105 protein-coding genes and 1 riboswitch (2 of these 106 cut by a window edge) are annotated in these 115017 nt (G+C 72.5%); of the genes, 71 read left to right on the top strand and 34 right to left on the bottom strand.

From position 1 onward, the window contains the following. The 3 genes from AMK24_RS19765 to AMK24_RS19775 all read right to left on the bottom strand — a co-directional run. Positions 1–573, bottom strand: the 5' portion of a protein-coding gene (locus AMK24_RS19765) for a DUF305 domain-containing protein (RefSeq protein ID WP_242435193.1). The gene continues 84 nt to the left of window position 1, outside the view; only the first 573 of its 657 coding nucleotides appear in the window; its start codon is at positions 571–573; the stop codon falls past the left edge of the window. Then, positions 570–1220: a DUF3105 domain-containing protein gene (locus tag AMK24_RS19770; RefSeq protein WP_073770123.1), complete on the bottom strand. Its 651-nt coding sequence runs from the start codon at positions 1218–1220 to the stop codon at positions 570–572. Before AMK24_RS19770 ends, AMK24_RS19765 begins: the two co-directional genes overlap by 4 nt. A gap of 127 nt (positions 1221–1347) precedes the next feature. After that, positions 1348–1776 (bottom strand): hypothetical protein, encoded by a 429-nt coding sequence (locus AMK24_RS19775; RefSeq protein WP_073770124.1) that lies wholly within the window; start codon positions 1774–1776, stop codon positions 1348–1350. A 135-nt stretch (positions 1777–1911) separates the two neighbouring features. Here AMK24_RS19775 and AMK24_RS19780 point away from each other — a divergent pair, with 135 nt between their 5' ends. The 8 genes from AMK24_RS19780 to AMK24_RS19815 all read left to right on the top strand — a co-directional run bounded on the left by AMK24_RS19780 (position 1912) and on the right by AMK24_RS19815 (position 10920). Next, a complete protein-coding gene (locus AMK24_RS19780; protein ID WP_073770125.1) occupies positions 1912–3648 on the top strand; it encodes an FUSC family protein in 1737 nt (578 codons plus the stop codon). Further along, complete coding sequence (locus tag AMK24_RS19785; RefSeq protein ID WP_073770126.1) at positions 3645–4151, top strand: MarR family winged helix-turn-helix transcriptional regulator; 507 nt, start codon at positions 3645–3647, stop codon at positions 4149–4151. Before AMK24_RS19780 ends, AMK24_RS19785 begins: the two co-directional genes overlap by 4 nt. A 539-nt stretch (positions 4152–4690) precedes the next feature. Further along, a complete protein-coding gene (locus AMK24_RS19790) occupies positions 4691–6316 on the top strand; it encodes an ATP-binding protein (RefSeq protein WP_073770127.1) in 1626 nt (541 codons plus the stop codon). After that, entirely contained in the window at positions 6313–6720 is a 408-nt protein-coding gene (locus tag AMK24_RS19795) for a roadblock/LC7 domain-containing protein (protein WP_006128841.1), read from the top strand. Before AMK24_RS19790 ends, AMK24_RS19795 begins: the two co-directional genes overlap by 4 nt. Next, the gene (locus tag AMK24_RS19800; RefSeq protein ID WP_073770128.1) at positions 6717–7088 is read left to right on the top strand and encodes a DUF742 domain-containing protein; all 372 of its coding nucleotides are present in this window, start codon (positions 6717–6719) and stop codon (positions 7086–7088) included. The genes AMK24_RS19795 and AMK24_RS19800 overlap by 4 nt, the downstream gene beginning before the upstream one ends. Further along, the gene (locus AMK24_RS19805; RefSeq protein WP_073770129.1) at positions 7069–7683 is read left to right on the top strand and encodes a GTP-binding protein; all 615 of its coding nucleotides are present in this window, start codon (positions 7069–7071) and stop codon (positions 7681–7683) included. The genes AMK24_RS19800 and AMK24_RS19805 overlap by 20 nt, the downstream gene beginning before the upstream one ends. Positions 7684–7811: 128 nt before the next feature. Then, positions 7812–9371: a cytochrome P450 gene (locus AMK24_RS19810; protein WP_073770130.1), complete on the top strand. Its 1560-nt coding sequence runs from the start codon at positions 7812–7814 to the stop codon at positions 9369–9371. A gap of 202 nt (positions 9372–9573) precedes the next feature. Then, the gene (locus tag AMK24_RS19815; RefSeq protein ID WP_073770131.1) at positions 9574–10920 is read left to right on the top strand and encodes a 6-phospho-beta-glucosidase; all 1347 of its coding nucleotides are present in this window, start codon (positions 9574–9576) and stop codon (positions 10918–10920) included. Between the two features lie 49 nt (positions 10921–10969). Here the strand turns inward: AMK24_RS19815 and AMK24_RS19820 are convergent, their stop codons facing one another. Both AMK24_RS19820 and AMK24_RS19825 read right to left on the bottom strand, forming a co-directional pair. Further along, a complete protein-coding gene (locus tag AMK24_RS19820; protein WP_073770132.1) occupies positions 10970–11407 on the bottom strand; it encodes a hypothetical protein in 438 nt (145 codons plus the stop codon). Further along, on the bottom strand, positions 11401–11877 hold the full coding sequence (locus tag AMK24_RS19825) for an ATP-binding protein (RefSeq protein ID WP_073770133.1): 477 nt from the start codon (positions 11875–11877) through the stop codon (positions 11401–11403). Before AMK24_RS19825 ends, AMK24_RS19820 begins: the two co-directional genes overlap by 7 nt. Before the next feature lie 207 nt (positions 11878–12084). Between AMK24_RS19825 and AMK24_RS19830 the strand changes: the two genes are divergently transcribed. From AMK24_RS19830 to AMK24_RS19850, 5 genes are all read left to right on the top strand, one after another. Further along, entirely contained in the window at positions 12085–12945 is an 861-nt protein-coding gene (locus AMK24_RS19830) for a helix-turn-helix domain-containing protein (RefSeq protein ID WP_073770134.1), read from the top strand. After that, positions 12945–13181: a DUF397 domain-containing protein gene (locus AMK24_RS19835; protein ID WP_010058136.1), complete on the top strand. Its 237-nt coding sequence runs from the start codon at positions 12945–12947 to the stop codon at positions 13179–13181. The genes AMK24_RS19830 and AMK24_RS19835 overlap by 1 nt, the downstream gene beginning before the upstream one ends. A gap of 83 nt (positions 13182–13264) precedes the next feature. Next, the gene (locus tag AMK24_RS19840; RefSeq protein WP_073770135.1) at positions 13265–14074 is read left to right on the top strand and encodes an SAM-dependent methyltransferase; all 810 of its coding nucleotides are present in this window, start codon (positions 13265–13267) and stop codon (positions 14072–14074) included. A gap of 97 nt (positions 14075–14171) precedes the next feature. Continuing rightward, the gene (locus AMK24_RS19845; RefSeq protein ID WP_073770136.1) at positions 14172–14606 is read left to right on the top strand and encodes a YchJ family protein; all 435 of its coding nucleotides are present in this window, start codon (positions 14172–14174) and stop codon (positions 14604–14606) included. A gap of 95 nt (positions 14607–14701) precedes the next feature. Next, the gene (locus tag AMK24_RS19850; RefSeq protein WP_384578243.1) at positions 14702–15319 is read left to right on the top strand and encodes a GNAT family N-acetyltransferase; all 618 of its coding nucleotides are present in this window, start codon (positions 14702–14704) and stop codon (positions 15317–15319) included. Positions 15320–15341: 22 nt separating this feature from the next. Here AMK24_RS19850 and AMK24_RS19855 read toward each other — a convergent pair whose 3' ends face one another. From AMK24_RS19855 to AMK24_RS19885, 7 genes are all read right to left on the bottom strand, one after another. Then, positions 15342–17435, bottom strand: a complete 2094-nt coding sequence (locus AMK24_RS19855) for an MDR family MFS transporter (protein ID WP_073770137.1) — start codon at positions 17433–17435, stop codon at positions 15342–15344. 56 nt (positions 17436–17491) lie between these two features. Next, complete coding sequence (locus AMK24_RS19860) at positions 17492–18373, bottom strand: hypothetical protein (RefSeq protein WP_073770138.1); 882 nt, start codon at positions 18371–18373, stop codon at positions 17492–17494. A gap of 293 nt (positions 18374–18666) precedes the next feature. After that, entirely contained in the window at positions 18667–18912 is a 246-nt protein-coding gene (locus AMK24_RS19865) for a hypothetical protein (RefSeq protein WP_073770139.1), read from the bottom strand. A 202-nt stretch (positions 18913–19114) separates the two neighbouring features. Further along, positions 19115–20329 carry an acyl-CoA dehydrogenase family protein gene (locus AMK24_RS19870; protein ID WP_073770140.1) on the bottom strand — a complete coding sequence of 405 codons (1215 nt, stop codon included), beginning with the start codon at positions 20327–20329 and terminating at the stop codon, positions 19115–19117. Between the two features lie 4 nt (positions 20330–20333). Continuing rightward, positions 20334–20807, bottom strand: coding sequence for an SCP2 sterol-binding domain-containing protein (locus tag AMK24_RS19875; RefSeq protein WP_073770141.1), 474 nt, complete (start codon positions 20805–20807; stop codon positions 20334–20336). 180 nt (positions 20808–20987) lie between these two features. Next, the gene (locus AMK24_RS19880; protein ID WP_073770142.1) at positions 20988–21251 is read right to left on the bottom strand and encodes a hypothetical protein; all 264 of its coding nucleotides are present in this window, start codon (positions 21249–21251) and stop codon (positions 20988–20990) included. A gap of 197 nt (positions 21252–21448) precedes the next feature. Beyond that, entirely contained in the window at positions 21449–22663 is a 1215-nt protein-coding gene (locus tag AMK24_RS19885; RefSeq protein ID WP_073770143.1) for a helix-turn-helix domain-containing protein, read from the bottom strand. Positions 22664–23462: 799 nt separating this feature from the next. Here AMK24_RS19885 and AMK24_RS19890 point away from each other — a divergent pair. The 17 genes from AMK24_RS19890 (at position 23463) to AMK24_RS19970 (ending at position 41362) form a co-directional block, all read left to right on the top strand. Continuing rightward, complete coding sequence (locus AMK24_RS19890) at positions 23463–24398, top strand: hypothetical protein (RefSeq protein WP_073770144.1); 936 nt, start codon at positions 23463–23465, stop codon at positions 24396–24398. 180 nt (positions 24399–24578) lie between these two features. Beyond that, positions 24579–25235 (top strand): hypothetical protein, encoded by a 657-nt coding sequence (locus AMK24_RS19895; protein ID WP_073770145.1) that lies wholly within the window; start codon positions 24579–24581, stop codon positions 25233–25235. A 477-nt stretch (positions 25236–25712) separates the two neighbouring features. After that, the gene (locus AMK24_RS19900; protein ID WP_073770146.1) at positions 25713–27230 is read left to right on the top strand and encodes a DUF6801 domain-containing protein; all 1518 of its coding nucleotides are present in this window, start codon (positions 25713–25715) and stop codon (positions 27228–27230) included. A 569-nt stretch (positions 27231–27799) separates the two neighbouring features. Beyond that, the gene (locus AMK24_RS19905; protein WP_073770147.1) at positions 27800–28786 is read left to right on the top strand and encodes an ABC transporter ATP-binding protein; all 987 of its coding nucleotides are present in this window, start codon (positions 27800–27802) and stop codon (positions 28784–28786) included. After that, complete coding sequence (locus AMK24_RS19910) at positions 28783–29652, top strand: MlaE family ABC transporter permease (protein WP_073770148.1); 870 nt, start codon at positions 28783–28785, stop codon at positions 29650–29652. The genes AMK24_RS19905 and AMK24_RS19910 overlap by 4 nt, the downstream gene beginning before the upstream one ends. A 3-nt stretch (positions 29653–29655) precedes the next feature. Continuing rightward, positions 29656–30459, top strand: coding sequence for an MlaE family ABC transporter permease (locus AMK24_RS19915; RefSeq protein WP_073770149.1), 804 nt, complete (start codon positions 29656–29658; stop codon positions 30457–30459). After that, complete coding sequence (locus AMK24_RS19920; protein WP_073770150.1) at positions 30459–31748, top strand: MCE family protein; 1290 nt, start codon at positions 30459–30461, stop codon at positions 31746–31748. Before AMK24_RS19915 ends, AMK24_RS19920 begins: the two co-directional genes overlap by 1 nt. Next, positions 31745–32776, top strand: coding sequence for an MCE family protein (locus AMK24_RS19925; RefSeq protein ID WP_073770151.1), 1032 nt, complete (start codon positions 31745–31747; stop codon positions 32774–32776). Before AMK24_RS19920 ends, AMK24_RS19925 begins: the two co-directional genes overlap by 4 nt. Continuing rightward, positions 32773–33792, top strand: a complete 1020-nt coding sequence (locus tag AMK24_RS19930; RefSeq protein ID WP_073770152.1) for an MCE family protein — start codon at positions 32773–32775, stop codon at positions 33790–33792. Before AMK24_RS19925 ends, AMK24_RS19930 begins: the two co-directional genes overlap by 4 nt. Before the next feature lies 1 nt (position 33793). Beyond that, positions 33794–34924, top strand: coding sequence for an MCE family protein (locus AMK24_RS19935; RefSeq protein ID WP_073770153.1), 1131 nt, complete (start codon positions 33794–33796; stop codon positions 34922–34924). After that, positions 34921–36174: an MCE family protein gene (locus tag AMK24_RS19940; RefSeq protein WP_073770154.1), complete on the top strand. Its 1254-nt coding sequence runs from the start codon at positions 34921–34923 to the stop codon at positions 36172–36174. Before AMK24_RS19935 ends, AMK24_RS19940 begins: the two co-directional genes overlap by 4 nt. Next, positions 36171–37406, top strand: a complete 1236-nt coding sequence (locus AMK24_RS19945) for an MCE family protein (protein WP_073770155.1) — start codon at positions 36171–36173, stop codon at positions 37404–37406. Before AMK24_RS19940 ends, AMK24_RS19945 begins: the two co-directional genes overlap by 4 nt. Further along, positions 37403–37924 carry a hypothetical protein gene (locus AMK24_RS19950; RefSeq protein ID WP_073770156.1) on the top strand — a complete coding sequence of 174 codons (522 nt, stop codon included), beginning with the start codon at positions 37403–37405 and terminating at the stop codon, positions 37922–37924. Before AMK24_RS19945 ends, AMK24_RS19950 begins: the two co-directional genes overlap by 4 nt. Continuing rightward, entirely contained in the window at positions 37921–38544 is a 624-nt protein-coding gene (locus AMK24_RS19955; RefSeq protein ID WP_073770157.1) for a hypothetical protein, read from the top strand. The genes AMK24_RS19950 and AMK24_RS19955 overlap by 4 nt, the downstream gene beginning before the upstream one ends. A gap of 59 nt (positions 38545–38603) precedes the next feature. Continuing rightward, complete coding sequence (locus AMK24_RS19960) at positions 38604–39230, top strand: hypothetical protein (RefSeq protein WP_338012700.1); 627 nt, start codon at positions 38604–38606, stop codon at positions 39228–39230. A gap of 50 nt (positions 39231–39280) precedes the next feature. After that, the gene (locus AMK24_RS19965; protein ID WP_073770158.1) at positions 39281–40084 is read left to right on the top strand and encodes a hypothetical protein; all 804 of its coding nucleotides are present in this window, start codon (positions 39281–39283) and stop codon (positions 40082–40084) included. Between the two features lie 15 nt (positions 40085–40099). After that, on the top strand, positions 40100–41362 hold the full coding sequence (locus tag AMK24_RS19970) for a lytic transglycosylase domain-containing protein (RefSeq protein WP_073770159.1): 1263 nt from the start codon (positions 40100–40102) through the stop codon (positions 41360–41362). A gap of 93 nt (positions 41363–41455) precedes the next feature. Here AMK24_RS19970 and ppk2 read toward each other — a convergent pair whose 3' ends face one another. Both ppk2 and AMK24_RS19980 read right to left on the bottom strand, forming a co-directional pair. Then, entirely contained in the window at positions 41456–42421 is a 966-nt protein-coding gene (gene ppk2, locus AMK24_RS19975) for a polyphosphate kinase 2 (protein ID WP_073770160.1), read from the bottom strand. Positions 42422–42536: 115 nt separating this feature from the next. After that, positions 42537–43607, bottom strand: a complete 1071-nt coding sequence (locus AMK24_RS19980; RefSeq protein WP_073770161.1) for an ATP-dependent DNA ligase — start codon at positions 43605–43607, stop codon at positions 42537–42539. A 76-nt stretch (positions 43608–43683) separates the two neighbouring features. Between AMK24_RS19980 and ligD the strand changes: the two genes are divergently transcribed. Both ligD and AMK24_RS19990 read left to right on the top strand, forming a co-directional pair. Continuing rightward, positions 43684–44727 carry a non-homologous end-joining DNA ligase gene (ligD, locus tag AMK24_RS19985; RefSeq protein ID WP_242435194.1) on the top strand — a complete coding sequence of 348 codons (1044 nt, stop codon included), beginning with the start codon at positions 43684–43686 and terminating at the stop codon, positions 44725–44727. Further along, positions 44724–45791 carry a hypothetical protein gene (locus tag AMK24_RS19990; RefSeq protein ID WP_073770162.1) on the top strand — a complete coding sequence of 356 codons (1068 nt, stop codon included), beginning with the start codon at positions 44724–44726 and terminating at the stop codon, positions 45789–45791. Before ligD ends, AMK24_RS19990 begins: the two co-directional genes overlap by 4 nt. A gap of 17 nt (positions 45792–45808) precedes the next feature. Here AMK24_RS19990 and AMK24_RS19995 read toward each other — a convergent pair whose 3' ends face one another. After that, positions 45809–47968: an OmpL47-type beta-barrel domain-containing protein gene (locus tag AMK24_RS19995; protein ID WP_242435208.1), complete on the bottom strand. Its 2160-nt coding sequence runs from the start codon at positions 47966–47968 to the stop codon at positions 45809–45811. Between the two features lie 74 nt (positions 47969–48042). Further along, complete coding sequence (locus AMK24_RS20000) at positions 48043–50547, bottom strand: ThuA domain-containing protein (protein WP_242435195.1); 2505 nt, start codon at positions 50545–50547, stop codon at positions 48043–48045. Between the two features lie 272 nt (positions 50548–50819). Here AMK24_RS20000 and AMK24_RS20005 point away from each other — a divergent pair, with 272 nt between their 5' ends. The 3 genes from AMK24_RS20005 (at position 50820) to AMK24_RS20015 (ending at position 53322) form a co-directional block, all read left to right on the top strand. After that, a complete protein-coding gene (locus tag AMK24_RS20005) occupies positions 50820–51842 on the top strand; it encodes a multicopper oxidase domain-containing protein (protein ID WP_073770165.1) in 1023 nt (340 codons plus the stop codon). A 368-nt stretch (positions 51843–52210) separates the two neighbouring features. Continuing rightward, positions 52211–53005: a VOC family protein gene (locus AMK24_RS20010; RefSeq protein WP_073770166.1), complete on the top strand. Its 795-nt coding sequence runs from the start codon at positions 52211–52213 to the stop codon at positions 53003–53005. A 62-nt stretch (positions 53006–53067) separates the two neighbouring features. Next, positions 53068–53322: a WhiB family transcriptional regulator gene (locus tag AMK24_RS20015; protein WP_073770335.1), complete on the top strand. Its 255-nt coding sequence runs from the start codon at positions 53068–53070 to the stop codon at positions 53320–53322. Positions 53323–53516: 194 nt separating this feature from the next. Here AMK24_RS20015 and AMK24_RS20020 read toward each other — a convergent pair whose 3' ends face one another. The 4 genes from AMK24_RS20020 to AMK24_RS20035 form a co-directional block, all read right to left on the bottom strand. Beyond that, positions 53517–54491 (bottom strand): acyl-ACP desaturase, encoded by a 975-nt coding sequence (locus AMK24_RS20020; protein ID WP_073770167.1) that lies wholly within the window; start codon positions 54489–54491, stop codon positions 53517–53519. 177 nt (positions 54492–54668) lie between these two features. Further along, positions 54669–57002, bottom strand: coding sequence for an ATP-binding cassette domain-containing protein (locus AMK24_RS20025; RefSeq protein WP_073770168.1), 2334 nt, complete (start codon positions 57000–57002; stop codon positions 54669–54671). A gap of 67 nt (positions 57003–57069) precedes the next feature. Then, complete coding sequence (locus tag AMK24_RS20030) at positions 57070–58701, bottom strand: ABC-F family ATP-binding cassette domain-containing protein (protein WP_073770169.1); 1632 nt, start codon at positions 58699–58701, stop codon at positions 57070–57072. 207 nt (positions 58702–58908) lie between these two features. Further along, positions 58909–59325, bottom strand: a complete 417-nt coding sequence (locus AMK24_RS20035; protein WP_073770336.1) for an SsgA family sporulation/cell division regulator — start codon at positions 59323–59325, stop codon at positions 58909–58911. A 234-nt stretch (positions 59326–59559) separates the two neighbouring features. Here AMK24_RS20035 and AMK24_RS20040 point away from each other — a divergent pair, with 234 nt between their 5' ends. After that, on the top strand, positions 59560–60648 hold the full coding sequence (locus AMK24_RS20040; RefSeq protein WP_073770337.1) for a WD40/YVTN/BNR-like repeat-containing protein: 1089 nt from the start codon (positions 59560–59562) through the stop codon (positions 60646–60648). 123 nt (positions 60649–60771) lie between these two features. Here the strand turns inward: AMK24_RS20040 and AMK24_RS20045 are convergent, their stop codons facing one another. Both AMK24_RS20045 and AMK24_RS20050 read right to left on the bottom strand, forming a co-directional pair. Then, a complete protein-coding gene (locus AMK24_RS20045; RefSeq protein ID WP_073770170.1) occupies positions 60772–61638 on the bottom strand; it encodes an alpha/beta fold hydrolase in 867 nt (288 codons plus the stop codon). A gap of 54 nt (positions 61639–61692) precedes the next feature. Beyond that, entirely contained in the window at positions 61693–61989 is a 297-nt protein-coding gene (locus AMK24_RS20050; RefSeq protein WP_073770171.1) for a YciI family protein, read from the bottom strand. A 445-nt stretch (positions 61990–62434) separates the two neighbouring features. Between AMK24_RS20050 and AMK24_RS20055 the strand changes: the two genes are divergently transcribed. The 3 genes from AMK24_RS20055 to mmpA all read left to right on the top strand — a co-directional run bounded on the left by AMK24_RS20055 (position 62435) and on the right by mmpA (position 63593). Next, positions 62435–63127, top strand: coding sequence for an endonuclease V (locus AMK24_RS20055; RefSeq protein WP_073770172.1), 693 nt, complete (start codon positions 62435–62437; stop codon positions 63125–63127). Positions 63128–63203: 76 nt separating this feature from the next. After that, positions 63204–63401, top strand: coding sequence for a hypothetical protein (locus AMK24_RS20060; RefSeq protein ID WP_073770173.1), 198 nt, complete (start codon positions 63204–63206; stop codon positions 63399–63401). Positions 63402–63449: 48 nt separating this feature from the next. Next, positions 63450–63593 carry a morphogenic membrane protein MmpA gene (mmpA, locus tag AMK24_RS34255; protein WP_199876459.1) on the top strand — a complete coding sequence of 48 codons (144 nt, stop codon included), beginning with the start codon at positions 63450–63452 and terminating at the stop codon, positions 63591–63593. Positions 63594–63651: 58 nt separating this feature from the next. Here the strand turns inward: mmpA and AMK24_RS20065 are convergent, their stop codons facing one another. Next, entirely contained in the window at positions 63652–64842 is a 1191-nt protein-coding gene (locus AMK24_RS20065; protein ID WP_073770174.1) for a saccharopine dehydrogenase family protein, read from the bottom strand. Positions 64843–65049: 207 nt separating this feature from the next. Here AMK24_RS20065 and AMK24_RS20070 point away from each other — a divergent pair, with 207 nt between their 5' ends. Genes AMK24_RS20070 through AMK24_RS20085 form a run of 4 tightly spaced genes read left to right on the top strand, consistent with a single transcriptional unit; the run spans position 65050 to position 70809 of the window. Next, the gene (locus AMK24_RS20070; protein WP_073770175.1) at positions 65050–66189 is read left to right on the top strand and encodes a CaiB/BaiF CoA transferase family protein; all 1140 of its coding nucleotides are present in this window, start codon (positions 65050–65052) and stop codon (positions 66187–66189) included. A gap of 8 nt (positions 66190–66197) precedes the next feature. After that, entirely contained in the window at positions 66198–67340 is a 1143-nt protein-coding gene (locus tag AMK24_RS20075) for an acyl-CoA dehydrogenase family protein (protein ID WP_073770176.1), read from the top strand. Between the two features lie 43 nt (positions 67341–67383). After that, the gene (locus AMK24_RS20080) at positions 67384–68598 is read left to right on the top strand and encodes an acetyl-CoA C-acetyltransferase (protein ID WP_073770177.1); all 1215 of its coding nucleotides are present in this window, start codon (positions 67384–67386) and stop codon (positions 68596–68598) included. A 39-nt stretch (positions 68599–68637) separates the two neighbouring features. Then, entirely contained in the window at positions 68638–70809 is a 2172-nt protein-coding gene (locus AMK24_RS20085; protein WP_073770178.1) for a 3-hydroxyacyl-CoA dehydrogenase NAD-binding domain-containing protein, read from the top strand. Between the two features lie 36 nt (positions 70810–70845). On the opposite strand, the gene AMK24_RS20090 is transcribed toward AMK24_RS20085, so the two are convergent. Next, positions 70846–71577 carry a MerR family transcriptional regulator gene (locus AMK24_RS20090; protein ID WP_073770179.1) on the bottom strand — a complete coding sequence of 244 codons (732 nt, stop codon included), beginning with the start codon at positions 71575–71577 and terminating at the stop codon, positions 70846–70848. A gap of 838 nt (positions 71578–72415) precedes the next feature. Here AMK24_RS20090 and AMK24_RS20100 point away from each other — a divergent pair. Both AMK24_RS20100 and AMK24_RS20105 read left to right on the top strand, forming a co-directional pair. Next, positions 72416–72904 carry an isochorismatase family protein gene (locus AMK24_RS20100; RefSeq protein ID WP_199876460.1) on the top strand — a complete coding sequence of 163 codons (489 nt, stop codon included), beginning with the start codon at positions 72416–72418 and terminating at the stop codon, positions 72902–72904. A gap of 320 nt (positions 72905–73224) precedes the next feature. Then, positions 73225–74145 carry an oxygenase MpaB family protein gene (locus AMK24_RS20105; RefSeq protein WP_073770182.1) on the top strand — a complete coding sequence of 307 codons (921 nt, stop codon included), beginning with the start codon at positions 73225–73227 and terminating at the stop codon, positions 74143–74145. 102 nt (positions 74146–74247) lie between these two features. On the opposite strand, the gene AMK24_RS20110 is transcribed toward AMK24_RS20105, so the two are convergent. Then, positions 74248–75813, bottom strand: a complete 1566-nt coding sequence (locus AMK24_RS20110; RefSeq protein ID WP_073770183.1) for a M1 family metallopeptidase — start codon at positions 75811–75813, stop codon at positions 74248–74250. Between the two features lie 262 nt (positions 75814–76075). Here AMK24_RS20110 and AMK24_RS20115 point away from each other — a divergent pair, with 262 nt between their 5' ends. Together AMK24_RS20115 and AMK24_RS20120 are read left to right on the top strand one after the other, a co-directional pair. After that, a complete protein-coding gene (locus AMK24_RS20115; RefSeq protein ID WP_073770184.1) occupies positions 76076–77461 on the top strand; it encodes a M14 family metallopeptidase in 1386 nt (461 codons plus the stop codon). 73 nt (positions 77462–77534) lie between these two features. After that, on the top strand, positions 77535–79325 hold the full coding sequence (locus AMK24_RS20120; protein ID WP_073770185.1) for a BCCT family transporter: 1791 nt from the start codon (positions 77535–77537) through the stop codon (positions 79323–79325). 153 nt (positions 79326–79478) lie between these two features. Here the strand turns inward: AMK24_RS20120 and AMK24_RS20125 are convergent, their stop codons facing one another. Continuing rightward, entirely contained in the window at positions 79479–80402 is a 924-nt protein-coding gene (locus AMK24_RS20125; protein ID WP_073770338.1) for an FAD-dependent oxidoreductase, read from the bottom strand. 127 nt (positions 80403–80529) lie between these two features. On the opposite strand from AMK24_RS20125, the gene AMK24_RS20130 reads away from it, so the two are divergent. Then, positions 80530–82167, top strand: coding sequence for an ABC-F family ATP-binding cassette domain-containing protein (locus tag AMK24_RS20130; RefSeq protein WP_073770186.1), 1638 nt, complete (start codon positions 80530–80532; stop codon positions 82165–82167). Between the two features lie 216 nt (positions 82168–82383). Here AMK24_RS20130 and AMK24_RS20135 read toward each other — a convergent pair whose 3' ends face one another. Then, complete coding sequence (locus AMK24_RS20135) at positions 82384–84816, bottom strand: Tex family protein (protein ID WP_073770187.1); 2433 nt, start codon at positions 84814–84816, stop codon at positions 82384–82386. A gap of 185 nt (positions 84817–85001) precedes the next feature. Then, complete coding sequence (locus AMK24_RS20140) at positions 85002–85871, bottom strand: SCO6745 family protein (protein ID WP_073770188.1); 870 nt, start codon at positions 85869–85871, stop codon at positions 85002–85004. Positions 85872–86027: 156 nt separating this feature from the next. Here AMK24_RS20140 and AMK24_RS20145 point away from each other — a divergent pair, with 156 nt between their 5' ends. Next, positions 86028–87038, top strand: a complete 1011-nt coding sequence (locus tag AMK24_RS20145) for a GlxA family transcriptional regulator (RefSeq protein ID WP_443333912.1) — start codon at positions 86028–86030, stop codon at positions 87036–87038. Between the two features lie 55 nt (positions 87039–87093). Continuing rightward, positions 87094–87729 carry a DJ-1/PfpI family protein gene (locus AMK24_RS20150; protein ID WP_073770190.1) on the top strand — a complete coding sequence of 212 codons (636 nt, stop codon included), beginning with the start codon at positions 87094–87096 and terminating at the stop codon, positions 87727–87729. A gap of 19 nt (positions 87730–87748) precedes the next feature. On the opposite strand, the gene AMK24_RS20155 is transcribed toward AMK24_RS20150, so the two are convergent. Next, a complete protein-coding gene (locus tag AMK24_RS20155) occupies positions 87749–88522 on the bottom strand; it encodes an enoyl-CoA hydratase/isomerase family protein (protein ID WP_073770191.1) in 774 nt (257 codons plus the stop codon). Between the two features lie 80 nt (positions 88523–88602). On the opposite strand from AMK24_RS20155, the gene AMK24_RS20160 reads away from it, so the two are divergent. Together AMK24_RS20160 and AMK24_RS20165 are read left to right on the top strand one after the other, a co-directional pair. After that, positions 88603–89226: an HdeD family acid-resistance protein gene (locus AMK24_RS20160; protein ID WP_073770192.1), complete on the top strand. Its 624-nt coding sequence runs from the start codon at positions 88603–88605 to the stop codon at positions 89224–89226. A 151-nt stretch (positions 89227–89377) separates the two neighbouring features. Beyond that, positions 89378–89833: an ATP-binding protein gene (locus tag AMK24_RS20165; protein ID WP_073770193.1), complete on the top strand. Its 456-nt coding sequence runs from the start codon at positions 89378–89380 to the stop codon at positions 89831–89833. A 54-nt stretch (positions 89834–89887) separates the two neighbouring features. Here AMK24_RS20165 and idi read toward each other — a convergent pair whose 3' ends face one another. From idi to galE, 3 genes are all read right to left on the bottom strand, one after another. After that, positions 89888–90481: an isopentenyl-diphosphate Delta-isomerase gene (gene idi / locus AMK24_RS20170; RefSeq protein ID WP_073770194.1), complete on the bottom strand. Its 594-nt coding sequence runs from the start codon at positions 90479–90481 to the stop codon at positions 89888–89890. Between the two features lie 114 nt (positions 90482–90595). Then, complete coding sequence (locus tag AMK24_RS20175; RefSeq protein ID WP_073770195.1) at positions 90596–91537, bottom strand: cation diffusion facilitator family transporter; 942 nt, start codon at positions 91535–91537, stop codon at positions 90596–90598. 259 nt (positions 91538–91796) lie between these two features. Beyond that, the gene (galE, locus tag AMK24_RS20180) at positions 91797–92786 is read right to left on the bottom strand and encodes a UDP-glucose 4-epimerase GalE (RefSeq protein ID WP_073770196.1); all 990 of its coding nucleotides are present in this window, start codon (positions 92784–92786) and stop codon (positions 91797–91799) included. Between the two features lie 316 nt (positions 92787–93102). Here galE and AMK24_RS20185 point away from each other — a divergent pair, with 316 nt between their 5' ends. The 17 genes from AMK24_RS20185 (at position 93103) to AMK24_RS34260 (ending at position 111199) form a co-directional block, all read left to right on the top strand. Next, positions 93103–94857 carry a DUF5941 domain-containing protein gene (locus tag AMK24_RS20185; protein WP_073770197.1) on the top strand — a complete coding sequence of 585 codons (1755 nt, stop codon included), beginning with the start codon at positions 93103–93105 and terminating at the stop codon, positions 94855–94857. Further along, the gene (locus tag AMK24_RS20190; RefSeq protein WP_073770198.1) at positions 94854–95591 is read left to right on the top strand and encodes a phosphocholine cytidylyltransferase family protein; all 738 of its coding nucleotides are present in this window, start codon (positions 94854–94856) and stop codon (positions 95589–95591) included. The genes AMK24_RS20185 and AMK24_RS20190 overlap by 4 nt, the downstream gene beginning before the upstream one ends. Next, on the top strand, positions 95579–96640 hold the full coding sequence (locus tag AMK24_RS20195; protein WP_073770199.1) for an iron-containing alcohol dehydrogenase family protein: 1062 nt from the start codon (positions 95579–95581) through the stop codon (positions 96638–96640). Before AMK24_RS20190 ends, AMK24_RS20195 begins: the two co-directional genes overlap by 13 nt. Then, positions 96618–97397: a CDP-alcohol phosphatidyltransferase family protein gene (locus AMK24_RS20200; protein ID WP_073770200.1), complete on the top strand. Its 780-nt coding sequence runs from the start codon at positions 96618–96620 to the stop codon at positions 97395–97397. The genes AMK24_RS20195 and AMK24_RS20200 overlap by 23 nt, the downstream gene beginning before the upstream one ends. An 8-nt stretch (positions 97398–97405) precedes the next feature. Then, the gene (locus AMK24_RS20205) at positions 97406–98278 is read left to right on the top strand and encodes a glycosyltransferase family 2 protein (RefSeq protein WP_199876461.1); all 873 of its coding nucleotides are present in this window, start codon (positions 97406–97408) and stop codon (positions 98276–98278) included. A gap of 101 nt (positions 98279–98379) precedes the next feature. Beyond that, positions 98380–99309, top strand: coding sequence for an ABC transporter permease (locus tag AMK24_RS20210; RefSeq protein WP_073770202.1), 930 nt, complete (start codon positions 98380–98382; stop codon positions 99307–99309). Further along, positions 99302–100087 (top strand): ABC transporter ATP-binding protein, encoded by a 786-nt coding sequence (locus AMK24_RS20215; protein ID WP_073770203.1) that lies wholly within the window; start codon positions 99302–99304, stop codon positions 100085–100087. The genes AMK24_RS20210 and AMK24_RS20215 overlap by 8 nt, the downstream gene beginning before the upstream one ends. A 457-nt stretch (positions 100088–100544) precedes the next feature. Then, positions 100545–101453, top strand: coding sequence for a squalene synthase HpnC (gene hpnC, locus AMK24_RS20220; RefSeq protein ID WP_073770204.1), 909 nt, complete (start codon positions 100545–100547; stop codon positions 101451–101453). Positions 101454–101482: 29 nt separating this feature from the next. Next, positions 101483–102403, top strand: a complete 921-nt coding sequence (gene hpnD, locus AMK24_RS20225; protein ID WP_199876468.1) for a presqualene diphosphate synthase HpnD — start codon at positions 101483–101485, stop codon at positions 102401–102403. A 118-nt stretch (positions 102404–102521) separates the two neighbouring features. Continuing rightward, entirely contained in the window at positions 102522–103907 is a 1386-nt protein-coding gene (gene hpnE / locus AMK24_RS20230) for a hydroxysqualene dehydroxylase HpnE (protein ID WP_073770205.1), read from the top strand. Further along, positions 103904–105007 carry a polyprenyl synthetase family protein gene (locus AMK24_RS20235; RefSeq protein ID WP_199876462.1) on the top strand — a complete coding sequence of 368 codons (1104 nt, stop codon included), beginning with the start codon at positions 103904–103906 and terminating at the stop codon, positions 105005–105007. Before hpnE ends, AMK24_RS20235 begins: the two co-directional genes overlap by 4 nt. Before the next feature lie 107 nt (positions 105008–105114). Then, a complete protein-coding gene (gene shc, locus AMK24_RS20240; protein ID WP_073770207.1) occupies positions 105115–107115 on the top strand; it encodes a squalene--hopene cyclase in 2001 nt (666 codons plus the stop codon). Next, on the top strand, positions 107115–107762 hold the full coding sequence (locus tag AMK24_RS20245; RefSeq protein ID WP_073770208.1) for a phosphorylase family protein: 648 nt from the start codon (positions 107115–107117) through the stop codon (positions 107760–107762). The genes shc and AMK24_RS20245 overlap by 1 nt, the downstream gene beginning before the upstream one ends. 5 nt (positions 107763–107767) lie before the next feature. After that, the gene (gene hpnH, locus AMK24_RS20250) at positions 107768–108787 is read left to right on the top strand and encodes an adenosyl-hopene transferase HpnH (RefSeq protein WP_073770209.1); all 1020 of its coding nucleotides are present in this window, start codon (positions 107768–107770) and stop codon (positions 108785–108787) included. Between the two features lie 90 nt (positions 108788–108877). Next, complete coding sequence (locus tag AMK24_RS20255) at positions 108878–110275, top strand: aspartate aminotransferase family protein (RefSeq protein ID WP_073770210.1); 1398 nt, start codon at positions 108878–108880, stop codon at positions 110273–110275. Positions 110276–110352: 77 nt separating this feature from the next. After that, a complete protein-coding gene (locus AMK24_RS20260) occupies positions 110353–110961 on the top strand; it encodes a helix-turn-helix domain-containing protein (RefSeq protein ID WP_073770211.1) in 609 nt (202 codons plus the stop codon). A 64-nt stretch (positions 110962–111025) separates the two neighbouring features. After that, a complete protein-coding gene (locus tag AMK24_RS34260; RefSeq protein WP_199876463.1) occupies positions 111026–111199 on the top strand; it encodes a DUF6126 family protein in 174 nt (57 codons plus the stop codon). 33 nt (positions 111200–111232) lie between these two features. Here AMK24_RS34260 and AMK24_RS20265 read toward each other — a convergent pair whose 3' ends face one another. After that, positions 111233–112045 carry a tyrosine-protein phosphatase gene (locus tag AMK24_RS20265; protein ID WP_073770212.1) on the bottom strand — a complete coding sequence of 271 codons (813 nt, stop codon included), beginning with the start codon at positions 112043–112045 and terminating at the stop codon, positions 111233–111235. Positions 112046–112487: 442 nt separating this feature from the next. Beyond that, positions 112488–112652, top strand: a riboswitch (cyclic di-AMP (ydaO/yuaA leader). 2 nt (positions 112653–112654) lie between these two features. On the opposite strand from AMK24_RS20265, the gene AMK24_RS20270 reads away from it, so the two are divergent. Further along, the gene (locus AMK24_RS20270; RefSeq protein ID WP_073770213.1) at positions 112655–113605 is read left to right on the top strand and encodes a LysM peptidoglycan-binding domain-containing M23 family metallopeptidase; all 951 of its coding nucleotides are present in this window, start codon (positions 112655–112657) and stop codon (positions 113603–113605) included. Positions 113606–113764: 159 nt separating this feature from the next. Beyond that, positions 113765–114592, top strand: a complete 828-nt coding sequence (locus AMK24_RS20275) for an SGNH/GDSL hydrolase family protein (RefSeq protein WP_073770214.1) — start codon at positions 113765–113767, stop codon at positions 114590–114592. Positions 114593–114594: 2 nt separating this feature from the next. On the opposite strand, the gene AMK24_RS20280 is transcribed toward AMK24_RS20275, so the two are convergent. Continuing rightward, positions 114595–115017 carry the end of an STM4011 family radical SAM protein gene (locus AMK24_RS20280; RefSeq protein ID WP_073770215.1) on the bottom strand. 495 nt of this gene lie beyond the right edge of the window, so only the last 423 of its 918 coding nucleotides appear in the window; the start codon falls outside the window, past its right edge; its stop codon occupies positions 114595–114597.

Consider the following 115017-nt stretch of genomic DNA (forward strand, 5'->3'; position numbering starts at 1 on the left):
ATCCCGGATGACGTCCGTCTCCGCCGCGTCGGCGGCGGCCCGCGCCATGTCCGCGCCGGCGCGGTGGTGCACAGTCATCAGCCGCAGGAACAGCACCTCGGCCTTCTCGCCCTTCGCGGCGGTGAGCGCCGCCAGTTGGGCGTCGGTGGCCATGCCCGGCATCAGCGCACCGTCACCGGTCGGCGCCACGGTGTGCCCCATCCACTCCATCGGAGGCCCGGCCGCGCTCTTCGGCAGCCCCCACACCTCCAGCCAGCCCAGCATCATGCCGCGCTGGTTGGCCTGGGTGTTGATGATGTCGTACGCGAGACGCCGCACGTCCTCGTCGTCGGTGCGGTCCCGCACGATGAACGACATCTCGACCGCCTGCTGGTGGTGGATCGCCATGTCCCGGGCGAAGCCCGCGTCCACGGAGTCCTCCGCCGGAGCGGACAGGGACGAGGGCGCCCCGGACGGGGACGCCGCGGAGGGGCGTACGACCATCAGCGCCACCAGCCCCAGCGCGACGAGCAGCACACCGGCCCCCGCGACCACCATCCGGCGGGTGGCGCGGGACGGGGCGGGAGCGGTCACTTGTCCAGCCCGCCGGTGCAGGCGGCCCCCGGCTCGGGGGTCTGCGGGCCCTGCACGTACTTGGTGAAGAACTGCGCGACCCGGTCGTCCGACGCGCTCTTCACCGTGACCTGCTTGCCCCACGCGCTGAGCATCAGCGGGTCCTTCTGGTCCTTGACCGGGCTCATCAGGGAGTACGGGGTCGCCTTGACCTTCTTGGCGAGCGCCTCGACGTCCGCGTCCGACGCCTTCTCGTTGTACGTGACCCAGACCGCGCCGTGCTCCAGCGAGTGCACGGCGTTCTCCTTGGGCAGCTCGTGGGTGTAGACGTCCGCGTTGCAGTTCATCCACACCTGGTTGTGGTCGCCGCCCACGGGCGGGTTCATCGGGTAGTCGACCTTGGTCGCCACGTGCTCCTGCGTCAGCTTGTCCCAGCTGCGCTCGCCGGTGACCGGCGAGGTCTTGGCCTGCTGGTCCTTCTTCTCCTTCTCGTCGGCCTGCGCCATCAGGTAGCCGCCGCCGGCGACCAGGGCGGCGACCACGGCGACCGACGCGCCGATGGTGAGGATGCGGCCCCGGCGCTCGCGGGCGCGCTCCTTGCGGCGGGCCTCTTCGAGCTTGGCGCGGCGGGCCGCGGCCGGGTTGTTCGGATTCTGGGTGGAAGCCATGGGAAGTCCTCGTCGTTCAACCGGTGCATACGGGGCGATGCATGAGGGGGAAAGGGGTTCAGGGCATGCGGAACGCCGCTCCCGGTGAACCGGCGCCGGGGCGCGGCGGGGGAGCGGAACCCGGGTTCTAGACCCGTTGAACCTGGAGACGCAGTTGATCGACGGAACGCACCCCGTCGTGCGCGGGGCCCCTGATGGCCGCGGCCCCGGTGAGCGGAGCGGCGGGGACACGCGCCACGGGCGAGGGGACGCCCGCGGGGGCCGACGGTACGGGCAGCACGACGGCCACCGTGTGCGTCGAACCGCCGTGGCACGACGTACCGAGCCCGCTGTCGCCCGGCGTGGCCAGCACGACGGGCTCGAAGGCCGCCTGGGGGATCGGGGTGAAGGCGCGGGCGGCGGCCGGACCGGGGGCCGCGGCGACCGGTACGGCCGCGGACGGGGCGGCGGCCGAACAGCAGAAGAGCATGGCCAGGAGGAAGAAGGTCCAGCCCAGGGCGAGAGGCGTGCGGGAGCGCCGCCACTGCTGGTCGCTCCGCCTGCTCACCCTGGTCATCGCCCGTCATCGTAGTGGGTGCATGAAAGTTCAAAGAACGCGGGTCGCGCCGTTCGCGGGACAGTGTGCCCGAGACGCCGCCCCGCGAACAGGGGCCAATTAATTTACAGGTGTAATACCTGTTAACGTATATGGGTGAGCGATACACCCGACCGTCCGGCGCGGCCCTCCGTCCGTACCGCCCCGCTTCCTGTCCGCAGGCTTCCGGTGGCCCCGGCCCTGCGCTTGTCGCGCCCCTCGGACACCTGGTTCAAGCCCGCCCTCAGCGTGGTCGTCGCCTCCGCCGTCCCCCACCTGACGCTCCTGGCCCTCGGGCGGCTGGACCTCGTGATCTACGCCATGGCCGGTTCGCTCTGCGCGCTCTACGGGCACGGCCTGCCGTACGCCCGGCGGGCCCGGGCCGTCACGGGCGTCGTGCTCGGCATGACGGCCGGCCTCGCCCTCTCCCTGGCCACCGCGGCCCTCACCGGCTCGACCGCCGTGCTCATCGCGGTCGGGGCCCTGCTCGCCGCCGTCCAGAAGGCGGCGTGCGACGCCACCCGGATCGGGCCGCCCGGCCATGTGATCCTCACCTTCGTCAGCTCGGCCGCCCTCTTCGCCCCCCAGCGCCCCGAGCAGATCCCCGGCCACCTCGCCCTGACTCTCGGCGCGGGCGCGTTCGCCTGGCTGGTCGTCCTCGCGCCCGCCCTGGTGCGCCGCGAGGGCCCCGAACGCCGGGCCGTCGCCCGGGCCCTGGAGGCGGCGGCCGGGTGCGCCGCCGACCCCGGGCCCGGAACCCGCAACGCCGCTGCCGCCGCCGTGCACGCCGCCTGGCAGTGCCTGCTCGCCTCCGGCCCCGCCACCCCCGCACGCCGGTCGCTGGAACGCCTGGTGGTGCACGCGGAAGCGGCCTTCGCCGCCCCGGGCCCCGGGGGCGGGGCCGCGGACCCGGACCGCCTGCGGGACTGGGCCGCCCGGACCCGGGCCAGGGGCCCCGTCCCCACCCCGCCGCCCGCCCCCGGCACCGCCGCCGAGCTGTACGGGATCGACGCCGAACGCGCCGCCCTGCGCGGACCGGACGGCCGCCGCGCGGCCCGCCGCGCGCTGCTGGGCCGCCTCGGCCCCGGCTCGCCGCTGCTGCCCGTCGCCGTCCGCACCCTGACCGGCTGCGCGCTCGCCGGGTACCTCTGCGCCGCACTCGGCGTCGGCCGCCCCTACTGGGCGATCGTCACCGCCGCCTCCCTCTACCAGGCCAACGTCACCCTGTCGTGGAACCGGACCCTCCAGCGCACCCTCGGCAACCTGCTGGGCGTACTCGTCTTCGCCGCCGTGCTGCCCGTGTCCCGGACCGGCCCGCTCGCCCTCGTCTGCTGCTGCCTCTTCTTCAGCTTCGCCGCCGAGGCCCTCATCACCCGCAACTACTGGCTCGGCTCCACCGCGGTGACGCCGATGGCCCTGCTGGTCCTGGAGTTCGGCGGGGCCCACCCCGCCGGAGAGCTGATCGGCGACCGGGTCCTGGACACCGTCCTCGGCGCCGTCGCCGGCTTCCTGGCCGCCGTGCTCGTCACCAACCGGCGGGCGGCGGGCCGCGTCGAGCGGGCGCTCGACGCCGCCGACCGGGCGCGCGCGGAGGCGGAGCGGACCGGCGCGGACCCCGGGGCCGCGTCCGCAGACCGGGACCGGGCGCGCCGGACGCTCACCGCGAGCCTCGTCGAACTGCGCGAGGCGGGCGACACCGCCGCGGGCGAATGGTGGCAGCGGGCCCTGCCCGAGGAGCGCCTGCTCGCCGCCGAGCGGGCCGGACACCGTACGCTCGCCGCGACAGCACGACGGCGGGGGCCGGAAGGGGGTACGACCTCCACGGCCCGCGCCCCTTCGATCGGAGCGGAGTGACCGACGACATCGTTGCCGCGGTGGTCCGGCAGTGGCAGGCCGTCCATCCCCGGCTCGACACCGGGCCGATGGAGATCATCGGCCGGATCAACCGCTGCGCCGCCCTGCTCCAGCAGGCGGAGGACGCCCCGCTGCGCTCCGCCGGGCTGACCCGCGCCGAATTCGACCTCCTCGGCGCCGTGCGCCGGACCGACCGGGAGCTGACCCCCGGCGAGCTTGCCCGGGAGACCTTCTCCTCGGGCGCCGCCGTCACCAAGCGGCTGCGCGCCCTCCGGGAACGCGGCCTGGTCGACCGCCGGGGCGACGACCGGGACCGCCGGGTCGCCCATGTCCGCCTCACCGACGAGGGCCGGGCCCTGGTGGACCGGCTGCTGCCCCGGCAGCTCGCGTACGAACGCACGGTGCTCGCGGGCCTCGACGACAGCGGACGCGAGGAACTCGGCTCCCGGCTCGGCGAATTGCTGATCCAGCTGGAGGGGCGGCTCGGCGGAGCCCGGCACTGAGCCGGCGCTCCGGCGCGGGACCGACGTGACGCACCGGAGCCGCGGGCCCGCCTCGGTGCGTCGCGGCACGGACCCCGCGTGCCCGCCTCGGCGCGGGGCCCTGGAGGCCCGTCAGAGCGGTTGCGCGGCGCGTCACCCTCCCGGAGGTCGCGAATCTGCGCCTTTCGATCCCCTTCGTTCACGTGTGTGGTTGACCTGTTCTGGGCGGTGAACAGGGGCAATGCTGTGGCGATTTACCCTACTTGGCCCGTAAGTAACCAGCGACGGCGGCGTTTTCCGCCCTGTGTGACTTCCCGGGCAGGCACTTTCCGGCCATCCTCACTCACCGCATACGCACAGAAGCGCTGAGTGCAAAAACTGGCGAGTGTATTCCTCTCCGCGAGCTTCCGCAGGGGGTTGGGTGAATATGCCGAAGCACTGTTCTGATCTGGCTAAGCTCACGCGCAGTGAAGACGAGTTGAGATGAATTCGAGCGCTTGTTCCTCAAGTCTCCGCTCACGTGCGCATACATCCCGGAATCAACCGCCAGAGGGTTTTAGATGGTCCGTGTTGAATCACCGCCGACCGACAGAGAAGTACCCGTCGTCCGCGTAGTCCTGCTTCCCGTGGTGCTGATCCTCGGCGCGACCGCCGCCGGGTCGGCCCTGGTCGCCCCGGCCGCGCGGATACCAGTCGCCGTGTGCGGCGCGATCACCACGCTCCTGGTCGCCGTACTCACCGTGGCGCTGCACCGCCGACGGCACGCCATGCGCGTGCAGCGGGCGGAGTACGAACAGCGCATCGCCTACCTGGACCACCGGATCCTCTCGCACGACGCCGAGACGGTACGGCTGACCAAGGAAGTCATGCCCGCCGCGATCAAGCGGCTGCGCGTGGGCAATTCGCCCGAAGAGGTGATGCGCGACATCGTCGACGCGGACGTGGCCAACCGCCATCTGCCCAAGGCGCTGCGCGAGCAGATCCGCCAGGTCCTCGAAGTCATCGACAACGAGGAGGCGCGCCGCGACTCCGCCCAGCGCGCCTTCGTCAGCGTCGCCCGCCGCGTCCAGGCGATCGTGCACCGACAGGCCAGCGAACTGCGGGAGATGGAGGACCACTACGGGCGCAACCCCGAGGTCTTCGACGACCTCCTGCGCATCGACCACGGCACCGCGCTGATCGGCCGCCTCGCCGACTCCATCGCCGTGCTCGGCGGCGCCCGGCCCAGCCGCCAGTGGCCCAAGCCCGTCCCGCTGTACAGCGTGCTGCGCGGTGCGATGTCCCGCATCCTGGAGTACCAGCGCGTCGATCTGCACTCGATCGCCAAGGTCGCCATCGTCGGCACCTCGGTCGAACCGCTCATCCACGCCTGCGCCGAACTCCTCGACAACGCCACCCGCTACTCCCCGCCCCAGACCCGGGTGCACGTCACCGCGGTCGAGGTGCAGACCGGCATCGCCATCGAGATCGAGGACGGCGGCGTCAGCCTCAGCGAGGAGGCCCGCGCCCGCGCCGAGAACATGCTCGCCCAGGCCCAGGCCGGCATCAACATGAACGACCTCGGGGAGTCCCCGCGCCTCGGCATGGCCGTCGTCGGCCGGCTCTCCCGGATGTACCAGCTCCAGGTGTCGCTGCGTCAGTCGGCGTACGGCGGCGTCCGCGCCGTCCTCGTCGTACCGCGCGACATGATCACCACCGGGCCCGCCCCGGGCATCGCCCACGGCATCGGCGCCACCTCGCGGCCCACCAGCTCGCTGGACATGTCGCAGCTCCAGCACGTGGTGCCGCCGCCCGGCAAGCGCAAGCCCAAGCCCGCCGCGACCGGGCCCGTGCCGTCCGTGGCCGCACCGGCCCCCGCGGCCCCGCGCCCGGCCGTCCCCGCGGCGGCCATGGAGGACGACGTTCCCGTGGTCACCGAGTGGACCGAGAACGGGCTGCCGCAGCGCCGCAGCCGGGGCCGGGCCCCGCTCGGCTCGCACAACCTCCCGCAGCAGCCCCCGCCGGCCCCCGCCCACGCCAACGGCGCCCAGCCGGGCCGGGACCGGGGCGCGGGCGACGGAAGCGGCGGCGAGAAGCCCCCCGGCCTGTGGCTGGAGGCGTTCACCAAGGCCGTCAACGGCGTACCGCAGGAACGCAAGCACGGCGAAGACTCCGATGACGCGTGGGACAAGGGAGACCTGAAGTGATCCAGCAGCGGGGAAACATGGACTGGATGCTCAAGGAGCTGGCCGACGACGTCCCGAGCATCCACCAGATCGTGGTGCTCTCGTCGGACGGCCTGCGCATCGCCATGCACGGCGGCGACCCCGACGTCGCCGACCGGCTCGCGGCGGCCTGCGCCGGACTGCAGAGCCTGGCCGCCGCGGTGGCCACCGAGATCCCGTACAGCGACGGCCTCATGAAGCTCGTCGTCATCGAGGTGACCGGCGGGTTCTTCTACCTGATGGCGGCTGGCACCGGCGCCTACCTCGCGGTCCTGGCCGGCGAGACCGTCGACGCCGGACTCGTCGGGGCCCGCATGCGGGACATGGTCGTGCGGATCGGAGCCCACCTGACCAGTCCGCCCCGCCACGGCGGGCAGTCCGGATGAGCGGACCCCGACGGGAGCGCCGCAAGGCCGACCCGGACCTCCACGATCCGGAACGGCTGTACGTGATCACGGGCGACCTCGACACCGGAGGCCGGGACGCGCTCGACCTCGTCACCATGGTCGTCGCCCAGGCGGAGCCCTCGCCGACGTTCCAGCCCGAGCAGGCGGCCATCCTGCGGCTCTGCCAGTCCCCCCTGTCCGTCGCCGAGATCTCGGCCTACCTCGGCCTGCCGTTCAGCGTGGTCACCTCGCTCCTGAGCGATCTCCTCGCGACCGAACTCATCGAGTCGCGCGCGCCGATCGTCCGCGCCACGCTCCCCGACAGGTCCCTTCTCGAAGCGGTGATGCATGGACTTCAGAAGCTCTGACACGATCACCGGACCCCGCAGCGAGGACGTCCTGCCCACCACGGCCACCGCCGCGGTGAAGGTCGTGATCGTCGGAGGGTTCGGGGTCGGCAAGACGACCATGGTCGGCTCGGTGAGCGAGATCCGGCCGCTGACGACCGAAGAGACCATGACCCAGGCCGGCGTCGGCGTGGACGACAACGCCGGGGTGGAGACGAAGACCGCCACCACGGTCGCCATGGACTTCGGGCGCATCAGCCTCAGCGAGGAACTGGTCCTCTACCTGTTCGGCACCCCCGGCCAGGAGCGCTTCTGGTTCCTGTGGAACGGCCTCTTCGAGGGCGCCCTCGGCGCCGTCGTCCTCATCGACACGAGACGGCTGGAGGTCAGCTTCGACGTCATCGGGCGGCTGGAGGAGCGCGGCGTGCCGTTCGTGGTGGCCGTGAACACCTTCCCCAACGCACCGCACCACCCGGTCGGGGCCCTGCGCAGGGCCCTCGACCTGCCGGACGAGGTACCGATGATCGACTGCGACGCCCGGCTGCGCACGTCCAGCCGCGACGTGCTGATGACCCTGATGCGCTACCTGCACAGCCTGGCCGTCCCCCTCGCCTGACGCCGTACGCGCCGGAGCCCCGCGACCGGAGCCCCGGCCGGGTCGTACGCCATCCCGCGGCGCACGACCCCGGCCGGGCCCGCCCCCGTTCGCGCACCGGCACCGGAATCCTGATCCCTGGAGACCCTGTGACAACCCCCTTCCACCACGAGCCCGGCGCCGTCCCCCCGCCGCAGTGCCCGGCCCACAACCTCGACATCGGCCCCGGCGGACTGCGCCGCCTGTACGGCCCCGAGGCGGAGAACGACCCCGCCGGCCTCTACGCCAAACTCCGCGCCGAACACGGCACGGTCGCCCCGGTCCTGCTCCACGGCGACGTCCCCGCCTGGCTGGTGCTCGGCCACAGCGAGAACCTCCACCTCACCCGTACGCCGTCCCAGTTCTCCCGGGACTCGCGGCGCTGGCGCGCCCTCCAGGACGGCACCGTCGCCCCGGACCACCCGCTCGCGCCGATCTTCACCTGGCAGCCCGTCTGCGTGTTCGCCGACGGCACCCAGCACGAACGGCAGCGCGGCGCCGTCACCGACAGCATGGCGCGCATCGACACCCGGGGCGTCCGCCGCCACATCAACCGCTTCAGCAACCGGCTCGTCAACGACTTCTGCGAGAAGGGCTCCGCCGACCTGGTCGGCCAGTTCGCGGAGCACCTGCCGATGATGGTCGTGTGCGCGATCTTCGGCATGCCGGAGGAGTACGACGAGCGCCTGGTCCAGGCGGCCCGGGACATGATCCGCGGCACCGAGACCGCCGTGAGCAGCAACGCCCACGTCGTGTCCGTCCTGACCCGGCTGGTGGAACGCCGCCGCGCCGCCCCCGAGCCGGACTTCGCGAGCTGGCTGGTCGAACACCCCGCGAAGATGACCGACGTCGAGGTGGTCGAACATCTGCGCCTCACCCTGATCGCCGCCTACGAGTCCACCGCCAACCTCATCGCCAACGTGCTGCGAATGGTCCTGACCGACCCCCGCTTCCGCGCCCGGCTCAGCGGCGGCCACATGACCGTCCCCGAGGCGGTGGAGCAGACCCTCTGGGACGAGCCGCCGTTCACCGCCGTCTTCGGCCGCTGGGCGGTCGGCGACACCGAGCTCGGGGGGCAGCGGATCAAGGCGGGCGACGCCCTGCTCGTCGGGATCGCCCCCGCCAACACCGACCCCGCGGTCCGCCCCGACCTCCGCGCCGACATGGGCGGCAACCGCGCCCACCTCGCCTTCAGCGGAGGCCCCCACGAGTGCCCGGGCCAGGACATCGGCCGGGCCATCGCCGACGTCGGGGTCGACGCCCTCCTGATGCGCCTGCCGGACCTGGAACTCGGCGTCGAGGAGAGCGAGTTGCGCTGGGTCGGCAACATCATGTCCCGCCATCTGGTCGAACTGCCGGTGAAGTTCGCCCCCAGTCCGCAGCAGAAGCTGGACGCCGACCCCCTCTCGGTGATGTCCCGCAACGCCCGCCCGGCCGACGCCTGGGAGATCTCCTCCCCGGCCAGGACCGTCCCCGAGCCCCGGCACGAGGCGGCCGGGGCGCAGCCCGCCCACGCCCCCGGCGCCCCGCCCCGCCCCGCACCGGCCGCACCCGCGCCGGTGCCAGACCCCGTGGAGCCCGCCCCGGCGGCGGCGATCCCGCCGCAGCGCCGGCCCGCGGCCCCCGCCCGGCTCTGGCAGACGGTCACCCGCTGGTGGAACGGCCACTGACCCACGGCCGGCAGTCCGACCGGCCGACAGCCTGACCCGCTGACCGGGGCACGGTCGCGGCGGCCCCGGACCACGCCCACGGACCGGGCCGCCACCGTGCGCTCCGCCGCGCCGTGCGCCCCGACGGGGCGGGCGGCGCCGCGGAGGGCGCCGGGCGCGGGCGGCGCCGGGGGAGCCGGACCTGCCCGTACCATCGAGCAGCGTGAAGCTGACAATTCTTGGCGGTGGCGGATTCCGGGTGCCTCTCGTGTACGGGGCCCTCCTCGGCGATCACGCGGAGGGCCGCGTCACCCGGGTCACCCTGTACGACACCGACGCCGACCGGCTCACCGCCGTCACCCGTGTCCTGGCGGAACAGGGCCGGGACGTCGCGGACGCCCCCGCCGTCGTCGCCACCACGGAGCTGGACGAGGCGCTGCGCGGCGCCGACTTCGTCTTCTCCGCCATCCGCGTCGGCGGTCTGGCCGGCCGCGCCGCCGACGAACGGATCGCCTTCGACGAGGGCGTGCTGGGCCAGGAGACGGTCGGCGCCGGAGGCGTCGCCTACGGGCTGCGCACCGTCCCCGTCGCCCTCGACCTCGCCCGGCGCATCGCCCGGATCGCCCCGGACGCCTGGACCATCAACTTCACCAATCCGGCCGGCCTCGTCACCGAGGCCATGTCCCGGCACCTGGGCGACCGGGTCATCGGGATCTGCGACTCCCCGGTCGGGCTGGGCCGGCGCATCGCCCGCGTCCTGGGGGCCGACCCGGACCGCGCCCGGATCGACTACGCGGGCCTCAACCACCTGGGGTGGGTGCGGGGGCTGTACGTGGACGGCCGGGACGAGCTGCCCCGGCTGCTGGCCGACCCGAAGCTCCTCGGCTCCTTCGAGGAGGGCCGCCTCTTCGGCGCGGACCTGCTCCGGTCGCTGGGCGCGATCCCCAACGAGTACCTGCACTACTACTACTTCAACCGGGAAGCCGTCCGCGCCCACCGGCGGGCCGAGCGCACCCGGGGCGCCTTCCTCCAGGACCAGCAGGAGGGCTTCTACGCCCGGATGCGCGAGCCGGACGCTCCTGCCCTGGCCGCCTGGGAACGCACCCGCGCCGAGCGCGAGGCCACGTACATGGCGGAGAACCGCGAGGCCGCCGGGGCGGGGGAGCGGGAGGGGGGCGACCTGGAGTCCGGCGGCTACGAACAGGTCGCGCTCGCCCTGATGCGGGCCGTCGCCCGCGACGAACGCGCCTCGCTGATCCTCAACGTCCGCAACCGCACCGCGCTTCCGGCCCTGGACGCGGACGCCGTCGTCGAGGTCCCCTGCCTCGTCGACGCGAACGGGGCGCGTCCGCTGGCCGTCCCGCCGCTTCCGTACCACGCGCTCGGGTTGGTCGGCACGGTGAAGGCCGTGGAGCGGGCGGTGCTGGAGGCGGCGGAGAGCGGATCCCGCGCGGCGGCCGTCCAGGCGTTCGCCCTGCACCCGCTGGTCGATTCCGTGACGGTGGCCCGGCGGCTGCTCGACCGGTACACCGAGGTCCACCCGGGCCTCGCCCACCTCGACCGGCCCTGACCCCCGGCCCCCTGAGCGGCAGGCCGTCCGGACCGGCTCGACCCGCCGCTCAGGGGGCCGGTACGGCGCGGGGCTCTCCGGCCGAGGACCAGCGCGGCGCCACGCCGGTCAGCTGGCAGACCATCAGGAAGAGCGGGATGGGCGGAGTGTACGGAGTGGGGGCGTCCGGGGAGTGGATCAGCCGGGGCCGCCCGCCGGGCACGTCCGCGTCCCGTGCGTAGGTCACCTGCTCGGGCCAGTCGAGTTCCAGGTCGGAGCCGGCCGGGACGATCCACCACCACCGGTCCGCGTCGGCGAAGACGCAACCGGTACGCGGCAGGTGGGACATGAGGCGGAAGCCGTGCCGGGCGGGCACCCCGACCGCGTCGCAGCCCAGGGAGACCGACATCGAGCCCGGCAGGGCCAGCCGCGTCCGGCCGACGCGGGCCTGCTCGGGTGTCCGGTCCCGGCGCCCCGTCCGCAGCCGGGCCAGCGCGTGCCTCAACACGGCTGCTCGGCGCCGGAGTGCTTCCCGGCGTCGTGCGGCAGCTCGGCCCAGACGATGCGCCCGGAGGCGTCCCCCGCGTCGTGCGAACCCCAGGCGCTGCTCATCGCGTCCACGAGGAGCAGACCGCGGCCGTGCTCGTCGTCGGAGGAACGGCGCAACCGCGGGCCGCCGGGCTGGTGGCCCTGGTCCTGCACGGCTATCCGCAGCCGTCCGCCGGGACGGCTCAGCTCGCACACCACCCGGGTGCTCGCGGTGTGCACCACCGCGTTGGTCACCAGCTCGGAGACGATCAGGACAGCGGCGTCACAGGTGTCGCGGCCCAGCTTCCAGGCGTCCAGCCGGGCGCGCGTCAGCTCGCGGGCGCCTGCCACCGACCCGGGGCGCGCCGGCAGCGCGAAGCAGTAACGGAGCGCCTCCGTCCCGGGGCTGAGGTCCATGAGCCGGGGGATGAGCGCACTGCCAGGTGCCACGACCGATTCCTCACAGTGGGGGCTGCGTCACGCTTCGTCCCCCCGGCGGGCCGGGAGCGGGCGTGACTGAGCGAACTGGTTCGGGAGCCAACTCTCCCCCTGACGATGACACTTGGCAAGAGGCACTCTGAAATTTGCAGAGTGGCCGTGTCGTCGCGGGTGTGCGCATGGCACACTGCTCGCAAACAGCGCATGGGGAGGTCTGAAGTGAGCGAACCGCGGTCCGCCCCGACCGTGGGCCAGGTCGTTCTCGGCAAGCGCCTGCAGGATCTGCGCGAGCGTGTCGGCCTCACCCGCGACCAGGCGGCGAAGGTGCTCCGGGTCGCCCCGGCCACGATACGCAGGATGGAGACGGCCGAGGTCGGGCTGAAGATCCCCTACGTCCAGCTGCTGTTGAAGGCGTACGGCGTCGACGACCAGGAGGCCGACGCCTTCGTCGACCTGGCGGAGGAGGCGAACAAGCCGGGCTGGTGGCAGCGTTTCCACGACGTCCTGCCCGACTGGTTCAGCATGTACGTCAGCCTGGAGGGGGCGGCGAGCCTGCTGCGCATGTACGAGCCCCACTTCGTGCCCGGACTGCTCCAGACCGAGGAGTACGCCCGCTCCGTGATGCGCACCGGAGCGGTCGGCCAGACCCGCCCGGAGGACATCGAGCGCCACGTGGCGCTGCGGATGGAGCGGCAGTCCCTGCTGGCCAAGCCCGACGCCCCCAAGCTGTGGGTGATCATGGACGAGACCGTGCTGCAGCGTCCCGTCGGCAGCGCCCGGGTGATGCGCGAGCAGGCCGACAAGCTGCTCGAAGCGACCGAGCTGGCCCACGTCACGTTGCAGATAGCGGAGTTCGCCACCGGCCACCACCCGGGCACCTACGGCCCGTTCGTCCTCTTCCGGTTCGCCGTCCCCGAACTCCCCGACATGGTCTACAGCGAGTACCTGACCGGAGCCGTCTACTTCGACGCCCGCCCCGAGGTGGCCTCCTACCTCGAAGTCATGGACCGCATGGCGGCTCAGGCCGCGACTGCACAACGCACGAAGGAAATCCTCCGGGACTTCCGCAAGGAGCTGTGATGAACCACATATACAACGGCATGCCGGCCGGTGACCTCGGCTCCGAAGGCTGGTACAAGCCGTGGAGCGGCGGCAACGGCGGCAACTGCATCGAGGCGATGAAACTCGCCGACGGGCGGGTCGCCGTTCGCCAGTCCGCGGACCCGGACGGACCGGCCCTCATCTACTCCAACGGCGAGATCGCCGCGTTCATCCAGGGGGCCAAGGCCGGCCAGGCCGACTTCCTGCTCACCTGAGACCGCGCTCCGCCCCTCGTACCCCGCATCCGCGTACCCGTTCCCCCATCGTCGACCCACGGACCCCGACCACGGAGCACGCCATGACCGGACCAGAGCACCACCCCCTCGAGATCGACACCACCAAGCCGCATCCGGCCCGCATGTACGACTGGTTCCTCGGCGGCAAGGACAACTACCCGGTCGACGAACAGATGGCGCGCCAACTGCTCGCCCTCGACGCGCGGGGACGTGACATGGCGCGGGTCAACCGGGCGTTCATGCACCGGGCCACCCGCTGGCTCGCCGAGAGCGGGGTCCGCCAGTTCCTGGACATCGGCACCGGCATACCCACCGAGCCGAACCTCCACCAGATCGCCCAGCAGGCCGCTCCCGACGCCCGCGTCGTCTACTGCGACAACGACCCGATCGTGCTGGCCCACGCGGCGGCCCTGCTCCGCTCCACGCCCGAGGGGGCGACCGAGTACATCCAGGCCGACGCCCGCAAGCCCGAGACCATCCTGGCGGAGGCCGGCAAGGTCCTGGACTTCGACCGGCCGATCGCCCTGTCGCTGCTGGCCCTGCTCCACTTCATCGACGACGAGGACGGCGCGGGCGAACTGGTCGACAAGCTCGTCGACCAGCTTCCCTCCGGCAGCTACCTGGTGCTCTCGCACACCACCGGCGATTTCAACCCGGAGGGCGCCGCGCAGGCACGGGCCATGTACAAGGAGCGCGGGATGACGCTGCGGCCCCGCAGCCACGCCGAACTGACCGCCTTCTTCGACGGCCTCGAACTGGTCGAACCGGGCGTCACGCTCTCCGCCGACTGGCATCCGGAGCTGGGCGAGGTCATCGACGTCCCCGGCGACGAGCCGATCCCCGGCTACGCCGGAGTGGCCCGCAAGCCCTGACCCGCGCCTCCGGGTCCTGCGGGGGGCGGGGCACGCGGAGCGACGGCGCCCACGCCCTCGCTCTCGCCCCGCCCCCCGCACGCGTCACAATGGACCCATGTCACGACGCGCCTCCCGGCCCCGGGCGTCCGCCGCCCCGCGGATCACCCCCGCCTCCCCGTGCCCCTGCGGGCTGTCCGCCGCCTACGGGGAGTGCTGCGGCCGGTTCCACTCCGGCAGTGCCGCCGCACCGACCTGCGAGGCCCTGATGCGCTCCCGGTACGCGGCCTTCGCCGTCCAGGACGCGGCGTACCTGCTGCGTACCTGGCACCCCGAGACCCGCCCGCCCGGCGTCGACTTCGACCCCGCGATGCGCTGGGTGCGCCTGGAGATCCTGGACACCACCGAGGGCAGCGCCTTCCACTCCACCGGAACGGTCGCCTTCCGCGCCCACTACACCGACGACGGACGCCCCGACTCCCTCCACGAGAAGAGCCGCTTCGTCCGGCACGAGGGGGCCTGGGCCTACACGACGGCGGTCTTCGTCGACTGAGCCCGGCCGCACACCGCTCCGTACCCGGACCGGGCCCCCGCGCCGGGTACGGAAACCCGTTTTCCGCCGCTTGGGCCCGTCCGTACGATCTGCGCATGAGCGAGCACGAACGCATGAGCGAGCACGAGGGCGAGCACCACGACGCGGCGCAGTACGCCGCGCGGGAACGATGCTGGCGGGGCCGTGACGTCGCCTTCACCCCGCTGGAGCCCGACGACGCCGAGCTGATCCACCACTGGCGCGCCGACCCGGTGGCGGCTCAGGAGATCGGCGTCTGGCCCGGTGCGCTCCAGCAGTTCCGCGAGCGCGTCGAGGCCTACGTGGAGGACCGTGACCGCGACGACTTCCTCATCCTCCTGGCGGACGGCACACCGGCCGGGCACATCGCCCTCGTCGAGGAGGACTTCGTCGACGGCACCGCCGAGGCGTACCTCCTGCTCGCCCCCGAGCACCGCGGCCGGGGCATCGGGTCCGACGCGCTCGCCGCCCTCACCGACCTGGCCTTCGGCGAACTGCCGCTGCACCGGGTCGAAGCGGTCACCCACACCGGGAACGCGGCGGCCCTCGCCACCCTGCGCGGAGCCGGTTTCGTCCACGAGGGCGTCCGCCGGTCCTCCTGCCTCCACCGCGGCCACCGCCACGACAACGCGATCCTCGGCCTGCTCCGCACGGAGTGGGAGGCGCTGGACCGCCCCCGGTCCTGGGAGCGCTGACGGCGCCTGGCGCCTCCGGGCCTCAGACGGGCGCGCCCACCCGGGAGGAGCCGCCCGGGGCGGGCGCGGGGGACAGCTCCTGGGCCAGGTCCTCCGCCAGCAGCCGCTTGGCGATCACGTCGACGGTGGCGCGGAGCCGACGGTCGTCGGGGCGGGCCCCGTCCTCGGCCAGACGGTCGTTGAGCCAGCGGCCCCAGGCGTCGGAGATCACCGCCGCCTCGCGCCGGCCCGCCGCCGTGTGCGAGAAGATCCGGCCGTCGCCCGTGAGGTACCCCTCCTCGATCATCCGGTCGAAGACGGGCACGAGCACCTCCGGCGGGACGCGGTGCCGGGCCGCGATCAGCCCGAGGCCCGCATGGCCGACCATCCGGGTGAAGAGGTCCACCTGCATCACCGCCCAGGCCCCCGCGATGTCGAGCCGGGTGTCGGACTCGGCGGTGATCCGCCGGGCGGTCTCCGGCCCGGCGTTCCGCAGGATCGTGGCCACGGAGTACTCCAGGACCTTCGCCGAGTCCCCGCTGCCCGGCTGGGCGAACCCCTCGCCCATGTCCGTCGAGCCGAGCCGGGCCGAGTCCCGCAGCTTCACCTCCTTGAGGAACAGTGCGATGACGAAGCCGATCAGCGCCACGGGCACCGTCCACAGGAACACGGTGTGCAGCGTGTCCGCGTACGCCTGGGCCAGCGGTTCCGACTGGGCCGCGGGGAGCGCGTGCAGCGCCTGCGGGCTCTGCGAGGCGCCGGCCAGGGCCGCCGGGTCGCCGCCCGCCGCCACCGCCCGCGCGAGGCCGTCGGTGAGGTTCGGCTTCAGCGCGTTGGCGTAGATGGTGCCGAACACCGCCGTGCCGAAGGCGCTGCCCAGCGTACGGAAGAACGTCACGCCCGAGGTGGCCGTGCCCAGGTCCTCGTAGTCCACGGTGTTCTGCACGGCGATCGTCAGCACCTGCATCGCCAGGCCGATGCCGAGGCCCAGCACCACCATGTAGAGGGACTCCAGCCAGACTCCGGTCTCCGGCCCCATCCTCGACAGCAGGAACAGCCCGGCCGCCATGACCAGCGTCCCCACGATCGGGAACACCCGGTAGCGGCCCGTCTTGCTCACCACGTTGCCGCTGAAGACGGAGGCGGCCAGCAGGCCGACGACCAGCGGCAGCGTCCGCACCCCGGAGAGCGTCGCCGAGTCCCCGTCCACGTACTGCAGATAGGTCGGCAGGAAGATCATCGAGCCCAGCATCGCGAAGCCCACGATGAAGCTGAGGACCGAGCAGACCGTGAAGACCGGGTTGCGGAACAGCCGCATCGGCAGCATCGGCTCCTTCGCCCGCGTCTCCACCACGCAGAACAGGGCGAGCGCGATCAGACCGCCGGCGAAGAGGCCGATGATCACGACCGAGCCCCAGGCGTACTCGTTGCCGCCCCAGCTCGTCGCCAGGATCAGCGCGCTCGCCCCGACGCTGACCAGGGCGATGCCCGCGTAGTCGATGACCGGGCGGCCCGCCGCCTTCACCGAGGGGATGTTCCGGGCGGCGGCGATGACCACCACGATGGCGATCGGCACGTTGACGTAGAACGCCCAGCGCCAGGTCAGATGGTCGGTGAACAGGCCGCCGAGCAGCGGCCCGATCACGGTCGAGATACCGAAGACCGCGCCGATGGCCCCCTGGTACTTGCCCCGTTCGCGCAGCGGGATCACATCCGCGATCAGCGCCATCGAGGTGACCATCAGGCCGCCCGCGCCGATGCCCTGCATACCGCGCCAGAGGATCAGCAGCAGCATGTCCGAGGCGAGGCCGCACAGGAACGACCCCGTGATGAAGATGACCGCCGAGACCTGGAAGACCAGCTTCCGTCCGAACAGGTCGCCGAACTTCCCCACGAGGACGGTGGCCACCGTCTCGGCCAGCAGATAGGCGGTGACCACCCACGACATGTGCGAGGCGCCGCCCAGATCCGAGACGATCGTCGGCAGGGCCGTGCCCACGATCGTCTGGTCGAGCGCCGCGAGCAGCATGCCGAGCACGATCGTGGCGAACACGATGTTGCGCCGCCGCCGGTCGAGGACCGGCGGCGGCGCGGCGGAATCCTGCGCGGCGGGGGCGTGCTCGCTGGCCGTGGTCACCCTTGCACCCTCACACCGCCCCCGGCTCCCCGCACGCGGGGCGGGCCGGACGGGGGTCAGCGGGGCAGTGAGGCGATCGACCTCGTCAGCCGGGACACGAACGCCTCACGGACGTCCTCGGGGAGCCGGTCGAGCGAGAGGTACGGATTGAGGTCCTCCAGCTCGACGAGCAGCAGAGCGCCGTCCACCGTGCGGCAGGCGTCGACCCGCTGGATTCCGTGGGTGAGGGAGTTCCAGGCGATGAAGCGCCGGGCGAACTCCAGGTCCGCCGCGCTCGCGGCGTACGGCTCCAGCACCCAGCGCCGCTCGGGGTCCGGGGCGTACAGCGCGTACTGGAAGTCGTGGTCGACGAAGTAGAAGGACACCTCGTGGCGGAAGTCGATCCGGGGCTGGACGAGCAGGGAGCCCTCGGCCGCCCGCCCCAGCTCGGCCCGGGCCTCCGCCGCCGTGACGAACCGCAGCCCGACCGAGTCCGCCCCCAGCTTCGGCTTGACCGCGTACCGGGGAACGTCGGGCAGTCGGCCCAGATCGGCCGCCCGGTCCACGGTGGGGATGACCGGGAGGCCCGCCCGGTCCATCTCGACCAGGTACTCCTTGCCAGCCATGTCGCCCCGCCCGTCCAGCGGGTTGTAGACCGGCGTCGCCAGCTCCCGCGCACGTGCGCGGAAGGCGTCGTACGCCTGCCGGTAGTGCAGGACGGGCCCGCTGTTGCGTACGAGGGCGAGGTCGAACCGCCCCAGCAGCCCGGCGGCGTCCCGGGGGTGGCACAGCGCGACGTCGAACGTCTCGCGCAGCCGGGAGGAGAGGAAGACGTCCTCGTCACCGTAGCGCCGCCCGCGTGCCCGGTACGCGAGATCGGTGACGAGCAGCAGGGATGCGCGGCGGCCGGTCCCCGCGCCCCCCGCGTCGTCCGTGACAGTGGCGGGAGCGGGCGGCATGGGGGCCTCCGAGGGGTCGGGCGGGACGGGGTGACCACTATCCCCGGCGCCCCGGCCCGGTCCCGGCGGCGGGGTGCGGTCCGCCGCCTCCTCCCCTCGTCCGGAACCAGCCGTTCAGCGATCCCCACCATGGCTCACAGAGCACCGGGCCACCCGAAGGAGATGGCTTCCCCTGTGCGGAGGGGCGGAAGCGACTCTGCTGTCCGCAGCTCAGAACCACATCGCCGGGTCGCGGGCCACGCACGACGAAGCCCCCACCGGCCGGCAGGGGCCCACAGCATCCAGCGGCGCCGTCAGTGCGTCACCGAGTGCAGAGTGTTCTCGTCGCGCTCATACTGCGCCAACGCCAAACCGAGCCCGAAGAACGTCGGCGCCCACTCACCGACGAAGATCCCCCACCTGTCGGCCCGAGAGACCCCCAACGGCTCAAGCTTCATCGACCCGCACCACGACGCGATCGACAACCCGATCGAGACGAAACCGGCGGTGTAGGCGTGCTCGGCCTTGAAGCCCTTGTCATGCAACATCTTGACGATCATGGCTCTCCCATACGTGGGGGACGAAGTCTCCTCCCAGACTCACCCCGAAGCCCCCGCCCCGCATCTCGGGCTCGGAACCGCGTCGCCGGGTGGCCTTGCGCAGGCGGACTCGGGGGAGGCGTGCAAGCACCGCGACACCGTCGAGCGACAGTGCCGCGGAACCCTGCGGAACACCGTGGGACCCCACGGAAGCCCCTCGGCCTCAGCGGATATGGCGGCCCGAGATCGCACGGGCGATCACCAGGCGCTGGATCTCGCTGGTGCCCTCGAAGATGGTGTAGATCTTGGCGTCGCGGTACATCCGCTCCACCGGGTGCTCCCGGCTGTATCCCGCGCCGCCGAGGATCTGGACGGCCTTCTCCGTGGCGGCGACGGCGAGTTCCCCGGCCCGCAGCTTGGACATGGAGCCCTGGCCCGCGTCGAAGGCGCGGTCGTTGCGGGCCATCCAGGCGGCCTGCCAGATCAGCAGGCGTACGGCCTCGATCTCGGTACGGAGGTCGGCCAGGGCGAAGGCGATCGACTGGTTCTCGATGATCGGCCTGCCGAACGCCTCGCGCTCGCCGGCGTACTGCAGGGCGTACTCGTAGGCGGCCCGCGCGATGCCGAGCGCCTGGGCGGCGACGGTCGGGCGGCTGACCTCGAACGTGGCCATCGCCGCCTGGCCCTTGGCGGGGCCGCCCTCGCCCGCCCGGGCGAGGCGGGCGTCCAGCCTCTCCTTCCCGCCGAGCAGGCAGTGCCCCGGTACGACGACCTCGTCGAGGAAGAGGTCGGCCGTGTGCGAGGCGCGCAGGCCCAGCTTCTTGACCGTGCGGCCCGCCGTCAGGCCCTTCGTGCCGGGCGGCACGATGAACGCGGCCTGCCCGCGCGAGCCCAGCGCCGGGTCGACCGAGGCGACGACGACATGGACCTCGGCGATGCCGCCGTTGGTGATCCACGCCTTCTGGCCGGAGATCACCCACTCGTCCCTCGCCTCGACGTAGCGGGCCCGGGTCGTCATCGCGGAGACGTCGGAGCCGGCCCCCGGTTCGGAGACGCAGAAGGCGGCGACCTTGGGGGCGTCCTGGTCGCCGTAGCACTGCGGCACCCACTCGGCGAGCTGGTCCGGGGTGCCGGAGGCGAAGATGCCCGCGACCGCGAGCGAGGTGCCGAACAGGGCCATGCCGATGCCCGCGTCACCCCAGAACAGCTCCTCGTTGGCGATCTGGAGGGAGAGCCCGGTGGGATCCCCGTACAGGTCGGCGAGCGATTCGAAACCGTACAGGCCGATCCGGGCGGCCTCCTGGATCACGGGCCACGGGGTCTCCTCGCGGGCGTCCCACTCGGCGGCGGCCGGGCGGACCACCTGGGCGGCGAAGCCGTGCACCCAGGCGCGCAGGTCCTGCTGTTCCTCGGTCAGGGCGAGGGAGAAGAAGTTCACGGCCTCACGCCTTCGGGATGTCGAAGTAGCGCGTCAGACCGGCGGCGAGACCGACGTCGCCGACGACCTTGAGCTTGCGCGTCATGAACATGGTGACCGGATTGCCGTTGCCCGAGACGAGTCTGAGGAACTCCGCGTCGCCCATCACCAGCGTGGCGCGGGGTTCGGCGGCGGACCGTCCGGGGGTGACCTGGCAGGCGCCGTCCGCTATCGCGGTCTCGTAGACCGCCTCGCTCTCCCCGGTGACCTTCCAGCGGATCAGGGCGGTGAGGCCGCCGGCCGCGTCCGGCCGGAACTGCTGCCCCATCCGGCCGAAGACCTCGCCGAGTATCCGCTCCCGCAGCTCCCCGCGCATGACCTCGGCGATCTGCCGGGCGGACAGGCCCTTCACGATCCGGGCGAACTCGTCGGGGGCGATCGCCGCGAAGTCGAGCCGGGCCAGGTCGTCGCCGAGGTTGCCGCTGCTGGTTCCGTCCACGCCGAATCCTTACTCCGAAGTAAACTTACTTCGGAGTAAGGTAAGGGTGGCGGCCACCGCCCCGCAAGGGCGGTCCGCCGGGGCTCTCGCGCGCCCCGGCCGGCCCTCGCGCCACGGCTCCGGTTCCCCTCCGGTTCCCCTCCGGTCGGACCGGTCCGGCCCGGGTGCGGCGGGCACCGGTCAGAACGGCGAGCCGGGCAGCACGGCGAGGTGGGGATGGTGCGCGGCCAGCACCTTGTTGGCGCGGGCCAGTTCGGACAGCGCGTGCTCGCGGTCGGCCTGGTCCTCGATGCCCAGCAGGGGGCCGCGGAACCGGCGGACCTCGCGGGCCGCGCAGTCGGCGTCGAACTCCGCCTGGAGGATGTGCGGCGGAATGCACGAACCGATCAGCGCGGCGACCCGGTCCGGGATCGGCACGGGAACGAGGAGGTGCGAGGCGGTCATCGGGGGCCCTCTCGGATGGTCGGCCAGGAGGCGGTACGGGGCCCGCCGCCGGGTGGGCGGCAGGTTCCCTCCTGTGTACGGGACGCGGTTCCGCGTTTCTCGTCGGATACGTCTCCGTGTCGCAACCGTTTGGGACTGACCGTCTATTTCGCCTTACTGGACGGTAAGTTGACCCGCCCCGCCGAACGTGCTCCGGATCAGGGGGCCGTCCCGGTGGCGCGGGAGCGCAGGCGCAGGGCCCGCAGCACCGCTTCCGTGGCGAAACGGCTCTCGGGGTCGACCAGTTGGTCGCCGAAGATGGTCTCCAGACTGCGCATGCGGTAGCGCACGGTCTGGGGGTGGACATCCAGCAGCGCCCCCATCTGCGCGGCGGTGCCCCGGGTGTCGAGCCAGATCCGCAGCGTCTCGACCAGCCGCTCCCGGCGGGTGGCGCTGATCCCCGCGACGGCCGCCAACTCCCGCTGGGCGAGCTGGTCCAGCAGGGCGGGGTCGGAGAGCAGCCACAGGGTGATGAGGTGGTCCTCGCAGCGGATCAGCGGGGCGTCGTCGATCACGCCGGAGTCGACGAGCTCCAGGACCCGGCGGGCCCAGCGGATCGACTCGCAGGCCAGCGCCGTGGGGACGGTCAGCCCGATCGCCGCGCGGGTGTCCGGAAGCGCCTGTTCCAGCATGGATCTCCGGGCGTCGGTCATCGCGCCGGGGACGAGCAGGTGCGGCTGCGGCGCGCTGAGGTCGACGAGCAGATCGCGGTCGGCGCGGAGCCGGTCCAGCTCCGCCGGGGCGCGTACGGCGATCAGCGTGACCTCCTCCGGCAGCGGCCACGCCACCTGCTCGCACAGGTCCGCGATAGCGCTGCCGGGGGAGGGGCGGCCGGCGAGGATGAGGTGGAGCAGCCGGCGGCGCAGCGCCTCGCTGTGCTCGCCCGACTGGGACTGCACCTCCAGGAAGCCCTCGCGGGAAAGCGATTCCAGTTCGTCGACGTAGGCGAAGAGCGCGTCGGCGAAGCTCAGCATCAGGGTGGGGGAGAGGTGGTAGCTCTGCCCGACCTTCTTCGCCCTCCGCAGCGCCACTCGCGCACCCAGCCGGTAGGCCCCCTGGAGGGTGTCCATGCTCCGGCCCTCGTACGCCTCGAACCGCCCGAAGCGCCGGCACATGTCGTCCCGGAGGGCGGTGGAGGAGGTGGGTTCGGCCACCAGGTCGACGAACGAGGAGAGGCTCTGCTCCACCCCCACCCGGATGGCCTGGCCGTTCGGCCCGTCGAGCAGCCGGGCGTATTCCGGATAGGCCCGGGTGACCTCGACGCCGATTTCCTTGATGAGGCTGGGCAGTTCGGGCCGCATGATCGCCGCGAATTCCTGGGGGAGGGGCCCCAGGGGGTCTTCGGTGTCCAGCGGCTGTATGAGATGTGCCATGACAAGTCCCCTTGCTCTCGGCGCCCGGTGGTGGGGTGAGACGGTGGGGGGAAAGCGCTCCCACGAACCGACAGATGCGTACCAAGTCCGCGATGAAGATAGACCAAGTGACAGGCACTGCACACCACTTGAACAAGATCGGCGTGCAGGGGACACACATCCCGGCCGCACTGTGCGACTTCCGTGCAGGTCGGGCGGTACTGCGCGCTTTCGGACAATGAATTTCGGCCGCCTGCTCCAGCGGTGACAACAAAGCCGTTCCGGCCACCCGGTGCTGTTTCCGGTGGGCCGCGTACCCCCTCCGCCGATTCCCGCGGCAGGCGGCTCACCACGACGAACCCGGGGTAATGGCGTCGCCGGGGCGAATATTTTCAGCCGCTTGGCCGATTTATGTGGCATCCGCCGGTGAGCGGAGGCGGGAGTTCCGCGGGGCGGCCCCGGGCGCCCCCCTCTGCGCACCGCGCGCGGGGTTCGCCTCCCCGGCGGGCGGTCCGCTTGCCGTGGGTGCGCATTCCTTGACAAGACCCCGGTGGTCCCATGCTCATTTCCGGATCAAAAAGAGGGCACGGGAAAGAATCTTAGACGGACGGATTGTGTCGCCCGGTTTCCGGCGAGTAACATCACGCCTCGATCAATTCGGTCACGAAATCTGCCCGAAATTTGATGCTCAGATCCTCCGCTCCCGGGCCCACCCGAGGCTCCATCGCCGTCGACGGTCGTCACGGTGCGGGCATGCGTTGCAGAACCGTTCAACTTTCGTGCACGAGGCCGCGCCTCAGCGGCCGACAGAGGGGACGACATGAGATCCGTTTCCAATCGAACCCGCGTGGGTCTGCTCGCGGCGTTCACGGCATTCGGCGCACTGCTCTCCACCGGTTCGGCCACCGCCGCAACCCAGCTCAACGGTGACTGGGCGCCCTTCGACCGCTGTCCGGTCGACGCCCCCGCCATGCTGGCGGCGGACGGCATCAACACCATCGCCACCTGCATAGCCTCCAGTTCGGCCTCCGGATCCATCACGCTGGGCAAGTCGCACGTTCCCACCGGCCGCACCGATCTGCAGCTCGGAGTCATCCAGCGCCCCGACGGCACCGCCTCGCTGGTGGCCCCGCCCGAGGGGGCGCTGACCGCGGACCCGGCGGAGATCCCGGGCGGCCTGCTGGGCCTGATGTGCCCCAGCGGAATTCCTCTGGTATCGGGAATCTGCCGGCAGCTGACGGACAACAACCTCAACCGGGTCACTGCCACCATCGAACCGGCCGGAGCGCCCCGGGACTTCAATATGGCGGCGGCTTTCTCCACCGGTGAGCCTATTCTCACCATCCCGGTCCGCATCCACCTCAAGAATCCGTTCCTGGGTGACAAGTGCTACATCGGGACCACCGCCGACCCGGTGCTTCTGAAGCCGCAGAACACCACGGCGCCGACCCTTTCCCTCCAGCGTTTCTCCGCCGACGGGACGCCGAACGACGACGAGGGCGAGATGGGCCGCTACACCTTCGACGGCGCCGACCAGGGCGACACGACGTTCGCCGTTCCGGGGGCCAGCGGCTGCGGCGCCGGCCTCCTGAACTGGGCGGTGAACCTCAAGACCGGCCTCCCGTCCGCCTCCGGCAAGAACAGCGTGAAGCTGAACGCCACCACCACCTACTTCGGCAGCCCCTACGACCCCGCCGGCCTCGCGCCGAACGAGGGCCGGAAGCTGTCCGAGTTCTGGCACTCCGCGAAGCGGTAGGCCGCCCTCCGGTACGAGGAGGTGATGCGGGAACCGCCCCCGCACGTCCCGGTCCGCGCACCGTACGCCGCCGTGGACCCCGCAGCGTGCCGCACCGTCCGGCACCGCCAGGTACAGCGCAGCCGTCTCTCCACTCACGTTCAGTCCAATCCCCAACGGGACGAGAAAAGGGAGTACCCCATGTTCAAGCGAACCGGTGTCCTGACCGCGATCGGCGCCGCCGCGGCAGCCGTGGTCCTGGCGGCCCCGTCGGCCGTCGCCGCGCCGACCAGCTGGACGATCAGCCCGACCGGCACCTTCAAGGGCACTGCCGGAGTGACCGTCCTCACCGACAACAACGGCAACAAGATCCAGTGTGCGTCCTCCGCCGCGCAGGGCTCCGCGCCGACCTCCCCGGTCGCCGGGAGCCCGGCCAAGCTGGCGACGATCACGGCGATCTCGTTCAACTCGCCGTGCACCGGGCCGTTCAGCTCCACGTGGACCGTGACCACCACGCCGCCGTGGGAGATCTGGGGCCTGGACTACGCGGCGGGCGCCGGCACCAACTCCACGGGCCAGACGACCGGTGAGATCCGGGCCATCAAGGCGAAGGTGTCCGGGACCAGCGTCCTCGGTCCCTGCACCTTCGACGTCACCGGCAAGGTCGCCGCCAAGTACAACAACCCGACCACGGGTGGCAGCAACGGCACCCTGAACACGGCGGGCGGCGGGCTGACCCTGACCATCGCCAACAAGGTCGGCGGCGGCTGCGGCATCGTCGGCACCACGGCCAGCTTCCAGGGCCTGTACACGCTCGTCAGCACCACCACGGGCAAGTCCCCGGTCATCAGCGGCTGATCCCGCCCCCGATGACCTGCCGCACCACCTGAACGTCGTGCCCGGCCGTGCGCACCCGGCGGCCGGGCACGGCCGCGCCACGGAACACCCGGGGTGCGCGGCGGCTTCCGACCGGGGCCGAGCCCCATCCGTCGGACGCCTCCCGCGACGCCGGCCGCGGAGCACGCGCTGCGCCCCCACGCCTGCCCCGCCTTTTCACGCACCCGCCGACAAGGTCCGGGGCGGTGGATTGTCACCGGTTGCCAAAGTCCGCGCACCGGTGATCCGGACGTGGGCCCGGCCCTTCCCAGGCGTCGTCGGCGTGCGTACCGTACCCGTCGGTAGGAGCCGTCCGGCGTCCGGCCGCACCGGGGCCGGAGGGCGGCCGCCCCCCCCGACGCCCGCCGGGGCCCCGCCCGCTCAGCCGCCGCCCGGAACCGGACCCGCTCCACAGCCGCCCGCCCTCTGGGCCCACGCGCGCCGGAAGGACACACCCGTATGACCGTCGATGCACGCGCCGCGGCGAGACGACCGATCCACTGGGCCGTGGGAGGGGCGCTCGTCGTCGCCACCGCGCTGGTTCCCAGTGCCGAATCGGCCGCCGCGGAACAGAAGTCGGAGGTCGCCCTCCGCTACGCCTGTCCGTTCCCCTCCGGGGCCGAGGAGGTGGACGTCGTCGTCTCGGCGGTGCTCCCCACCTCGGCCCGTACCGGCGAGGAGATCCGTCCCGGCCAGGTCTCCGTCGAGGTCGGTCTGCCTGCCGTGGCGCTCGCCCGCTTCGGCGACCTGGAGGCCGAGACCCTGGCGGCCACCGCACGGCTCACCGTCCGCAACACGGTCGGCGACACGTCCGCCGACGCCTCCTGGCAGGACCTGACCGCCCCGCCGACGGCCCTGCCGAAACCCGGTGAAGGAGAAGGCGAAGAGGAGGGGACGGGCGGCCTTGCCCTGACCGCGACCGGGGAGGTCCCGACGGTCGCGTTCGGCACCCCCGGGCGGGCGACGCTGGCGCCGGCCGCACTCGCCCTCTCGCTCTCCTCGCACACCGCGGACGGCGAGCCGACCGTGCCCCCCGGCCTCGACGTCGCCTGCGAACCGGTCCCCGGCCAGGAGACCGAACTCGCCTCCGTGGACATCCGCGGCGACCAGGACCCCACGTCCCCCGCGCCCCGGCCCGGCGAGAGCGACCCCGCGCCGGAGCCGGTCCCCGACCGCCCGGCCGAAGGGCTGCCGCCCACCGCGCGGGAGAAGATCGACGCCCTCACCGACAAGCGGCTCGACGCGCTGGAGGACGACCCGGGCAGCTGCCCGATCGAGATCCCGCCCGAGTGGGTGATGACCACCGCCGAGGCCTACGCGGCCGGCTACGCCAACGCCGCCAAGCTGAACGGCGCGGCGGCCCTGGGGCCCGCCTTCATGAAGGTGGTGTTGAACAAGCGCTACATCAACGACTCCTGCGCCTCGACCGTCGACGTCAGCTCCGAGGTGAACTTCGACTACCAGGGGAAGCGCCAGCTCCCTCCGACGAAGGCCACGTTCCTCACCTACGGCTTCATGCCGACGACCGCGACCATGACGCTGGAGCAGGTGGGCCCCCCGGCGGCGATCCACACGCACACGGTCACCAACACGCCGACCTACCCGGAGGAGACGACGGTCACCGCCCAGCTCGTCATGCGGCTTTCCGACGTCGAGGTCAACGGGGTGCCCCTGGACGTCGGCCCCGACTGCCGCACGGAGCGGCCCTTCGAGCAGGTGCTGCGGGGGTACGGGCAGAGTTATCCGCCGGCCGGCTACCTCGTGGCGACCGGAGGCAGTCTGACCGGGTACGCGCACATCCCGCCGTTCACGGACTGCGGCGTGGACGAGGACCTCGACCCGGTCTTCACCTCGGCCATCTCCAGCCCCGGCAAGAAGGCCGACAACTACGCCAAGATGACCCAGGCGCCCCTGTGCGTGGCCACGGATCCGACCAGCGTGAACTGCCCCCCGAAGAAGCCCAGGCCCGAGCGGTGAGCACGGGCGGTCCGGGGGCCGCCGACAGGTGAAAGGCGATCGAGCCCTTCCGGTTCCACGGGACCGGGAGGGCTTCTTTCCGTTCCCCGGCGCGGAACACCGCCTCCGTGATTCCTCATCATCCAACAGGTTTGGCGGGCGGATTACTCACCCGTTGACAAACCCCCCGGCCCGCATGAATTCTCGCCGAGGAAAATCTGTACCCAGTATTGCGAAGTCAGGTTACCGGCCCGTAGCGTCCCAGGCGTGCCCATCGAAAGCGCCTGCGTACCTGCTGGCGGGCACACGCGGGCCCGGTTCGCTCCGCTCCGGCCCAGGAGCACCCCGGACGAGGCGTCCGGGGGCGTGCGCAGATTTCGACAAGGACGGGAACCGGCCTTGTCACCGAATGACAAGTGATCCGATCCGACCCCCGCGTTCGTCGATCTCCGCTGTTCAACGGCTTGCCCCGGCGGTTTCGGCGGACATAGCGTGCGCCCCCTGGTGCACGTGTGACGAGCCGCCATCGATTGCAGCAGAGCCGGAGCGCCCACGATGAACACGTTCACCGCCATTACGAGGGAGGGCCGATGGGAATCGAAGTAGTCGTCGAGGGCCTGACGAAGTCCTTCGGCAAGCAGAACATCTGGCAGGACGTCAGCCTCACCCTGCCCGCCGGTGAAGTGAGCGTCATGCTCGGGCCTTCCGGAACCGGTAAAACCGTTTTCCTGAAATCCATCATCGGGCTGCTCAAGCCCGAGCAGGGACGCGTCCTCATCAACGGCGTCGACATGGTGAACAGCCCGGAGCGCGAGATCATGGAGACCCGGAAGCTGTTCGGTCTCATGTTCCAGGACGGGGCCCTTTTCGGCTCGATGTCGCTCTTCGACAACATCGCCTTCCCGTTGCGCGAGCACACGCGCAAGAAGGAATCCGAGATCCGCCGGATCGTCATGGAGCGCATCGACATCGTCGGCCTCCTCGGCGCCGAGGGAAAGCTGCCGGGCGAGATATCCGGCGGTATGCGCAAGCGCGCCGGCCTCGCCCGCGCCCTGGTCCTGGACCCGCAGATCATCCTCTGCGACGAGCCGGACTCCGGCCTCGACCCGGTCCGCACCGCCTACCTCTCCCAGCTCCTCATCGACCTCAACGCCCAGATCGACGCGACGATGCTCATCGTCACCCACAACCTCGACATCGCGGCGACCGTCCCCGACAACATGGGCATGCTGTTCTGCCGCAACCTCGTCACCTTCGGCCCGCGCGAGGTGCTGCTCACCAGCGACACGCCGGTCGTCTCCCAGTTCCTCGCCGGACGCCGCGAAGGACCCATCGGCATGTCCGAGGAGAAGGACGCCGCCACCCTCGCCGCCGAGCAGCGGTTCGACACCGCCCCGCTCCCCACCGGCCCCCGCACCGTCGTCCCCCAGCTGGAGCCCTCGCCCGGCATGCCCGTGCGCCAGGGCGCGCTGCGCCGCCGGGAGCGGGTCATGTCGATGATGGGCCAGCTCCCGGAGGCCGCCCGTACGGCGATCCTCAACAGCTACACCCCGGCCGCGGGAGGTGCGCGCGCGTGACCGCCCCGATGCCGGTGCGGCCGCCCGAGCCGCCCGAGAAACCCCTGCCGGACCCCGCCGAGAGGGCGACCGGCCGTCCCGCCGCCGGCCGGCGGCCCTCCCGGCTCCTCGCCCCGCTCCGCGAGACCGGGAAGCTGTTCGCCCTCGCCCTCGCCGTGGCCCGCGCCGTCTTCCGCAGGCCGTTCCAGGTACGGGAGTTCATCGAGCAGTTCTGGTTCGTCGCCAGCGTCACCATCCTGCCCGCCGCCCTCGTCTCCATCCCGTTCGGCGCGGTCATCGCCCTCCAGGTCGGCTCCCTCACCCAGCAGCTCGGCGCCCAGTCCTTCACCGGCGGCGCCAGCGTCCTCGCGGTGATCCAGCAGGCCAGCCCGCTCATCGTGGCCCTGCTGATCTCCGGGGCCGCCGGCTCCGCGATCTGCGCCGACCTCGGATCGCGCAAGATCCGCGAGGAACTCGACGCGATGGAGGTCATGGGCGTCTCGCCCATCCAGCGTCTCGTCGTCCCCCGGGTGCTCGCCACCATGCTCGTCGCCGTCCTGCTCAACGGCCTGATCTCGGTGGTCGGCACCCTCGGCGGCTACTTCTTCAACGTGATCATGCAGGACGGCACCCCGGGCGCCTACCTCGCCAGCTTCTCCGCCCTCGCCCAGCTGCCCGACCTCTACATCAGCGAGTTCAAGGCCCTGATCTTCGGCTTCATCGCGGGCATCGTCGCCGCCTACCGCGGCCTCAACCCGCGCGGCGGCCCCAAGGGCGTCGGCGACGCGGTCAACCAGTCCGTCGTCATCACCTTCATGCTGCTGTTCTTCGTGAACATGGTCCTCACGGCGGTCTACCTCCAGATCGTCCCCGCGAAGGGGAGCTGACCGATGGCACTGCTCAGCCGGCTCGACCGATCGGGCGACCAACTCACCTTCTACGTCAAGGCGCTCCTCTGGATCCCGCGCACCCTGCGCCGCTATCTGCGGGAGGTGCAGCGCCTGCTGGCCGAGGTCTCCTTCGGCAGCGGCGGACTCGGCGTCGTCGGCGGCACCATCGGCGTGATGGTCGCCATGACCCTCTTCACCGGCACGGTGGTGGGGCTCCAGGGGTACGCCGCCCTCAACCAGATCGGCACCTCGGCCTTCACCGGATTCGTCTCCGCCTACTTCAACACCCGTGAGATCGCCCCCCTGGTGGCCGGACTCGCCCTCTCCGCCACCGTCGGCGCGGGCTTCACCGCACAGCTCGGCGCGATGCGGATCAACGAGGAGGTCGACGCCCTGGAGGCGATGGGCATCCGCTCCATGCCCTACCTCGTCACCACCCGGATCATCGCCGGAGTCGTCGCGATCATCCCGCTGTACGCGATCGGGCTGCTCTCCTCCTACGTCGCCTCCCGCTTCATCACCATCTTCTTCAACGGCCAGTCGGCGGGCACCTACGACCACTACTTCAACCTCTTCCTCTCCCCGCAGGACGTCCTGCTGTCGGTGCTCAAGGTGCTGATCTTCAGCGTGCTGGTGATCCTCGCCCACTGCTACTACGGCTTCCACGCCAGCGGCGGCCCCGCCGGGGTGGGCGTGGCGGTCGGCCGCTCGGTGCGCAACGCGATCGTCCTCATCAGCGTCACCGACTTCTTCCTCTCGCTCGCCATCTGGGGAGCCACGACGACGGTGAAGGTGGCCGGCTGATGCGCACACCCAGCACCCGCACGGTCCGCCGCCGCCTGGCCGGAGTCACCTTCCTCCTGGTCCCCGCCGTCCTGGTGTGGGTCTCGGTCGCCGTGTACGAGAAGGAGTTCACCGACGACGCCACCGTCACCGTCCGCACCGGCGCGGTCGGCAACGAGATGCACGACAACGCCGACGTGAAGCTGCGCGGCGTCGTCGTCGGCCAGGTCCGCTCCATCGCCTCCGACGGCGCGGGCGCCCGCCTCACCCTCGCCATCGACCGCGACAAGCTCGAGCAGATCCCCGCCGACGTCACCGCCCAGATGCTGCCGACCACCCTCTTCGGCGCACGGTTCGTCGCCCTCGTCCCGCCCCGCGTCCCCGCCGGCGCCGCCCTGCGGGCCGGAGCGGTCATCCCGCAGGACCGCTCCAGCAACGCCATCGAGCTGGAGCAGGTCCTCGACAACGTCCTGCCGCTGCTGACCGCCGTGAAGCCCGAGAAGCTGTCCGCCACCCTCAACGCCGTCTCCCAGGCGCTGGAGGGGCGCGGCGAACGCCTCGGCGAGACGCTGACCACGCTGGACGGCCACCTGAAGAAGTTCAACCCCCAACTGCCCACGCTCAACGCCGACATCAAGGAACTCGTCAAGGTGAGCACGCTGTACGCGGACGCCGCGCCGGACGTTCTCGACGCGCTGACCGACGCCACGGTCACCAGCTCCACCCTCGCCGACCAGGAGGCGCGCCTCGCCGGCCTGCACGGCGCCACCACGGCCGCCGCCCGGGACACGACCACCTTCCTGCAGGCGAACAAGGACAACCTCATCCGGCTCTCCGCCGCCGGCCGCCCCTCCCTCGAACTCCTCGCGGAATACGCCGAGTCGTTCCCCTGCACCCTGCGCACCATGGCCGGATTCGTCCCCGCCATGGACAAGGCGCTCGGCAAGGGGACGAACGAGCCGGGGCTCCACGTGTCGATCAAACCCGTCCCCTCCAAGGGCAAGTACGTCCCCGGCAGGGACCGGCCGGTCTACAACGCCTCGGGCGGCCCGAAGTGCTACTCGGTGCCGTACGTCGGCAAGAACGCCCCGACCGCCGACGCCCGCCGGGCCGCCGACGTCACCGCGCCGCCGCCCGCGCCGGCCGGTGACGCGGACACCGCGCTCGGCCTGCCCAACTCGCCCCAGGAATCCCAGCTCGTCAACGAACTGGTCGCACCCTCGCTGAAGGCGGCGCCGGGAGACCTGCCCGACTGGAGCAGCGTGCTCATCGGCCCGGCCTTCCGCGGTGCGGAGGTGAAGCTCAAGTGAAACGCCGCTCGCTCGCGGGACCGGTCGCCAAGTCCCTCGTCTTCATCGTCGTCACGGTGCTGGCCACCACCGTCCTCGGACTCTCCATCGCCAACAAGGGCGTCGGCGACACCGCCACGTACAAGGCGCGGTTCACGGACGCCACCGGGCTCATGCCCGGCGACAGCGTCCGGATCGCGGGGGTCAAGGTCGGCCAGGTCGAATCCGTGCGGGTCGCCGACCGGCGGGTCGCCGAGGTCGCCTTCGCCGTACGCAAGGGGCGGGACCTCCCCGCCTCGGTGACGGCCTCCATCAAGTACCTCAACATGGTCGGACAGCGGTACGTCGACCTCGACCAGGGCGCCGGGCCGGTCGGCCGGACGTTCCGCCCCGGCGACACCATCCCGCTCTCCCGCACCACCCCGGCGCTCGACCTCACCCAGCTCTTCAACGGCTTCCAGCCCCTGTTCGAAGGGCTGTCGCCGCCCGACGTGAACCAGCTCGCCGGCTCCATCGTCCAGGTCCTCCAGGGCGAGGGCGGCACCGTGGACAGCATTCTGCGGCACGTCGGCTCGCTCACCACGACCGTCGCCGCGAAGGACAAGGTGATCGGAGAGGTGATCGCCAACCTCAACACCGTCCTCAAGACGGTCAACGACCGGGAAGCCGGCTTCGACGACCTCGTCGTCACCCTCCAGAAGCTCGTCACCGGGTTCTCCGGCGACCGCAAGCCGCTGGGCGAGGCCGTCACCGCGATGGGCGCGCTCACCACCGTCACCGCCGACCTCTTCCAGGACGGCCGCAAGCCGCTCAAGGACGACATCCGCCAACTGGGAAGGTTGAGCGGGCAGTTGGAGAAGGGCACCCCGCAGATCGAGAACTTCCTCCAGAAGACCCCGGCCAAGATGGCGGCCATCAGCCGACTCACGTCCTACGGATCGTGGCTCAACCTCTACCTCTGCGAGGCGAAGGTCAGCGGCGTCACCCACGACGACGGAAGCAAGCCGCCCACCGGCATCGCGATCACCCAACCGAGGTGCCTGGCATGAGAATCACCCCCATCCGGGAACGCAACCCGGTCGCCGTCGCCGTCGTCGGACTCCTGGTCCTCGCCCTGGTCGGCCTCGCCGCCTGGCGCGCCGACTCCCTCCCCTTCGTCGCCGGCGGCACCTCCTACAGCGCCGACTTCACCGAGTCCGCCGGACTGGAGGACGGCGACGAGGTGCGCATCGCCGGCGTGAAGGTCGGGGAGGTCACCGGAGTCTCGCTCGACGGCTCCAAGGTCCGGGTCGACTTCCGGGTGGAGGACGCCTGGATCGGCGACTCCTCCACCGTGGGCATCGCCATCAAGACCCTGCTCGGCGAGAAGTACCTCGCCGTCGACCCCCTCGGCGACGCCCCGCAGGACCCCGGCAGCCGCATCACCGCCGGCCGCACCACCTCCCCGTACGACGTCACCCAGGCGTTCAACGGGCTCGGGGAGACCATCGGGGAGATCGACACCGCGCAGCTCGCCAAGAGCTTCGACACGATCTCCGCCACCTTCAAGGACTCCCCGCCCCACGTCCGCAGCGCCGCCGACGGGCTCTCCGCCCTCTCGCGCACGGTCTCCGAACGCGACGCCCAGCTCGCCACCCTGCTCAGCAGCAGCAAGAAGCTCACCAGGACCCTCGCGGGGAAGAAGAGCAGCTTCGAGATGCTCCTGGAGGACGGGAACCTGCTCCTCGGCGAGATCCAGGCGCGCCGCGACTCCATCCACCTGCTGCTCACCGGCACCCGCGACCTCGGCACCCAGCTCGCCGGACTCGTCCGGGACAACGACAAGCAGCTCGGACCGACCCTGGACTCCCTCAGCCGGGTCACCGCCGTCCTGGTGAAGAACCGCAAGAGCTTGGACAAGGTCCTCGCCACGACCGGCTCCTACAGCCGGCTCGTCGGCAACACCCTGGGCAGCGGACGCTGGTTCGACAACTACGTCTGCGGCGTCGTGCCCAAGAACTACCTGCCCGCCGGCACCGGCCCGGCGACCGGATGCATGCCACCCCGGCAGCAAGGGGGCCGCTGACATGAGACGCACCCGCATCACCGGCATCGTCGTCGGCCTCGCCCTGGTCGGGGTCGCCGCCGCCACCGGGGTGAGCGCCCTGGAGGAGGACGGGAAGATCACCGTCACCGCCTACTTCGAGCGCGCCACCGGCGTCTACGCCGGGTCCGATCTGCGCATCCTCGGCGTCAAGGTCGGCACCGTCCAATCCGTCGAGCCGCGCGGCGAGGAAGTGAAGGTCGTCCTGCGCCTCGACGACGGCATCGACGTCCCCCGGGACGCCCACGCCGTGGTCGTCGCCCCCAGTCTCGTCGCCGACCGCTACGTCCAACTCGCCCCCGCCTACGACGGCGGCCCCCGGCTCGCGGACGACGCGGTGCTGCCCGCCGCCCGCAACGCCACCCCCGTCGAGGTCGACGAGCTGTACGCCTCCATCACCGAACTCTCCACCGCGCTCGGCCCCGACGGGGCCAACGCGGACGGGGCGTTCGCCCGGCTCCTGGACACCGGGGCGAAGAACCTCGACGGCAACGGCAAGGCCATCGGGGACTCCATCGAACAGTTCGGCAAGGCCGCCAAGACGCTCGACAAGAGCAGCGGCGACCTCTTCGACACCCTCACCCACCTCCAAAGCTTCACCACCATGCTCAAGGAGAACGACGGCAACGTCCGCAGCGCCGAGCAGCAGCTGAACACGGTCACCTCCTTCCTGGCGGACGACAAGAAGAACCTCAGCGCGGCCCTCAAGGAACTGGGCGCCGCCCTCGGCCAGGTCAAGGCGTTCATCGCCAAGAACCGCGGCTCGCTCAAGAAGAACGTCGAGGCCCTGGTCCCCATCACCCAGACGCTCGTCGACCAGCGCGCCTCGCTCGCGGAGGCGATGGACACCCTGCCGCTCGCGGCGGGCAACGTGCTGAACGCCTACGACCCGGCCCACCGCACCCTCAACGGCCGGGCCAACCTCAACGAACTGTCCATGGGCGGACCGCTCGTGGAGCCCGGGGCCGCCGCGGCGGCCGGCCGGCTCACCGGCCTGGCCCCCGTCGACGCGAACCGCCGCAAAGTCCTGCCCGTCCTGCCGCTCCCCGAGGTCGGCACGGTCTACGGCACACCCGAGAAGCAGCCCGGCAAGAAGAAGGGGGCGGAAGGATGAACGACGACGCCCGCCGCAGACCCGCCGTACGCGCGGCCGTCGCCGCCGTCGCCCTGCTCGCCACCGGCGCGCTGGTCGCCCTGGTGGTGGTCCGCCCCGACGCCCCGTCCTTCACCGGCATCGAGCAGATCCCGCTGCCCGGCGGCGCCGACCTGGGCGAGAGGCCGTACGAGGTCACCGCCGAGTTCGGCGACGTCCTCAGCCTCGCCCCGCAGTCCTCGGTCAAGGTCAACGACGTCTCCGTGGGGCGCGTCACGAAGATCGCGCTCGCCCCGGACGGCTGGCGGGCCCGGGTCACCATGCAGGTCAACGGCAGGATCAAGCTCCCCGCCAACGCCTACGCCCGGCTCGAACAGTCCAGCCTCCTCGGCGAGAAGTACATCCAGCTCGCCCCGCCCCCCGACGGCACCGCCCGGGGATCGCTCGCGAGCGGAGGCCGCATCCCGCTCTCCCGGACCAACCGGAACCCCGAGGTCGAAGAGGTCTTCGGCGCCCTGTCCATGCTCCTCAACGGGGGCGGGGTCAACCAGCTCAAGACCATCACCACCGAGCTGAACAAGGCGCTCGCCGGGCAGGAACCGCAGATCCGCTCCGTACTCAACCGGGTCGACACCCTCGTCACCGACCTCGACGAGAACAAGGGCGACATCACCAAGGCCCTCGACGGCGTCAACCGGCTCGCCGCCACCCTCGCCACCCGCGAACAGGACGTCGGAACGGTCCTCACCGACCTCAGCCCCGGACTCAAGGTCCTGGAGAAGCAACGCGGCTCCCTGCTGACCATGCTGCGCTCCCTCGACACCCTCTCCACCGTGGCCGTCGACACGATCAACCGGAGCAAAGCCGACATGATCGCCGACCTCAAGGCGCTCGCCCCCACCCTCAAGGCGCTCGCCGACTCCGGCCAGGACCTGCCCGACTCCCTCCAGGTGCTGCTGACGTACCCCTTCACCGACGAGGTGCTGCGCGGCGTCAAGGGCGACTACCTCAACGTCTACCTGGACGTGACGGCCATGCCGGGCACCCAGATCATCCCGGCCCTCACCCCCGACCCGCCGGGGATCCCGCAGCCCCCGACCGAGGGCGGGGACCCGGCCGCGCCGCTCCGGGGCGCGCTCCCTCTGCCGCTGCCCGCCGTCTCCGGCGCCCCGAGGACCACCGCGCCCCGGTCGCCGGAGCCCGACGTGTCCGGCGCCTCGCAGCCGTCCGCGTCCGGGTCCTCGAAACCCGCGAAGGAGGCGACCCCGTGATCACCCCCGCCATCCGGCTGAAGAACCTCGCCTTCCTCGTCATCGCCGTCCTGGTCCTCGGCTACCTCGGCGTCCGCTACGCCGACCTCGGCCACTACGTCGGACTGCGCAGCTACTACACGGTCAAGGTCCAACTCCCGCAGACCGGAGGCCTGTACACCCACTCCAACGTCACCTACCGGGGCGTCTCCGTGGGCCGTGTCGGACAGATCGAGCTGACCGAGGAGGGCGTCGAGGCCGAACTGCGCATCGAGAAGGACGCCCCGCCGATCCCCGACAGCCTCACCGCCGTCGTCGCCAACCTCTCGGCGGTCGGCGAGCAGTACGTCGATCTGCGGCCCACCCGCCGGGACGGGCCCTTCCTGGGGAACGGCTCGGTCATCGACGAGGCCGACACCGCCATCCCCGCACCTCCCACCGATGTCCTCACCAGCGTCGACGACCTGGCGAGCTCGGTGGACCTGGAAAGCCTGCGGACCGTCGTCGAGGAGTTCGGGGCCGCCTTCGAAGGACGCGGCGAGGACCTCCAGGTCCTGCTGGACAGCAGCGGCGACTTCGTCGAGGCCGCGGACCGGGCGCTGCCCGTCACCACCCGCCTGATGGCCGACGGCGAGAAGGTCCTGCGTACCCAGGCCGAACAGGGCCGGGCGCTCAAGGGCTTCGCCCGGGGGGCCAAGGAACTGGCCGCCGAACTCAAGGGCTCCGACGCCGACCTGCGCCACCTCATCGCGACCACCCCGGACGCCGCCCTCCAGATCAGCGGACTGCTGCGCGACGTCGACCCCGCCTTCGGCGTCGTCGTCGCCAACCTCCTCACCACCTCCGAGGTGGCCGTCACCCGCCAGCGCGGCCTGGAAGAACTCCTCGTGAAGCTGCCCGCCGTCGCCGCCGTCGGGGCGAGCGCGATCGACGACGGCGGCGCCCGGTTCGGCATGTCCCTCACCTTCTTCGAACCGCTGCCCTGCACCGCCGGCTACGGCGGCACGGTCTACCGCAACGGCCTCGACACCTCGGCCGGCCCGGCCGTGAACACCGCCGCCCGCTGCACCTCCTCGCCCGGCACCGGCGTCAACGTCCGGGGCAGCGCCAATGCCCCCAAGGGCGGCCCGGTGCCCCAGCCCGCCGTTCCGGGCTCGATGAAGCTGCCCGGAGCCGCGGACGGCACGTCCGCGAACGCCGGGCCGCGGGCCGACGGCATGGCCGGGCTGCTGGGTCTGGGAGGCGCCTCGTGACCGCCCGCACCCGGCGCCTGGGCGGCTGGGCCGTCCTGCTCGTCGCCGCCCTGGTCTGCGGACTGGGGGCCTGGTCGTACGGGCAGGCGCGCGGCGACGGCTCCCTGTCCTACGCGAAGGCCCGCGACACCGCCCTGGCCGAGGGCAGACGGCACCTCGCCACGCTGAACAGCCTGGACGGCGCGGACGCGAAACGGGTCGACACCGGGCTGCGTGCCTGGCTGGATGCCTCCACCGGCCCGCTGCACGACCAGCTGGAGCGGACCCGGAAAGCCGACGCGAAGTCCCTGAAGACGGCGGGCGACACGGCCCGCGGCAAGGTCACGTCGGCGGCGCTCACCGCACTGGACGAGCGCACGGGCACGGCGGAGCTGATCGCCGCCGTCGACGTGGAGGTCACCCCGCGCTCCGGTGCGGCCGGCATCCAGCGCAAACGGTTCGGGGCGACCCTCGCCCGTACCGCGGACGGCTGGAAGGTCAAGGCGCTCACGGCGATAGGAACGGACGGCGGCCGATGACGGAGCACGGAGGAGTGACCACGGTCGACGGCGGGACCGCTGTGGAACCCGACGCCGGGGTCCGGGAAGCGGAGACGCCCGACCCGGGGCCGCGGCCGGACGGCGGGGCGGACGCGCCGCGCCGCCGGTGGCCGCGCGTCCTCGGCGCCCTGCTGGCGGTCGCCCTGATCGTCACCGGCGGCCTCCTGTACGCCGAGGGGCGCCGACTCCGGGACACCCCGGCCACGGCGAACCTCGCCCTCACCGATACGGCGGCGACCACCCGCGTCACCGGCGACGTCAGCAGCGCTCTGGCGAAGGTCTTCTCGTACGCCCCCGGCTCCACCGCCGCCACGCGGGCGGCGGCCGAGGAGGTGCTGACGGGCAAGGCGCTCCAGCAGTACGCGGCGCTGTTCGGCCAGGTGGAGCGGCAGGCCGCCGACCAGAAGCTGACGCTCACCAGCGAGGTCGTCCGGGCCGGCGTGACCCGGCTGACCGACGACAGCGCCCACCTCCTGGTCTTCCTCGACCAGGTCTACGAGAGGCGGGGCCGGACCCCCACCACCGCCGCCGCGCAGCTCACGGTGACCGCCGAACTGCGCGACGGACGCTGGTGGATCGTCGAGATCGGCTCCCTATGACGGCGGGCCCGAGGAGATGGCGCACCGGTCCGGTTCGGCAGGCAGGGGAGAGGCACCACATGGCACGGCAGCGGACGGCGACGACGAAGACCGAGAGCGGCGAGGCCGCTGGGAACAGCGGGAACGCCGGCAGGACCGGCAGCACCGAACGCTCCGGAACGGCCCGGGCGAGAGCGGGGAACCCGCTGCTGCTCGCCGCACTGGCCCTGGTGGTCTGCGCGGCCGGGGCGGCGGGCTGGGGCGGCTGGCAGCGCTACCAGGCGGCCAACGACGACGCGGCGTCCTTCGCGCAGGCGCGCGACGACGCGCTGGCGGCGGGGGAGCAGGCGGTGCAGAACATGAACACCCTGGACCACAAGGCGCTGGAGCAGGGGCTCGACAGTTGGGAGCAGTCCACCACCGGTGACCTGCGCCGCCAACTCGTGGACGGCCGCGACGCGTTCGCCAAGCAGATCGCCGAGGCGAAGACGGTCAGCACGGCGAAGGTGCTCTCCGGTGCGGTGACCGAACTGGACGAACGGGCGGGCCGCGCGGGGGTGATGGTCGCACTGCGCGTCACCGTCACCGCGCCCGAGGGCGAACCGGCGGTGAAGGAGAGCCGGTTGCTCGGAAGCCTCACCCGGACCGCCGAGGGGTGGAAGCTCAGCGCGCTGGGCCAGGCGCCCGTCGGCGCCACGGCCGGCTGACCCCGCCACCGCACCCGCCCCGCCCCGCACGCCCCGGAGAGGAACCACCCATGTCGACGACCCGCCACCTCGTCAACCGCCGCCGCCGGCTGGCCACGACCCCCTCGCGTACGGGAGCCGAGCCGGAGCCGGACTACGGGCGGAGCGCCGCCGACCCCGCCGACCCCGAACCGCGGTCGGCGAGGGGCGCCGCCGCCGATCGCGACACGGCCACGGCCACCGCCACGGACCCGGAAACGGCCGCCGCCGGTAACGCCGTTCCCGCCGGGCCCGAGCTCCGCACCGCCGCCGCCCGCGAGGACGCCCCCCGCCCCGAGGCGTCCCCGCTCGCACCGTCCCGCCTCCGCGTCACGCTGCCCGCCGTGCTCTGCGCCCTCACCGTGCTCCTGGGCGCCTTCGCCGTCTGGGCGTTCACCTCCGCCGACCGCCTCCGCGACGAGCCGGCCCGGCAGAACACCGCGCTCACCGACATCGGCCGGACCAGCGAGGTGAAGGGCCGGATCAGCGAGGCGGTCGGCGCGGTGTTCTCGTACGACTACGCCTCGCCCGCCCGGGCCGACCGCGCGGCGAGCACCTATCTGACCGGCCGGGCCGTGCAGCAGCACAAGGACATGCTCGCCGACGTCCGGGAGCAGGCCCCGAAGCAGAAGCTGGTGCTCACCACCACCGTGACCGAGAGCGGGGTCGAGTTCCTCGACGGCGACCGCGCCCGGCTGCTGGTCTTCGCCGACCAGAGCAACACCCGTACCGGCAAGGACGAGGAGACGACGTACGCGGCGGCCATGTTCGCCGTGGACGCCGTCCGCCGCGGGGACACCTGGCTGATCGCCGCCATCGACACCTTCACCCGCTGAGCGAAGGGAACCGACATGAGCTTCAACCGCACGGTGCGGCACCGGCTCGGCACCACGGCCACCGCTCTCGCAGCGATGACCGCCCTGACCGCGTCCCAGGCCCCGGGGCTTCCGCTGCCCGGGCCCCGGCAGGAGAAGGCGGCGTCCTCGGGCGACGTCGTGTGGAGCGAGGTGCCGGGCGACGACGCGTACCACACCGAACTTCCCCCGCTGCCGTCCCCGAAGCCGCCCCCGCCCCTGAAGCCGGGGAAGAAGCCCGATCCGCTCGTGGCCCGCGCCTGGTCCGAGGCGGGCATCCCGGCCACCGTACTGGCCGCCTACCGCAAGGCCGAGTCCACCGTGGGCCGCGGCGACCCGGGGTGCGGGCTGCCGTGGCAGCTGCTCGCGGCGATCGGCAAGGTCGAGTCCGGCCAGGCATCCGGCGGGCGGGTCGACGCGCGCGGGACGACCCTCTCCCCGATCCTCGGGCCCGCCCTCGACGGGAACGGCTTCGCCCTGATCCGGGACACCGACGACGGGGCGTACGACGGCGACCGCACCTACGACCGGGCCGTGGGACCGATGCAGTTCATCCCCTCCACCTGGGCGAACTGGGGCGCGGACGGCAACGGCGACGGCCGCGAGGACCCCCACAACATCTACGACGCGGCGCTCGCCGCGGGCCGCTACCTCTGCGCGGGGGACCGCGACCTGACCCGCCGCGCCGACCTGGACCGGGCGGTCCTCAGCTACAACCGGTCCGACGCCTATCTGCGGACGGTGCTGTCCTGGCTGGAGTTCTACCGCGGCGGCGGCCATCCGGTCGCCGACGGCGAGGGCGTCCTCCCGATCAGCCCCGGACCGGGCGGCAAGACCCGGCCCAAGGCCCCGGTCGGCCCCGGCGCTCCGCAGCCGCCCGGCAAGGGCGGCGGGGGAATCGTCGTCGGCCCGCAGCCCACCAAGCCGCCGAGCCCGGCCCCCAGTCCCCGGCCCACGGCGCCCGGCTCCCCGAGTCCCAGCCCCAGTCCCAGCTCCCCGGACCCGGGCCCCGGCCCCACCGAACCGACCCCGAGCCCCAGCCCCGATCCGACCGGCCCGGGGCCCACCGAGCCGGGCCCGAGCCCGAGCCCGGACCCGACCGGTCCCACCACCCCGCCCGACCCCGGCGAGACCGGCCCGGGCTGCCCCGGCGAAACCCCGTCCCCCGCCCCGGCGGAGCCCTCACCGGCCGAGGAGGCCCCGACCGGCCGGGCGGAGCCCGGCGACCCCTGCGCACCGGCCGAAGGCTCCGCGGCCTGACCCCGGCGCCACGCGGAGTTCCCGCCCCCGCCCCCGGCGCCGGGGGCGGGCGGCGTCACCGCACGGCCCCGGCATCCGGGCACAGCGCCCTCCTCAGCCCCGTCCGGGGTGGTTGCCCGGCCCGTCCGCCCGGCCGGCGAGAGGGGTGGGCGAGAGGTCCGTCCGCTCCTCGCCGGGCTCCAGCAGGGTGTCCGCGGGGCCGACGATCAGCGGGTCCGGCGTCCCGACGGCCTTCTCGTCCTTGCTGTCGTAGTCGAACCGCCACAACAGGCTGCGCATGGCCTCCAGCCGGCCGCGCTTCTTGTCGTTGTTCTTCACCACGGTCCAGGGCGCGTACGTGGTGTCCGTGGCCCGGAACATCTCCACCTTCGCCGTCGTGTACTCGTCCCACAGGTCCAGCGAGGCCAGGTCGGTCGGCGACAGCTTCCACTGCCGGACCGGGTCGACCTGCCGGATCGCGAACCGGGTCCGCTGCTCGCCGCGCGAGACCGAGAACCAGAACTTCACCAGCAGCACGCCGTCCTCGACCAGCATCCGCTCGAACTGCGGGGCCTGCTTCAGGAAGTGCTCGTACTGCTCGGTGGTGCAGAAGTCCATCACCCGCTCGACCCCGGCCCGGTTGTACCAGGAGCGGTCGAAGAAGACGATCTCCCCGGCGGTCGGGAGCTGTGCCACGTAACGCTGGAAGTACCACTGGCCGCTCTCGCGCTCGGTGGGCTTCTCCAGGGCGACCACGCGCGCGCCACGCGGGTTCAGCCGCTCGGTGAACCGCTGGATGGTCCCGCCCTTGCCCGCCGCGTCACGGCCCTCGCACAGGACCACCAGCCGCTGCCCGCTCTCCCGGACCCAGCGCTGGAGTTTCAGCAGTTCGATCTGGAGGACCCGCTTCTCCCGCTCGTACTCCCGGCGGCGCACCTTCCGGTCGTACGGATAGTTCTCCCGCCACGTCTCGATCGGGCGGCCCCGGTCGTCCAGCAGGACGGGCTGCTCGGGCCGGCTGCCGTCCACGGTCAGCCCCTTCAGCAGCTCCGCCGGGTCGGCCTGCGGTCCTTCGGTCATCGCCCTGGTCTCCCCGTCCGCCTCGTCGTCAACCGGTGCGGGAGAGGGCCCACCCCGCCGCGGGTGGACCCTCTCCCGCACCGCAACGTGCCCCCGCGTCCGCCGTCCATGCCTCTCACCCGGGGCCGACCGCCGAAAGCACCTCGGACAGGTCGTAGGAGACGGCCTCCTCCAACTGCGCGTACGTGCACCCGGCGGGGACCCGGTCCGGCCGCCACCGGCAAAAGCGGGCGGTGTGCCGGAACCGGTCGCCCTCCATGTGGTCGTACGCCACCTCGCAGACCCGCTCCGGGCGCAGAGGCGTCCACGACTGGTCCTTCCCGCCCGACCAGCGGTTCTGCGCCCCCGGCAGCCGGGACCGCTCGTGCGCCGCCGCGTCGGCCCAGGCCGCCCACGGGTGGCCGGCGGCCTCGCAGCGCAGCGGGGCCAGCTCCTCGGCCAGTTCGGCACGCCGCTTCATCGGGAAGGCCGCGCAGACCCCGACGTGCTGGAGGACGCCGCCGGAGTCGTACAGCCCGAGCAGGAGCGAGCCGACGACCGGGCCGCTCTTGTGCTCGCGGTAGCCCGCCACCACGACGTCCGCGGTCCGCTCGTGCTTGATCTTGTACATCGCCCGCGTGCCGGGCCGGTAGGAGAGGTCGAGCGGCTTGGCCACGATCCCGTCGAGCCCGGCCCCCTCGTACCGGTCGAACCATTCCCGGGCGAGGCCGATGTCCGTGGTGGACGGGGCGAGGAAGACGGGAGGAGAGGCGTCGGCGAGCGCTCCCTCCAGCGCCTCCCGGCGCTCCGCCTGCCGGGAGGCGAGCAGCGAGGCGTCGTGGAGGGCGAGGAGGTCGAAGGCGATCAGGCTCGCCGGGGTCAGCTCGGCGAGCGTCCGCACCCGGGAGACCGCCGGGTGGATGCGCTCGGCGAGCCGTTCGAAGTCGAGCCGCCCCTCATGGGCGATGACGATCTCCCCGTCGACCACACAGCGCGGCGGAAGGCTCTCCCGTACAGCGGCGACCACGTCGGGGAAGTAGCGGGTCAGCGACTTGCCCGTACGGCTGCCGAGCTCGACCTCGTCACCGTCCCGGTAGACGATCGTGCGGAAGCCGTCCCACTTCGCCTCGTACGCCATGCCCGGCGGGATCTTCGCCACCGACGCGGCCAGCATCGGCTTCAGGGGCGGCATCACCGGCAGGTCCATGACCCGATTCTTCACCGCCCACCGGCCGGTGTCTCCCGATGTGCGGCATATGTGCGACCGGCCTACCGTGACCGTCATGGGAGCAGCGGTGGAGCTGGACGTGGGCGGACGGGCCGTGAGGCTGTCCAACCCGGACAAGGTGTACTTCCCCCGGAAGGGCTACACCAAGAGGGACGTGGCCGAGTACTTCCTGGCGGTGGGGCCCGGCGTCACCCGCGCCCTGAACCACCGGCCCACCACCCTCCAGCGCTTCGTGGACGGCGTCGAGGGAGACTTCTTCTACCAGAAGCACGCCCCGAAGAACCTCCCGGAGTGGATCCCCACCGCCCGGGTCGCCTTCCCCAGCGGGCGGACCGCCGACGAGATCTGTCCGACCGAACTCGCCGCCGTCGTCTGGGCCGCCAACCTCGGCACGCTCACCTTCCACCCCTGGCCGGTGCGGGCCGGGGACACCGATCACCCCGACGAACTGCGCATCGACCTGGACCCGCAGCCCGGCACCGACTACGCGGACGCCGTCACCGCCGCCCACGAGCTGCGCTCCGTCCTGGAGGACCACGGGGTGCGCGGCTGGCCCAAGACTTCCGGCGGGCGCGGGATGCACGTCCTCGTCCCCATCGAGCCCGCCTGGACCTTCACCGAGGTGCGGCGCGCCACCATCGCCGCCGGGCGCGAACTGGAGCGGCGGATGCCCGACCGGGTGACGACCGCCTGGTGGAAGGAGGAGCGCAGGCAGCGGATCCTCGTCGACTACAACCAGGCCGCCCGCGACCGCACCGTCGCCTCCGCCTACTCCGTACGCCCCTTCCCGCACGCCCCGGTCTCCGCCCCGCTGCGCTGGGAGGAGATCGACGACGTCGAACCGCGCGACTTCGACATCCGCACGATCCCGGTGCGTTACGCCGAACTGGGCGACGTCCACGCCGATATGGACCAGGAGGCGTTCCGGCTCGACGGGCTGCTGGAGCTGGCCGACCGGGACGAGAGGGAGCGCGGCCTCGGCGACCTGCCGTACCCGCCGGAATACCCGAAGATGCCCGGCGAGCCCAAGCGCGTCCAGCCCAGCCGCGCCCGCCACGACGACGATGACGACCGGGGCGACCACGGCGGGAAGACGTGAGCGGGAGCAGCGAGAGGCACGGGGCCCACGGCCGTCCTCCGTCGCCGCGTGAGCGCTGGGAGGCGTACAAGAACAGTCCCTTCCTCCCCGCGACCGTCCTCGTCCTGATCGTCGCCGCCGCGGCCGGCCTCTTCGCCGGCTCCTACACGTACGCCATGGCCAACCCCACCCCGCACCGCATCCCGGCGGCCCTGGTCGCCGAGCCCGAGGTGCGCGGCGGCCGGGAGTTCGTCACCGGGATGGAGAAGGCGCTCCACGCCTCGCTCGCCCTGCGGGAGTATCCGGATGACGCCGCCGCCCGGCGGGCCCTCGACGAGCAGAAGGTCTTCGCGATCGTGCGCGCCTCCGACGGCGGCGTGGCGCTCGACGTGGCCGGGGCGTCCGGGGCGTCGGTGGCCGAACTCCTCGGCAAGGCGGCCGTCGAGGTCGGCGACGCCACCGGGACGGAGGTCACGGTGGAGGACGTCAAACCGCTCCAGCGGGGCGATCCGCGCGGCCTCGCCCTCTTCTACATCTCGCTGGCCGCCGTGATCATGGGCTTCCTCGGCGCGATCCAGCTCAGCGTGCACGCCCGCGGTCTGAACCCGGCCGAGCGCATCGCCTTCACCGTCGCCTACGCCCTGCTCGGCGGCTTCGCCGTCGCGGCGGCGGTGGACTGGTGGCTGGGGGCGGTGGACCTGCCGTTCGTCCAGTCCTGGCTGATCCTGGCGTTCACGATGTTCACCTCCGGCATGGTCTTCACCATGTTCAACACCCTGATGGGCCGCTGGGCGATGATCCCCACCTGGGGCGTCATGGTGCTGCTCGGCAACCCGTCCTCGGGCGGCGCGGTGTCCTGGCCGCTGCTGCCCTCCGCGCTCGGCCACATCGGCCGCTGGCTGCCGCCGGGCGCGTCCGTCAACGCCCAGCACACCGCCGTCTACTACCAGGGCCACCAGTTCGTCTTCCCCTACCTGGTCCTCGCCGGGTGGGCGCTGGTCTCCTGCACGGTGTTCTGGGTCTGGCGGCACCGGCACCCCGGTGGCCGCGCCCGCACGCCGGAGCATGCGGCCGCGGCCACCTGAGCCCTTCTCCCTGCGGCCTACAGCTCCTGGATCCGGATGTCGCGGTAGGAGATGACGTCCGAGACCCCGTGCACCTGGAGCCCGATGTAACCGGAGGCGAACCGCCGGCCGTCGGTGCCCGGGTCGTCGCCCCGCGGCGGCTCGAAGAGCTGACCGCGGGTGTTGTCGAACTCGTTGATCAGGACGCCGTTGCGGTAGACCTCGTAGTGCTGGTCGACCACCCTGATCTCGTAGTCGTTCCAGGCGCCCTTGGGCGTGACCCCGGCGCCGCCGAGCCCCACGCGGTCGAAGCCGTAGACCGAACCGGTCTTGTACATGTCGCCGTCCGGCCGGTCGTTGATCTGGATCTCATGGCCGTACTTGATGGCGACCCACTCCGGCCGGGGCTCCTCCGGGTGGTCGTGGACCTTCGGGAAGCGGACGAAGACCCCGCCGTTGGCGTTGCCCGGCCCCGGGGCGTCGTCCCGCCACTGGAGCTTCAGCGAGAAGTCGCCGTAGCCACGGGTCGGCAGCCAGAGCATGCCCATCCCGTCCACGGTGGTGGAGCTGGTGATCGAGCCCTCCTCCTCGTTCAGCCCGAACGCGCCGCCGCCCACGTGCTGCCACTTGGCGAGCGAGGCCGCCGTGCCGTCGAAGAGTTTGGTGTACCCCTCGACCTGGCCCGGCGTGCCGATGCCCGACTGCTTGGCGGCCCGGTAGATCGCCCGGCGCTCGCGCAGGTCGATGACGCCGTCGGCCTTCAGCCTGTCGATCACCGAGGCCACGTGCTTGAGGAACAGCGCGTGGGAGGACCAGTCCTTCTCGTCCTCGATCAGCTCGTTGATCGTGCAGCGGTTGCGGGTGATCCGGTTCGGGACGCCCGTGTCGACCGTGCCGACGAAGACGGTGTGCCGCTCGTCGAACTCCGCGCAGTTCGGGGCGGGAACCCCGCCGCCCTGCGCGACGGTGAACGACACCTTCTTCGCCTCGGAGGTGTTGCCCGCCTTGTCGGTCGCCCGGTGGGCGAGCGAGTGGTAACCGACCCGGTCCACGATCACCGGGGCGGTGTAGGCCAGGTAGGGCCCGCCGTCGAGGCTGTACTCGACCTTCTCCACGCCCGAGTCGTCGTCGGTCGCGGTGACGGCGGCCTTGGCGCTGGTGATGAACGCGCCGTCGCTGTTCCTGTCGCCCTCCACCGTCACCGAGGTCTCCGGAGCCGTCCGGTCCTGCGAGGGCGGCTCGACCACGGTGAAGCCGACGGACTTCTCGGCCGCCACGTTGCCCGACCGGTCGGCGGCCCGGTAGCGGACCGTGTGCTCGCCGAGCTCGTGGACCATCACCGGTGCGGTGTAGGGCTGCCACGCGCCGTCCGCGCCGAGCGCGTACTCGACGCTGTTGACGCCGGACCCGGTGTCGGACGCGGTCACGGTGACCGTCGCCATGCCCAGGTACGCGCCCGCGCCGTCCTTCTCGCCCGAGACGGTCGCCGAGGTGTCCGGTGGTGTCCTGTCGTCGGTCGGCGGCGCGGCGACCGCGAAGTCGACCGATTTCTCCGCGGCCGTGTTGCCCGCCTTGTCGGTGGCGCGGTAGCGGACGGTGTGGTCGCCCACCGTGTTCACCACGACGGGGGCGGTGTAGGGCTGCCACGCGCCGTCCGCGCCGAGCGCGTACTCGACGGTGTCCACGCCGGAGCCGGCGTCGGCGGCCTCGACGGTGACGGTGGCCTGGCCGATGTACGCGCCGGCGCCGTTGCGGTCTCCGTCCACCTTCGCCGAGGTGGCTGGGGCCTCGGTGTCCTCGCCGCTGCCCTCGGTGACGGTGAGGATGCCCTGCATCATGCCGTGGCCGGGGATGGTGCAGTGGTAGAAGTACCGGCCGGGCGACAGCGTGACCTCCACGCTGTGCTTGCCGCCCGAGGCGTCGCCCGGGTTGGCCAGGATGTTCAGCTGGACGTCGTCGTTGAACTCCGGGTCCGACACGCTGAACGTCAGCGTGTGCGGCATGCTCGTCGTGTTCCCGGTGGCGGTGCTGTTCTCGAAGACGATGGTCGCCCTGCCGGCCACCGCCGTCTTCGGCGCGGACAGATAGCGGTCGATCGGGTCGCCCGCGGTCCAGGTCAGCACCTGATCGGCGGCGGTCGCCGGGGGAGCGTCGTCCCCCTTGCCGTACGCGGCCGTCGAGGTCAGCCCGAGGACCATGAGGAGGGAGGCCAGCAGGGCCGCCCAGAAGCTCGGCGGACGACGCCGCCCGCCTGCGAGGCAGGGATGGTGTCTCACTTCGCCGCCGCCTTTCCGACGAGATCCGCGGCGGCCGGCGTCGCGCCGCCGCCCTTGTACGACACGCGCCACAGCGCGGACTTGGAGTCGGAGGTGAAGAAGCCGCGCCCGTAGTCCAGGACGTACAGCGAACCGTCCGGGGCGAACTTCCAGTCCATCAGGTTGCGGATGCCGTCCGCCCCGACCGGGATGATCTTCTTCAACGACTCGGCGTGGGTGGGCAGTCCGCCCTTGCCGACCGTCCTCGGGTCGGTGAGCACGGCGTGCCGGGGCTGGGTGTCGTCGTAGAAGTCGCCGACGAACCACTTGCCGTCCCAGTAGGCCGGCCACTTGGCGGTCGACTCGCTCCGCGCGTCGTAGCGGTAGACCGGGCCGTTCATTGTGGCCTGCCCGCCGCCCTTGAGCCAGGGCAGCAGCTGCCTGCCCTCCTCCGGCTTGTAGCTCGGTACGCCGTCGGCGTCGCGCGGGTAGTCGACCCCGCCGCCCTGCGGGGAGTACCAGATGGTGTTCGGGGTCACCGGCGGCAGCTTGACCAGGCCGTCGTTGTTCGGCGACTCGTTCTTCGGGGCGTCGCAGTCGTACCAGCCCAGCGGCTTGGCCGGGTCGGGCAGATTGCGGTCCCGGTAGGGCTGGTTGTTGCCCATGCAGTACGGCCAGCCGTGGTTGCCCGCCTTGGTGATCGCGGCGAACGTGTCGTACTTCGCCGGGCCCCACGTGGTGGACGGCGAGCCCGCGTCGGGGCCGACCCAGCCCGCGTACAGCGTGTCCGTCGCCGGGTCGATCGAGATCCGGGCCGGGTTGCGCACGCCCATCACGTAGATCTCGCCGCGCGTCTTCCCGCCGCCCTCGTCGGGCTCCTCGCCGGTGAAGAGGTTGCCCTCCGGCAGGGTGTACGTGCCGTCGTCCTCCGGGTGGATCCGCAGGATCTTCCCGTTGAGGTTGTTGGTGTTGCCCGCCGTGCGCCGAGCGTCCGCGAAGGAGACGCCCTTGTAGTTCGGCTGCGGGTTGTTTCCGGAGTAACCACCGCTGAACCCGGAGGAGTTGTTGTCGCCGGTCGCGATGTACAGGTTGTCCTCCGAGTCCCACGCCATGCCGCCGCCCGCGTGGCAGCAGCTGTGGATCTGCACCGGCCACCCCAGCAGCACCTTCTCCGAGGCCGGATCCAGCTTGCCGGTCGCGGAGTCGAAGGTGAAGCGGGAGACCTGGCGGGTCGCCATGCGCTTGTCCCGGTCGATCTTCGCGTGCGGGGTGTAGTGCAGGTACACCCACCCGTTGGACGCGAAGTCCGGGTCCAGCTCGATGCCGAGCAACCCCTCCTCGACCTTGACCAGTTCGTCGCCGCCGCCCTTGTTGCCGAAGACGTCGAGCGCGCCCGCCAGGGTGACCTTCCCGGTCTTCGGGTCGTAGACGTGGATCTCGCCCCTGCCCTTGCCGATGTCCGGGTCGTTCCAGTCGGTGACGACCGGGACCGAGCTGTCGGCCCCGCCGCGCCCGATGTAGAAGACCCGCCCGTCCGGGGCGGTCACCAGGCCGTGCGGCTCGCCGATCTGGTCGTTCCGGCCCGGCTGATTGGGCTGGGTGACCCGTTCGGCGGTGTAGTTGGAGGTGATCGTCGCCTTGCAGTCGGCCTGCGCGGTCCGGTTCGTCCAGGAGAGGGCGCCGCGCAGATGGTCGCGGAAGTCGGTCTCCGCGAAGCTGTCCGCCGTACCGCCCATGGCCGTGTAGAAGGACCGGCCGCCGTCGTAGTCGCGGCACCAGGAGACCGGGTGGTCCCAGCCGTTGGCGCTCTCGCCCGGCTTGTACGTCGACTCCCGTACGCGCGCCACGGTGTGGACGTCACCGGACGGGTTCTTCGTCCAGTTCAGCCACGTGTCCGGGCGTTTCCACTCCAACGGCAGGTTCTTGGTGGCCGGGTGGACCCGGTCCCCGATCTCCACGGTGGCCCGCTGTACGGACGCCGGGCTCTTCGCCGCCGGGCGGGCCCCGACCAGACCGGTGAACCAGTCGGAGTACGGCTCGGTGCGCGCCGCGTCGTGGATGCCGAGGAAGCCGCCGCCCGCCTCCATGTACGCCTCCAGGCCGGCCTCCTGCGCCGGGTCGAGGACGTCGCCCCCGCCGGTCAGGAAGACGACGGCGTGGAAGGAGCCGAGCCGCTTGCCGTTGGTGAAGACCCTCGGGTCGGCGGTGGCCACGGTGGTGAACCGCTGGGCCTCGGGGCCGGAGAGTCCGATCTTCTCGATCGCCGCGATCCCGGCGTCGGTGTAGGGGGCCTCCTCGCCCGCCGACGCGTGGAACACCAGCACCTTGACCTGGCTCGCCGCGCCCGGCGGAGACGGCAGCGACAACGTTGTCGCCATCTTCTCCACCAGGGCTCGGTCCGGCGACGTGTCCGCGTTGGCCGGGCCGCCGGACCCCAGCATGGACACGGTCAGTGCGCCGGCCGCCACGGCCGCCGCGAGGCCGCGTCGCGATCTGGACCGGTGATGTGATGCGCGCTGCATGTGGTCACCCACCCCTCTGTGGTCACCGCACCTCTCGGTGACTGTGGCTTGCTCGCTCTTCGTCGGTGCCTCTCGATTCACCGGGACAGCGCACGAAGCTAGACCTCTTTTCGCGGTCCGCCAATAGGTACGGCGGCAATCGAACGAACTTTGTCCTGGGTGTGGATAAACGGAGGCGCCCCGGCTACGGTGTGGCCCGTTCCGGCGATCCCGCGGCCCTCGCCCCGTGACGGCGGGGCCATCAGTTTCCTTACCGGAGTGGGGAGTTCGACATGGACCGAAGGACCTTCAGCCGACGGATGCTGGCCGGTGGCGCCGCGGCGGCGGCGACCGGGGTGACATCGTTGTCGCTCGGTGCGGTGGAGGCGAGCTCCGCCGAGATCCCGCCCCGCACGGCTCCGGCCGGGGGCGTGGTGCGCCGACTGAAGGTGTACGCCGAGAAGTTGCCGGACGGTCAGCTCGGCTACGGCTTCGAGAAGGGCAGGGCGTCCATCCCCGGCCCCCTCATCGAGCTGAACGAGGGCGACACGGTCCACATCGACTTCGAGAACCTCACCGACGCCGACGCCAGCCTCCACGTCCACGGCGTGGACTACGACATCGCCAACGACGGCACCCGGATGAACAGGAGCCACGTCGAGCCCGGCGGCACCCGGACGTACACCTGGCGCACCCACGCCCCCGGCCGCCGCGCGGACGGCACCTGGGAGCCGGGCAGCGCGGGCTACTGGCACTACCACGACCACGTCGTCGGCACGGACCACGGCACCGGCGGCATCCGCAAGGGGCTCTACGGGCCGGTCATCGTGCGACGCAAGGGGGACATCCTGCCCGACCGGACGTTCACCATCGTCTTCAACGACATGACGATCAACAACAAGGCGGCCCACGACAGCGTCGACTTCGAGGCCACGGTGGGCGACCGGCTCGAAGTCGTGATGATCACGCACGGCGAGTACTACCACACCTTCCACATCCACGGTCACCGCTGGGCCGACAACCGCACCGGTCTGCTGACCGGTCCCGGCGACCCCAGCCCGGTGATCGACAACAAGATCTGCGGACCCGCCGACTCCTTCGGCTTCCAGTTCATCGCGGGCGAACGCGTGGGGGCGGGCGCCTGGATGTACCACTGCCACGTCCAGAGCCACTCCGACATGGGGATGGCCGGACTGCTGCTGATCAAGAAACCGGACGGCACGATCCCGGGGTACGAACCGCACCACCGCACGGCCGGCGGCGCGGAGGGGAAGGCGGGGGAGAAGGCCGCGGGCTCCGGCGCGCACCAGCACTGACCGCCGCCCTCCCGCGCCCCGGGGCCGCTCCGGAAGGGGCCGGGACCGGTCAGGGGCCTCCGGCGCCCCCGGACCGTACGCGCCCGGCCCGCCCGCATCCGGTGCGCACGGGCGACGCGCCGGTCCAACGCTTCGTCCCGGCCCCCGCGCGCTGTCTAACCTGGCCGCATGACGGACGCGATCACCGCCGGACGCGGCCCCCGCCGGGAGGGCCGGAGCGGGGCCCCACGGCCCCGGCGGTGGATCGCGTCCCGCCCGGCTCCGCGCGGACTGCGGCCCTCGGCGCCCGGTGCGAGACTCGGAACGAGAGGTACCGCCCCGCCGCCGCACGGCGAGCGGGGAGGCCCGGACCGACCGAGGAGCACACCATGATCAGTCCCGTCTTCCTCGACGGAGCGCCCGACTGGATCGATCTCGGCACCCCCGACCTCGACGGGGCCGCCGCCTTCTACGGGGAGCTGTTCGGCTGGGGCCTGATCCCCGGCGGCCCCGAGGTCGGCGGCTACGGGATGTTCACTCTGGACGGCCGGTACGTCGGCGGGGTGATGACAGTGCCCGAGGACCAGGCGCCGAGCGCCTGGTCCGTCTCCTTCCAGTCACCGGACGTGGCCGCCACCGCCGCGGCGGTGGAGCGGGCCGGCGGCAGCGCCGCCTTCGAGCCGATGGACGTCCTGGACTTCGGCTCCATGGGCGGCTTCACGGACCCGGCCGGCGCGTACTTCGGGGTGTGGCAGCCCAAGGACCACCCCGGCTTCGGGGTGGTCCAGGAGCCGAACTCGTTCCTCTGGGCCGAGCTGTACACCCCCGACGTCCCGGCGGCGGCCGCGTTCTACCACCGCGTGTTCGGCTGGGGGACCGAGGAGCTGGAGATCGAGGGCGCCGACTCCGCATACACCACGGCCCACCCGGCCGGGGCGGGCCCGGACGCGTCGTTCGGCGGGCTGGTCAGGATGGGGGACGTTCCCGCCGAAGCGGCCCGCGGGCCGCACTGGCTGCCGTACTTCGCCGTGGCCGACGTCGACGCCACCGTGGCCGAGGCCCGGCGGCTCGGCGGCACGGAGGCACTGGCCGCGCTGGAGGTGCCCGGCGTCGGCAGGATGGCCAACGTGGCCGATCCGTACGGGGCGGTCCTCGCGGTCATGAAGCCCGAGCCGAGGCGGTAGCCGACCGGCGGGTTGATGAATCGTTGATCGGCTGTTTATGGCCACCGGGCACCGTGTGCTCCATGCTGATCAACACCGTGACCGACGACGCGCTCGCCTGGCAGGAGACCGCGTTGTGCGCGCAGGCCGGGCCCGAGTTCTTCTTCCCGGCCCCGGGCAGTTCGACCCGCGAGGCCAAACAGCTCTGCAACGCCTGCGAAGGGCGGCTGGCCTGTCTGGAGTACGCCCTCGCCAACGACGAGCGGTTCGGCGTCTGGGGCGGGCTGTCCGAGAAGGAGCGCGAACGGCTGCGCAGGGACGGGCGCGACCGGAACTGACCGCTCTCGGCCGCATCCCGGGCCCGTGACCGCCGTGGGAGGCGGAGTCCGCCCGGCCCCGTCGAGCCACCGCCGCACCACCGCCCGCCCCCGCCGCCCCGCTCCGCCGCCGTACGCGAAGGGGCGTCCGCGGAGGCCGCCGAGGGGCGGTGCGCCGGGGCCCGGAGACCGGTGGGGGCACCGGAGGAACCGGGTCAGGCGCGGCCGCGCGCCACCATCCGGGCCTTGCGGGCGGCGAGCTTCTCGTCGAACTTCGACGCCTCGCTGTCCAGCCCGCCCATGTACAGGCCCAGCTCCTCCTGCGCCTTCGCGCCCTCGGGGCCGAGCCCGTCGATGTCCATGACCTTCAGGAAGCGCAGCACGGGCTGGATCACGTCGTCGTGGTGGATGCGCATGTTGTAGATCTCGCCGATCGCCATCTGCGCGGCGGCCCGCTCGAAGCCCGGCATGCCGTGTCCGGGCATCCGGAAGTTGACGACGACGTCGCGCACGGCCTGCATGGTCAGGTCCGGGGCCAGCTCGAAGGCGGCGCCCAGGAGGTTGCGGTAGAAGACCATGTGGAGGTTCTCGTCGGTCGCGATCCGGGCCAGCATCCGGTCGCAGACCGGGTCGCCGGACTGGTGGCCGGTGTTGCGGTGCGAGACGCGGGTGGCCAGCTCCTGGAAGGCGACGTACGCCACGGAGTGCAGCATCGAGTGCCGGTTGTCCGACTCGAACCCCTCCGCCATGTGCGCCATGCGGAACTGCTCCAGCTTGTCCGGGTCCACGGCGCGCGAGGTGAGCAGGTAGTCGCGCATCACGATGCCGTGGCGGCCCTCCTCGGCGGTCCAGCGGTGCACCCAGGTGCCCCAGGCGCCGTCGCGGCCGAAGAGGGAGGCGATCTCGTGGTGGTAGCTGGGGAGGTTGTCCTCGGTGAGGAGGTTCACCACGAGGGCGATCTTGCCGATGTCGGTGACCTTGGACTGGTCCGCCGCCCACGCCTCGCCGTCCTCGAAGACGCCGGGGAAGTTCCGGCCGTCGGAGAAGGGGACGTACTCGTGGGGCATCCAGTCCTTGGCGACCTTGAGATGGCGGTTGAGTTCCTTCTCCACCACCTCCTCCAGCGCGTACAGCAGTTGGGCGTCGGTCCACGCCTTCGAACTGCCGAGGTGGGGAGAGGTGATCGTCACGGGGAGCTCCTGGGGACGGGAGGATTACCTACGGCTTCGTAGGTTACGTGACCGTAGGTTAAGGCGACCGTAAGGCCAAATCCAAGCCCGTCCCCGCCGCCGCGCCGCTGCACAGTGTGATCGCCGCAGGTGGGATGGGGTGTGAAGGTTCGTCGAGGGCCCCTGGAAGGCCGTCTTTCAGCGGCCGGACGTCGCTGCCCCCGCCCCCGGATCCCGGCGGAGGTACCGGCCCGTGACGGACGCCGGATGCGCCAGCAGATCGGCGGGCGTCCCCGCGAAGACCAGCTCCCCGCCGCCCTTGCCGCCGTCCGGGCCGAGGTCGATCACCCAGTCGGCCCGCTTGACCACCTCCAGGTTGTGCTCCACGCAGATCACCGTGTTCCCCGCGTCGACCAGCCGGTCCAGCAGATCCACCAGCGCGCCCGTGTCCGCCAGGTGCAGCCCGGCCGTCGGCTCGTCCAGCACATACACGCTGGAGGTGCGGTGCAGCCGGGTGGCGAGCTTGATGCGCTGGCGCTCGCCACCGGAGAGCGTGCTCAGCGGCTGCCCGAGCGCCAGGTAGGTGAGGCCGACCTCGTCGAGCGTCCGCAGCTTCCGCAGCAGCGCACGGTCCTCGAACACCTCGGCCGCCTGTGCCGCTGTCATCTCCAGGACGTCCACGATCGACCGGCCGGCGAGGCGGTGCTTCAGCACGTCGTCGTGGAACCTGCGGCCCTCGCACTCCGGGCAGGCCGTGGTGACGGGGTCCATGAACGCCAGGTCCGTCGAGACCGCCCCGCGCCCCGAGCAGGTGGCGCACGCGCCGGCGGAGTTGAAGCTGAACAACCCGGCGTCCACGCCGTTCTCCCGGGCGAACGCCTTGCGGATGGCGTCCAGCGCCCCGATGTACGAGGCCGGGGTGGAGCGCGACGAGGCGGCGATCGGGCTCTGGTCGATGACGACGGCCTCCGGGTGGGCCGCCGTGAACACCCGTGACACCAGCGTCGACTTGCCCGACCCGGCCACCCCCGTCACCGCGGTCAGCACCCCGGCCGGGAACGCCACGTCCAGATTCTTGAGGTTGTGCAGGTCCGCCCCGCGCACCGGGAGCCACCCGGCGGGGGAGCGGACGGCCTCCTTGACCGGGGTGCGGCGGCGCAGCGACCGGCCGGTGAGCGTATCGGCCTCGCGCAGGGCCTCGAACGGCCCCTCGAAGACGACGCGCCCGCCGTCGGCGCCGGCTCGCGGCCCCATGTCGACGACATGGTCGGCGACCGCCATCACATCCGGGTCGTGCTCGACGACCAGCACCGTGTTGCCCTTGTCGCGCAGCCGTACCAGCAGATCGCCCAGCCGCCCCACATCGCGCGGGTGCAGGCCGACGCTCGGCTCGTCGAAGACGAACGTCAGCCCGGTGAGCGAACTGCCCAGGTGGCGCACCATCTTGAGCCGCTGCCCCTCGCCTCCCGACAGGGTCGTGGTCTCCCGGTCCAGACTCAGGTACCCGAGGCCGATGCCGGTCAGCCGCTCCAGCCGCTCCCGGGCGGCGGCCGCGATCGGCCCGCCCACCGGGTCGTCGATCCGCTCCAGCACGCCGATGAGCTCGGAGACCTCCATCCGTCCGTAGTCGGCGGGCGAGAGCCCGTCGATCCGGGTGGCGAGCGCCGCCGCGTTCAGGCGCGCTCCGCCGCAGGCCCCGCACACCCGGTCCATGGTGAACCGGGCGGCGGCCTCGCGCCGTTTCTCGGACAGCGAGGCCGTGTCGCGCTTGAGGTACAGCCGCTCGAAACGGGTCACGACGCCCTCGAACCTCATGTCCGCCGACCCGGTCCGCAGGTCGAGGCGGACGGTGAACCCCGAACCGTGCAGCAGCAGCCGGCGCTCCTCCTCGCCGAACTCGGCCAGCGGCAGGTCGTTGTCGAAGCGCCCGGACCCGCCGTACAGGCTCCACTCCCAACTGCCCACCGACAGGCCGGGCAGCAGCAGCGCCCCCTCGTTCAGCGACTTCGACCAGTCGATCGCCCGGTCGAGATCCAGGTGGACGGTGCGCCCCACCCCGTCGCACTCCGGGCACATCCCGGCGGGGTCGTTGAACGAGTACGCGGTCGCCCCGCCCGCGCTCGGCGTCCCGCACCGGGAGAACAGCACCCGGATCACCGACCAGATGTCCGTCGCCGTGCCGACCGTGGAACGGGCGTTGCCGCCCAGCGGCTTCTGGTCGATCACGACGGCCACCGACAGGTCCTCGACGGACTCGACGTGCGGACGCTCGTACTTCGGCAGCCGGTTGCGCAGGAACGAGGTGAACGTCTCGTTCAGCTGCCGCTGCGATTCCACGGCGACGGTGTCGAAGACGACGGACGACTTGCCGGAACCGGAGACGCCGGTGAAGACGGTGATCCGGCCCTTGGGGATGCGGAGGGAGACGTCGCGCAGATTGTTCTCACGCGCGCCCGTGATGACGATGTCGCGGTGCGCGGAGCCGGAGGCGGCCGGCTCCGCGCCGTGCTCGTACGGGGGAAAGCGGTTCATGGCCCCGACGCTAGGCGGGATACCCGACAGCTTCCGTCGCCTTTTCCCGGGCGTTTCACCAGCGGGCTCAGCGGCCCTCGCGCACCGCCCCCGGCCCCGTGTCCCGCAGTCCGCCGTCGAGCCGGAGCCACCGGGTGATCCCGATCGACTCCAGGAACGGCACATCGTGGCTCGCCACGATCAGCGCCCCCTCGTACGCCGCCAGCGCCTCGGTGAGCCGCCGTACGCTCGCCAGGTCGAGGCTGTTCGTCGGCTCGTCGAGCAGGAGCAGGCGGGGCGCCGGATCGGCCAGCAGCAGCATGGCCAGCGTCGCCCGGAACCGCTCGCCGCCCGACAGGGCCGACGCCGGACGGTCCGCCGCCGCCCCCTTGAAGAGGAACCGGGCCAGCCGGGCCCGGACCGCGTTCTCCGTACGGTCCGGAGCCGAGCGGGCCACGTTCCGCGCCACGGACGCGTCGTCGTCCAGCACGTCCAGCCGCTGCGGCAGGAACCCCGTCGCCACCGACGTGCGCACCTCGCCGGAGAGCGGTGTCAGCTCGCCCGCGATCGTCCGCAGCAACGCCGTCTTGCCCGCCCCGTTGCGCCCGGTCAGCGCGATCCGCTCCGGCCCCCGCACCGTCAACCCGCCCCGCAGCGGCGGGCCGTACGGCGGCGCCGGATCGCGCAGCAGCAGCACCTCGCTCCCCGGATGGACCCGGGTGCCCGGCAGCTCGATCCGGATCTCCTCGTCCACCCGCACCGCCGCCTCCGCCTCCTCCAGGCGCTGCTCGGCCGCCGCCAGCCGCTCCGTGTGCAGGATGCGGTGCTTGCCCGCCGAAACCTGGGCCGCCCGCTTGCGCTGCCCCATCACCACCTTCGGCTCGCGCCTGGTGTCCCACATCTTCTGCCCGTAGCGCCTGCGGCGGGCCAACGTGACGTGGGCGGCGGACAGTTCGCGCTTCTGCCGTTGCACGTCCGATTCGGCGACGCGCACCATGCGCCGCGCCGCCTCCTGCTCGACGGCCAGCGCCTCCTGGTACGCCGACAGGTTCCCGCCGTACCAGGTGACCGAGCCGTCGCGCAGGTCCGCGATCCGGTCCACCCGCTCCAGCAGCTCACGGTCGTGGCTGACGACGAGCAGTACGCCGCTCCAGGCGTCGACCGCGTCGTACAGGCGGCGACGGGCGTACGCGTCCAGGTCGTTCGTCGGCTCGTCCAGCAGCAGCACCCCGGGCCGGCGCAGCAGCAGGGGGGCCAGCCGCAGCAGGACGCACTCGCCGCCCGACATCTCCCCGACGGTGCGGTCGAGCCCGATGTGCCCGAGGCCGAGCCCGTCCAGAGCGGCGAGGGACCTCTCCTCGACGCCCCAGTCGTCGCCGATCACCGCGAAGTGCTCCGCCCGGACGTCGCCCGACTCCACGGCGTCCAGCGCCGCGCGCCGGTCCGCGATCCCGAGCACCTGATCGACCCGCAGCGCGGTGTCCAGGACCGCGGTCTGCGGGAGATGGCCGAGCTCGCCGCGGATTCTGACCGTCCCGGCACTCGGGGCGAGTTCACCGGCGATCAGCCGCAACAGGGTGGACTTGCCGCACCCGTTGAGTCCGATGAGCCCGGTGCGGCCGGGGCCCACGGAGAGGTCCAGGCCGGTGAAGACCTCGCCGCCGCCGGGGTGGCGGAAGGAGAGGGAGGTACAGCTGATATGGGCGGTGGCGGCAGGCATGCGGAACCCCCGTGGACGTCGAGGAGGACGAGGACGGCTGACAGCTGAGATCGCACACGGGCGCCGGGGCCGCGGCAGGGCGCGGCGGGCGCTGCACGGTGTGCACAGGACCTCAGATCAGCAACGTCCCACTCCGATCGACGACGACAGGGACCGTCACGAAGGCAGGGCCGGGAAGCGGGCCGGGCAAGGGGATTTACGGCGAGGTCAGCGGTCCTCGCCCAGCAGGCCGCTCAGGCCCCGGTCCACATCCAGGTACAGGTGCTCCTCGCCCTCCGGCACCAGCTCCCGCGCCCGCTCCAGGAAGCGCCGCAGCTCCTCGGTGCGCACATGGACCATGGCGATGCCCTCGGGGGCGTGGAACTCCAGCACGGTCCGGTCGTACCCGAACGGCCGCACCCGCACGTCCCCTTCTCCCGCCGGGTCGTCCACCCCGGCGGCCAGCAGCTCGCGGGAGAACTCCCAGGAGACCTCGGTGCCTTCCAGGGTCGCCGGGGCGGGGAACGCCATGCGGACGGCGAAGGGGTACTCCCGGTCGTAGCTGAGCATGGCGGGCAGGGTCTCCATCCGCGGGGCGGACGCGACCATGCGAGCCTGCACGGACTGCTCGATAACGCTGGACAAGACCTGCTCCCTCTCGCTGCTGGGTGAACGGTTCCCGGCACTGGAGTAGACGACGGAACCCTTCGTTTCGTGCACCGACGCGCGGCGTGAGCTGCGTCACCGGTTCCGGCCGGTCCCGCCGCGCCTCCGCGCCCCCGCTCTCCTGCCCGCTCGGCGGCGACGCACCCTGGACGCGCCGGAACCCGTGGGCTAGCTTCCTGCGCCATGAAGGCGATGGGGAACACGAGACGGCTGATGGCACTGGTGACCGGCGGGGCGGCGCTGGCCGCCGCACTGGTCGCGCCGGGCGCGCACGCTGCGGGGGGCCACGGCGGGGAGGCGGCCTCCACGAAGCCCGCCGTCCGCGGCCCGCTGCCCGGCTGGAAGCTCACCGACACCGGCACGGAGTCCCGCTTCCGGGGGCTCGCGGCGGTCAGCCGCAGCACCGCCTGGGTCGCCGGGTCGAAGGGCACGGTCCTGCGCACCGGCGACGGCGGCCGGAGCTGGCGCGACGTGTCGCCGCCGGGGGCCGCCGAGCTCGAACTGCGGGACATCGAGGCGTTCGACGGGAAGCGGGCCGTCGCCCTGGCCATCGGCGAGGGCGAGGCGTCCCGGGTCCTGCGCACCGAGGACGGCGGGGCGACCTGGACCGAGTCCTTCCGCAACACCGACCCGCGCGCCTTCTTCAACTGCCTGACCTTCTTCGACAGCCGGCACGGCCTCGCCGCGGGCGACCCGGTGGACGGCAGGTTCCGCCTCCTGTCCACGGCGGACGGCGGCCGCTCCTGGCGGGTCCTGCCGAACGCCGGGATGCCCGCCGCCCTGCCGGGCGAAGCGGGGTTCGCCGCGAGCGGCCAGTGCCTGGTCGGCTCCGGTCCGAAGGACGTCTGGCTGACCACCGGGGGAGCGGAGACCGCCCGCGTCCTGCACTCCCGGGACCGGGGGCTTACCTGGACGGCGAGCGCCTCGACCCTCCCGGCGGGCGATCCGGCGCGCGGCGTCTTCGCCGTGGCCTTCCGCGACCGGGGCCACGGCATCGCGGTCGGCGGCGACTACCGCGCCGACCAGCCATCGCCCCGGGCCGCCGCGGTGACCGGGGACGGCGGCCGGACCTGGCGGCAGGCGGCCACGCCGCCGCCCGCCTACCGCTCCGGCGTCGCCTGGCTGCCGCACAGCCGCACCGCCGCCCTGGCCGTCGGCCCGACCGGCACCGACCTCACCCTGGACGGCGGGCGCACCTGGCGGACGGTCGACCCCGGTTCGTACGACACCGTCGACTGCACCCCGGACCTGGGCTGCTGGGCGGCGGGCGAGAAGGGACGGGTGGCCCGGCTGGGATTCTAGGACGTGTTGCGAAAGAAGCGTCGTCCGCCCGGGAGGGCGGGCGTCGCCGAGCAGGCGGGACTTCCGAAACACGCCCTGGGGCCGCCGGGTTCCTCGTAGGGCGGCCCCACCAGCGGAGCCGCCCTACGAGGCGTCCAGCACCTCGCGCAGCCGCTCGGCGAACTCGTCGGGCTTGCCCGGGTAGCCGAACTCTCCGTCGATGAAACCGGCGTGATGGCTCGGGAAGACGGTCACCCGCTGCCCGAGCAGTTCGGCGGCGGCGACGGACGTCCGCCCGGTCTGCACCGTCCGCGACTCCTCGCCCACGGCGATCACCACCCGCGTGCCCGCCGCGGCGATCGCCCCGGAGTCCGGCCGGTGGTCGCCGACCGCCCAGGACCAGTCGGACAACAGCGGGTCCTCCCGGGAGCCGTCGTCCTCGGTGGGCATGCCGAACGCGGCGGGATCGGGCGCCGGCCGGGCGAAATACGCCTCGGTGAACTCGCCCTCCCACGAGGTCATCGCCACGAACGCGGCCATCCCGGCGCCCCATCCGCGCGCCTCGTACGCCTCCCGGACCCCGGCCCGCGCCCGGACGGCCGCGGGGCCGTCCGGGGTGAGCGTGATGAGCGGCGGCTCGTGCGCGACGAGGGTCGCCACGTCGGCGGGGTGGCGCGCCACCAGGGCGAGGGCGGCGACCGCGCCACCGCTGCTGGCGAACATCTCGACCGGCCCGGCCCCGAGCGCCTCGACGACGGCGTGCACGTCGTCGGCCAGCATCTCGGGCGTGTACTCCACCCGGCCGTCCTTGCGGGTGGAGCGGCCGAGCCCCCGGGGGTCGTAGGTGACGACGGTCCGGTCGGGGAAGCGCGCCGCCAGAGCGGCGAACCCGGTGGCGTCCATGGGGTGCCCGATCAGGACCAGCGGCGGGCGGCCGTCGGCGGTGGGCAGGGGGCCGCGCACGTCGTACACGAGGTCGGCGCCGGCTGTGGTGAGGATGTAGGTCTCCATACCCGTGCAGACCGACCCCGCCCCGAAAACTCATCGGTGGCGGGGCGCCGTCCGCTACGGCAGCCGTTGTCGGTGGGGGGCGAGCTCCGGCGCGGTCCTGGTGGCGATGAACTCGGTGATCCGGTACGCGCACACGCCGTGCGCCGCGAACGGGTCGGCCGCCGCGATCCCCTCGATCGCCGCCCGGTCCTCCCCGACGGCCAGGATCACCCCGCCGTCCCGCGGGTTCTTGCGGCCCGACGCGATGAAGACGCCCGCCGCGTACTGTGCGTCGAGCCACGCCATGTGCTCCGCCATCAGGGCGTCGACGCGCTCGACCGGCGCGGTGTAGGTCAATTCGAGTACGAACATGATCGTCAGGCTACGGGATGCCGAACGCGGCGAGGATGGACTCCATGGCCGCGAGCGGCAGCGCGGGCCCCTCCGCCGCGGCCTCCGGATCCCGCGCCACCAGCAACCGCGCCCCCGGGTCCGGACGGTCCGCATCCCGAGGTGCGCGGACTCGGCGCACGCCCGCAGGAGCACGGGATCGTCGAGCGACCGCATCACCCAGGGCGGCGGGCGGAGGATGTCGTCGGGGCCCACATGGCGATCGATCGCCGTCCGTTGTTCCTCGGTCGACTCCGGGCGCAGGGAGACCCCGAGGCGGACCGCCGGGGAGCCGTCGGAGGCGAGGTCCGCTCTGTCCCTCGCGCCGGTATGCGGAGAGGCCCGTGCCCGGCACACCCCCCCGGACCTGCGGCCCGGCGGCGCCCGTGGTCGCGGGGCGGTCCCGGCGGCGCATAGGCTTCCCGGTATGACGAGCTCCCCCGCCCCCGCCCACGAGACCCCCGCCGACGAAGCCGAGGGCCGGGCGGTCCAGGACCGGCTGCGTGAGCGGGTGATCCTCGACGAGGTGGGGCCGGAGGCGGGAACGGGACTGGTCACCGGGGTGGACGTGGCCTACGACGAGGAGAAGGACGTCGTCGTCGCGGCGGCCGTGGTGCTGGACGCCGCGACGCTGGAGACGGTCGAGGAGGCCACCGCCGTCGGCAGGATCGTCTTCCCGTACGTGCCCGGCCTGCTGGCCTTCCGGGAGATCCCCACGGTGCTGGAGGCCCTGGCGGAGCTGAGCGTCGACCCCGGCCTCGTCGTCTGCGACGGCTACGGTGTGGCGCACCCGCGCCGCTTCGGACTCGCCAGCCATCTGGGCGTGCTCACCGGCCTGCCGGTGATCGGCGTCGGCAAGAACCCGTTCACGTTCACCTACGAGGCCCCCGGCCCCCGGCGCGGTGACTCCTCCCCGCTGCTGGACGGCGACGAGGTGGTCGGCCGGGCGCTGCGCACCCGGGAGAGCACCAGTCCGGTCTTCGTCTCGGTCGGCCACCGCATCAGCCTCGACAACGCCTGCGCCCACACGCTCCGCCTCGCGGGCCGCTACCGGCAGCCGGAGAGCACCCGGCGGGCGGACGCCCTGTGCCGTCGGGTCCTGCGGGAGGCGACCGCCTGAACGGGCCCGCTCCCAAGGGCGTCCCCGGGCGGCGGTAGCGCGCCCCCTCAGGGGACGCGCGTGGAGGCCGCCGGCCTTGTTCCTGCTGCTCGGAGCGGTCGCCGCACCGGCGTTCGCGCGCGGCGGCGGCCCCGTGGGGGCCGTCGTCCTCCCGGCGCTGTCCGTGCTGTTCGCCGCCGTGAACCCGACCCTGCTCTTCCCGCACCGCCCCGGGCCCCGCGTGGGCGGGCGACCGCCGCCTGACGTCCCGGGCATGGAACAGTCCTGCAACTGAGTACGCGTACGGATGGCATGAATCCGTACAGCTGGGCAGGCTGAACACATGAACGCCACTCGCACAGCCGTCCGCCCCGTGTCCTTCGACCCGGCCCAGCGCCGCATGGCTCTCGGCATGCTTCTGGGGAGCGCCGCCGGGCTCGTCTGGCTGGGCGCGATGCTCTACACGGTGGCCGGCTGGATCTTCTGACCCTCCCGGCCCGCTCCGAGGTCCGGAGCGCCCCGGCCGCGGCGCCCGAGGCCCGCGGTCAGCGCGTCGCCGCCACCCGGAACCGCAGCCCCGCCGCCGTCAGCCGCTCCAGGAGCGCGTCGCCCATGGCCACCGCCGTGGTGACCTGCCCGAAGGTCTCCGGCAGTTCGTCCAGCGCCAGGCACACCGCCGATTCGGCCAGGATCTTCGCCGTCTCGCCGTACCCGGGGTCGCCGCCGGACACCTCGGTGAACACGCGCCGCCCGCCGCCCTCCCCGACGAAGCGGACGGTGAACCAGCTCCGCTCCCGGCGCGCCTCGTCCGGCCCCTGCCCCGCCTCGTAACGCCCCATCAGCCACTCCCGTACGCCTTCCACCTGCGCGGCGGCCACCAGCGCGCCGATCGCCACCGGGGCGGCCAGGGCCATCGGCAGCGTCTTGACCGAGGCGAAGTGGCGGTAGCCGAAGTCGGGTCCGTACCGCTCCAGAGCCCGTGCGGAGCGGCCCACGATCGCCGGGTCCACCGTCGGCAGCGGCAGCGCCCAGGTGCCGACGGCTCCGTTGAAGTGCGGTGGGCCCGAGGGCGTGCGGACCCGCCGGCCCACCAGGCGCGGTTCGTGCAGCCGGCGTTCGCGGGCGGCGGCCAGCATCTGCGGCCCCCGGCCGATCGCGGTCAGCGCGGAGGCGAACGTGCCGCCCGAGAACACCGCGTCGGTCCGCACGAAGCCGTCCACGCTCAGCGGCACGCCCTCGGGAAGCTGCTTGACGGTGAACCAGACGCCGAGGTCGTGCGGTACCGAGTCGAAGCCGCAGGCGTGCACGAGGCGCGCCCCCGTCTCCCGGGCCCGCGCGTCGTTCTCCAGGTACATCCGGTCGATGAACTCCGCCTCGCCCGTGAGGTCCGCGTAGTCCGTCCCGGCCTCCGCGCAGGCGGCGACGAGCTTCTCGCCGTAGCGGATGTACGGCCCCACCGTCGAGGCCACCACCCGCGTGGAGGCGGCCAGTTCGGCCAGTGCCTCCGCGTCGTCCGCGTCCGCCTCCACCAGGGGCAGCTCGGCGCAGGCGGGGTCGATCGCGGTGAGCCGCTCGCGCAGCGCCTCCAGCTTGTCCCGGCTGCGACCGGCCGCCGCCCAGCGGAGTCCGGCGGGGGCGTGGGCCGCCAGGTACTCGGCGGTGAGCGTCCCCACGAAACCGGTGGCGCCGAAGAGGACCACGTCCAAGGGGCGTGACGCGTCGTTCTGCCTGTTCACGAGTACCTCCGCTGGAAGCCGTTGCCGACATGGCAGGCAGAGGGTAGCGGAGAGCGCCGTGGCGACGTCCGGCCGGGCGGACCCGGTACGAGAGGATCGGAGCAAAGAACTAAGCGCTTGCTCGCCCCGAGGGGTTGTGCGGAGCCGGGCCCGTTCTTAGCATCACTGATGTTACATCGGTTGTGTCACACCCTTGGGGGATCACAGATGGCGAAAGGCCCAACACCCGGGCACGGTCCGCTGACCGGTGTCCGGGTCGTGGAGCTGGCGGGCATCGGACCCGGGCCGTTCGCCGCCATGCTGCTGGCGGACCTCGGCGCCGACGTCGTCCGCGTCGACCGGCCCGGCGGCCCGGGACTCGGCATCGACCCGGCGTACGACATCACCAACCGCAACAAGCGCTCCGTCCTCCTGGACCTCAAGAGCGACGAGGGGCCGGCCCGCGTCCTCGACCTGGCCGAACGCGCCGACATCCTCATCGAGGGCTACCGCCCCGGAGTGGCCGAACGGCTCGGCGTCGGCCCCGACGCCTGCCTCGCCCGCAACCCGGAGCTCGTCTACGGGCGGATGACCGGCTGGGGGCAGGACGGCCCGCTGGCCGAGCGCGCCGGGCACGACATCGCCTACCTCGCGCTCACCGGCACCCTGTCCATGATCGGCAAGCCGGACGAGCCGCCCACCGTCCCCGCCAACCTGGTCGGCGACTACGCGGGCGGCTCCCTCTACCTCGTCGTCGGCGTCCTCGCCGCCCTCCAGCACGCCCGCGCCCACGGCGAGGGACAGGTCGTCGACGCCGCCATCGTGGACGGCGCCGCCCACCTCGCCTCGATGATCCACGGCATGCTCGCCGCCGGCAGCTGGCAGGACCGGCGCGGCGCGAACCTGTTCGACGGCGGCTGCCCGTTCTACGGCACGTACGCCACCTCCGACGGCGGCCACATGGCGGTCGGCCCGCTGGAGGGACGGTTCTACGCGGAGTTCGTCCGGCTCCTCGGCATCGCCGACGCCTTCCCCGACCGCTGGGACCTCGCCCGCTGGGACGACCTGCGCGCCGCCGTCACCGCACGCTTCCTCACCCGTACGCGCGCCGAGTGGACCGAGGTCTTCGACGGCACCGACGCCTGCGTGGCCCCCGTCCTCTCGCTCACCGAGGCCCCGCACCACCCGCACCTCGCCGCCCGCTCCACCTTCGTCGAGCACGGCGGACAGATCCAGCCCGCCCCCGCACCCCGCTTCTCGGCCACCCCCGTCTCCGTCCGCAGCGGACCCGCGCGGCCGGGCGCCGACACGGACGCCGTCGCCGCCGACTGGGACGTACCGGGGCTGCGGCCCCCCTCTCACGACTAGGAGACCCCGTGCAACGGCAGATCTTCACCGAGGAACACGACGCGTTCCGCGAGACCGTCCGGGCCTTCCTGGCCAAGGAGGTCCTTCCGCACTACGAGCAGTGGGAGCAGGACGGCATCGTCTCCCGCGACGCCTGGCTCGCCGCCGGACGAGCCGGACTGCTGGGCCTCGCCGTCCCGGAGGAGTACGGGGGCGGCGGCAGCGACGACTTCCGCTACAGCGCCGTCCTGGCCGAGGAGTTCACCCGCGCCGGGGCCGCCGGACTCGCGATCGGCCTGCACAACGACATCATCGGCCCCTATCTCACGGGCCTGGCCACCGACGAGCAGAAGCGCCGCTGGCTCCCCGGCTTCTGCTCCGGCGAGACCATCACCGCGATCGCCATGACCGAGCCGGGCGCGGGCTCCGACCTCCAGGGCATCCGCACCACCGCCGAGGACAAGGGCGACCACTGGCTGCTCAACGGCTCCAAGACCTTCATCTCCAACGGCATCCTCGCCGACCTGGTGATCGTCGTCGCGAAGACCACCCCGGACGGCGGGGCCAAGGGCCTCTCCCTCATCGTCGTCGAACGCGGCGCGGAGGGCTTCGAGCGCGGCCGCAACCTCGACAAGATCGGCCAGAAGTCCCAGGACACCGCCGAGTTGTTCTTCAACGACGTCCGCGTCCCCAAGGAGAACCTCCTCGGGACGCGCGACGGCGCGTTCCTCCACCTGATGACCAACCTGGCCCAGGAGCGCATGGGCATAGCGGTCGCCGGGATCGCCGCCGCCGAACACCTGCTGGAGATCACCACCCGGTACGTCAAGGAGCGCGAGGCGTTCGGCCGCCCGCTGGCCAAGCTCCAGCACATCCGCTTCGAGATCGCCGAGATGGCCACCGAGTGCGCCGTCACCCGCACCTTCCTCGACCGGTGCATCGTCGACCACTCCGACGGGGTCCTGGACGCCGTCCACGCCTCCATGGCCAAGTGGTGGGCCACCGAACTGCAGAAGCGCGTGGCCGACCGCTGCCTCCAACTCCACGGCGGTTACGGCTACATGAGCGAGTACAAGGTCGCCAAGGCGTTCACCGACGGCCGCATCCAGACCATCTACGGCGGCACGACCGAGATCATGAAGGAGATCATCGGCCGCTCGCTGCTCGCCTGACGCCCCTCCCTCCGCCGTCCCACACCCCCGAAAGGCAGCTGTCTTGAGTACCGAAGCATTCGTCTACGACGCGATCCGCACCCCGCGCGGTCGCGGCAAGGCCAACGGAGCCCTGCACGGCACCAAGCCGATCGACCTCGTCGTCGGCCTCATCCACGAGATCCAGGGACGCTTCCCGGACCTCGACCCGGCGGCCATCGACGACATCGTCCTCGGCGTGGTCAGCCCGCTCGGCGACCAGGGCTCCGACATCGCCCGTATCGCCGCCATCGCGGCCGGACTGCCCGACACCGTCGCCGGGGTCCAGGAGAACCGCTTCTGCGCCTCGGGCCTGGAAGCGGTCAACCTGGCCGCCGCCAAGGTCCGTTCGGGCTGGGAGGACCTGGTCCTGGCCGGCGGGGTCGAGTCGATGTCCCGCGTGCCGATGGGCTCGGACGGCGGCGCCTGGGCGATGGACCCGATGACCAGCTTCGAGACCGGCTTCGCCCCGCAGGGCATCGGCGCCGACCTCATCGCCACCGTCGAGGGCTTCAGCCGCCGCGACGTCGACGAGTACGCCGCCCTCTCCCAGGAGCGCGCCGCCGCGGCCTGGAAGGAAGGCCGCTTCGCCCGCTCCGTCGTCCCCGTCAAGGACCGCAACGGCCTGCTCGTCCTCGACCACGACGAGCACATGCGCCCCGGCACCACCGCCGAATCGCTCGCCGGACTCAAGCCGTCCTTCGCCGGCATCGGCGAGATGGGCGGATTCGACGCCGTGGCGCTCCAGAAGTACCACTGGGTCGAGAAGATCGACCATGTCCACCACGCGGGCAACTCCTCCGGCATCGTGGACGGCGCCGCCCTCGTCGCCATCGGCTCCAAGGAGGTCGGGGAGCGCTACGGCCTCACCCCGCGCGCCCGGATCGTCTCCGCCGCCGTCTCCGGCTCCGAGCCCACCATCATGCTCACCGGCCCCGCCCCGGCCACCCGCAAGGCGCTCGCCAAGGCGGGGCTGACCATCGACGACATCGACCTCGTCGAGATCAACGAGGCCTTCGCCGGGGTCGTCCTGCGCTTCGTCAAGGACATGGGCCTCTCCCTGGACAAGGTCAACGTCAACGGCGGGGCCATCGCGCTCGGCCACCCGCTCGGCGCGACCGGCGCGATGATCCTCGGCACCGTCATCGACGAACTGGAGCGCCGCGACCAGCGGTTCGGACTGGTCACCCTCTGCGTCGGCGGCGGCATGGGCGTCGCGACCGTCGTCGAACGCATCTGACCCGCCCCGGCCCCCTCTGCTTACGGAGAAGACACCCACATGACCGAGAGCACGACCATCCGCTGGGAACAGGACGAGACCGGCGTCGTCACCCTCGTCCTCGACGACCCGAACCAGTCCGCCAACACGATGAACCAGGCCTTCAAGGACTCCATCGCGGCCGTCGCGGACCGCGCCGAGGCCGAGAAGGACTCCATCCGCGGCATCATCTACACCTCCGCGAAGAAGACCTTCTTCGCCGGCGGCGACCTCAAGGACATGATCAAGGTCGGCCCGGAGAACGCCCAGGCCGTCTTCGACGCCGGCACCGCGATCAAGAGGTCGCTCCGCCGCATCGAGACCCTCGGCAAGCCCGTCGTCGCCGCCATCAACGGCGCGGCCCTCGGCGGCGGTTACGAGATCGCGCTCGCCGCGCACCACCGCGTCGCCCTCGACGCCCCCGGCTCCCGCATCGGCCTGCCCGAGGTCACCCTCGGGCTGCTCCCGGCGGGCGGCGGCGTCACCCGGACCGTACGCCTCATGGGCATCACGGACGCCCTGCTCAAGGTGCTCCTCCAGGGCACCCAGTACACCCCGCGCCGGGCGCGGGAGAACGGCCTCGTCCACGAGGTCGCCGCCACCCGCGAGGAGATGATCGAGAAGGCCCGCGCCTTCATCGACGCCCACCCCGAGTCCCAGCAGCCCTGGGACGTCAAGGGGTACAAGATCCCCGGCGGCACCCCCTCGAACCCCAAGTTCGCCGCCAACCTCCCCGCGTTCCCGTCCAACCTGAAGAAGCAGCTCGCGGGCGCGCCCATGCCCGCGCCGCGCAACATCCTCGCGGCGGCCGTCGAGGGCTCCCAGGTCGACTTCGATACCGCCCAGACCATCGAGGCCCGGTACTTCACCGAGCTGGTCACCGGCCAGGTCTCCAAGAACATGATCCAGGCGTTCTTCTTCGACCTCCAGGCCGTCAACTCCGGCGCCAACCGGCCCAAGGAAGTCCCCGAGCGCCCCGTCCGCAAGGTCGCCGTCCTCGGCGCCGGGATGATGGGCGCGGGCATCGCCTACTCCTGCGCCAAGGCCGGGATCGAGGTCGTCCTCAAGGACGTCTCCACGGAGGCCGCCGCCAAGGGCAAGGCGTACAGCGAGAAGCTGCTCGCCAAGGCGCTCTCCCGCGGCCGTACGACGGAGGCGAAGCGCGACGAACTGCTGGCCCGGATCACCCCGACCGGCGAGGTGGCCGCCCTCGCCGGCTGCGACGCCGTCATCGAGGCCGTCTTCGAGGACACCGCACTCAAGCACAAGGTGTTCCAGGAGATCCAGGACGTCGTCGAACCGGACGCCCTGCTCTGCTCCAACACCTCCACCCTCCCGATCACCGTCCTCGCCGAAGGCGTCACGCGCCCCGCCGACTTCATCGGGCTGCACTTCTTCTCACCCGTCGACAAGATGCCGCTCGTCGAGATCATCAAGGGCGAGCGCACCGGCGACGAGGCCCTGGCCCGCGCCTTCGACCTCGTACGGCGCATCAAGAAGACGCCGATCGTCGTCAACGACTCGCGCGGCTTCTTCACCTCGCGCGTCATCGGCCAGTTCATCAACGAGGGCGTCGCCATGGTCGGGGAGGGCGTCGAGCCCGCCTCGATCGAACAGGCCGCCGCCCAGTCCGGCTACCCGGCCAAGGTCCTCTCCCTGATGGACGAGCTGACCCTGACCCTGCCCCGCAAGATCCGCGACGAGACGAAGCGGGCGGTGGAGGAGGCCGGCGGCACCTGGCCCGGCCACCCCTCCGACGGGGTCGTCGACCGGATGGTCGACGAGTTCGAACGACCGGGCCGCAGCGGGGGAGCGGGCTTCTACGACTACGACGAGGACGGCAAGCGCGTCGGCCTCTGGCCCGGACTGCGCGAGCACTTCACCAAGCCCGACGCGGACGTGCCGTTCGAGGACATGAAGGAGCGGATGCTCTTCTCCGAGGCCCTGGACAGCGTCCGCTGCCTGGAGGAGAACGTCCTCATCTCCGTCGCCGACGCCAACATCGGCTCCATCATGGGCATCGGCTTCCCGCCGTGGACCGGCGGCGTGCTCCAGTACATCAACGGGTACGAGGGCGGGCTGCCCGGCTTCGTGGCCCGCGCCCGGGAACTCGCCGAGCGCTACGGCGACCGCTTCCTGCCGCCCGCACTGCTGGTGGAGAAGGCGGAGAAGGGCGAGACCTTCCACGACTGAGCCGCCGACCGGCGCCGGCCCGGGCCGCGTCCACCGTCACTCGGCGGTGAACGCGGCCCGCAGCTCTTCCTTGAGCGACCGCTGGAACGCCGTCACCAGCGCCTGCACCACGATCGGCTGCATATGGGCCGACAACGACTTCATCGCCGCCACATGCTCCGGGTCGCCCTCCCGCTCCCGGTAGGGGTTCCACACCTCGTCCCGGAACAACCGGGCCATCTCCTGCGCGGCCGAGCGGGTGTGCTCCAGCAGCACGGTCCGCGCCGCCAGGATCGTCTCGTGCGCGATCGGCACGTCCAGCAGCTCCACCCCGAGCCGCAGCAGCCCCAGATCCACCCGGAACTCCCCGCCGGGCCCCTGCGGCCGCACCAGCACCCCCATCGCCGCCAGCCGCTCCACGTCCTCCTCCGCCAGCGCCCGCCCGGCCCGCCGCTCCAGCTCCGCCCGGGAGAAGCCCTCGGTCCGGTCCGGCGCCCAGGACGCCACCAGCGCCCGGTGGATCGCCAGGTCGTGGGCGCTCAGGTCGGGCGGCAACTGCTCCAGGTACCGTTCGATCGCCGCCAGCGTCATGCCCTGCTGCTGGAGCTCCTCGATCAGCGCGAGCCGGGAGAGGTGGTCGGGCCCGTAGTGGCCGACCCGGCGCGGACCGATCACCGGGGGCGGCAGCAGGCCCCGGGTGCTGTAGAACCGCACCGTGCGCACGGTGACCCCGGCGCGTGCCGCCAGCTCGTCCACCGTGAGCGTCGGCCCGTCGGTCCCCGTCGCCATCTCTGCTCCCGCCGGTCGAATCCTCGGATCGGACAGTTCCGCTGTCTCACCACTTCTGTGAAAGTCTCCGGCACCGGGGCCCGGCCGTCCACCCCGGACCCTGTGGCCAGGTTTTCAAGCCGGTGCAGAAGAGAGACGGCCGGACCTGGAGGTCATGGGCGGCTTCCGGGGGTGAAATCCTCGATCATCGATGAATCAATGCTCTGAACTGCAGCTTCAGTGGGGCGGGCCGGGTGTCGCCACGGCGTGCGTGACCGCTTCGCCTGCGGTTGTGGCGCTCACGCCGACGGACAGCCCCTCGTCCTGGCCGCATGTTCCGGACAGCGGCGGGACGACTGCCCGGGCAAGGAGGGGCGAAGGTGGCGCAGCCTGCTGTTCCTCCGGACCGGATGCGCGCCGTCCTGGTGGTGAGGGGCGCGGCGAGACGCCGCCCGGCTGCCGGAACGGGAAGTCCGCGAAAAGCAGTTGCCCGGAAGCGGCCGTCCGAAGATCATCACTGCTGCAAGGCGGACTTCTTCTGCGCGGGGGATTCGATGGCGAGGACGGACGGTGCGGACGGCCTCGGTCCGGCGGCTCTGGAGGAGGCCGTGTTCAGGACGGCGGAGGCCGGGCAGTGCTCCGGCACGGTTCGCGTGACGCGGGGCGGGGAGCCCCTGCCCACCCGGGCGTTCGGGGCGGCGTCGCGGCGGTGGTCCGTCCCGAACACACCCGACACGCGTTTCCACGTGGCCTCGGTCGCCGAGGCGTCCACGACGCCGTCGTCGGTACCTGACCCCCGGCCGGGCGGACCCGGTTCGACGTTCTGTTCTCCTGAGAGGGTGCTCCTGTGATCACCGGCATGAAGTCCGCACTGGTCCTGATCGACCTGATGCCCCGCATCGTCGCTCTTCCTCTCGCTCCCCACTCAGGAGAGGAAGTACTGCAACGCGGACGTGAGTTGGCCGAGTCGTTCCGGGAGCGGGAGCGACCCGTGGTGATGGTGCGGGTGGAGCGTCCGGGCGTCGCCGAACAGCCGGCCGGCAGCGACTTCGCCGACGACCTGGTGCACGACGGTGACCTCGTGGTGGTCAAGCGGACCGTCGGCGCCTTCCACGGTACCGGTCTGGACGAGCGCCTGCGCGCCCTGGACGTGGACACCCTGGTGATCGCCGGACTGGTCACCACGATGGGCGTCGAGTCCACCGCGCGGGCCGCGTCCGACCACGGCTACCGACTGGAGTTCGTGGCCGACGCGATGTCCGGACTGGCCGCCGACGAGCACGACTTCGCCGTGCAACGCGTCTTCCCCCGCTTCGGCGAGGTGCGGAGGACCGCCGACTACCGGTGACACCGTCCGCTGCGCCTCCGCCCGCGTGGGACGGCGCACGGCTGCGGACGCCCTCGTGCGGTGCTCCTTCTCGGTCAGGCCGAGAGGCGACGGTAGCAACTCCTGCCGTCTGTGCACGACATGACGCGGTCGCGTCGACGACGGCTGCCACGGTGCGGGCCACCGTACCGGTGACGGCGTACGGCCCCGGCCGGCCGGGGCCGCCGCGCCGTCCGCACGCCGTTCGAGGCCCCCGGCGCCCGCCGGCCTCCTGCGCGAGGGACCATGGAGGGAGGGCACGGGCAGCGCACGGCAGGCCCGCCGGGACCTCGGGAGCACGGATGAGCAGCGCGGAACGCGAGACGGAGCGTTCACCGGCGCCCCGGGACCGTCGCGGCGACGGTGTGAACGAACCCGCGCCGCCCCCGCCCGGCGGCGTGCTCTGGAGCCTGGCCGGGGACGTCCGCGCCCTGCTGATGCTCCCCGCCGCCCTCACCCTCCAGGTCGCCCACCCGGCCGTCGGCGCGGGCGTGGACGAGCACTCCGTCTTCCGTACGGACCCGTGGGGGCGCGGCGAACGCTCGCTGCGCTCGCTCCAGCTCTGGGTGTACGGCGGCGCGGAGGCGGCCGAGGAGGGCCGCAGGTTGCGCGTGCTCCACCGGAGCATCCAGGGCACCGACACACGGGGCCGCCGCTACCACGCGCTGACCCCCGCCAACTACGCCTGGGTGCACGCCACCGGCTTCCCCGTCTACCGGCACGCCGCCCGCTATCTGATCCGGCCCATGACCCCGGACCAGGAGCGCGCCCTGTACCGGGAGTGGCTCCAGGTCGGACGCGTCCTCGGCATCCACGACCGGGACATGCCGCAGACCGTCGAGGAGTTCTGGCCGTACTGGAGGAAGATGCTCGCCGAGGAGATCGAGGCGACCGCCGTCGTCCGTGAACTCGTCGCCACCGACCAGCCCGTACCGCCGCCGGACCGGGGGCCGTGGCCGTTGAGGCCCCTGCTGCGTGTGCTGTGGCCGGTGCTCCTGCCGCCGCTGGCCCGCTTCCGGAGGTTCGTCACCATCGGCCTCATGCCCCCCGACGCCCGCGCGGCGATCGGCCTGCCCTGGACCGCCGCCCAGGAGAAAAGGCTGCGCCGGACGTGCGCGGTGCTGCGGACCGTGGTCCCGGCCCTGCCCGAGCGGCTGCGCTACCTGCCGAGGGCGCGGGCGGCCCGGGCGGCGTGGACCGCCGAGGCGCGCCGGAACGGCTGAGCGCCCAGGGGGGCCGGGCCCCGGGGCGTCCCGCGGACCCGGTCGAGATCCGCCGGACGCCCCCCCCCGGGCCGCCCCGACGCGCCTCGGCGTCGGCCGCCGTCAGCGGTGGCCGTGACCCGGGCGCCCCCCGGCCGCGTCATGGCCGCGGCTCCGGTCCCCGTGGTCGTGCACGGTGTTCGTCGCCGCGATCTTCTTCCAGGACGCCGGGCGCTCGACCTTCGGCGCCGAGCGCGCCGACAGCGCCTCCTCCGACAGCCCCGCCCCGGCCGCCGCCGGTCCGGCCGGCCGCGACGGCCGGTACAGCCAGGTGTCGAAGAGGGCGGCGAGCGGCTTGCCCGAGACCCGCTCCGCGTACCGGAGGAAGTCGCCCACGTTCGCGTTGGAGTGGGCGCGCTCGGTCGGCCAGCCCTTCAGCAGCTCGAAGAACACCTCGTCGCCGACCTCGTTGCGCAGCGCCTGGAGCGCCAGCGCGCCCCGGTCGTAGACGGCGATGTCGAACTGGTCGTCCGGGCCGGGGTCGCCCGGCTTCACCTTCCAGAAGGGGTCGTCGGCCGGGTGCTGCGCGTACGTGTAGTCCGCCAGCTCCTGCGCCGTGCCCTCGCCCTCCTTCTCCGACCAGAGCCACTGGCTGTAGCGGGCGAAGCCCTCGTTGATCCAGATCTCCTTCCAGCCGTCGACCGACACGCTGTTGCCGTACCACTGGTGGGCCAGCTCGTGCACGACGACGGAGACGTTGGCGCCGTTCGCGAACTGCCTCGGGCTGTAGAAGGGCCGCGTCTGGGTCTCCAGGGCGAAGCCGCTCTTCACGTTCGGCACGTAGCCGCCGAGCGCGTTGAACGGGTACGGGCCGAACACCCCGGTCAGCCATTCGGCGACCTCGGTGCTCCGCTCGATGCTCGCGCGGGCCGCCCCGGCGTTGGGGCCGAGGTCCTTGCTGTAGGCGTTGAGGACCGGCAGGCCGTCGGCCGTCCTGTCGGTGGTGATGTCGAACCGGCCGATCGCCAGCGTCGAGAGGTACGTGGCCTGCGGCTTGTCCGAGCGCCAGTTGAACCGGGTCCAGCCGAGCTTCGAACTCTGCGACTGGAGGACGCCGTTGCTGATGGCCTGGGTGCCGTCGGGCACGGAGACCGAGATGTCGTACGTGGCCTTGTCGAGCGGGTGGTCGTTGCTCGGGTACCACCACACGGCCGAGTCCGGCTCCTGCGCGGCGACCCCGCCGTCCGGGGTCCGCGCCCAGGCGGTCCAGCCGCCTATCTTCAGCTCGGAGGGCTTTCCGGCGTACCGGACGACCACCGAGACGGCCCTGCCCTTCGCGAGCGGAGCCGCCGGGGTGACCTCCAGCTCGTGGTCGCCGCTGGTGGCGAACCCGGCCTTCCTGCCGTTCACCCGCACCTCGGACACGTCGAGCCCGAAGTCGAGGTTGAAACGGGACAGCTCCTGCGTGGTGGTGGCGAGGATCGTCGCCGTACCCTCCAGGAGGTCGGTCGTGGGCCGGTACTTCAGCCGCAGGTCGTAGTGGGAGACGTCGTAGCCGCCGTTCCCGCTCGCCGGGTAGTAGGGGTCGCCGATGCCCGGGGCGCCCACGGTGCCCGGTGCTGCCGCTGCCGGGATCGCCAGCAGGAGGGTGGCCGCCAGTGCGCTGGGGACGATGAATCTGCGGTGCACGCAAGCTCCACATGGTCGGGCCGGAGGGTCTTCCGGCCGGTCGCCACGAGGCTAAGCAGCCGTCGGAGCGGTACGGGCCGTTCCGGGTACTTCTGTCACATGATCGCCATCCCCTCGTCACGGACGACGACGCGCGACCGGGCGACCGGCAGTGATCACCCCTTGTTGCACAGGAGTTGACCGGGGTAACGTCCGCACTTCGCCGACAGGCCGACGGGGCGTCACGGTGTTCCGTCCCCCATGCCCCGGGAGGCAGCCGCCGATGACCCCACGCGTCGCCCACGCACTCCGCATGCTCAGCCCGCACCCGTGGCTCGCACCGGTCGCGGGCGCCACGGCCGCCGGACCGGCGGCATCGGGCGGGGGAGCGCGGACGATCCGCCGGACGGCGGTGGCGGTGCTGACCGCCGCTCTCGCCCTCCCGTTCGCCGTCGCACCCGCCGAGGCCGCGCACCGTCCGCCGCGCACCGGGTTCGAGACGAGCGAGGGGCGGCGCTGGACCGGTGAGGCGGAGGAGCGGGACTTCCTCGCCGCGGTGGACCGGGGGAGCGGCCGGGTCTCCGTGGACCGCGTCGGGACCACCGCTCAGGGCCGCCCCCTGCGGCTCGTGCGGCTGGGGCGGGAGCGGCCCGGCGCCACCACCGTGCTGCTGATCTGCGGACAGCACGGGGACGAGCCGGCCGGGCGCGAGGCGTGTCTGACCACGGTCCGCGACCTCGCGTTCGCCGAGGACCGGGAGACCCGCGCCCTCCTCTCCCGTACGACGCTGCTGGTGCTGCCCACGGCCAACCCGGACGGGCGCGCCGCCGACACCCGGGGCAACGCGGCCGGGATCGACGTCAACCGCGACCACATCGCGCTGAAGACCGCCGAGGCGCGGGCCGTCGCCGCCGTGGTGCGCGACGAACAACCGCGGGTGATCTACGACTTGCACGAGTACGGTGCGACCCCGCCGTACTACGACAAGGACCTGTTCGCCCTCTGGCCGCGCAACCTCAACGTCCACGACCGGGTCCACGACGCCTCGCACACGCTCTCGGAGCGCTATGTCCGCCCCGCCGCGACGGCGGGCGGCTACACCAGCGGCCACTACGGCATCTGGACCGACCCGGCCACCGGGGAGCCCGTCAAACAGGTGGCGGGCGACGGCCAGGAGCGCATCCTGCGCAACGTCTCCGGCCTCAAGCACGCCGCCGGCCTGCTCATCGAATCCCGGGTCGACGCGCTGAGCGACGCGGAGAAGGCGGACCCGGCCCGCAACCACCGCCGCCGGGTCGCCTCCCAGCTCACCGCGCTCGGCGGCCTCCTCGACTTCGCCGACGAGCAGCGCGCCCGGCTCCGTGCGGCCACCGCCCTCTCGCGCCTGGCCGGTCTCGCCGACCGGGGGCCCGTGTACCTCGGCGGCGCCGACAACGACCCGGCCGAGCCCTCCGAGACCCTCGCCGACCCGCCGTGCGGCTACCGGCTGGACGCCGCCCAGTACGCGGAGGTGCGGGACGAGTTGGCCCTCCACGGGGTCGCAGTCCGGCCGGAGCCGGATGGCGTGTTCGTGCCCCTTGGGCAGTCGGCTCGATCCCTGATTCCCCTGCTCCTCGATCAGCGAGCGACATATCACCTCGTAAACGGTCAAGCCGTAACTGCTTGTTGATCCTTCGAGATCCTGGGCAGGTGTGGTACTGCCTACGGAGAGCGTTTTTCGGACTCGGTGAAAGGTGCCATTTGTGTCCCAGGACGACCAGACAGCGGAGGGGCGGGAAGGGCTGGCGGTCACAGCCGACCTTCCCCCCGAACCGGTCAGTGCCAGAGCGCCCACCACCGACCGAGTGGTGTTCGGGGTCACGGCCGTCCTCACGCTCGCCTTCGTCGTGTGGGGGGCGACGGCCACGGACTCTCTGGAGAGCGTGTCCAGCACGCTGCTGGAGGGGTTGATCCACAACGGCGGCTGGGCCTTCATGCTGACCGCCTCGGGCTTCGTCGTCTTCGCGCTGTGGCTGGCCGTCAGCCGGTACGGCAAGATCTGCCTGGGACAGGAGGCCGAGAAGCCGGAGTTCCGGACCACCTCCTGGGTCGCCATGATGTTCAGCGCCGGCATGGGCATCGGGCTGATGTTCTACGGCGTGAGCGAGCCGCTCGCCCACTTCCGCACCCCGCCGCCCGGCACCGACCCCGCCACCGCGGCCGAAGCGCAGCAGACGGCCATGGCCACCACCCTCTTCCACTGGACGCTGCACCCCTGGGCCATCTACGCCGTGGTCGGGCTGGCCATCGCGTACAGCGCCTACCGGCGGCGCAGGCGGCAGACGATCAGCGCCGTCTTCGAGCCGCTGATCGGCAAGCGGCACGCCTACGGCGGCGTCGGCCGCTTCATCGACATCCTGGCGATCTTCGCCACCCTGTTCGGCTCCGCGGCCTCGCTCGGTCTCGGGGCGCTGCAGATCGGCAGCGGCTTCGAGGAACTGGGCTGGATGGAGAAGACCGGCACCGGCCTGCTGGTCGCCATCATCGCCGCACTGACCGTCTGCTTCGTCCTCTCCGCGGTCTCCGGCGTCGAGAAGGGCATCCAGTGGCTGTCCAACACCAACATGGTGCTGGCCCTGCTCCTGGTGGTCTTCGTCTTCATCGCGGGCCCCACGATCATCGTGCTCGACCTGCTGCCCACCTCCATCGGCGCGTACCTCAGCGACCTCGGACAGCTCGCCGGGCGCACCGAGGCCACGGGCGGCGGCGACGTCGCGGACTGGCTCGGCAGCTGGACGGTCTTCTACTGGGCCTGGTGGATCTCCTGGACGCCCTTCGTCGGCATGTTCATCGCCCGGATCAGCCGCGGCCGCACGATCCGCCAGTTCGTCGGCGGCGTCATCCTGGTGCCCAGCACCGTCAGCCTGATCTGGTTCGCCGTCTTCGGCGGCTCGGCCATGAAGCTGGACGAGGCCGGCAAGCTCCAGGGCGCCGACACCCCCGAGGCGCAACTGTTCGGCGTCCTCCAGGAGTTCCCGATCGCCACGGTCACCTGCATCCTGGTGATGGTCCTGGTCGGCATCTTCTTCGTCTCCGGCGCCGACGCCGCCTCGATCGTCATGGGCACCCTCTCGCAGAAGGGCGTCCTGGAACCCGGCACCTGGGTCGTCGTCTTCTGGGGCGTCGTGACCGGGGCCGTGGCCGCGATCATGCTGCTCATCGGCGAGGGGAAGGACAACGCCCTCCAAGGGCTCCAGAACCTCACCATCCTGGTGGCGGCCCCCTTCGTCATCGTGATGCTCGGGATGTGCGTGGCCCTGATGCGGGACCTGCGCAAGGACCCGCAGATCGTCCGCCAGGAGTTCGGCGTGGAGGCGGTCGAGTCCGCGGTGATCGAGGGGCACGCCAAGTACGACGGCGACTTCGAGATCCGTATCGGCCCCGGCACCACGCCGATCAAGGACGAGCGCCACCAGCACGAGTCCGGCGGCTCGGGCTCCACGGCCGCCCCGGCCTCCACCGTCTCCACGGAGAAGGAGCGGCCCGCCGACTGACCCGGTGACCGCCCGACCGCCCGGAGCCCGCGACCGCCCACCGGCCGCGGGCTCCTGCCGTGTGCCGCCCGTGCCGCCGGTGCCGCCCGTGCCGGCAGGCCCGGCAGGCCCCGCGCCGGATCCCGGCCTCTTCCCCGCACCGGACCGGCCCCCTCACCCCACCAGCGCCGCCGCCGTCCGCGCGCAGCCCCAGGCCACGGTCACGCCCGCGCCGCCGTGCCCGTAGTTGTGCACCAGCAGTCCGCCGCCCGGCAGCGCCTCCGCCTCGATCCGCACCCCGGCCTCCCGCGCCGGGCGCAGCCCCACCCGGTGCCCGAGCACCCGCGCCCCGGCGATCTCCGGCCGGATCCGCGCACACCGCGCCACGATCTCCCGGGCGGTCCGCGGGTCGGGCTCCGTACGCGGATCGTCCGCCTCGGCCGTACCGCCCAGCACCAGCCGCCCCGGCTGCGGGAAGAAGTACGTCGTCGCCTCCGACGCCGGATCCGCCTCGGTGTACCACTCCTCGATCCCCGGGTTCTCCACCGCGACCAACTGGCCCCGCACCGGCCGCACCCCGGCGTCGGGAACCAGTTCGCGCGCCCCGAGCCCCGTGCAGTTCACCACCACCGGGCCCGCCTCCGCCGCCTCGCCGAGCCCCGACACGGCCCGCCGCTCCACCGCCCCGCCCGCCGCCGCGAGCCGCCGCTCCAGCCACGCCAGATGGACCGGCATGTCCAGCAGCGGCAGGGTCACGCGCAGCCCTCCGGCCACCTCCGCGGCGTCCTTCAACCCCGCCGCCCACGCCCCCAGCGCCGCGAGCCGCTCCCCGCCGTGCAGCCCCGCCACCCGCCGTACGCCGGTCTCCCGCGGGGCGGCGGCCAGCTCCTCGTACACCGCCAGCGTCTCCAGGGCCCAGGCGCCCACCCGCTCCGCCGACTCGATCCGGTACGGCCACCACAGCGCCCCCGCCACCGCCGACGTCGTGGAACCGGCCGGATCCCGCGACCAGACCCGCACCCGCAGCCCGCGCTCCGCCAGCGTCACGGCGGTGGTGAGACCGACGACCCCGCCGCCCACCACGATCACATCCGTCATCCGGGTCACCCCTGTCCTTCCCGCCCCGCGTCCGTCGCTGCCCGGACGCTAACCGAAACCGGAAACCCCGGGCCAGGGGCGGCAGAGCCGCGGGCACCATCCGGCGGAGACTAGGATCGGCACCCTGATGACTGCCACTCTCGTCGCCAAGGACCTCGCCGCCGGACACGGCGACCGCACGCTCTTCGCCGGACTCGACCTCGTCGTCGCCCCAGGGGACGTGATCGGTCTCGTCGGAGTCAACGGCGCGGGCAAGTCCTCCCTGCTCCGCCTGCTCGCCGGACTCGACCGCCCGGAGGAGGGCGAGCTGCGGCTGTCACCGCCCACCGCCACCGTGGGCCACCTCCCGCAGGAGCCCGAGCGCCGCGACGGCGAGACCGTGGCCGCGTTCCTGGCCCGCCGCACCGGGGTCGCCGACGCCCAGCGCACCATGGACGAGGCGACCGAGGCCCTCGTGGCGGGCGCCCCGGGCGCGGACGACGCGTACTCCGAGGCCCTGGAGCGCTGGCTCGCCCTCGGCGGCGCGGACCTGGAGGAACGGGCCGCGCAGGTCGCCGCCGAGCTGGGGCTGACCGTGGGCCTGGACCGGCCCATGACCGCGCTCTCCGGCGGCCAGGCGGCCCGCGCCGGACTCGCCTCGCTGCTTCTCTCCCGCTACGACGTCTTCCTCCTCGACGAGCCCACCAACGACCTCGACCTCGACGGCCTGGAGCGCCTGGAGCGCTTCGTGTCCGGCCTCCGCGCCGGCACCGTCGTCATCAGCCATGACCGCGAGTTCCTCATGCGCACGGTCACCAAGGTGCTCGAACTGGACCTCGCCCAGCAGCAGATCACCCTGTACGGCGGCGGCTACGCGGCCTACCTGGAGGAGCGGGAGACCGCCCGCAGGCACGCCCGCGAGGAGTACGAGGAGTACGCCGACAAGAAGGCGTCCCTCGAAGCGCGCGGGCACATGCAGCGCTCCTGGATGGACAAGGGCGTCAAGAACGCCCGCCGCAAGGCCACCGACGGGGACAAGCTCGGCCGCAACGCCCGCAGCGAGGCCAGCGAGAAGCAGGCCGCGAAGGCCCGCCAGACCCAGCGCATGATCGAGCGCCTCGACACCGTGGAGGAGCCCCGCAAGGAGTGGGAGCTGCGGATGGAGATCGCCTCCGCCCCGCGATCGGGTTCCGTCGTCGCGACTCTGCGCGAAGCCCGCGTGGTACGCGGCGACTTCGCCTTCGGTCCCGCCTCGCTCCAGATCGACTGGGCGGACCGGGTGGCCATCACCGGGGCCAACGGCGCGGGGAAGTCCACCCTGCTGGCCGCCCTCTTGGAGCGGCTCCCCCTGGACTCCGGGCACGCGGCCCTGGGTTCGGGCGTGGTCGTCGGCGAGGTGGACCAGGCCCGCAAGCTGTTCCTCGGCGCGCAGACGCTGCTGGACGCGTTCTGTGCGGCCGTGCCCGACACCGAGCCGGCCGAAGTCCGCACCCTGCTCGCCAAGTTCGGTCTCCGCGCGGATCACGTGACGCGCCCCGCGACCAGCCTGTCGCCGGGGGAGCGCACCCGTGCTGCCCTCGCCCTGCTCCAGGGCCGGGGGGTCAACCTCCTGGTGCTCGACGAGCCGACCAACCACCTGGACCTGCCCGCCATCGAGCAGTTGGAGGCGGCCCTGGAGACGTACACCGGCACCCTGCTGCTGGTCACGCACGACCGGCGGATGCTGGAGGCGGTCCGCACCACCCGCCGCATCGAGGTGGCGGACGGCCAGGTCAAGGAAGTCTGAGCGGAACCGGGGGACCGGGCGCGGGCCGCGCCCCGCCCCCTCCCGAACCCCCTCGCGCCTCGGCAGACCCCGCGTACTTCCCGCCGGCCGGGAGGGGCCGCTCCGGCCCGCCACCGCCCGAGCGAGCGGGGACGGCCGCGCCCCGCCCCCTGCCGTTGCAGAGGAGCGGGGCGGGCCGCCCCCGGCGGCCCGCCCCGAAGACCCCCGGGGGGGGGGTCAGCGCCCCCGGCCGCCGCCGCCCGGCTTCGGTTCGGTGAGGCCGGCCCGCCGCAGGGCGTCCGCCATCGCGCTGTTCGCCGGAGCCGGAGCGCCCTGACCGCCCTGCCGGGATCCGCCGCCCCCTCGACGGTCCCGTCCGCCGCCCTGCCGGCCCTGGCCGCCACCGGCCCCCTGGCCCTGGCGCTGCTTCGGCGGCCGGCCGCCCCGCTCGCCGCGGCCCTGCCCGCCGCCCGAGCCGCCGCCCGCGCCCGGCTCGTCGTCGAGCCGCAGCGACAGCGAGATCCGCTTGCGCGGCACATCGACGTCCATGACCTTGACCTTCACGATGTCCCCGGGCTTCACGACGTCGCGCGGGTCCTTCACGAACGTCTTCGACAGGGCCGACACGTGCACCAGCCCGTCCTGGTGGACGCCGACGTCGACGAACGCTCCGAACGCGGCCACGTTGGTCACCACCCCCTCCAGGACCATGCCGGGCTCCAGGTCGCCGATCTTCTCGACGCCCTCCCTGAAGGTCGCCGTACGGAACGCCGGACGCGGGTCCCGCCCCGGCTTCTCCAGCTCCTTGAGGATGTCCGTCACGGTCGGCAGCCCGAACACGTCGTCCACGAAGTCCGCGGCGCGCAGCGCCCGCAGCGCCTCCGTGTTGCCGATCAGCGAGGCGACCTCGCCGCCCGCGCTCTTCCCCATCCTCCGCACCACCGGGTACGCCTCGGGGTGGACGCTGGAACCGTCGAGCGGATCGTCGCCGCCCCGGATGCGCAGGAAGCCCGCGCACTGCTCGTACGCCTTCGGGCCGAGCCGTGCCACGTCCTTGAGCGCCTTGCGGGACCGGAAGGGGCCGTGGGCGTCCCGGTGCGCGACGATGTTCTCCGCCAGCCCCGAGCTGATGCCGGAGACCCGCGAAAGCAGCGGCGCGGAGGCGGTGTTGACGTCCACGCCGACGCCGTTCACACAGTCCTCGACGACCGCGTCCAGCGAACGGGACAGCTTCACCTCCGACAGGTCGTGCTGGTACTGGCCGACGCCGATCGACTTCGGGTCGATCTTCACCAGCTCGGCCAGCGGGTCCTGGAGCCGCCGGGCGATGGAGACGGCGCCGCGCAACGACACGTCCATGTCGGGCAGTTCCTGCGAGGCGAAGGCGGAGGCGGAGTACACCGAAGCGCCCGCCTCCGAGACCATCACCTTCGTGAGCTTCAACTCGGGGTGCTTGTCGATCAGTTCACCGGCGAGCTTGTCCGTCTCGCGGGACGCCGTGCCGTTGCCGATCGCGATCAGGTCGACCGCGTGCTCCTTCGCGAGACGCGCCAGCTTCGCCAGCGCCTGGTCCCACTTGTTGGCGGGCACGTGCGGGTGGATCACGTCGGTGGCCACCACCTTGCCGGTGGCGTCGACGACCGCGACCTTCACTCCCGTGCGGAAACCGGGGTCCAGGCCGAGCGTCGCCCGCGTCCCGGCCGGGGCGGCGAGCAGCAGGTCGCGCAGGTTGGACGCGAAGACCCGCACGGCCTCGTCCTCCGCCGCCGTGCGCAGCCGCAGCCGCAGGTCGATGCCGAGGTGCACCTGAATACGGGTCCGCCACGCCCACCGCACGGTGTCCGCGAGCCACTTGTCGCCGGGGCGGCCCCGGTCCGCTACGCCGAAGCGGCGGGCGATCATGTTCTCGTACGCGGACGGGCCCGGCTGCTCCGAGACCTCGGGCGCGTCCGGCTCCAGGACCAGGTCGAGCACGTTCTCCTTCTCGCCGCGCAGCATCGCCAGGATCCGGTGCGAGGGCAGCGCGGTGAACGGTTCGGCGAAGTCGAAGTAGTCGGCGAACTTCGCGCCCGCCTCCTCCTGGCCCTCGCGCACCTTCGCCGCCAGCCGGCCGCGCGTCCACATCCGCTCGCGCAGTTCGCCGGTCAGGTCGGCGTCCTCGGAGAACCGCTCGGTGAGGATCGCACGCGCCCCCTCCAGGGCGGCCGCCGCGTCCGCGACGCCCTTGTCGCCGTCCACGAACGCGGCGGCGGCCACGAGCGGGTCGGTGGAGGGGTCGCCGAGCAGGCCGTCCGCCAGCGGTCCGAGCCCCGCCTCCCGGGCGATCTGCGCCTTCGTCCGCCGCTTCGGCTTGAACGGCAGGTAGACGTCCTCCAGGCGCGCCTTCGTCTCGGCGGCCCGGATGCTCGCCTCCAGCGCCTCGTCGAGCTTGCCCTGTTCGCGTACGGATTCGAGGATCGCGGTACGCCGCTCCTCCAGCTCCCGCAGATAGCGCAGCCGTTCCTCCAGCGTGCGCAGCTGCGCATCGTCGAGGGATTCGGTCGCCTCCTTGCGGTAGCGCGCGACGAACGGCACGGTCGATCCGCCGTCGAGCAACTCGACGGCCGCCCTGACCTGCCGCTCACGTACGCCGAGCTCCTCGGCGATCCTGCCTTCGATGGACGTCGTCACGGTTTTCCCGACTCGCCTTCCCGTACTGGCTGTGCTGGCCGTGCTCGGTCCCGCTGAGCACGCTCTTGCTGTACCGGGGCACCCCCGGCCCTGCATTGTGCCGCGTGGCCGGGGGCCGTGTCGCGCGAGCTCGGGCGACACGCCCGGGGCCCGGCGGTGCGTGCCGGGCCCCGGGCGGCGCGGGGTCAGCTCCGGCCGGTCGCCGCGGCCGGGAAGGCTCCCGCCGCCGCGGCCGTGAAGAGGAAGCGGCGCGCCAGCTCGGTGAGCCGCTCCACGCCGTCCGCGCCCAGGTGCGCGTACGGGGCGACGTCCATGCGGTCCGTCGCCTCCTCGACCTCCGCGCGCAGCGCCGTCCCGGCATCGGTCAGCGCCAGTTCCTCGCCCGCCTCCAGCAGTCCGCGCTCCCGCAGCCGGCCGCAGGCCGCCTCCCAGTCGGTGCGGCGCCAGCCGCGGGAGGAGAGGATCCAGCCGATCGCCATGCCCTTCCCGGTGGCCGTGTGGCTGACCAGCGACTCCAGCGGGTCCAGGTCGGCCGTGAGCAGGGCGGCGAGGTGCGCGTCGCCCCGGTGTTCGCGCAGCAGCGTCGCCGCGTGCCAGAACGCCAGGTGCGGCTCCTCGGGCACCGGGAGGTCCGCGTGGGCGGCGTACAGCGGGCGGGCGTGCGGGGTGCACGCCTCGGTGGCGCGCAGCGCGAGGCGGGCCGCCTCCGCCATCTCCGCGGAGGCGACGGCCTCCTCGCCGAGCAGCCGGCGCAGCGTCGTGTCCGCCGCCCGCAGCCGGGCCCCGAGGACCGCCTCGGGACCGGCGGTCTCCCAGACCGCGGGCACATGGCGGGCCACCAGCACGGGGTTGAAGTTGTAGAAGGCGGCGGTGACGGCGCCCGCGCCGACCGCGCCGAGCGCGGCGGCCCGGGTCGCGAAGTAGGCGGCGGCCGGGTCCTCGATGCCGATCTTCCCCATCTCCACGCCCAGGTCGGGGGAGAAGAAGAGACAGGAGTGCAGCGGGTTGACGGCGTTGTGGCAGCGGCGTTCCGCGCGGGCCGGGAGAGTATCCATACCAGAACGTTACCGACTGGTCGGTACGGCAGGGAACCCCGGGGCGGCAGGCCGTGCCCGGCAGGCGGCGGCCGGACTCGCCGGGCCGGACCGTGGCAGGAAAGGTGGGGCACATGTCATTGCGGCCATCACCGCCCGCCGCCCAGGATGGCGGACGTGAAGCAGCGAACCGTGCTCGTCGTCCTCTTCGACGGCGTCCAGAGCCTCGATGTGAGCGGCCCGATGGAGGTCTTCGCGGGCGCCTCCCGCGCTGAGGGGGTCTCCTACGACCTGCGGACCGCCTCGCTCGACGGCGGTCCGGTCCGCTCCACCAGCGGCCTCACCCTGGTTCCCGACGGCCGCCTGGCCGAGGCGCCCGTACCGCACACCCTGCTGGTCCCCGGGGGCCGGGGCACCCGCGGCTCCCACCCGGAGCTGACCGGCTGGCTGCGCGAGCACGCGCCCCGCGCGGACCGGCTCGTCTCCGTGTGCACCGGGGCGCTGCTGCTGGCCGAGGCGGGGCTGCTGGACGGCCACCGGGTCACCACCCACTGGAACTACTGCGAGCGGCTGGCCCGCGACTTCCCGGCCGTCCGGGTCGACCCCGAACCGATCTTCGTACGGGACGGGAGGCTGGCCACGTCGGCGGGCGTCACCGCCGGAATCGACCTCGCCCTCGCGCTGGTCGAGGAGGACCACGGGCGGGAGCTCGCACTGGACATCGCCCGGCACCTCGTGGTGTTCCTGCGCCGCCCCGGCAACCAGGCCCAGTTCAGCGCCCAGCTCAGCGCCCAGACCGCGCGGCGCGAACCGCTGCGCGAGGTCCAGCTCTGGATCGACCGGAACCCGGCCGCCGACCTCGGGGTCGACACCCTGGCGGCCCGCGCCCGGCTCTCGCCCCGGCACTTCGCCCGCGCGTTCCGCGCGGAGACCGGGACGACCCCGGGGCGGTACGTCGAGCGCGTCCGCCTGGAGCACGCGCGCCGCCTCCTGGAGGACACCGCCGACGGCGTCGAGCAGGTCGCCCGGGCCAGTGGCTACGGCACCTCGGAGGCCATGCGGCGGGCCTTCGTGAAGACGCTGGCGACGGCGCCCGCCGAGTACCGCCGCCGCTTCCGCGCCCCCGCTCCGTACCCGGACCGTACGGGCGGACCCCTGCCCGGACCGTACGGGCCGCCCCGTACCTGAACCGTACGAGCACCTGAACCGCACCACCCGACCGACCGACAGAGAGGCCGTTCCCGTGCAGATCGCCATCGTGCTCTTCGACCGTTTCACCGCCCTGGACGCGGTGGGCCCCTACGAGATCCTCAGCCGCACGCCCGGCGCCGAGACCGTCTTCGTCGCCGAGCGGACCGGCCCCGTCCGCAACGACACCGGAAGCCTCGCCCTGGTCGCGGAGAAGACGCTCGCCGAGGTCCCGTCACCCGACGTGGTGATCGTGCCGGGCGGCCCCGGACAGAACGACCAGATGGAGAACGAGGCCCTGCTCGGCTGGCTGCGCTCGGCCGACGCCGCCACCACCTGGACGACCTCGGTCTGCACCGGCTCGCTGCTGCTGGCCGCCGCCGGACTGCTCGCGGGCCGCCGGGCCACCTCGCACTGGCTGGCGCTGGAGGCGCTGAAGGAGTTCGGCGCCGAGCCCACCGGGGAACGCGTCGTCCTCGACGGCAAGTACGTCACCGCCGCCGGGGTCTCCTCCGGCATCGACATGGGGTTGACCCTGCTCGGCCGGATGGCGGGCGACGACGTGGCGCGCTCGGTGCAGCTCCTCACCGAGTACGACCCGCAGCCGCCCTACGACAGCGGCTCGCCCGAGAAGGCCCCGGCAGCCCTCGTCGAGGAGTGGCGGGCCAGGAGCCGGCACAGCACGCGGTAGCCCCTGTCCGCACGCCGCCTCACCCGGCGGTCCCGGTGGGCCCCGTGGCGTAGGTGAAGCGGGGCGCTCGCCGCTCCAGGAAGGCGGCGACGCCCTCCGCCGCGTCCGCGCTGGTGCGGGCCTCGCCGGCCCAGTACGCCTCCCGGTCCGTCCGGCCCGCGGCGAACTCCTTCGCCGCGGCCTGAGTGAGCCGGGACCGCGACGCCAGCACCCGTATGTACTCCTCGACCCGCTCGTCCAGGCCGCCGGCCGGCAGCACCTCGTCGGCCAGGCCGGTGCGCAGCGCCCGTTCCGTGCCGATCAGCTCGCCGGAGAACAGCAGGTGCTTGGCCGTGGCCGGACCCACCAGGGCGACCAGCCGCCGGGTCGAGGAGGCGGGGTAGACGATGCCCAGCTTGGCCGGGGTGATCCCGAAGGAGGCGCCCTCCTCCGCGAACCGCAGATCGCAGGCGGCGGCCAGCTGGCCGCCGCCCCCCACGCAGTAGCCGCGTACCGCCGCCAGCGTCGGCAGGGGAAACGCCGCGAGCGCCTCCTCGGCCGCCACCGCCAGGTCCTGCGCGCTCTCCGCGCCCTCCCGCAGTGTGGAGATGTCGGCCCCGGCGCAGAACGTGTCGCCGGCTCCGGTCAGCACCAGCACCCGGACCGCCGGATCGGCCGACAGCCGGTCCAGCAGTTCCGGCAGGCTCCGCCACATCGCGGGGGTCATGGCGTTGCGTTTGGCGGGGTTGGCGATCACGACGGTGGCGACGCCGTGCTCGACGGTCGCGACGAGCCGGGGTTCCGTACGGTCCATGTGCCGGATGCTATCCCCGCGGTTCGAACCTATGATCAAGAAGGGGTCGCGATCCGGTCACGCACCGTGAGGAGTCGTCGATGAACGAACCGACCGCCGAGGGCCGGAGGCTGAACCGCAGTTTCGGCCGGCTCGCCCTGCTCGGCGCGCTCCTGGTGATCGCGGGGGTCGTCGGCCTCGTCTACACCGGCGTGGCCACCCTCACCTCGATGCTCCTCTTCGGCTGGCTGCTGCTCGTCGGCGGCCTGGTCGGGCTGCTGCACGCGGTCGATTCGCGCGGCACGAACTACTTCTGGCTGGGTGTCGTGGTCGCGGCCCTCAACCTCGCGGCGGGCGTCGTCGTCATCAGACATCCCGTCGGCACGGCCGAGGCGCTGACCATGTTCGCCGCCCTGCTCTTCCTGACCGGCGGCGTCTTCCGGCTCGTCGGCAGCGTCGTGGTGCGCGGCCCGCAGATGGGGTGGACGCTGCTGCAGGGAGCCTTCGGCCTGCTGCTGGGCCTGCTGGTGCTGTTCGACTGGCCGCACAGCAGTCTGTACGTCCTGGGCTGCTTCTTCTCGCTGGCGCTGCTGTTCGACGGACTCGGCCTGCTCGCCCTCGGCATCGGCGGACGGCGCATCCTCGGCGTGGTGTCGGGGCGGCGCGATGGAAGGGCGCCACACGACGGCAGCCCGAGCAAGTCGCCGGAAAGAGAACAGAAATAGTCCAGAGCCATGCAAGATTTCGCACGTTTGGTCAAATAGCGCCGATACCTGGCTACTTCCGGCCAGTGACACGGGGCGGACCAAGCCATTCCCAACACTCTTTACTCGACGGTCAGTGCAGTGCAGTGCGAGTGAGAGCTGGTGCCGGACGATGGAGAGCCTCGGGAGTGCCCCCGCCGACCCCGTGTCGTACGAGGGGGTGTGGCGCTTCACCGCCCCCGCCGTGGACGCCTCCGTGCCCCGCGCCCGGCACGCCGTACGCGACCTCCTCGGTCGGCAGGGCGTGCCGATCGAGGACGACGTCCTCCAGGGGTTGCTGCTGATCGTCTCGGAGCTGGTCACCAACGCCGTCAAACACGCGGCGCTGCTCTCGCCCGAGCTGGCCGTGGAGGTGGCCGTCGCCGCCGACTGGGTCCGGGTCTCGGTCGAGGACGACCACCCCTACCGCCCCACCGCCCTGGAGACGGACTACGCGCAGACCGGCGGCCGGGGGCTGCTGCTGGTCAAGGTGATCACCGCGGAGGCGGGCGGCGCCTGCGACGTCGAGCACACCGCGAGCGGCGGCAAGAGCATCTGGGCGGCGCTGCCGTTGAAGACGCAGCTCTGACCGCCCGCGACGGGCCCGGCGAAGGGGCGCGCGCACCCCGGCGCCGGGCGGTCCTCACCAGCCCGCCGAGTCCCCCGTCAGCTCGCGGATCGCCGGGCATGCCGCGTCCAGCACCGTCATGAACCAGGCCGAGAACGGCGCCCGCGCGTGCCGCTCCGCCAGCTCCGCCGCCGTCACGAAGGCCGTCTCCTCGACCTCCTCCAGGTCCGGCCTCAGCGTCTCCTGCGCCATCCCCACGAACAGGTGGTTGAACTCCTGCTCCACCAGCCCCGAGGCCGGGTCCGGGTGGTTGTAGCGGACCGTGCCCGCCGCGGCCAGCAGCGAGGGCGAGATCCCCAGCTCCTCGTGCGTACGGCGGGCGGCGGCCGCGAACGGCGCCTCGCCCGGGTAGGGGTGCCCGCAGCAGGTGTTCGACCAGACGCCGGGGGAGTGGTACTTGCCGAGCGCCCGGCGCTGGAGGAGCAGCCGTCCCTGCTCGTCGAAGAGGAAGACGGAGAAGGCGCGGTGCAGCTGGCCCGGGGCCTGATGGGCCGCCAGCTTCTCCGCGGTGCCGATGGTGGTGCCGTTCTCGTCGACCAGTTCGAGCATGATCGCGTCTGCGGTTCCGTCCGACGAGCTGTGCGTCGCGGTGGCTGGTGTGGTCGGCATACCCATCCTTCGCTTTGGTTCCCGGCCTGGTGCGCCGGGCCCCTGGAGTCCGATCAAGTCTGCCGCACAAAAGCCGCTTGTCCGTACTTCGGGTCCGGGCATGTCCGTCCCGCCTCAGTGGCAGAGGCGCGCCTCGTGCTCCGCGTGACCGCTCGGCTCCAGTTGGAAGGTGCAGTGCTCCACGTCGAAGTGGTCCCCGAGGCAGCCCTGCAACTCGTGCAGCACCTTCTCGTGCCCTATCGAGTCCAGCATCTCCTGGCGCACCACCACATGCGCCGAGAGCACCGGCATGCCCGAGGTGATCGTCCAGGCGTGCAGGTCGTGGACGTCCAGGACCCCGGGCAGCGCCGTGATGTGGGCCCGCACCTCCGCCATGTCCACCCCCTCGGGCGCCGCCTCCAGGAGCACGTTCAGGGTCTCCCGCAGCAGCTTCACCGTCCGGGGGACGATCATCAGGCCGATCACCAGCGAGGCGATCGGGTCGGCGGCCTGCCAGCCGGTCGCCATGATGACCCCCGCCGCGACGATCACGGCGAGCGAGCCCAGGGTGTCGGCCATCACCTCCAGATAGGCGCCCCGCACGTTCAGGCTCTCCTTCTGCCCGCGCATCAGCAGGGAGAGGGAGACGACGTTGGCCACCAGGCCGACGGCGGCGAACGCGATGGCGAGGCCGCCCTTCGTCTCGGCCGGGGTGATGAACCGCTCCACCGCCTCGTAGACCAGGTAGGCGCCGACGCCGAGCAGCAGCAGGCAGTTGGCGAGTGCGGCCAGGATCTCCGCGCGGGCGAAGCCGAAGGTGCGGTGCGGGGAAGCCGGGCGGTTGGCGAAGTGGATGGCGAGCAGGGCCATCCCGAGCCCCAGGGCGTCGGTGGCCATGTGGGCGGCGTCCGCGATCAGGGCCAGCGAGTCCGAGAGCACGCCGCCGACGATCTCCATGACCATCACGCTCAGGGTGATCGCCAGGGCGACCCGGAGCCTGCCCCGGTACGCGGCGGCCGCCGTACCCGTCGGAGGCGGGCCGCCGTGCGTGTGCCCGTGATCGTGGCCAGCCCCCATGCGAAACGCCTCCAGCTCCGTAGGACGTGCCGGGGCGGAACCGCCCGGCCCGGCCCAGTGAACTACGGGTGGGGGGTATCGGGCAACACGGGACTGAACACCGTTGTCATCTGCTCTGACCTGCGGAAACGTTCCGCAGGTCAGAGCGCCGACGCCCCGGAACGCCCCCGCGCGGACACGGACCGGACCGCCCCCGCGCCGACACGGTCGAGGGCGCCCCCGCGCCGACACGGTCAGAGACGTCCCCGCGCCGATACGGTCAGGGGCGCCGCCGCGTGCGGGCCTCGGGGTGGCGCAGGCACCAGCCCTCCCAGGCCGACTCCACCATCTCCCGCACACCCCGCCGGGCCGTCCAGCCCACCTCGTCGGCGATCCGCGCCGCCGAGGCCACCGCCTTCGGGGCGTCACCGGCCCGGCGCGGTTCGACCACCGGCGTCAGCTCGTGCCCCGTCACCTCGCCGATCACCTCGGCCAGCTCCCGCACCGAGACGCCTTCGCCCCGGCCCACGTTCAGCGTCAGGTCGCCGGCGCCCGCCCCGTCCAGCCGCCGCGCGACGGCCAGATGAGCCTCCGCCAGATCCGCGACGTGGATGTAGTCGCGGACGCAGGTGCCGTCCGGCGTCGGGTAGTCGTCCCCGAAGATCCTCGGGGCCTCGCCCCGCGTGATGCGCTCGAACATCATCGGCACGATGTTGAAGACCCCGGTGTCCGCCAGCTCCGGGGCCGCCGCGCCCGCCACGTTGAAGTAGCGCAGACAGGCGGTCGAGATCCCGTGGGCCCTGCCCGCGGCCCGCACCAGCCACTCGCCGGCGAGCTTGGTCTCGCCGTACGGGTTGATCGGCAGGCAGGGAGTCTCCTCGGTGATGAGGCCCACGTCCGGTACGCCGTAGACGGCCGCCGAGGAGGAGAACAGGAAGCGCCGCACCCCCGCCGCGACCACGGCCTCCAGCAGGACGGCCAGCCCGGCGACGTTCTCCCGGTAGTACAGCAGCGGCTTCTCCACGGACTCGCCGACCTGCTTCTTCGCGGCGAGATGCACCACACCGCTCACCGCGTGGGCGGTGAGCACCCTCTCCAGCAGGGCCCGGTCCGAGGCGGAGCCCTCCACCACCGTGACGGACTCCGGCAGCCGGTCCACCAGGCCGCTGGAGCGGTCGTCGAGCACCACGACCCGCTCGCCCGCCGTGACCATGGCGCGCGCCACGTGCGCCCCGATGTACCCCGCCCCGCCTGTGATCAGCCATGTCATGACCGCCAGCCTAAGCGTCCCGCCGCCCGGGGCCGACCGGCGGTTTGTGGGCCGGGCCCCTGATCGATGATGATGATCGCCGACGCCGGGCGGGCTCGTGGGTTCACCCGAACGGCGCGCAAACGGGCGGTGGACTCGGCCTTCCGTTCATCCGATAGCCTCAGCCGACACGCCGCCGGCCCGCCATGTGGCCGCGCCCCGGTGTGTCGTCCACGCCAGTGCCAAGGAGTGAGTTCGTCTGTCGACCGCCATCCTCACCGGTACGCCGGTACCCGGGTCGTCGCTCGCGGACGATCTGCGGTCCCTGGGCTTCGACGTGCGGACCGCCGCCGACGCCGGTGATGCCGCCGCCCTCCTCGCCGCCGTCCCGGCCGGCCGCCGGGTCGCCCTCGTCGATCCGCGCTTCGTGGGCCACGTCCACGCGCTGCGGCTCGGGCTGACCGACCCCCGGTTCCCCGCGGCCACGGTCCCCGGCGCGCTCACCGCCCGGCCCGAGGCGCGCGGCGCCCTGCTGCGCGCGCTCCGGCGTACCGCGACCGCCGTCGGTGCCGGGGCCCCCGTCGTCGATCCGGACGCCGACCCGGCGCCCGAGGACCGCACGGTCCCGGGCCGTATCGCCGTCGCGCTGGAGGCCGAGGGCATCGCCGTGCAGCGCCCCGCCCTCGGTTCGCTCGTCGCGGCCGTCCCCACGGACCAGGAGCAGCAGGCCGCCGCCGAGGCCGCTCTCGCCTCCGTCGACGACGAGGCGGTACGGCTGCGCGGCGCGGTCAAGGCCCATGACGGCTTCTTCACCACCTACGGCGTCAGCCCGTACTCCCGCTACCTCGCCCGCTGGTGCGCCCGCCGCGGCCTCACCCCGAACCAGGTCACCACCGCCTCGCTGATCACCGCGCTCGTCGCGGCGGGCGCGGCGGCCACCGGAACGCGCGGCGGCTACGTCGCGGCGGGGATCCTGCTCCTGGTCTCCTTCGTGCTGGACTGCACCGACGGGCAGCTCGCCCGCTACTCGCTCCAGTACTCCACGATGGGCGCCTGGCTGGACGCCACCTTCGACCGGGCCAAGGAGTACGCGTACTACGCCGGGCTCGCCATCGGCGCCGTACGCGGCGGCGACGACGTATGGGTCCTGGCGCTCGGGGCGATGGTCCTCCAGACCTGCCGCCACGTCGTGGACTTCTCGTTCAACGAGGCCAACCACGACGCGGTCGCCAACACCAGTCCCACCGCCGCCCTCTCCGACAAGCTCGACGGCGTCGGCTGGACGGTCTGGGCGCGCCGGATGATCGTGCTGCCGATCGGCGAGCGCTGGGCCATGATCGCGGTGCTCACCGCCCTCACCACCCCGCGCACCGTCTTCTACGCCCTGCTCGTGGGCTGCTCCCTGGCCGCCTGCTACACCACCGCGGGCCGCCTGCTGCGCTCGCTGACCCGCCGGGCCCGCCGTACCGACCGCGCCGCGCGGGCGCTCGCGGACCTCGCGGACTCCGGCCCGCTCGCCCGCGCCGTCGCCGCCGTCGCCCCCGGCCTTCCGGGCGCGTTCACGGCCCCGGCCGCAGCCCTGCTCGGCGCCCTCGCGATGATCGGCGCCGCCCTCTTCCTCCCGTGCGGCAGCCTGCTCACCGTCGCCGCCGCCGCGGTGTACGTGCTGCTCTCCGGCCTGGCCGTCGCCCGCCCCCTCAAGGGCGCGCTCGACTGGCTGGTACCCCCGTTCTTCCGGGCGGGGGAGTACGTCACGATCCTCGTGCTGGCGGCCCGCAGCGACGTCCCGCACGCCGTTCCGGCGGCCTTCGGGCTCGTCTCGGCCGTCGCCTACCATCACTACGACACGGTGTACCGCATCCGCGGAGGCACCGGCGCGCCGCCCCAGTGGCTGGTGCGGACGATCGGTGGACACGAGGGCCGTACCGCGCTGGTGGCCGTCCTCGCCGCCGTACTCACCCACACCTCAGGTTTCACCACGGCCCTGACCGCGCTCGCGGTCGCCGTGGCTCTGGTGGTGCTCGTGGAGTCCATCCGCTTCTGGGTGTCCTCCTCGGCCCCCGCCGTACACGACGAAGGAGAACTCGCATGATCGGCCTCGTACTGGCAGCCGGTGCAGGACGACGTCTGCGCCCCTACACGGACACGCTCCCCAAGGCGCTCGTCCCTGTCGACGGCGACAAGACGGTCCTCGACCTCACGCTCGCCAACTTCGCCGAGGTCGGACTCACCGAGGTCGCGATCGTCGTCGGCTACCGCAAGGAGGCCGTCTACGCCCGCAAGGCCGAGCTGGAGGCGACCTACGGCGTCACCCTCACGCTCATCGACAACGACAAGGCCGAGGAGTGGAACAACGCCTACTCCCTGTGGTGCGCCCGGGACGTCATCAAGCGCGGCGTGATCCTCGCCAACGGCGACACCGTGCACCCGGTCTCCGTGGAGAAGACCCTCCTGGACGCCCGCGGCAAGGGCCAGAAGATCATCCTCGCCCTGGACACCGAGAAGGTGCTCGCCGACGAGGAGATGAAGGTGATCACCGAGGAGGGCAAGGGCGTCCAGCGCATCACCAAGCTGATGGACCCGGCCACCGCCACCGGCGAGTACATCGGCGTCACCCTCATCGAGGCCGAGGCCGCCGAGGAGCTGGCGGACGCCCTGAAGGCCACCTTCGAGCGCGACCCCGACCTCTACTACGAGGACGGCTACCAGGAGCTCGTCAACCGCGGCTTCACCGTCGACGTGGCTCCGATCGGCACCGTGACCTGGGTCGAGATCGACAACCACGACGACCTCGCCAAGGGCCGGGAGATCGCGTGCCAGTACTGACCCGGCTCATTCCGTCCCCGGTCGTCGTCGACATCCGACGGGGCGCCATGGACGATCTGGCGGGTCTCCTGGCCGATCAGCGGATCTCCTCGTCGGGCAAGCTCGCCATCGCGATCAGCGACGGTTCCGGGCGCGCCCTCAAGGAGAGGCTCGCCCCGGTCCTGCCGGGCGCCGACTGGTACCCGGTGTCCGACGGCACGATCGACTCGGCGGTGAAGCTCGCCGACGGCATCAAGGGCAACCGGTACGACGCCGTGGTCGGCCTCGGCGGCGGCAAGATCATCGACGTGGCGAAGTACGCCGCGGCGCGGGTCGGGCTGCCCCTGGTCGCCGTCGCGACGAACCTCTCGCACGACGGCCTGTGCTCGCCGGTCGCCACGCTGGACAACGACAACGGGCGCGGCTCCTACGGGGTCCCCACCCCGATCGCCGTGGTCATCGACCTCGACGTGATCCGTGAGGCGCCCGCCCGGTATGTGCGCTCCGGCATCGGCGACGCGATCTCGAACATCTCCTGCGTCGCCGACTGGGAGCTGGCCCACGAGGTCAACGGCGAGGAGATCGACGGCCTGGCGGCCGCGATGGCCCGCCAGGCGGGTGAGGCCGTGCTGCGCCACCCCGGCGGCGTGGGCGACGACGCCTTCCTGAAGGTGCTGGCGGAGGGGCTCGTGCTGACCGGCATCGCTATGTCGGTCGCGGGCGACTCGCGGCCGGCGTCCGGGGCCTGCCACGAGATCAACCACGCCTTCGACCTGCTGCACCCCCTGCGCGCGGCCAGCCACGGCGAGCAGGTGGGCCTCGGCGCCTGCTTCGCCATGCACCTGCGCGGCGCCCGCCAGGAGTCCCTCATGATGGCGTCGATACTGCGCCGCCACGGGCTGCCGGTCCTGCCGCAGGAGATCGGGTTCAGCGTCGACGAGTTCGTCGAAGCCGTCGACTACGCGCCGCAGACGCGGCCGGGACGCTTCACGATCCTGGAACACCTCAACCTGTCCACCGACCAGATCAGGGACGCGTACGCCGACTATGCGACGACCATCAGTAGCTGAACTCCGTCCGGTCGTCCACGCCCCGGGGGTGAAGGACCGGCGCAGCGGCGAGCACTGGGCCGGACGCCTGTACATGCGCGAGGTCTCGCTGCGCGTGGACCGCTACCTGGTCAACACCCGCGTCACGCCGAACCACGTCACCTATGTGATGACGCTGGCCGGCGCCCTGGCCGCCCCGGCGCTGCTGGTGCCGGGCATCCCCGGCGCCGTGCTCGGCGTGCTGATGGTCCAGCTCTACCTCCTGTTCGACTGTGTGGACGGCGAGCTGGCCCGCTGGAAGAAGCAGTACTCGCTCAGCGGGATCTACCTGGACCGGGTCGCCGCCTACCTGTGCGACGCGGCGGTGCTGGTCGGCCTCGGCCTCCGCGCCGCCGACATCTGGGGTGAGGGCCGGATCGACTGGCTCTGGGCCTTCCTCGGGACCCTCGCCGCGCTCGGTGCGATCCTGATCAAGGCCGAGACGGACCTGGTGGGCGTGGCCCGCCACCAGGGCGGGCTGCCGCCGGTGAAGGAGGCGGCCTCCGAGCCGCGCTCCTCCGGCATGGCGCTGGCCCGCCGGGCCGCGGCGGCGCTCAAGTTCCACCGGCTGATCCTCGGCATCGAGGCGTCCCTGGTGATCCTCGTGGTGGCCGTCGTGGACGCGATCGGGGGCGACCTGTTCTACACCCGTCTCACCGTGGCCGTGATGGCCGGCATCGCGCTGCTGCAGACCCTGCTGCACCTGGTCTCCGTCCTGGCGTCCAGCAGGCTGAAGTGACGCTGCCCATGAAACTGGGCGCTGTGATCATCACCATGGGCGACCGCCCGGACGAACTCCGCGCCCTCCTCGATTCGGTCGCCGCCCAGCAGGGCGACCGGATCGAGGTCGTGGTGGTCGGCAACGGCTCCCCGGTCCCGGCGGTGCCCGCCGGAGTGCGTACGGTGGAGCTGCCCGAGAACCTGGGCATCCCCGGCGGCCGCAACGTCGGCATCGAGGCGTTCGGCCCCTGCGGGACGGACGTGGACGCCCTGCTCTTCCTGGACGACGACGGGGTGCTCCCGAACCGGGACACCGCCGAGCTGTGCCGCCAGGCCTTCGCGGCCGACCCGGAGCTCGGGATCGTCACCTTCCGCATCACCGACCCCGACACCGGGGCCACCCAGCGGCGGCACGTGCCCCGGCTTCGGGCGGCCGACCCGATGCGCTCCTCGCGCGTCACGACGTTCCTGGGCGGCGCCAACGCCGTACGGACCCGGGTCCTCGCCGAGGTCGGTCCGCTTCCGGCGGAGTTCTTCTACGCCCACGAGGAGACGGACCTCGCCTGGCGGGCGCTGGACGCGGGCTGGATGATCGACTACCGCGCCGACATGGTGCTGAACCACCCCACCACGGCCCCGTCCCGGCACGCGGTCTACCACCGCATGGTGGCCCGCAACCGGGTCTGGCTCGCTCGCCGGAACCTGCCCGCCCCGCTGGTCCCCCTCTACCCCGGGGTCTGGCTGCTGCTGACTCTGGCCAGACGCCCGTCGCGGCCCGCGCTCAGGGCATGGTTCGGCGGTTTCCGGGAAGGCTGGTCGGCCCCCTGCGGCCCCCGTCGCCCGATGAGGTGGCGTACGGTGTGGCGGCTGACGAGGCTGGGCCGACCTCCGGTCATCTGAGAGGCTTTCCTCTGAGAGCATGAGGCGTATTTTCTTTCCGGAACCTGTCCGCCTGAGCCGCGCTCGCGACTGACTGCGCGTGAAGACGAGAGTTTCAACTTGTGAGTGACACCACCCACGACGGTGGGGTAGCCCTCGGGACCCCGCCGTCCGCCGACGAGGGCCTCGACGCGGCCCAGCTGGCCGCCAAGTACGGCCTGACCGTGAGCGGCGCCCGGCCCGGCCTGTTCGCATACATGCGACAGCTCTGGGGCCGACGCCACTTCATCCTGGCCTTCTCCCGGGCGAAACTGACCGCGCAGTACAGCCAGGCGAAGCTGGGCCAGCTGTGGCAAGTGGTCACACCCTTGCTGAACGCGGCGGTCTATTACCTGATCTTCGGGCTGATCCTGGGGACCAGGGAGGGGATCTCCCACGACGTCTTCGTCCCGTTCCTGGTCACCGGCGTCTTCGTCTTCACCTTCACGCAGAGCTCCGTGATGGCGGGCGTCCGCTCGATCTCCGGCAACCTCGGACTCGTCCGCGCCCTCCATTTCCCCCGGGCCTCGCTCCCCGTCTCCTTCTCCCTCCAACAGCTCCAGCAGCTGTTGTTCTCGATGATCGTGCTGGTCGCCGTGGCCGTCATCTTCGGCAGCTACCCCTCGCTGTCGTGGCTGCTGGTGATCCCCGCCCTGCTCCTCCAGTTCGTCTTCAACACCGGTCTGGCCCTCGTGATGGCGCGGCTCGGCTCCAAGACCCCCGACCTCGCGCAGCTGATGCCGTTCGTCATGCGCACCTGGATGTACGCCTCGGGCGTCATGTTCTCCATCCCGGTGATGCTGAAGGACAAGCCGGCCTGGATCGCCGACGTGCTCCAGTACAACCCGGCGGCGGTCTACATGGACCTGGTCCGGTTCGCCCTGATCGACGGATACGGCTCCGAGAACCTGCCCGACCACGTCTGGGCCGTCGCCCTGGGCTGGGCCGTGCTGCTGGGGGTCGTGGGATTCGTGTACTTCTGGAAGGCAGAGGAACGGTACGGCCGTGGCTGACGACAACGCACAGGGGCGCGTCCCCACGGTGATCGCCGACGACGTGCACATCGTGTACCGGGTCAACGGCACGGGCGGCGGCCGGGGCAGCGCCACCGCCGCGCTGAGCCGCATGCTGCGGCGCGGCAAGGGCGAGGAGCGCGGCGTACGGAAGGTGCACGCGGTGCGCGGGGTCTCCTTCACCGCCTACCGCGGCGAGGCCATCGGCCTCATCGGCACCAACGGTTCCGGCAAGTCGACGCTGCTGCGGGCCATCGCCGGTCTCCTGCCGACCGAATCCGGCCACGTCTACACGGACGGCCAGCCCTCGCTGCTCGGGGTGAACGCGGCGCTGATGAGCGATCTGACCGGCGAGCGCAACGTCGTGCTCGGCGGTCTGGCGATGGGGATGAGCCGCGACGAGATCCGCGCGCGCTACCAGGAGATCGTGGACTTCTCGGGAATCAACGAGAAGGGCGACTTCATCACCCTGCCGATGCGGACGTACTCCTCCGGTATGGCGGCGCGGCTGCGCTTCTCGATCGCCGCCGCCAAGAACCACGACGTCCTCATGATCGACGAGGCGCTGGCCACCGGCGACCGCAAGTTCCGGGTGCGCTCCGAGGAGCGCATCCGCGAGCTGCGCAAGGAGGCGGGCACCGTCTTCCTGGTCAGCCACAACAACAAGTCGATCAGGGACACCTGCGACCGCGCGCTGTGGCTGGAGAAGGGCGAACTCCTGATGGACGGCCCCACCGAGGAAGTCCTCAAGGCGTACGAGCGCGAGACGGGCAAGTAGTCCGAGTGCCAGGGGGCGTCCGCCGGACCCGGTCGCGGTCCGCCGGACGCCCCCTGGCCGCGGCCCCCGCCGGACCGGTCCTGCGGGGGCCGTGCCGTGTCCGCGCCGGTCGGAGGGGTCCGCGGTACGCCCCGGGGCCGATCTCCTCCCGGCGGATGAGGCCATCCTCGCCGTACGCGGGGAAAGTTGACGGGTACGGCCGGGAAGGGGAGCGGGCACTCCACCCCGCCGGTCCCCTGTGAGCTGTACAACGTAAGCTGTAGCGGTGCTGATTCATGGCGAGTAGGGCGAATCGCCCCGGCACCGCCCGCTTTGCCGCAATGCACTCGAAAGAATGAGCGGCGTGTCCGAAAAGGGTTGTTTTGGGTCAGCAGTGTAGAACGGGAGATGTGACGGCATTGACGGAAGATCTCCAGCTCCGACGTGGTTCCGCCGTCCCCGCGCCGGGCGGCGGCCAGTGACCCCCACCCCCGAGGCGCGCACCGGTGCCGCCACCCTCGGCAAGGCCGCGGACGAGAACTTCCCCGTGGCGCCGTTCTTCCTGCCCCGCGCCTGGCGCGACGACCTGATGGCGGTCTACGGGTTCGCCCGGCTCGTCGACGACATCGGCGACGGCGACCTCGCCCCCGGCGGCTGGGACGTCCGCCACCTCGGCCTGGACCCGGAGCAGGGCGACGACCGCCTCGCCGTGCTCGACGCCCTGGAGACCGATCTCCACCGCGTCTTCGCCGCCACCGGCGAGCCGCGCCACCCGCTGCTGCGCGGCCTGCGTCCCACCGTGCGACGCCGGGCGCTCACCCCCGAGCCCTTCCTCGGCCTGATCGAGGCCAACCGCCAGGACCAGAAGATCCGCCGCTACGGCACCTACGCCGAGCTGGCCGCCTACTGCGAACTCTCGGCCAACCCGGTCGGCCGCCTGGTCCTCGCCCTCACCGGCACCGCGAGCCCGGACCGCATCCGCCGCTCCGACGCCGTCTGCACCGCGCTCCAGATCGTCGAGCACGTCCAGGACGTGGCCGAGGACCTGGAACGCGACCGGATCTACCTGCCCGCCGAGGACATGGAACGCTTCCGGGTGACCGAATCCGACCTGGCCGCGCCCTCCGCGGGAGCCTCCGTACGCGCTCTCATCGCGTACGAGGCGCAGCGGGCGAGCGAGCTGCTGGACGAGGGCCCCCCTCTGGTGGGCAGCGTCGAGGGCAGGCTGAGACTGCTCCTCGCCGGATTCGTCGGAGGCGGCCGCGCCGCGCTGGACGCGATCTCGGCCGCCGGGTTCGACGTCCTGGCCGGACCGCCGAAGCCCACCAGGACCCGCCTGCTGCGGGAAGCGGGAATCGTCTTGAGCAGAGCACGTGGAGAGAGGTGAGCCGCGCCGTGGAGGGACAGACGACGTCCATGTCGCCGCCGGTGCAGGCCGCATACAGTTACTGCGAGGCCGTCACCGGACAGCAGGCCCGTAACTTCGCCTACGGCATCAGGCTGCTGCCGAACGAGAAGCGGCAGGCCATGTCGGCGCTGTACGCCTTCTCCCGCCGCGTCGACGACATCGGCGACGGGGAACTGGACCCGGAGACCAAGCGGGCCCGGTTGGAGAGCACCCGCGAACTGCTGGAACGCGTCCGCAAGGACGCCGTCGACGAGGACGACACCGACCCGGTGGCCGTCGCGCTGGCCGACGCCGCCCGCCGCTTCCCGCTCCCGCTCGGCGGGCTCGACGAGCTGATCGACGGCGTCCTGATGGACGTGCGGGGCGCCACCTACGAGACGTGGGACGACCTCAAGGCCTACTGCCGGTGCGTGGCCGGGGCCATCGGACGCCTCAGCCTCGGCGTCTTCGGCACCTCGCCCGGCGCCCCCGGGGCCGAGCGCGCCGCGGAGTACGCCGACACCCTCGGCCTCGCCCTCCAGCTCACCAACATCCTGCGCGACGTCCGCGAGGACGCCGGCAACGGCCGCACCTACCTGCCCGCCGACGACCTGGCCAAATTCGGCTGCTCGGCCGGCTTCGACCGCACCACCCCGCCCGCCGGCTCCGACTTCGCCGGCCTCGTCCACTTCGAGGCCCGCCGGGCCCGCGCCCTGTTCGCCGAGGGCTACCGGCTGCTGCCGATGCTCGACCGCCGCAGCGGCGCGTGCGTCGCGGCGATGGCCGGCATCTACCGGCGCCTCCTCGACCGGATCGAACGCGACCCCGAGGCCGTCCTGCGCGGCCGGGTCTCGCTGCCCGGCCACGAGAAGGCGTACGTCGCGGTGCGCGGCCTGTCCGGACTGGACACCCGCCACGTCTCCCGTCTCACCTCCAGGGGGCGGGCCTGATGTCCCCGCACGGCTCCGCTCCCCGGGCAACCCTCCGGTGGCCCCACGCGTCACCGACTGCGACGATCCTCATGGTGAGCGCCCGGAACAGGGCCACCGTCCGGCGAGAGGGGCAGGCATGAGCGACGAGAGCGCGCGCCCCGTCGGCGTCGTCGTCGGCGGCGGCCTCGCCGGCGTCACCGCGGCGCTCCGGCTCGCCGACGCCGGACTCGACGTGACCCTGCTGGAGGGCCGCCCCCGCCTCGGCGGCCTCGCCTTCTCCTTCCAGCGCGGCGACCTCACCGTCGACAACGGCCAGCACGTCTACCTGCGCTGCTGCACCGGCTACCGCTGGTTCCTCGACCGGATCGACGGCACCCGCCTGGCCCCCCTCCAGGACCGCCTCGACGTGCCCGTGCTGGACGTCGGCCGGGCCGCCGGGCCCCGCCTGGGACGGCTGCGCCGCACCGCCCTGCCGGTGCCCTTCCACCTGGCCGGCGGGCTCGCGGCCTACCCGCACCTCTCCCTCGCCGAGAAGGCGGGCGTGGGGCGCGCCGCCCTCGCGCTGGGCCGCCTGGACCCCGCCGACCCCGAGCTGGACCGGATCGACTTCGCCACCTGGCTGCGCCGCAACGGCCAGTCCGAACGGACCATCGAAGCGCTCTGGGACCTCGTCGGCGTCGCCACGCTGAACGCCACCGCCCCGAACGCCTCCATGGCGCTCGCGGCGAAGGTCTTCCGGACCGGCCTGCTCTCCGATCCCGGCGCCGCCGACATCGGCTGGGCCGCCGTGCCGCTCGGCGACCTGCACGACACCCTCGCCCGCAAGGCGCTGGACACCGCGGGCGTCCGCACCGAGCTGCGCGCCAAGGCCGGCTCCCTCACCCGCACCGAGGACGGCCGCTGGACCGTGGAGCGCGCGGGGGAGCGGATCACCGCCGACACCGTCGTGCTCGCCGTCCCGCAGACCGAGACCCACGCCCTGCTGCCCGCCGGCGCGCTGGACGAACCCGAGCTGCTGCTCGACATCGACAACGCGCCCATCCTGAACGTGCACGTCGTCTACGACCGCAAGGTGCTGCGCAGGCCGTTCTTCGCCGCGATCGGCTCCCCGGTCCAGTGGGTCTTCGACCGCACCCACTCCTCGGGGCTGACCGGCCCCGGACAGTACCTGGCCGTCTCGCAGTCGGCCGCCCAGGACGAGATCGACCTGCCCGTCGCCGAACTGCGCGCCCGCTACCTGCCCGAGCTGGAGCGGCTGCTGCCCGCCACGCGCGGCGCGGGCATCCGCGACTTCTTCGTCACCCGGGAGCGCACCGCGACCTTCGCGCCCGCCCCGGGCGTCGGACGGCTGCGCCCCGGCCCCCGCACCCGGCTGCCCGGCCTCCAGCTGGCGGGGGCCTGGACCGACACCGGCTGGCCCGCGACGATGGAGGGCGCCGTGCGCAGCGGCGCCGCCGCCGCCGACGCGGCCCTCCACGGCCTCGGCCGCCCCCCAGGACATCCGCTGCAGGAGGCGGCATGAGCAGTACCACCGGAACAAGAGGAGAGTCAGTGACCCCGGCGAATCCGGCTGTCGACACCGTGGCGGACACCGCGGACGTCACCGCGCTTCTGGAGCGCGGACGAGCCCTGTCAGCGCCGGTCCTGCGGGCCGCCGTGGACCGGCTCGCACCGCCCATGGACACCGTGGCCGCCTACCACTTCGGCTGGATCGACGCCGAGGGGCGGCCCTCGGACGGCGACGGCGGCAAGGCCGTGCGCCCCGCGCTCGCCCTGCTGTCCGCCGAGGCGGCGGGCGCCCCCGCCGAGGCCGGCATCCCCGGCGCCGTGGCCGTCGAACTCGTGCACAACTTCTCGCTGCTGCACGACGACCTGATGGACGGCGACGAGCAGCGCCGCCACCGCGACACCGTCTGGAAGGTGCACGGACCCGCCCAGGCGATCCTGGTCGGCGACGCGCTCTTCGCGCTCGCCTACGACCTGCTGCTGGAGCTCGGCACGGCCGAGGCGGGCCGCGCGGCCCGCCGGCTGACCACCGCCAGCCGCAAGCTCATCGACGGGCAGGCCCAGGACATCTCCTACGAGCACCGCGAGCGGGTCACCGTCGAGGAGTGCCTGGAGATGGAGGGCAACAAGACCGGCGCCCTGCTGGCCTGCGCGGTCTCCATCGGTGCGGTCCTCGGCGGCGCCGACGACCGCACCGCCGACACCCTGGAGGCGTACGGCTACCACCTCGGTCTCGCCTTCCAGGCCGTCGACGACCTGCTCGGCATCTGGGGCGACCCGGAGTCCACCGGCAAGCAGACCTGGAGCGACCTGCGCCAGCGCAAGAAGTCCCTGCCCGTCGTGGCGGCGCTCGCCGCCGGCGGCGAGGCATCCGAGCGGCTGGGCGAACTGCTCGCCGCCGATGCCAAGAGCAACGACTTCGACAGCTTCTCCGAAGAGGAGTTCGCCGCCCGCGCGGCGCTCATCGAGGAGGCGGGCGGACGCGAGTGGACCGCCCGGGAAGCCCGTCGTCAGCACGCGATCGCCATCGAGGCGCTGCACGCCGTGGACATGCCGCCCCGGGTGCGCGCACAGCTCACCGAGCTCGCCGACTTCGTGGTGGTACGCAAGAGATGACCACGCTTCGCATATGACTCGCAGTCGCCGGCCGGCGCCCCTGACGGGGCGTCGGCCGACGGTGACCCCAGCACAGCAGAGAACCGACTGCACGTAAGGGGAAGCTCATGACAGCGACGACCGACGGATCGACCGGGGCCGCGAACCCCGCCGGGGCCACGGCCCACGGTCCGACCGACACGACCACCGCCGCGGACGACGTCACCGCCGCCGCGCGACGGGCCGCGGAACGCTCGATGGAGCACCTCCTCGGCAGACAGGACGAGCAGGGCTGGTGGAAGGGCGACCTCGCCACCAACGTCACGATGGACGCCGAGGACCTGCTCCTGCGCCAGTTCCTCGGCATCCAGGACCCCCGGACCACTCGGGCGGCCGCCCTCTTCATCCGCGGCGAACAGCTCGGCGACGGCACCTGGAACACCTTCTACGGGGGGCCCGGCGACCTCTCCGCCACCATCGAGGCGTACGTCGCCCTGAGACTGGCCGGGGACCGCCCCGACGAACCGCACATGGCACGCGCCTCCGGCTGGATCCGGGAGCAGGGCGGCATCGCCGCCGCCCGTGTCTTCACCCGCATCTGGCTCGCCCTGTTCGGCTGGTGGAAATGGGACGACCTCCCCGAACTGCCGCCCGAGCTGATGTTCTTCCCCAAGTGGGTCCCGCTCAACATCTACGATTTCGGCTGCTGGGCCCGGCAGACCATCGTGCCGCTCACCATCGTCTCCGCGAAGCGCCCGGTACGCCCCGCGCCCTTCCCCCTGGACGAGCTGCACACCGACCCGGACCACCCGAACCCGCCCAGGAAGCTCGCCCCGCCCACCAGTTGGGACGGGCTCTTCCAACGCCTCGACAAGGGGCTGCACCTCTACCACAAGGTCGCCCCGCGTCCGGTGCGCCGGATCGCGATGAACATGGCCGCCCGGTGGATCATCGAGCGCCAGGAGAACGACGGCTGCTGGGGCGGGATCCAGCCGCCCGCCGTCTACTCCGTCATCGCCCTGCACCTCCTCGGCTACGACCTCGACCACCCGGTGATGAAGGCGGGCCTGGCCTCCCTCGACCGCTTCGCCGTGTGGCGCGAGGACGGCGCCCGTATGGTCGAGGCGTGCCAGTCGCCCGTCTGGGACACCTGCCTGGCCACCATCGCCCTGGCCGACGCCGGACTCAGACCCGACCACCCCGCTCTGGTGAAGGCGGCGGACTGGATGCTGGCCGAGGAGATCACCCGTCCCGGAGACTGGTCGGTACGCAAGCCCGAACTCGCCCCCGGCGGATGGGCGTTCGAGTTCCACAACGACAACTACCCCGACATCGACGACACCGCCGAAGTCGTCCTGGCGCTGCGCCGGGTGCGCCACCCCGATCCCGCCCGCCTGGAGGCGGCCATCGCGCGCGGGGTCCGCTGGAGCCTCGGCATGCAGTCCCGGAACGGGGCCTGGGGCGCGTTCGACGCCGACAACACCAGCGCCTTCCCCAACCGCCTCCCGTTCTGCGACTTCGGGGAGGTCATCGACCCGCCCTCGGCCGACGTCACCGGCCATGTCGTGGAGATGCTCGCCGTCGAGGGGCTCGCGCGCCACCCCCGTACCCGCGAGGGCGTCGAGTGGCTGCTCGCCGAACAGGAGGCGTGCGGCGCCTGGTTCGGCCGCTGGGGCGTCAACTACGTCTACGGCACCGGGTCCGTGGTGCCCGCCCTGATCGCCGCCGGACTGCCCGCCGGGCACCCCGCGATCCGCCGGGCCGTCGCCTGGCTGGAGTCCGTCCAGAACGACGACGGCGGCTGGGGCGAGGACCTGCGCTCCTACCAGGAGGAGAAGTGGATCGGGCACGGCGAGTCCACCGCCTCCCAGACCGCCTGGGCCCTGCTCGCCCTCCTCGCCGCGGGCCGCCGGGACACCCCTTCCGTCGCCCGGGGCGTGCGGTGGCTGACCGAGGCGCAGCAGGCCGACGGCTCCTGGGACGAGCCCTATTTCACCGGCACCGGTTTCCCCTGGGACTTCTCCATCAACTACCACCTCTACCGCCAGGTCTTCCCCCTCACCGCACTCGGCCGCTTCGTGCACGGCGAGCCCTTCGCCCCCCGCGCGGACGCCGCCGAGGGGGCCTGATGAGCGACCCGCGAGAGCCCGGGGGCCCGGCGGCGCCGCTGTTGGTCGCCTGTGCCCTGGGTATCGAGCAGGCGGCCCTGCGCAGCGGCAGGAGCACCCCGGGCACGCTCCGGGTGCTGCGCACCGGGATGGGGCCGCGGGCGGCGGAGGCGGCCGTGGCGCGGGCCCTGGGCCCCGACGGGGTTCCCGAGGCGGCGGTGATGGCCTCCGGCTTCTGCGCGGGCCTCGCGCCGGGGATGCACCCCGGGGACCTCGTCGTCGCCGAGGAGACCCGCGACGCCGACGGCACCACCCCCTGCACGGGCACCGGCGTCCTGGTCGCCGCCCTGTCCCGCGCTTTCCCCGGCCGCCGGGTCCACACCGGCCCGCTCACCGGATCCGACCACGTCGTACGGGGGCCCGAGCGGGCCGCGCTGCGGTCGGGCGGGGCCATCGCGGTCGACATGGAGTCCGCCGCGACACTGCGTACAGCCCTGTGCCACGGGCCCCGCCCGGTTGCGGCCGTCCGAGTGGTCGTGGACGCTCCAGAGCATGAGCTCGTCCGCATCGGCACCGTACGCGGTGGAATATCGGCGTTCATCGTTCTTCGTGCCGTCCTTCCGGCTTTCCACGAATGGCACCGATCCTCAACGCTCCCCAGGAGGTGAGCCAGATGGCCATGCCGCTCCGTCAGTCCATCAAGGTCGCGACGTATCTCTTCGGACAGAAGCTCCGCAAGCGTGAGAAGTTCCCGCTGATCGTCGAGCTGGAGCCGTTGTTCGCCTGCAACCTCGCCTGCGAGGGCTGCGGGAAGATCCAGCACCCGGCCGGTGTGCTGAAGCAGCGCATGCCGGTCGCCCAGGCGGTGGGCGCGGTGCTCGAATCCGGGGCCCCCATGGTCTCCATCGCCGGCGGCGAGCCGCTGATGCACCCGCAGATCGACGAGATCGTGCGCCAGCTCGTCGCGCGGAAGAAGTACGTCTTCCTCTGCACCAACGCGATGCTGATGCGCAAGAAGCTCGACAAGTTCACCCCGTCCCCGTACTTCGCCTTCGCGGTGCACATCGACGGACTGCGCGAGCGGCACGACGAGTCGGTCGCCAAGGAGGGCGTCTTCGACGAGGCCGTCGCCGCGATGAAGGAGGCCAAGCGGCGTGGCTTCCGCGTCACCACCAACTCCACCTTCTTCAACACCGACACCCCGCAGACCATCATCGAGGTGCTCGACTACCTCAACGACGACCTGCACGTCGACGAGATGATGATCTCGCCCGCCTACGCCTACGAGAAGGCCCCCGACCAGGAGCACTTCCTCGGCGTCGAGCAGACCCGCGAGCTGTTCAAGAAGGCTTTCGCGGGCGGCAACCGGGCCCGCTGGCGGCTCAACCACTCGCCGCTCTTCCTGGACTTCCTGGAGGGCAAGGCGGACTTCCCGTGCACCGCCTGGGCGATTCCCAACTACTCCCTCTTCGGCTGGCAGCGCCCCTGCTACCTCATGAACGACGGTTACGTACCGACGTACCGGCAGCTCGTCGAGGAGACCGACTGGGACAAGTACGGCCGGGGCAAGGACCCTCGCTGCGCCAACTGCATGGCGCACTGCGGCTACGAGCCCACGGCGGTGCTGGCCACCATGGGATCCCTCAAGGAGTCCCTGCGCGCGGCGCGGGAGACCGTCACCAGCAACCGGTGAGCCGATGACCGACGCGGCGGGTCCGGCCGCCACGGCTTCCCCGGGACGGCCGGACCCGCGCACCAGCACGTGGAAGGAGAAGAGCGGGCGATGACGGACGGCGGACGCCAGGGCTTCGACCTGGCACGGCTCCTCGCCGAGCGCGGGGCCGAGCGGTACGACCTGCACGCGCGCCACCTCAACCACCAGCTGCCGCGCATGCTGCACACCATCGGCTTCGACAAGGTCTACGAGCGGGCCGAGGGGGCGTACTTCTGGGACGCGGAGGGCGACGACTACCTCGACATGCTCGCCGGGTTCGGCGTCATGGGCCTCGGCCGCCACCACCCCGTCGTCCGGCGGGCCCTGCACGACGTGCTGGACGCCCGGCTCGCCGACCTCACCCGTTTCGACTGCCAGCCGCTGCCCGGCCTCCTCGCCGAGAAGCTGCTGGCCCACAGCCCGCATCTGGACCGGGTCTTCTTCGGGAACAGCGGCACGGAGGCGGTCGAGACGGCGCTGAAGTTCGCGCGGTACGCCACCGGGAAGCCCAGGGTCCTCTACTGCGACCACGCCTTCCACGGGCTGACCACCGGGTCCCTGTCGGTCAACGGGGAGCGCGGCTTCCGCGACGGCTTCGCCCCGCTGCTGCCCGACACGGCCGTCGCGCTCGGGGACCTGGACGCGCTGCGCCGCGAGCTGGGGCGGGGCGACGTGGCGGCGCTGGTCGTCGAGCCCATCCAGGGCAAGGGCGTGCACGCGGCCCCGCCCGGTTATCTGCGCGAGGCGCAGGAGCTGCTGCACCGGCACCGGGCGCTCCTGATCGCCGACGAGGTCCAGACGGGCCTGGGCCGGACCGGGGACTTCTACGCCTACCAGCACGAGGAGGGCGTGGAACCCGACCTGGTGTGCGTGGCCAAGGCGCTCTCCGGCGGCTATGTGCCGGTCGGCGCGACCCTCGGCAAGGACTGGATCTTCCGCAAGGTCTACTCCTCGATGGACCGGGTCCTCGTCCACTCCGCCAGCTTCGGCTCCAACGCCCAGGCGATGGCGGCCGGGCTCGCCGTCCTGGCGGTCATGGAGGACGAGGAGATCGTCGCGAACGCCCGCCGCACCGGGGACCTGCTGCGCGAGCGGCTGACGGCCCTGGTGGACCGCTACGAGCTGCTGCACGAGGTGCGCGGGCGCGGGCTGATGATCGGCATCGAGTTCGGCCGGCCCGCCTCGCTGAAGCTCCGCAGCCGCTGGACCGTGCTCCAGGCGGCCCGCAAGGGCCTCTTCGCCCAGATGGTCGTGGTACCGCTGCTCCGGAAGCACCGCATCCTCACCCAGGTGTCCGGCGACCACCTGGAGGTGATCAAGCTGATTCCGCCGCTGATCATCGGGGAGGCGGAGGTGGACCGCTTCGTGACGGCGTTCACCTCCGTCATGGACGACGCGCACAACGGCGGTGGACTGATGTGGGACTTCGGCCGGACGCTGGTCAAGCAGGCGGTGGCCGACCGCTGACCGGTCCGGGAGCCGATCGCTATTGCCTCCGAGGCAAGTTATTTGCCTCTGGGGAAATATCCTGGCCCAATGGTTTCATGAACCCTCCGGACGAAGGGACGCCGGACGAGCTCCCCGGCGTCGCACCCCGCCTGCGCGACCTGCGCCGCGCCCGCGGCCTCACGCTGGAGACCGCCGCCGGCCGGGCCGGGCTCTCCCCGGCCCACCTCTCCCGGCTGGAGACCGGCCGCAGGCAGCCCTCGCTGCCCATGCTGCTGGGACTCGCCCGCATCTACGGTACGACGGTCTCCGAGCTGCTCGGCGAGCAGCCGCCCGGACGTGACGCGATCGTACGCGGCGGCGCCTTCGAGGGGACGGAGGCCGACGGCTGGATGTACCGGCAGGCCGGCGGCTCCGGCCGGGCGATGCAGGCGCTGCGGGTGCGCGTTCCCTACGGGGCCCAGGGCGATCTGGTCCGGGTCCATCCGGGGGAGGAGTGGCTGTACGTCCTGGAGGGCCGGCTGCGGGTCGGGCTCGGCGACACCGTCCACGACCTCCAACCCGGCGACAGCGCCCACTTCGATTCGCTCACCCCGCACCGGATCGCGGCCGTCGACCGTTGCGGCGCGGAGCTGCTCTTCGTCCACTCCCTGCTGCAGAGTCCCGCCGCCGAGCTCTGCCTCGGCAGTGGCCTCCACGCGCGCTGACCGGCGCTCACCGCCGGATCCGCCCTTCGCACCACCGGCCCCGAGGCCGGCAGAAAGGACTGTCATGTCCGATTCCGAACACTACGATCCGCTGGGCCCCGGACGCCGGGCCGGCGAGGACCCGCAGGAGAAGCGGATGCCGCGCGGGCTCATCATCCGCCTCTTCGCCTACCTGGTGGCGGGCCACGTCGTCGCGGGCTTCCTCTACGTGCTCTTCGTGGTGGCCGGGAGCAAGTGAGGCCCGCCCGGGGGAGGCCCGCCGCCGGGGCGTTCAGCCCTGGTCGAGCAGGCGCTCGCGCAGCCGGTCCCGGGTCGCCGAGGAGACCTTCAGCCCCTCGGCTAGATAACGGTCCGTCGTGCCCCAGTTCTCCTCGATGGCCGCGAAAGCCGCCGCGAGATAGGCGGGCCGCGCCCCGAAGAGCGGATCCAGCAGTTCCATCACCTCGGGCGACATGCCGGACGCGGAGGTGTCGGAGCGCTTCACGGCGTAGCGGCGGTGGAGGTCGTTGGATTTGAGGTAGTCCTCCTCGATCGCCTCCCGCTCGACGTCCACCGCCAGCAGGGCGACCGCGATCGAGAGGCCGGCCCGGTCCTTGCCCGCCGCGCAGTGCATCAGCGCCGGCACGCTGTCCTCCGCCAGGGCGTGCAGGACCCGGCTGTGCTCGACGGTGCGCTCCTCGATCGTCGCGCGGTACATCCGGATCATGCGGTCCACCCCCTTGCCGCCCGCGAGGACCGAGCGCAGCTGCTCGATGTTGCCGTCGCCCACCAGCCGCCAGAACTCCGCGCCGTCGGCCGGGTCCGAGAGCGGAATGCTGATGTTGCGGACACCGGCCAGTTCGATGTCGTACCCGTCGAGCCGGTGGTCGGCGGAGTGGCGGAAGTCGAAGATCGTGTGCAGCCCCAGCCCGCCGAGGAAGGCCGCGTCCTCGGCGGTGGCGTGCGCGAGGTGGCCGCTGCGGTAGAGCCGGCCGAAGGCGGTGCGCCGCCCGTCCGTGGTGGGGAGGCCGCCCACGTCGCGGAAGTTGCGGACTCCGCTGAGCACGGTCTCTGTCGGAGGGACCTGCGGCACCTGCTGCGTCACGGTGGCTCCTGGGGTCTCTGGCGCCGGCGCGGCTCGCCGGCGAGGGCGCTCCCGTGACGATACGACATGGATTCGGCAGGAAATCATCCCGGTTCACACGCCCCGAGGCGGGCCCTGGCGCACGCCGTGGCCGACCCGGCGTCAGAGCGCCGCCCACCCCGTGTCCGTATTGGTGCATTTCGATGAACATGCCCCATTAATGGGGGAGATGGGAGTCGGGGGGTGAGCGGGATCATATCCGTGACGGACCGTGGCGAAAGCGCCCGGGGCCATTCCCATGGTTCGCGCGGAAATCCAAGATCCGTAATCCACGGAGTGTGACGGGAAATCCCGGACGCCGTCGAACCGGTGATTCCGCCGGGCAACCGATGGCTTGTTCCACTCGTCCCGGCCGGTTTACGGTCACCGTCAATCCGGGTGGACCGCCTAATCCTGCCGCCGCCCGGAATTCGCACCCATCCACACAGACGTGGCAGGAGCGGGGGAACCAGGTAAGCCGCCGGCCCGGAGCGATCCGGACCGGCTCGGGGTGAAGTCGCGGCAACGCGACCGGGCATCTCCAGCCCGAACCCGACAGCTCACCTCGCAGGCGCCGGAGAGGAAATCCCCATGCCCGCAAAGGGTAAGCACCGCCGTCCGAAGTCCGGCCCGATCTCCCGCGGCGTCCTCGCCGCCGGGACCGGTGGCGCCGCACTCGCCCTCCCGCTCATCGCCGCCACCACCGCCAACGCGGCCGACCAGGCGGCCCCGGCCGCGAAGCCCGCCGCCGCCTCGGTCGCCGCCGCCCACACCGCCCCGGCCGCCGCCCCCGCCGCGGCCGCCCCCAGGACGTACTCCGTCGTCTCCGGCGACTACCTGTCGAAGATCGCCGCCGAGTACAAGATCAAGGGCGGCTGGGAGAAGCTCTACCAGGACAACCGCTCCACCGTCGGCGACGACCCCGGCCTGATCCACCCGGGCATGAAGCTGACCCTCGGCGCCAAGGGCTCCGCCCCGGCCCAGAAGTCCGCCGCCCCCGAGGCCGCCCCGAAGAAGGCCGCACCCGCTCCGAAGGCCGAGCCCAAGCAGGCCCCGAAGGCCGACACGGTCTCCGCGGACGACTCCGAGGGCTCCGGCGACCCGGCGCGTACCGGCTCCTCGCAGGCCACCGGCTCCGGCTGGTCCGCCCCGCTGGCCAACCCCAACGTCACCACCCAGTACCGCGCTTCGGGCGCCAGCTGGTCCAGCGGCTACCACACCGGCTCGGACTTCCAGGCCGCCTCCGGCACCCCCGTCCTGGCCATCGGCCCGGGCACCGTGGTCTCGGCCGGCAACAGCGGCTCGTACGGCAACGAGGTCGTCATCAAGCACGAGGACGGCATGTACTCCCAGTACGCCCACCAGTCCGCGCTCAACGTCTCCGTCGGCCAGACCGTCGCCGGCGGCCAGCAGATCGGCCTCTCCGGCTCCACCGGCAACTCCACCGGTCCGCACCTGCACTTCGAGGTCCGCACCGGCCCGAGCTACGGCTCGGACGTCGACCCGATCGCGTACCTGCGTCAGCACGGCGTCTCCGTCTGATCCGGCACGAAGAAGTAAGCGAGGGGCGATGTGCTGTCAGCACATCGCCCCTCGCTTATTCCGCCTTTACCAAAAACTGACCGGGTGGTCTATCTCACCACCCGTCAACCCCATATTACGGTCGCGTAGGTCACATCGAACGGTGCAGGATACGGGGTTGTGGCAGACGATTCGAGAAACAACCGGCAGAACACCATCGGGTCGTACGCGGCGATCGGCGACAGTTTCACCGAGGGCGTCGGCGACCCCGGCCCGGACGGCGCCTTCGTCGGCTGGGCGGACCGCTTCGCGGTGCTCCTGGCGGACCGGCTCCCCGCCCCCGACGAGGCGTCCGGCCCCGGCGACTCCCCGCACGGGAACTTCCGCTACGCCAATCTCGCCGTACGCGGACGCCTCCTCGACCAGATCGTCCAGGAGCAGGTCCCCCGCGCCAAGCAACTGGCCCCCGACCTGGTCAGCTTCTGCGCGGGCGGCAACGACATCATCCGGCCCGGCACCGACCCCGACGACCTCGCCGAGCGCTACGAGCGGGCGGTCGCCGATCTGAGCAACGCCGTCGGCACGGTCATGGTGACCACCGGCTTCGACACCCGGGGCGTTCCGGTGCTGCGCCACATGCGCGGCAAGATCGCCACGTACAACGTCCACCTGCGGGCCATCGCCGACCGCTACCGGTGCCCCGTGCTGGACCTGTGGTCGCTCCGGTCCGTCCAGGACCGGCGCGCGTGGGACGCCGACCGGCTGCACCTGTCGCCCGAGGGACACACCCGCGTCGCCCTGCGCGCCGCCCAGGTCCTCGGCCACGACGTGCCCGCCGACCCCGACCAGCCCTGGCCCCCGCAGGCCCAGCGCAGCCCCTTCGACGCACGGCGCGACAACGTCCAGTGGGCCCGCGAATACCTGGTCCCCTGGATCGGCCGACGACTGCGCGGCGAGTCCTCCGGCGACCACGTGGCGGCGAAGCGCCCCGACCTGCTGCCGCTCTAGGGTCAGGACTCCAGCAGCGGAAGCGCACGCCGGGACGGGTTCGGCACGGCCGGCCCGTCCCGCGCCGTGCCCGCGCCGAACCCGGCGGGTATCCGCTCCAGGACGCCGCCGGCGAACACGTCGTACAGCGGCAGCGACTCCAGATGCACATAGCCGATGTGGCAGTCGCACACGGTGAGCGGACAGGCCCGCGGGCCGAGCGCCCGGCGGTAGCTGCCGTCGTAGAGGTTGCCCAGCTCCGCCTTGACGAAGTGGCAGCGCCGCACCGTGCCCTCGCCGTCCACCGAGATCACCGACTCGCCGGTCCGGCAGGGCAGCCCCGCCGAACGGTGCGGTTCACGGCTGTAGGGGAACAGCGGATCCAGCTCCGTCCACCGGGCCGCCTCCTCGTCGGTGTACGTGCGTCCCTCGGCGGCGTTCACCCA

Source organism: Streptomyces sp. CB02366 (assembly GCF_001905905.1).
Taxonomy (GTDB): domain Bacteria; phylum Actinomycetota; class Actinomycetes; order Streptomycetales; family Streptomycetaceae; genus Streptomyces.

Bases quoted from the DNA above. Each gene is read 5' to 3' on its own strand.
- AMK24_RS19770 (WP_073770123.1), bottom strand. From the start codon at position 1,220: ATGGCTTCCACCCAGAATCCGAACAACCCGGCCGCGGCCCGCCGCGCC.
- AMK24_RS19775 (WP_073770124.1), bottom strand. From the start codon at position 1,776: ATGACCAGGGTGAGCAGGCGGAGCGACCAGCAGTGGCGGCGCTCCCGC.
- AMK24_RS19790 (WP_073770127.1), top strand. From the start codon at position 4,691: ATGGTCCGTGTTGAATCACCGCCGACCGACAGAGAAGTACCCGTCGTC.
- AMK24_RS19800 (WP_073770128.1), top strand. From the start codon at position 6,717: ATGAGCGGACCCCGACGGGAGCGCCGCAAGGCCGACCCGGACCTCCAC.
- AMK24_RS19805 (WP_073770129.1), top strand. From the start codon at position 7,069: ATGGACTTCAGAAGCTCTGACACGATCACCGGACCCCGCAGCGAGGAC.
- AMK24_RS19835 (WP_010058136.1), top strand. From the start codon at position 12,945: ATGAACCACATATACAACGGCATGCCGGCCGGTGACCTCGGCTCCGAA.
- AMK24_RS19840 (WP_073770135.1), top strand. From the start codon at position 13,265: ATGACCGGACCAGAGCACCACCCCCTCGAGATCGACACCACCAAGCCG.
- AMK24_RS19845 (WP_073770136.1), top strand. From the start codon at position 14,172: ATGTCACGACGCGCCTCCCGGCCCCGGGCGTCCGCCGCCCCGCGGATC.
- AMK24_RS19850 (WP_384578243.1), top strand. From the start codon at position 14,702: ATGAGCGAGCACGAACGCATGAGCGAGCACGAGGGCGAGCACCACGAC.
- AMK24_RS19860 (WP_073770138.1), bottom strand. From the start codon at position 18,373: ATGCCGCCCGCTCCCGCCACTGTCACGGACGACGCGGGGGGCGCGGGG.
- AMK24_RS19865 (WP_073770139.1), bottom strand. From the start codon at position 18,912: ATGATCGTCAAGATGTTGCATGACAAGGGCTTCAAGGCCGAGCACGCC.
- AMK24_RS19880 (WP_073770142.1), bottom strand. From the start codon at position 21,251: ATGACCGCCTCGCACCTCCTCGTTCCCGTGCCGATCCCGGACCGGGTC.
- AMK24_RS19885 (WP_073770143.1), bottom strand. From the start codon at position 22,663: ATGGCACATCTCATACAGCCGCTGGACACCGAAGACCCCCTGGGGCCC.
- AMK24_RS19890 (WP_073770144.1), top strand. From the start codon at position 23,463: ATGAGATCCGTTTCCAATCGAACCCGCGTGGGTCTGCTCGCGGCGTTC.
- AMK24_RS19895 (WP_073770145.1), top strand. From the start codon at position 24,579: ATGTTCAAGCGAACCGGTGTCCTGACCGCGATCGGCGCCGCCGCGGCA.
- AMK24_RS19900 (WP_073770146.1), top strand. From the start codon at position 25,713: ATGACCGTCGATGCACGCGCCGCGGCGAGACGACCGATCCACTGGGCC.
- AMK24_RS19905 (WP_073770147.1), top strand. From the start codon at position 27,800: ATGGGAATCGAAGTAGTCGTCGAGGGCCTGACGAAGTCCTTCGGCAAG.
- AMK24_RS19915 (WP_073770149.1), top strand. From the start codon at position 29,656: ATGGCACTGCTCAGCCGGCTCGACCGATCGGGCGACCAACTCACCTTC.
- AMK24_RS19920 (WP_073770150.1), top strand. From the start codon at position 30,459: ATGCGCACACCCAGCACCCGCACGGTCCGCCGCCGCCTGGCCGGAGTC.
- AMK24_RS19930 (WP_073770152.1), top strand. From the start codon at position 32,773: ATGAGAATCACCCCCATCCGGGAACGCAACCCGGTCGCCGTCGCCGTC.
- AMK24_RS19935 (WP_073770153.1), top strand. From the start codon at position 33,794: ATGAGACGCACCCGCATCACCGGCATCGTCGTCGGCCTCGCCCTGGTC.
- AMK24_RS19940 (WP_073770154.1), top strand. From the start codon at position 34,921: ATGAACGACGACGCCCGCCGCAGACCCGCCGTACGCGCGGCCGTCGCC.
- AMK24_RS19955 (WP_073770157.1), top strand. From the start codon at position 37,921: ATGACGGAGCACGGAGGAGTGACCACGGTCGACGGCGGGACCGCTGTG.
- AMK24_RS19960 (WP_338012700.1), top strand. From the start codon at position 38,604: ATGGCACGGCAGCGGACGGCGACGACGAAGACCGAGAGCGGCGAGGCC.
- AMK24_RS19965 (WP_073770158.1), top strand. From the start codon at position 39,281: ATGTCGACGACCCGCCACCTCGTCAACCGCCGCCGCCGGCTGGCCACG.
- AMK24_RS19970 (WP_073770159.1), top strand. From the start codon at position 40,100: ATGAGCTTCAACCGCACGGTGCGGCACCGGCTCGGCACCACGGCCACC.
- ppk2 (WP_073770160.1), bottom strand. From the start codon at position 42,421: ATGACCGAAGGACCGCAGGCCGACCCGGCGGAGCTGCTGAAGGGGCTG.
- AMK24_RS19980 (WP_073770161.1), bottom strand. From the start codon at position 43,607: ATGGACCTGCCGGTGATGCCGCCCCTGAAGCCGATGCTGGCCGCGTCG.
- ligD (WP_242435194.1), top strand. From the start codon at position 43,684: ATGGGAGCAGCGGTGGAGCTGGACGTGGGCGGACGGGCCGTGAGGCTG.
- AMK24_RS19995 (WP_242435208.1), bottom strand. From the start codon at position 47,968: ATGGTCCTCGGGCTGACCTCGACGGCCGCGTACGGCAAGGGGGACGAC.
- AMK24_RS20000 (WP_242435195.1), bottom strand. From the start codon at position 50,547: ATGCAGCGCGCATCACATCACCGGTCCAGATCGCGACGCGGCCTCGCG.
- AMK24_RS20005 (WP_073770165.1), top strand. From the start codon at position 50,820: ATGGACCGAAGGACCTTCAGCCGACGGATGCTGGCCGGTGGCGCCGCG.
- AMK24_RS20010 (WP_073770166.1), top strand. From the start codon at position 52,211: ATGATCAGTCCCGTCTTCCTCGACGGAGCGCCCGACTGGATCGATCTC.
- AMK24_RS20015 (WP_073770335.1), top strand. From the start codon at position 53,068: ATGCTGATCAACACCGTGACCGACGACGCGCTCGCCTGGCAGGAGACC.
- AMK24_RS20025 (WP_073770168.1), bottom strand. From the start codon at position 57,002: ATGAACCGCTTTCCCCCGTACGAGCACGGCGCGGAGCCGGCCGCCTCC.
- AMK24_RS20030 (WP_073770169.1), bottom strand. From the start codon at position 58,701: ATGCCTGCCGCCACCGCCCATATCAGCTGTACCTCCCTCTCCTTCCGC.
- AMK24_RS20040 (WP_073770337.1), top strand. From the start codon at position 59,560: ATGGCACTGGTGACCGGCGGGGCGGCGCTGGCCGCCGCACTGGTCGCG.
- AMK24_RS20045 (WP_073770170.1), bottom strand. From the start codon at position 61,638: ATGGAGACCTACATCCTCACCACAGCCGGCGCCGACCTCGTGTACGAC.
- AMK24_RS20050 (WP_073770171.1), bottom strand. From the start codon at position 61,989: ATGTTCGTACTCGAATTGACCTACACCGCGCCGGTCGAGCGCGTCGAC.
- AMK24_RS20055 (WP_073770172.1), top strand. From the start codon at position 62,435: ATGACGAGCTCCCCCGCCCCCGCCCACGAGACCCCCGCCGACGAAGCC.
- mmpA (WP_199876459.1), top strand. From the start codon at position 63,450: ATGAACGCCACTCGCACAGCCGTCCGCCCCGTGTCCTTCGACCCGGCC.
- AMK24_RS20070 (WP_073770175.1), top strand. From the start codon at position 65,050: ATGGCGAAAGGCCCAACACCCGGGCACGGTCCGCTGACCGGTGTCCGG.
- AMK24_RS20085 (WP_073770178.1), top strand. From the start codon at position 68,638: ATGACCGAGAGCACGACCATCCGCTGGGAACAGGACGAGACCGGCGTC.
- AMK24_RS20090 (WP_073770179.1), bottom strand. From the start codon at position 71,577: ATGGCGACGGGGACCGACGGGCCGACGCTCACGGTGGACGAGCTGGCG.
- AMK24_RS20100 (WP_199876460.1), top strand. From the start codon at position 72,416: ATGAAGTCCGCACTGGTCCTGATCGACCTGATGCCCCGCATCGTCGCT.
- AMK24_RS20105 (WP_073770182.1), top strand. From the start codon at position 73,225: ATGAGCAGCGCGGAACGCGAGACGGAGCGTTCACCGGCGCCCCGGGAC.
- AMK24_RS20115 (WP_073770184.1), top strand. From the start codon at position 76,076: ATGACCCCACGCGTCGCCCACGCACTCCGCATGCTCAGCCCGCACCCG.
- AMK24_RS20125 (WP_073770338.1), bottom strand. From the start codon at position 80,402: ATGACGGATGTGATCGTGGTGGGCGGCGGGGTCGTCGGTCTCACCACC.
- AMK24_RS20130 (WP_073770186.1), top strand. From the start codon at position 80,530: ATGACTGCCACTCTCGTCGCCAAGGACCTCGCCGCCGGACACGGCGAC.
- AMK24_RS20140 (WP_073770188.1), bottom strand. From the start codon at position 85,871: ATGGATACTCTCCCGGCCCGCGCGGAACGCCGCTGCCACAACGCCGTC.
- AMK24_RS20155 (WP_073770191.1), bottom strand. From the start codon at position 88,522: ATGGACCGTACGGAACCCCGGCTCGTCGCGACCGTCGAGCACGGCGTC.
- AMK24_RS20160 (WP_073770192.1), top strand. From the start codon at position 88,603: ATGAACGAACCGACCGCCGAGGGCCGGAGGCTGAACCGCAGTTTCGGC.
- AMK24_RS20165 (WP_073770193.1), top strand. From the start codon at position 89,378: ATGGAGAGCCTCGGGAGTGCCCCCGCCGACCCCGTGTCGTACGAGGGG.
- idi (WP_073770194.1), bottom strand. From the start codon at position 90,481: ATGCCGACCACACCAGCCACCGCGACGCACAGCTCGTCGGACGGAACC.
- AMK24_RS20175 (WP_073770195.1), bottom strand. From the start codon at position 91,537: ATGGGGGCTGGCCACGATCACGGGCACACGCACGGCGGCCCGCCTCCG.
- galE (WP_073770196.1), bottom strand. From the start codon at position 92,786: ATGACATGGCTGATCACAGGCGGGGCGGGGTACATCGGGGCGCACGTG.
- AMK24_RS20190 (WP_073770198.1), top strand. From the start codon at position 94,854: ATGATCGGCCTCGTACTGGCAGCCGGTGCAGGACGACGTCTGCGCCCC.
- AMK24_RS20200 (WP_073770200.1), top strand. From the start codon at position 96,618: ATGCGACGACCATCAGTAGCTGAACTCCGTCCGGTCGTCCACGCCCCG.
- AMK24_RS20205 (WP_199876461.1), top strand. From the start codon at position 97,406: ATGAAACTGGGCGCTGTGATCATCACCATGGGCGACCGCCCGGACGAA.
- hpnD (WP_199876468.1), top strand. From the start codon at position 101,483: ATGTCGCCGCCGGTGCAGGCCGCATACAGTTACTGCGAGGCCGTCACC.
- hpnE (WP_073770205.1), top strand. From the start codon at position 102,522: ATGAGCGACGAGAGCGCGCGCCCCGTCGGCGTCGTCGTCGGCGGCGGC.
- AMK24_RS20235 (WP_199876462.1), top strand. From the start codon at position 103,904: ATGAGCAGTACCACCGGAACAAGAGGAGAGTCAGTGACCCCGGCGAAT.
- shc (WP_073770207.1), top strand. From the start codon at position 105,115: ATGACAGCGACGACCGACGGATCGACCGGGGCCGCGAACCCCGCCGGG.
- AMK24_RS20245 (WP_073770208.1), top strand. From the start codon at position 107,115: ATGAGCGACCCGCGAGAGCCCGGGGGCCCGGCGGCGCCGCTGTTGGTC.
- hpnH (WP_073770209.1), top strand. From the start codon at position 107,768: ATGGCCATGCCGCTCCGTCAGTCCATCAAGGTCGCGACGTATCTCTTC.
- AMK24_RS20255 (WP_073770210.1), top strand. From the start codon at position 108,878: ATGACGGACGGCGGACGCCAGGGCTTCGACCTGGCACGGCTCCTCGCC.
- AMK24_RS20260 (WP_073770211.1), top strand. From the start codon at position 110,353: ATGAACCCTCCGGACGAAGGGACGCCGGACGAGCTCCCCGGCGTCGCA.
- AMK24_RS34260 (WP_199876463.1), top strand. From the start codon at position 111,026: ATGTCCGATTCCGAACACTACGATCCGCTGGGCCCCGGACGCCGGGCC.
- AMK24_RS20270 (WP_073770213.1), top strand. From the start codon at position 112,655: ATGCCCGCAAAGGGTAAGCACCGCCGTCCGAAGTCCGGCCCGATCTCC.